The organism is Ochrobactrum quorumnocens (assembly GCF_002278035.1).
In the GTDB taxonomy this organism is placed as follows: domain Bacteria; phylum Pseudomonadota; class Alphaproteobacteria; order Rhizobiales; family Rhizobiaceae; genus Brucella; species Brucella quorumnocens.
The window spans coordinates 997,501-1,110,460 of the sequence record NZ_CP022603.1 but is presented as its reverse complement, the minus strand read 5'-3'; the positions used below and the strand labels follow the sequence as shown (position 1 = coordinate 1,110,460).

Sequence of the window (112,960 nt, the reverse complement as noted above, 5' to 3'; positions counted from 1 at the left end):
CGCATCACCAAATCAACTTCTTTCCCTGCACGCGGCATAACAGCAGGATAGAAATTGCTGCTGTTGATATAAGAGGCGACGTTATCAACCTTGCCCTGACCGATATGGCAGGAATTGCAGTTCAATCCATTGCCTACATTATTGGGAAGCAGGCGGGCTGTTTCATTAAGCAGGCGCTTTCCGTGCATGATTTCAGAAGCATTGGGTTCTTTCAGGATGTCACGATCCGGTGGAATGACATAGTTGTTAATCTGCGTCTTATCCTTGTCCAGCACTGCATAAGTCACGGGTGCTGGGGCGTCCAAGACTGGTCGAAGATGGTTGAAGAGGAAAGCACCGCCTGTTACCGCCACTGCGAAACCTACCCCGAGAACGACAAGAGCGGTGGTTTTCATTGCTTGTTCTCCGGAACATAGTGAACAGGTTTATGGGCAATTTCACGTCGCATTCGCGCGATATCCTGCTCTGTTATGACGCTTCCATGATTGCCCCAGCTATTGCGGACGAAATTGAGGATTTCAGCCACCTGCCAGTTAGGCAGGTTGGCGAAACCTGGCATGGTGAAAGTCATTTTATCCGCTGGGGTTTCAGGCGTTCTGCCACCAGTCAGTGTAACCTGAATGAGCGAACTTGGATCATCGGCGAAGACGATGGAGTTGCCTGCAAGTGCGGGATAAATGCGTGGGGCGCCTTTTCCGTCCATGCGGTGGCAGACAGAACACTGCTCGACATAAGACAAAGCACCGGGTGCAATGAAATCACCGGCTTTGAGCGCAGCAGTTGTGACATCTTCGCTTGGCTTCCATTGTTGCTCGCGTCCCTCACTTGGAGGGAGTGATTTCAGATAGCGAGCAATCGAACGTAAATCTTCTTCCTCAATATACTGGGTTGAGTGTTGAACAACATCAGCCATAGAGCCAAATGCAGCCGTCTGGTCTGTGCGTCCTGTTTTGAGGAAGGTGACAATCTCATCTTCTGCCCAGGTCGAAAGCCCCGTGTCCTGATCGCGTAAATTTTTTGCGTACCAGCCTTCAAGCACTGATCCGGAAAGGAAGTTTCCTTTTTGGTCGTTCTTTACGGCCTTTTCTTCGTAAGCCAATCCCCGTGGCGTATGACATGCGCCGCAGTGACCAAGTCCCTCTACAAGATAGGCACCACGCGCGATGGCTGGGTCTGTCTCTGCTGCGATTTCGAATGAGCGGGAATTTCCGAAAAATAGCTGCCAATAAGCCAGCGGCCAGCGCATACTCGTCGGCCAGGGCAATGTGCTAGGCTGGTTTTCCTGCTTTACGGCATCAACCTTCGACATGAAGAACGCGTAAAGAGCTTTGATATCGTCATCATTGACAACCGTGTAAGAGACGAACGGCATAGCCGGGTAAAGATGAACGTTATCCTTGCGCACACCCTGTCGTACGGCGCGTTCAAAGTCGCTATAACTATAATTACCAATTCCCGTTTGCGCGTCGGGCGTAATGTTGGTGGAGTAGATCGTGCCAAGCGGCGTTTGCATCCCCAAGCCGCCCGCAAAGCTTTTGCCGCCGGGTGCTGTGTGACAGGCCGCGCAATCACCTGCGTGTGCCACATATTCACCTTTGGCGATTAGATTTCTGTCGCTGACATCAACGGTGTTTTCCTGCCTTGGTATTAGCCAATAAGGCGTCGAAAGCGCAAAGAGCCATGCCGCCGCCAGCGCTCCCGCGCCCGCAACGCCCGCTTTCCAGATCAGTTTCATGTGCCTTAGCCCCCAAAGATATAGGAATAGCCAAGGGTATGCTGAAATCCGATCTAAACGGCATTGATTGGAATCAAATACTCAAAATTATGATGTGAGTAGATGTTAATTTCTACGAATGCCGAAAGTTGCAGAAGTTGTTCCAATGCACGCATTTCGACGTTTCCCATGGCCGTTCCATGAGCGTGTATGTTTCACAAGGCGAGAGATATTTTTACTCAGTAAGCCAGTTTGCTATTTGTTGCAAGAATGTATGCGTGAAGCCATGCCGGGCAAATAATTCCGCAGCTCGGTCTACGATCTCGGATTTTGTCGGCCTGAGCATCGACTTCCGCGACTTGAGCTAAATATCAGAGGCGGTCACTTCGCGTTCCCACATCACATTTAGACTGTAAGAAATCCGGAAGCCTTGCCCGCTATGTTTGAGTCAAATCAGCGAATTAGTTCGTTTTCCACAAACTAACACCTTCACTCAATGGTCCAGAAACAAGTGTTGCGCTTGATTTTTAACTTAGGTGAAGGGTTTCACGTTGGCTAATATGCCAAAAGGTGAAATAAATTCAGATGAATGGTTCCTGACAACACCAAAGTGAAAGACGAAGAAGAGGATCCTACGGTTCAATGCCCTTTTAACGTGGTTTAAATGCATAATGGGGAAGAGAGCATGCAAGCCAATTTTGTGCATCTATTAGAACGCGCCAAACAAGCTGTCTTTACAAAATACGTTTCTTTAACTGGCGCTTTTCCTTCCCACACACTGTTCCTCTCTATGACCGATGGAAAGCATCGCGCAATAACCGTGAACGCTTCTGCTGCAAGCTTAGAGGATTGCTGGAAAGCTCTCATAGAAAAAGCTAAACAAGAGCTGTTATCCAATACGCTTAAAGTTGAATGGCTTCGTATCGAGTGGCCAAACAATGTTGAAGTTCTGACGTGGCAAAAGCTCAAGTCACAGATTGAAGCCACAAAACGCAACTACTTCAGATATGGTATTGCGTTCGATCAGCAGTTTGACATCGCCTTTCTTGAGGCGGAACTTAATGCAAATGCAATTCTTTATGGCGGGGGCAACGCCGCAAACGGTGTCTTTAACACCGGAAACTTTGGTCGTTATCTAAAGCTGCGCCATGGCAAAGATAAACTTGCACTCTCAGATGAAGACGCGGTCTTTCGCTTTTCCACGGCAGGTGTTTTTCTCACATCTAATGATTCCACAATCTACAGGATTACAGGGCATGGATCGAATTGCGGGCGCCGGAATATAGAAGCACTTCAGTTAAACGATATCGATCAGTTGATCGCGGGAGGAAGCCGTTATCTCGCTTCCCAGACTTTGGAGAGTGGCCGCTTCATCTATGGCTGGCACCCTTGTTTTGATCATGAGATCAAGACTTACAATGCGTTGCGCCACGCAAGCTCGCTTTATGCGATGATCGAGGCTTATGAGGTTACGCGTGATAGTGAGCTTGGAGAAGCCATTGAACGCGGTCTTTCTTATCTGACTGATAAGCTGATTAAGACTCTGGATCATCAGGGCGAGAAAATGGCCGTTCTTGTCGACGCACAGAATGAGGTGAAGCTAGGCGGAAATGCGGTCTGCTTGCTGGCTCTCGTTAAATATAGCGAGTTGCATCAAACGTCGCGTTATAATGTTCTTCTTGAACAATTGGCCCTCGCGATCTGCGCTATGCAGGATTCTCAAACAGGGCAGTTCGCCCATGTTCTGCAGTATCCCAAATTAGACGTGAAGGCCGGTTTCAGAACTATTTACTATGATGGTGAAGCCGCCTTTGGATTACTGCGGCTTTATGCGCAAACCAAAGACCCGAGATGGCTTCGTTGTGTTGAACGAGCCTTCGACTATTTTATCGCTGCCGATCACTGGAAAGCGCATGATCATTGGCTTGCATATGCGGTCAACGAACTCACGCGCTACCGGCCCGAACGTCGCTATTACGAGTTTGGACTGAAGAATTTTGCCGACTATCTGGATTTCGTGACTGAGCGGATTACCACGTTTCCGACTTTGCTTGAGCTCATGATGGCGGCACAACAAATGATTGCGCGGCTCGAAGCGGACAGTTCACTGAGCAGCCTCCTAACGATCATTGATAAGAAAAAATTCTACAATGCGCTCGAAACTCGAGCGCATTACCTCACGAACGGGCACTTCTGGCCTGAAATCGCTATGTTCTTTGCCAATCCGGCCCGAATGGTAGGAAGTTTTTTCATACGACATCACGCATTTCGCGTGCGTATTGACGATGTTGAACACTATCTTTCAGGTTTGATAGCGTATCGAGAATATCGGTTGAAGCGGCCCGATTGGAAGGCTCCATGGGAGCTGGATGGCGCAATTGTGGATGATCATCACCCGAAAGGCCCGGTCATTGCCTGGGGCGGGGACGTTAATCTTGGTCGTCGACAACATTATCGTCTTAGTGAATTGGGTCTCGAAAATGTATTGAATATCCCGGAGCTCAGAAAAGCAAATCTTCGAATTATTAATTTGGAGTGTGTTGTCTCAACCCTGGGCGAGCAAGGTGTCAATAAAGGCGAGGGCGGTCCATATTATTATCGAGCACGGCCACAGATGCTCGAACTCCTGACCCATGTGGGGATCGATGTGGTTGCCACTGCGAATAATCACAGTGGAGATTATGGGTCGCAAGCATTGCTACAGCAGGCCGAGTTTCTAAGAGACGCGGGGATTTCATCAGTAGGCACGGGTGAAAACTTAAATGCTGCCTTTAGCCCCGTCATTAAACCAGTTGGAGATCTGAAGGTCGCGATATTCTCTGTTGATGCGACCCAACATCGCTTTGCCGCAACAAAAAGTACAGCAGGCTCTGCACACTTGCCGTTGAATGATCCTCAAGCATGGATCGATACGCTGGCTCCAAGGATCGCTGATGCCAGAAAGCGAGCACAAGTAGTCCTTGTTGCGGTCCATTGGGGCGAAAATCTGAGACCAGAGCCGTCATCTGATGAAATAGCGGTAGGCCACGCGATCATAGAGGCGGGTGCTGATGCCGTATTGGGTGCATCGGCTCATCTGCTTCAAGAAATTGAAATCTATAAAGGTCGCCCGATTATCCATGATGCGGGCGACTTTTTGTTTGATGCCATTCAGGGCAAAATTACGAAAACCGGGTTGTTCTCGCTAGAGGTGAGTTCCAACGGCGTAGAGACCATTATCTTTACACCGCTTATTGGAGGTTTTGGTACAACGCACCAGTTGGAGGGGCCCCGGGCACGCGAAGCCGCACAAGAGTTTGCAAAACAATGTCTCACTGCTGGCACCCAAATGCAGGTAAGCGCATCAGGGCGAGGAATAGTGTCTCTTTCACCAGAGGCGCATTCTACTCCGAGTATTGCCACTGATCGGGGTACCCCAAACAGTGAAAATTCTGGTCTGCCAAATGCACTGACTTATCAACTCGATAAACGCTGGACCCCGGACGTGGTGCCAGGTGATGCGCGCATTACGCCGGTCCACATTGGTCCACTCACCTTACTGGGTTTTCGCGTTTCACCGCAAAAATTTACCGATCGACGCATGCTTTGGGTTGAAACATTCTGGAGGGCTGATTGCCAAATCGATGAAGATATTCGGCTCGACATTCAAGCTGTCCCTGTAAAGCCGACACGAATGCGCGCCTGGGGTCGTTCCATGGATCATGATCCATGCGACTGGCTTGTGCCAACCAGCGTATGGAAGTCGGGACAGATTTATCGTGATTTCTACGGATTACGTCCTCCATATTTGAAGGACTGGGAAAATGTTGATCTGCAAGTATCCATTGGCATCGTGTCGAAAAGCTATGAGGCTGCTCCACTCGTGCTGCCCTTTAATATTGAGCTGGCTGTTCCCAACCTTCCAACACCGGTCCTGAAGGAGCCTGTGGCGGCATCGCCAAAGTCAAGGGCCTACCGCCAGCAGTTTAACGATAGCATCAATGATTGCATATCCGGTCAAACTTGGACCGCCGATCAGCTGGCTGCAGTCACAGGTGGCAAATGGCTCGTCACACCTCCGCCAGGCTGGTTTGTTCGTTCCGTTATCCGTGGAATGATCCATAAAAAATTTGTCGACCAACCAACCCTGTATGTTGCATCGGAATTTGAACATCTTGCATTCCATGAACAATATTCATCCACGAAGCGATCCGGCATGGACACACATAGCTTGCTCGTTAAGAAAGCGTCGGCATTCGCGGGGGCAATCGTCTCCAAGCCAGTTGCAGGCGTGTCGAGTGATTTTCCACTTTTGCAAGTCCAAGATCCCATCAAAGCATTGATCGAGTTGGGCATTGCTGCGCGTCAGCGATACAAGAATGATGTCATCGCAGTAACCGGAACTGTTGGTAAATCAACGACCGTGAGTATGATCCGCGAGATGCTCGGAAGGGATCTGCAGGTTCTCTCTAGTTACGATAATTATAATTCACGTGTCGGTGCACCGGCACTGCTTGCAAATCTTTCACTCGATCACAAAGCAGCGATTGTGGAAATTGCCCAAAGTGCCCTTTGGATGGAGAGAGGTCCGGTTACGCGGCTCATTGAGCCGACAATTGCTTTGGTGACAGAAATAGGTCTGTCTCAGTCTGATCGCCGGGTGAAATCTCTTAGCGATGTTGCAAAATGGAAATCGAGAATTTTCGACGGGCTAACTGGAAAGGCGGTCGCGATTATTGGCGATCATCTTGCCTGTTTTGACGACATCTTGGCCAAAGCCAATGCTCATGCGAAGAAAGTTATTATCTTCGGCGAGAGTGAGCGCGCCACAATGCGTATCGTCGACCGGCAACTGAATGATGAGACAAGTACGATTTGGTTTCGCACACCGGAGGGATTAGAGGGAATTCTAGAAGTCCCGTTGCCAGGCAATGGCATGATAACGAATGCGATGACCGCACTTTGCGTCCTATATGCAATGGGTCATGACGTCACGAAGATGACACATAGTCTGTCAGATATGGCCGTTCAGACAGGCCGCCTGCAACGGTTTTCAGTACAGGTTCTTTCCACTGGCGTTGCAACGGTTATCGATGATAGCTGGAATGCGGAAGTCAGTTCGATGCTCAATGCGATATCGGTTCTCGAGAAAATCACGCCAGTGAACAGAGGCCGTAAAATCGCCGTGCTGGGGCGCATTGTGCATTTAGGAGAGATGGGCAAGCCACTTCATGAAAGCCTTGCAGAACCACTGCTTACGGCACATCCCCAGATTGTGCTCACACACGGCGATGAAATGCGCTTTTTACGTGAGAAACTGCCTTCCAAACTTCTTGGACCACATTTTTCAACGGCCAAAGAACTGGCTCTGTTTCTCTATCCTATATTGGAACCAGATGATGTTGTGCTCGTAAAAGGTTCTCGACGTGATTCCGATTTTGGAAGCGTATGCGAACTTTTGAGAGATGCGTCTAAACGGGTACAGAATAGCAATCCTGCCCCTTCAACGTTGGGAGAAATTAGGCGCCTATTAGGCCCGGATAGTGGACTGTCTCAAAACAGTGATGCGGTCGAATTTAATGCAGTGTCATTTTCGGTTGAAACGTTAAACGATCAATCGGTTGCAATTGTGCAAACAGAAGACGGTCCTATGGGACTGACACAAGCACAGCTACGAAAACACAAAGCATCTATCGTGGCAACCATAGGGGTTTCACCAGAACAGCCGCTTTCAGATGTACCGCATATCCATGATAAAAAATGGTCGAGTACCACAAAGGCGCTCGCGATTATGCGTCGTGACGCATTTAAAGGAACTTGTTTCGCCGTTACAGGAAGTGCAGGCAAATCAAGCGTCAACAGCATGCTGTTGTCGACTCTTAGAGGACTACACACAGATAAAGAAATATTGGGTACCACGGGTAATCAGAACATGTTTATGGGGGTTATGCGCACACTGACTGCGCTCAAGCCTCAGCATAGCCACCTCGTTCAGGAAGTTGCTGTCGGGCACGCAACCCGATCAGCTTCTGTGCTCAGGCCTAATATAGCGATCGTCACCAACATTTCAGAAGCGCATCTGGAAGCGTTTAATGGGGTCGAGGGGATTGCAGATGCGAAATCTGCAGTTCTCCGGGCACTCGAGCCTGATGGTACTGCCGTGATCTGTCGTGACACAACGCTTTACGAACGTGTAAGGGGCCATGCCGAGCGCAAAGGCGTGAACATTGTCACCTACGGAACGCACGAAGCTTCCGATTGGAGGCTGACGGATTTTAATTCTTCGTCTGGTGAAGCCCATTATAAAATAGGAAATGAACAATTTAAGCTGATGCTCATTCCGGGGGCACGCCATCAGGCGGTCAATGTTGCGGGGACATTGACCTGTCTGGCTGCGGCGCATGAGGATTGGCGTGCCGCGGCGAAGATACTGGAACAATGGTCTCCCCCCGCAGGTCGCGGCTTACCGTTCTATGTTTCTGCATCATTGGGTGGCAAGGCAATGATCGTCGACGATGCCTTTAACGCCGCTCCGATCGCAATGTTGGCGGCGGCCGAGGCGCTTGCTGCAGAAATGAAAGCGTCGCGGCGCGTTCTGGTTCTTGGCGAAATGCTTGAACTTGGACAAAACTCAAAAGCCATTCATACACGTCTTGCCCATGTGATTGCTCACCTTCCCATAGAGCAGGTCTATGCCGTGGGAGAAGCATATGGCGAATTCTGGCAAAAGCTGCCCGAGGCAAAGCGAGGACGCTATCTTGAAACACTTGAGGAGCTACATAAAACCTTAAAGGTCGACATTCGCGATGGGGATGTTTGGTGGTTCAAAGGTGCCCACGGCAGTGGTTTGCATCGCACGGTCCAGGCTCTTAGATCAGCGCAAGTGGTGAGTGGCTCTGGTTAGCCAGTTGTATCTTCATTCAAAGACCATGATTTGGGAGTGAGACAGAGGACAGCCCCAACAATCAGAGCGGCAGCCGCGACCATAAGTGAGCCGTCGAAGGATGAAGTCCGCACGTATAGTGCATTAGCCATAAGAGGGCCGATAATTTGTCCCGCGCCATAGGAAGCGGTCATAATTGCAAGCATGTTGACGCGGGTTTTCGCGCTCAGATGACGAGCCGCAGGCATAGCGATTGTTACCGTTCCCATGAAAGTGCCACCAACCAGCAATGCACTGACAATATAGGCGACAGGTACATGCAGCAACGGCAGGGCTACCCCGATTGCCTGTACGGCGAGATTGACCATAAGGCTCCCGCGACTGCCCCATCGTGTGCGAAAAAAATGCCATAAAAAGCACGACGGCACTGCTCCGAGGCCGAAAATCGCCCAGATATGCACCGGATCAATCGCGTCAAACGTACTCCGAACGAGTAGCGGTAGGTAGGTGGCTGTGATGATGTAACCAAAGCCCGCTAAACCATAAACAGCAACAAGCAGTGTCGGGCCAAAAGAATCAGACTGCTTCTGGGCGGCGGCGGATGCTGCTGCGTTCTGATGGGCGGATGGTTGCTCCAAAATCCACTGCATTGCGATAGCAGTCACTGTTAGTATGAGCGCTGCGACCGCGAGTATAAACCAGATTGCATGGCTTGGTAGCGTCGCCAGATGGCTAAGCGCAATTATCTCCGCTGAAACAACAATGCCGATGCCCACGCCTGAATAAAGTACTGGAGCACTGTCATGCAGCCTTTGATCATGGATCAGCCAATGCGAAGCAGCAATCATCGAAATGGCGCTAAAAAGGCCGGCAAAGCCGCGGATGATGATTATGAGCCATTCCGGGATAGGAAGAGCCAGCAAAGCGGTAGCAATAACCGTGGTCACGGTTGCGATGGTGCATAACTTGCGGCTTGAAACACCTGAGAGTAGCACTGCTAACAACGCCCCAATCAGATATCCGGCATAGTTGGTCGACGCCGCATAAGAACCGCCTTCAATAGAAATCTGCCCATCAGCAACCATAAGCGGATAGAGACCAGTAAAAGCAAAGCGGCCAAATCCCATGCCGATGATTAGCACCAATGCAGCAGCAATTGCAGCGCCGCTCTCAGGCCTGTTGCGCATTGTTCTATTCCTCGATATTTGAAACGGCTTGAAGCGTTTTGCGGAATTCGGCGAAAGCCGGGGTGGAAAAGCCGGGACGGCAGGCCAAATGCGTATCCACCATCATGAGAGGATGTTCTTTGACCGCTCCAAGATGCTGTACAAGGTTCGCAACGCTACGCGGCATTATGCTGATGCAGGAGCCAGCAGCGGTGCAAGCAAACATTGCATGATAGGATTTTACTTCCTGAACTGCAAAACGTTCTCTTGATGAACCAAAACCGCTCAACCATTCCTCGGCCAGCATGCGATAAGTGCAGCCGGGTGCAAAGGCCGCCAGTACTCTGGGTCGAATGTTGTCTGTGCAACTCACGTCAGGGTGTTCTGCCGGTAGAAGAAGAATCAATTCTTCCCGAAAGATCGGCATCATATCCAGTTCTCTGGGGTCAAGCGACCGGTCCCCGGACGGTATCGCTATCAGTGCGCCGTCGATGTGGTGGGCAAGCAACGCGTCAATGAGCTGACGCGTTGGCGCAGTTGACAGATCAAGTGTCACCTGTGGCCACTGTTGGTTGTAACTGGTGAGCGGTAACGGAAGCCTGCTTGCGACTGTGCTTTCCATCGAACCGATACGCAGTCTGCCTGCAGGCTCTGCAGGATTGACCACCTGCTGCGCTTCTTCCGCGAGATTGAGGATCCGATTCGTATAGCCAAGATAGAGCTCGCCTTCCCTGGTCAGTGACATCCGTTTTGTATCGCGCTGAAACAGCGGTACGCCGATCTCGGCCTCCAGCTGTTGAATGCGGGTCGTTACGTTTGAAGGCACGCGACCAAGCAAATCCGCGGCTCGGGTAACACTCCGCTCCTGAGCCACCGTGCGAAACACCGAAAGTGTTGCAAGATCCATTTTAAAATTCCCCATTGCAGAATGTATGAGACTATATATTCTCTTATTAAGAATAAAAATCAATGCTAGTTCTCTAACAATGAATAATGATCGGCTGCGGGTGCATTTAGTTGGGGACCATCCTGCTCGTCGTGAAACCGCTTTGCTTATCTAAAAGCGTAAAAACACAGAGGTAGCCCGGTAGCGGTGGTTCAATCTCAATGGCCACCAGAGGAGCAGAAATGGACGTGCTCAAGAAGCTTGGAATTACACTTACCATCATTCAGGCGCTGATGGCTGGCGTATCAACCCCAGCACTGGCAGCAGAAGTGTGCATCGCAGGTGGTCTGGGTTCTATAGGAGTGGGCGCAACGGATGCCGCTGGTGCAAAAGCGATGATTGCGATAACTGTCGCCTTTACGCCACGCCAGGCAAGGAACGCAGCCGCGGAGAGACCGACGAGACTGCCGCCGATGATTAGCACTTGTATATTGTAGATAGGGATTGTCCTTTTCGGAATGACTGCGCCATGATGCAAAGGACCAATGCGGTGCTTCGAAAGTGGCGTATTCAAACAGCACGGATGGAGCAGACGCATGGCGTCCGGTTTCCGTCGCGGTCCGTCGCCCGAGGGCTGGATTGTGGTCAATGGGGTGCGCCATCGACTGACCGGGGCTCACCAAAAGACTGGTCCACCATTTTCGACAAGATTGCAGCGTTCACTTTAATCGGCGCAAGAGGCCTCCCATCACATCTGTGCTACATGCTATGTCTTGAGTTTGCATCTGGTGGCGCGTTCAGCGTCTTGGTAGCACTAAGCCGCTTCCTTCAAGATAGCGCGGATGGGCAGCGGTGCAGTACCCAAATACCCCGCGATCATCCGTGTGATATGTTCGACGATATCGGCTTCATCGGAAAGGGAGTGGCCGCAGTCATTGAGAACGATCGCATGAGTCAGCGTCTCTACAGTTGTGACGCAAATAAATGCAGCGGTGTCGAGGTCTTTGAGCTGAATGTCGTCTTTACATTTTCCCAGATAATGCCGAACCAGATGCAGCGTATCCTTGCGGATGGCTTCCACCTCGGCGAGTTTTCCAATTCGGGGTACTTCTTCCTTAAGTATGCGATGGAGCTCAGGATCGACCCGATGTGCTGCGATCATTGCGCGAATAAGCTCCCGCATCGCGCCATTTAGATCGTCCGACGCGCATTCCTGCATTGCGTTTTCCAGCAGAGCCAGAATTTCACGATTGTGCCTTGCGACGAGCGCAGCCACCAGCGATTCCTTGTTGGGGAAGTATTGATAGAGCGAGCCGATGCTCACACCCGCTACTACGGCGATGCGATTTGTGCTGGTCCGGGCATATCCTTCACGTACCAAAACGCGAGCAGTGGCATCCAGTATCGCTTCGACGGTCATTTTTGACCTCTCTTGCGAAGCCGATTTTCTGGGATTTGTAGTACTCAGCTTGGCCATAATGCAGATTTCCTAATGCGAGTAGACAATGTGAGTTAACGCTCACATATTCGGTATAAATCGTCAATAGCCATGAATGTGAGGCGTAATATCGTGATTAAATTTGGATAATAGTAAGTCGTAAAACAAAATCGAACATAGAAAATAAGAGTTATATAATACCATGAAGTTGATCAATGGTGCGATGCTTGTTGCTGTGATGGTAATAGGCGCTGGTTGTGTTGGTTCCGTGCAGAAAAACGCGAGTGTTTCCGTTGCGGAATGTGCAGATGTAAAACAGAATGTAGCAAATAGCGAAAAATGCAAAGCGCCTAGACTAGGCTGGGAGGGTGCTAACGGTAGCGATTTCAACATTAGCCACTGATTGATCGCATCACCGGAAACTTGCCGGTACCCGCTGATTAGTCTCTTGGTAGCTGTCTCGAATTCCACTGCACTTCGGGGATAGCCTTGCCAATTAAATAGCTGAAATCGGTTATCTTCATCGCTTTGGTATCGACCTGACATTGGAAGTCGATCGAATACCACTTCGCCCGACTACGAAAAGCTCCGTCGCGGATCGTAAAGCTGGTTTCTGAAACAACGCCAGCGCTGGGGGCTAGCATATCAGGAAAAGTGCCAGGTCTGTGGTGCCGAACCTGTTCCAGCGCCTCGATGCCGCAAATCTGTACGATCCGATCTCGTTGAGGGAGCTTGCCGATCGCTTGCTTCACGCGCGGATCAGCGAGGGTATCCTTTGAATAGATCTGCTGCGCGGAAGTGAGCTTGGAGTTCACTTCCGCGTGCTTGTCAGGCGTTGCGATTGAATTTTGCGCTGCTGGAGCAGCGGTTTTCGTTTCAACGGGCAGGCCTTCGGCCTTAGTGCGCAATTCAGGGACAGATTTGGCGTTACTATCGGATTTCTGGAGAGCTTCGTTCTTTTCTTTCAATACCGGATTATGATTGTCGGCTGCTGTTTGCTGTGGCTCGGGCTTGTCCATTACTGGCTGGGAGCTGTCCGCAGGGGATGGGGACTCTTTTTGCGCTGATGCAGACTCGAAAGCTTGAGGCGATCGCCGGGCAGCCGCATTCGACTTGCTATTTGGTGAGGGGGCGCCTGGCTTCGGAGGAACAAGTTCCACGTTAACGCTTTGATCTTGAGCAGGAGGAGACAATTCAGGCGCACGATAAAGCAGCAATGATGCCAAAGTCAGATGAAGAACGACGGATGCTGGGATTCCCCAGCCGGTTTCTTCCAGTGTTCTTTTGGTTAAGTGCTGCATCTTTTAAAACGTTAATCTCCACGCGCCGACACTAGGTGCTTGTGCCAAAGGCAACAAGAGGGGAGGGGTAGCAACTCGCCAGAAGCCATCATGTTTGACGAACTTTTGATGCCCCCAACGGTTTTCGAACTTTCTGGAACGTACACGCGAAGGTTGACCATTTGCGGGTATCCTTGGATAACGCTTGCCGTGATATATCACACTCGAGTATAAATATGGGGCAATACACGCGTTAACCTGCAACACTTGCAACACAATATTTTTGGTTAAGAGAATGTCACTTTCTTATTTTGATTATTTTGCGTAGTTGCCTACGTCAGATGAGCTACTGTGCACAGTCCGACGATAGACGACCTGATCACATGCAGGTGTCTCGCCTAACGCGTACAAATGCCCGGCGATGCGCGACCTTTGATCAGTGAGTATTTAAAAAAATGAGCCGCGGTACTAATGGTGCTGGCTTGAATGAAATTGCAGCGACAAATGATGAAATTGACGTAAGCGCAAGTGAACTGAATGTGGGCATGCCGCTTCATGCTTCAAGCGCTTCTGCGCTGCATCAGCAGGTTTTGCTCGGTGCGGATTTTGCTCTGGCCGGTGAACTGGGCGAGCGGCTTGAAATCTTTTTGAGAGGCTTGCAGAGAAGTTTGCAGGCTCTGTCGCGGTCATTTCTGACGGACGGTCGTGGCCATACAAGGAGCTTGATGAGCGCGCCAATCAGTTCGCGCGACTGTTGATTGAGCATGGCGTGAAGCCTGGCGATCGCATTGGTTTGCTGTTTGATCGCTCTGCCGAGACTTACATCACCCTTCTGGCTGTGATGAAGGTGGGTGCTGCCTATGTGCCACTCGCCACAGCCTTTCCAGAAGATCGCACGGCACTCATCATTGATGATGCCGCCGTCAAGCTTGTGATTTCGCTTCGTGCTTATTTGGCACGGGTGGAACAAATGCTTGTTCCACATATATTGATCGACGCTTGCGCTACGGAAATTTCTCAGCATTCCAATGCTCGATCGGATGTTGCCACGGGAGCAGCTAATCTGGACGAGATTTGCTACCTTCTTTATACGTCGGGTACGACTGGACGGCCTAAAGGTGTTCTTATTCGTCATCAAAGCTTTTGCAACTGCCTGCGTGTCGCAGCAGTTTCATATGGATACAAGCCTAGCGACCGTGTTTGCCACGGCATGACGATAGCCTTCGATTTCTCGGCTGAAGAATACTGGGTCCTTTGTGGCAGCCACCACTGTAATCCCCGCACCACGTCCGTTGACTCTGGTGGGCGAAGAACGGGCAGATTTTCTACGTAAGAACGACATTAACTGCATGGCTTGCAGCCCGACATTGCTGTCTTCCATTGAAAGTGACATCCCCAAGCTGCGTCTCCTTATGGTCGGCGGTGAAGCATGTCCCTCAATCTGGTAACCGTTGGACAAAGCCCGGACGCTTACTTCTAAATGCCTACGGCCCGACTGAAGCAACTGTTACCGCCACCATGGGTGACATCTGATAAACCCGTAACAATCGGCGCTCGACCGGAAACCGTGCTGCAAGCAAAACTTCAATAACACGCCGTTCATACCCACCGGTTGGCTCCAGAATGAGGCGTTCGATGCCGACAAAACGCGTAGTATAAGTTATGAGGCTGGTCTCCCTTATACACGAGCGCGAAGCTCTCTCAACGGTGCGACGATGCCTCTAAGGTGCAAAGGGTTATGCTTTTCTACGAACGAAAGTTCTGGCCCCGATGGGCTCAACCAATTTGCACCCGTCATTGCTGTGTATGGTGGCAACAATGACAAAGAGGCCGGAGCATCATAACAGATGCTCCGGCCTCACAATGTATAAGCCCCGGATGCTGGCGGGCGATCCGGGGTATGTGCACCGGATTAGGAGCGGGCGAGCTTGGGTTCGGTGGGCGATAACAGTCCGCTTGGTTCGTTATTTCTGCTTCTTCGCTTGATCATGATGCCACTTGATGGCGAAGAACATGCCCGTGCCTAACACGACAACCTTAAACGTAACGAAGACTACAATGAACCAATCCATCTGAACATTTCCAAGCTGCTATCTATCGTGAGGGGGTATTACCCCAAAACCGCTGAATTAACAGCCTCAAATTTTGTTGAACGTGCCACTTAACCGCCCTAGATGCGGTGTTTTCATGCCGAAATAGAAGTCATAGGCTATGATTGGAACTATTTCCAATGAAGATGACCCCGACTGACCTCTCAGAAAGCCGGGGCCGCACAAACCTCCAGTCGCGTTATATTGATGGATTGTGCCTTAGAGGCTTACACCGGGCTCAGAACAAACAAAAGCCCGGCAGCGGAACGACTGAACCAGGGCTACGCTTTCTCGTGTTTAGGAACCGATCAGCGCTGAAGGATGCTAGCGCCAAATAATTAATTAAAAACCCCGGCAGCGTGGGCTAACCGAGGTTCTGCACTAAGACTGATTCGCATTTATCTTAACGCCGTTCGACGTTAGTCGAGCTCTTGATAAATAAAAACCCCGGCAACCGCAAAGTCCGCCGGGGCTGCGCACCGGCTTCAAGCTGGGGGCTCGGGATGATGCGCAAGTAAATCTTCTCACAGTCTCAAGAAATCACACTGTCACGGCCCATCACATGCTGGCGCTCTGTCGTATCTAATTTCGGGACAATCTAATGAACAAAACAATGTTCTTCGCATATGCGAGGCTCGCGCCTTTTGGCGGCCGTCTTCCACGAGACAGACGGCAAGATGCAGCTGGTTGTCGAGAACCTGAATTACACCAGTGCGGCGCAAATACGAAAGACATGGACGAAACGCTTCTCGTTGATCGCTGCGGCTCAGTCTTATGTGAACAATCCGCAAGCCCTTGAAACAAGGTCTACGGCGGCCGCATGGGCAGCAACGGCGCTAATGACGGTTGGCTTTATCGAGGCAGGCGCCTGCGTCAGATCACTGGCAAGGACAATTATAAGAAGTTCGGCATTGCTGATGTGCCTGAGAAAGCGCTCGAACTCGCAACAGCGATCCGCATCCTCTTTGAAGGTATGCTGCTGGGCAAGTTCACGGGTCGAAAGCTGAGTGACTTTTTCGGTAAGGGCAAGGCGACCCGGAAAGCGCGCGCGTCACCGTCAACGGCACCGATAAGGCCACACTGATCTCGGGCTATTACCGCAACTTCCTCGACAGCCTCACTGCAGCGCGCGAAATGAAGGCGGCATCTGTCGAAGATGCCAAGCCTGACGATGTGCCACTGCTGCAAGATAAGACCGTCCAGACCATCGTGGCAGCTGGCGGCGGTACGTTTGTTACCGGACTTATCGGTACAGTTTCCAATCCATGGACATTCCTGACCTTTGCCTTGATCGTGGTTGCTTTGGGTGGCGGCCTCTGGCTTTGGCATAGCGGCAGGCTGGAACTGAAGAGGGGGGCGGCATAACTTGGCTCTTGGCCCTACGCTCCAAGCTTACCGGCTACGCCGTGGCAATTGCTGCGGCGCTGACCGTCCTTGTCAATGCGTATCTCAAAGGCCGGTCTGACAGCAAAACAGCCCAGACCGCACGCGACGCAGGATCCGTAACCAAAGCACGGAAGATAGAAAATGAAGTTGGCCGTCTTGATGACAGTGCTGTTGACGCTCGGCTTGCTAAGTGGATGCGCGACAAGCGGTAGTTACTGTGACGTGGCGAGGGCAATCTATGCAAGTCATGACGACACGTCAGAAACCAAGCGTCAGATTCTGGCTGAGAATGAGAAAATAGAAAAGCTATGCGGGGTACGGCCGTGACGGATACTGAGAAATGATCGGCACTGAAATCAGGGGCGCAGTCGGCTTCCTGTTTGTCTTTTGGAAGTACGTCGACAGCAAGATTAATGCGGCTAGAAACGAAACCGCCGCCAAAGCCGATGCAACAACCGCACTCGCCGCGCTGACGAGGCAGGAGCTATCAGACTACAACCTGCGGGCTGCCGAAACATTCGCCACAAAGGCTGGGATGCAGGAGCAGACCTCGCAAATCGTGTGCCATCGAAAGCGTTGCAAACCGCATTGATGGGCTTACCGAGCGTATGGATCGCGTATTTGAACAGAAGACGACGCGGGCGAGGGGGTAGAACAGTAACGCGACAGGGAGGAAACAAAACGGCGCGAACGTGAAGCAGATCTACTCAACTCAAAATTTAAAGGTTACTTGAAGTAGATTTATTCTTGGGTTGTAAAACCCGGCTACGGTCGGGTTTTAAATGCGCTTATCAGTTTGCGTGGTGGATGGTTAGCGTTTCATTGTGGGAGTATGTTTCCGACTTTTCTGATCTCTAATGTGACTTCTTTGTTCTCTTCTTTTTCGCAACTGGCAGAACAATAGTCTGTTCATATTCCATTCGAGCATTTCTCAGGCGGAGAGTCTTTGCAATCCGTGCATCCGTCTCGACTTGTTGTATGGAGCGAGCAGTGCGATCTACTCTATCAGCAATCGACTCTTTAACAGACGATGTTGGCTTAAAGAGCGTCTCTTTTGTGAAGAATGTTTGCGTTTCAATCGACATAAATGAATTCCTTTTGAAATAAAAAAAGGTCAGGCAACGCCTGACCTCAAAAGTAAACTTCTTTCAACAGTGCCAGTACATCCGTGGTCAAAGGAAAGAAGAAAACCTATTTATGCAGCCTGCAGGTTGCAGGCAGACATTTTGCCCGACTTCATGTCGCGCTCCAAATCGTAGCCAATCTTCTGGCCTTCGACGATTTCGCGCATTCCGGCGCGCTCGACGGCAGAGATATGAACGAATGCATCAGCGCCGCCGTTGTCGGGCTGAATGAAGCCGAAGCCTTTTGTGGAATTAAACCATTTAACTGTGCCAGTGGTCATAATGAACCCTTTCATAGCAGTATAGATAGCAGCACGCAGTTGCGTGACACAAAGTGAAAACGATTTTTAAAGGGGGTTCGTTCAGGGCGCGGTGCTAAATGCGCAATAAAGCAAAACTCAACAAGAAAATATCGATGAACAACATCTAATACATTTAATGGTATTTGTCAAGTTATATTTATGAAAAATCATACTATTAAATTAGAAATCTGACATGATGGCACTAATATTTGTAACAAACTTATATCGGGCGGCCCCCTATGAAAGGTAGATTCCCGCCCCATAAAGCTTAGCTAATTAGGCTGTTCCATATGCTGACGTAGCTTCAGGCAATGGAGCAATATCAACGCGATGATCGCGCATGACACCCGCCATAAAATTCTCCAGGATTAATTTTGACTGGTGAAAGAGCGGCCCCGATAACGGTTTCATTCTTAGTGTCACATAGCCAGCCTTAGCCATCATCTGGTTAAGGATGCGGTTGCTGATATGAAAATCGACAAGATGGATATTGGAAGACATGAAGCCCTCCTTTCAGATTGCGGGTACGGACTATTTAGCCGCGCCAGCAGTTCCAAGTGAAAAAATAGTGCTGGCAATCAGGGATCGGCTTTAACGGTTTCGATAGCAAGAAAACAATTGAGGTCATTTAAAGGCAGACTCCACCGCTATATCTGATGAGCCTACCAGCAGAGGTCTTGAATAGTCGGTGGGCACGCCAATACTTTCCCTTTATACAGGATAATCCATGATCGATCTTCCTTCACGTATCTGCTTCCAGCCGTCGTATCCCCAGCTTACGATTCCAACCAGTCAGACGAAGTATGGCGGCAGGACAATATCAACCGTCGAGTATGCAGATAGCTATCGCATTGTTGATATGGAAACCGTGCCATTGCCGCCCGGACAAGCAGTTCAGCTTCAATCCTTCATTGCGGCAGCCAAGGCCGGCGCTGAAACGATTATTTATCGGCCAATTCTTATCTGCATTCCGCAAGCCTATTGGGGAGATGTTGACAATCCTCACATAAGTGGCTGTGCGACACGCGGGACCGTGACAGGCGGATACACGGTTCAACTGATGAGCGTTGTCCCGGCCTGACATTGAGGCCCGGAGAACTATTCTCATTCCAGAGCGGTGACTATAACTTTAATTGTAATCCAATCCCGTATCAGTTTCCTCACTAGAGGAGTTCGCAATTATGACAAATAAAGAACACACTCAAACTCTGCGCTCTCTCAGAGATACCCGTAAAAATAGGGTGCGGCTTCAAAAGCAGCTGCAATTTGCAACGGCATGGCATTTCTCGTTTGCCGAAAGCCGCTCAGCCAAGCCTCATCATGATCATCTGAACCTACGATTCGGTATTATTTCAAGCTAAACCATGTTGCGCGCGGTGATTTTATAAGATGTCTGTCGCGACTGGGCGTATATTTCGAACGCAACGCGATAGATTAACTTTCTTGATCTATCGAAAGCAGACAAAAATGACGCTTCCGTATTTGCTATTGGCCCAGCAGTTTCGAGCGCGCTCTTGTCTATCAAGAAGGGCACAGAGATCATCCCATCATAGCCAATAAAGCGTACGCCGTTTTGGCTATCGATGAAACTTCTGCTGGCGTTTGGAAATGAAAGACTCATGTTTGCTCTCTCTTTGCTGCGCCGCCCTCGTTGTCCCATCGTTGGACCGCAACATTTAATGCGATTTTGCGAGAATGGAATCGTTTCAATGCAACCCGCAAACGGCCCTCATCACATACTCCATCATTAAATTTTTGGACCAGAAACCGCGCTGCGTTATTATTAAGCTCTGAGGGATCATCTGGACGACGTGCTTCTCTAAGCAGCCGTGTTATCATATTGATGTTGCTGGCATCTAAATAGTTGGAAGACATCGCGTCCTCCTTTGTTGCGAGCTAGGGGGCTTACCCTTCAACGACAGCGCCCGTTTCCCATGCTGCCGAGATAATCAGCATGCGCCCTATGTTGCTTAATAGCAAATAAGGCCGCAACGCTATTTGGCGAGCTTCTCAGCCAGGCGTTCCTACGCGGCGCTGAGCGAGTGTTTGGCAAAATTTCTAACCGGATTTAATCTTACGACTCCAAAATCAACGCATTGTTGTCAATATAAAAGCTGCTCATGCTAAACCCAGACAAAGCCGCTCATCTCTTTCAGCCGCACAATGGACAATCTTAAAGGTGGAACTGGATTTCATGGCGAACGCGTCGTCTATATGAATCCTGCATCCAAGGGCACAACGGGCCGGTTGCTAGATGGCATTGAACATAATTCAGTGCCGGGAGCGATGGGCGATGTCTGATCGAATCCGAAAGGCAAGGCCGGGCAGTCGGCTGATGGAACGCGAAACAAATCGTCCGGCACGCGTCATGACGATAGCTGAGGGATGGGCAATGATCCGCCCTGTGAGCGCTCAGCCTGTTTTGGTCAGCATGCGCGAACTTCATCTAAAATATGAGGTGACAAAATGGTAACGCTCTGTGAGCGTGTTCGTATTACATAGCCTTCGCGATGTGCGCTCAATCCTGGATGCACACTACCTCAACCGTGATCCGAATCTGGCAGAATCAGCAATAAGAAAGCTCGAAAGCAGAACAAAGTTTGCAAAAAGATCTGCAAAACGCTCTAACTTGTTCTAGGCCGTGTGGACGGATTTGATTAAGATGAAAGCAGAAGCGATTGCGACGATGGATCGGAAGTTTCTTGCTGTTTTCTCGCAGCGTAATGCGACACGTTTGAACCGTTTGAGCTTCCCCATCATTTGTTCGATACGTGCGCGACCTCGATAAAGCGCCGTGGCAAAATGCTTCGGAATATTACGCCTGTTTGATCTGTAAGGGATCACAGGGATAGCGCCAGCCTTTCGCGCAATCTCTCGATTAACGTCGCTATCATAGCCTTTGTCAGCAATGATAGCGCGGTGCCTGACTTGAGGGCCCGTGTCCATGAGGCTTTCAAACTGTTTGCTATCGGAGGCTTCGCCTCCGGTCAGTTCAAAGCCAAGGGGCTGACCATTTCGGTCGGTTTTCAGATGGATTTTGGTTCCGAACCCTCCACGAGACCGGCCGAGCGCTTGACCTTCCTGCCCCCTTTAGCGCCTGCTGCAGATACATGGGCGCGAATGACGGTGCTGTCGAACATAGCGATAAGATGAGCGCTTTCATCAAGCCCAGCCAAAATGGAAAAATAGTCCTCGAAAACACCTGCTTTACCTAAACGGTCAAAACGCTTCCATACGCTGTTCCAGTTACCAAACCGCTCAGGCAAAGCCCGCCATGAGATGTTGTGAAGGGTGAAATAATGCAACGCCTCAAGGAATAGGCGGTCATTTTTAGCTTTCGCGCCAACGGCTGGCAGACAAGTCCGAAAAACCTCAAGTGCCAGTTCATAGTCATTTTCTGTCATCTTGGTGCACATTACTGACCTCCAAATCACGTCAGCAATATGTGAATCACGTCGAGTGAAAGTCTGGAACCGGAAAACTTATACCTGAGTCAATTCGTCCACACGGCGTAGTCTGTTTCGGAGAGTATCTAATGAAAACAATTGGCTGGGGTGCCTGGATTCGAACCAAGACTAGCGGAGTTAGAGTCCCAGCCAATATATTGATATATAATGGCTATTCTGCAAAATAATGCATTTCACGTCCTTTGTGATTCAATGGTTTAGCTGCGAAATGCAATCCAATTTACAGCAATTTGGCACGATTGGTTAACGTCTAAATGCTAGCTTAACTCGGGTCGACTGAACGTCAGCTTTTGACCCCATTTTGGCCATTGCCGATAACAACCACGCCGCCTGAAAACTGACACTCGAAGCGAGCGTCCAACGCACCAACTCGCCTCGCTCGTCGGGTCAGTCAGCAATGAAGCGCCTTGCCAATTTGTAAACCTCTTGAACGCCACGTGCAGCCAAATCCCAGTTTGCCGTTTCCTGACGTACTAGTTCTGGGTGCTTCTTGCTGATGTCCCGCAACGCGTTACCGACGGATTTTCGCAAGTATTCACTTTCTTCCCGTCTTTGTGCCGAGAGTAGCCCAACAGCAACGGCAGGCCTGTCTCGAAAATAGGGGCGGGCCGTCCATATCCTCAGCCCCTCTGTCACAGCACGGCGTGTATTGGGAATCGCGGCAGACAACCAGTCGCGGATAATTGGAAGCGCCGCCTCATAGCCAGTATCTCGGCAGAACTGATCAAACGCCTTGGCAAGTATCTCCTGTACCCGCCAGTCATCGTCGTTGCTAACCCGATCTTTTAAAATGTGCAGGGCGTCTAGATCTAATGCTGCCAGATGTCCAAGTAAGAAAGTGCCCACGCATCTCGCCTGATGGAACTCGGAGCAAAGAAGCTCAAGCGAAATTTGCTTGGATCGAGCCGCATCACCAGACAAGATGATTTCATTCGCGGCGAGTTGCAAATCATTGAAGCCGTGTTCTGTTTTCCTTGATCTTTTAACAATCTCTTCGATGATTTCCATTTAGCCCTCAGGTTCTGGAAAGGAAGCTATCAGATGGCTACTCCGACCGAATTGCTACCATAATGCCAAAAATCAGTGATGGCTTCTCCGATGACGTTTCCATGCTGGAAGCTGCCAGTTCGCCTTCGACCCCTTGTATAAGGATTGTTGGGCAAACGTCGCGTCCCAAGCGGTCGGACGGCTATGCGCCAATGCGGTCGCGCATAGACTTGAGTGCTATCATCGCGATCAGTCCCTGCCAAAAGTAACTGGCGCGTTTTGGCATAAGCGGCCAAGCGTGCAATACGGTTCAGTCCGCACAGATAACCTTGCTCATATTGATGCCTGTCACTTGGAAACCTGTGGCTTCATAAACGTGGCGCGCCCGATCATTGCTGGCGGCAACACGTAGTTTAAGCTGCTCAAATCCCAGACTTCGCATCCCATCCTCAAAAGCTGACAGGACTTGTCGGGCAAGTCCTTGTCCACGATATCTCTCAAGGACGCAGAAATCGTAGATGAACGCTGACCGCGTGGACAAATCAGGTTTATACCAGAGATATCCGATAAGCTGCTCTGCGGTGCTGTCTTGCTGCATAATGCTCTGCAAAACATGTCCCTCCGTTTGAGCACCATCTGGAAGGTTAGAGTTAATTTCTGAACGAGCCTGAACGAGTGCGGCTTCCTCAGAAAGCCTGTAGTTTTCCGATATCTCGGCAGCGTAATCGGCGACAAAATAGTCGAGGTAGGCCTGATAGCTCTCGGCGTCCATAGGTTTGAATATGATCATCGCGCTATTCCTTTGCCGCAAACGCTCGCTTGAGCAAACGTCTCCAAAGGCCTCCCTTACGGCTTCAGCACAGCGTTGTCACACCATTATCTTCGGACGGGCAGTTTGTTACTACAATGATACGCTTATGGCGGCTTCCACCTATATATGGACGAAACCTGACTGTCAGCAACCCCACCCCGTTGCGGTCATCGGCGCGGTGGTTACGCGTACCCCGAAGCGGTCATTCCGCCGGTGGTTGTGACCCGCCGATTATCCACCCTAAGCGATTCAGCAGCCGCTTAAGGTGGATTGTCCTTTCAAAGCTTCCTGTACTCCTCGCCGGTCTAAGCCGTGGGAACGGTTCCGCCGTCGATGACATACTCGGTGCCGGTAATTGACGCTGCGCGATCCGAGGCGAGGAATGCAATCAGGTTGGCCACTTCCTCTGGGTCGGCTGGCCGCCCCAGTGGAATGCCGCCGAGCGAGTCCATGATGATCTTGATGCCGCCCGCAAAGTCGGTCCCGGCCTCACGGGCGAGACGTTCAGCAAGCCCCTTGGAGGCTTCACCGGCGATCCAGCCGGGGGATACGCGCACCACGCGCACACCCTTCGGCGATACCTCCTTGGAAAGGCTCTTGCTGTAGGTCGATAGGGCCGCCTTAGCCGCAGCATAAGCGGTAGTCGCCTCGGGCAGCGGCAGCTGGTTCTGGATGGAGGTCACGTGAATGACGACACCGCTGCCTTGGGCCAGCATAACGGGCAATAGTGCACGGTCCAATCTGACGGCAGGATAGAGGTTGAGGTCAAACGCCTTGTGCCACTCATCCTCGTTAAGCGCGGCAAATCCTCCGCCGGGTGCCGACGAACCGCCGAGCATATTGACCAAAACATCGATCCCGCCGAGGTGTTCGTGCACGGCTTCGGCCACCAATGCACAGCCGGCTTCAGTCGTCAGGTCGGCTGCGACAAAACTCTCAGTTGGTAGTGACTGGGGCTTGGCTCGTGCTGTGGTTAAAACCCTGGCGCCCAGCTTACGAAATAACGCCACGGATGCAGCCCCCGCACCGCGCGTGCCGGAGGTAATGAGAACACGCTTGCCGCTCAGATCAAGAAAGTTGCCCATCAGTGGATCTCCAACAGGTTGATCTTTTGGTCAGCGAGGGTGAAAGCGAAGTCCAGCACGACTGGGCTGCTAGGAAAATCGCCGCTGACCTTGCAGCGGACGATGACGCGGTCGCCATCCAAAATCTGCTCGATCGGTTCGGTGACGAGATCGGCGTATTTTTCGGTGGAGCTGAGACGCCAGGCGAGAATCTCCTCGTGTCCGGTGTGCACAGCACCCTCGTCCTTGACGACCGCGTCCGCCGCGAAGCTCGATGTGAGGGCAACGCGATCCGTGCCGCGGTCTGCAGCAAAATAGGCTTCTATGGGGCTGGTAAGTTGCATCAGGGCATTCCTTGTTGTGATGCCACTGATATACGTCTGGATCGCAACTGAGATAAGTGGGATAAAACGCCATGCTTAGATGAAAGGAACGGGACAATGTATAGAGCAGCACTGATTGATCTGCAGGCCGTCATCGCTGTGGTGCGCCGAGGCTCTTTCCGAGCGGCCGCGATCGATCTGGGTCTGTCCAGCACGGCGTTTAGTCACACGATTGCCAAGCTAGAGGCTGGCTTGGGCGTGCGCCTCTTTAACCGTACCACGCGTAGCGTATCCCTGACTGACGCGGGTCGCACTTTTGTCCGGCAGATTGCCCCTGCGCTGCAGGACATCGGCGACGCGATGGAGGCGGTGCGGGCTCAACGGCAGACACCATCGGGCCTGTTGCGCATCAATGCAGCGATCACGGCTGCCCGGGAAATCCTCTCACCATTGCTGTTGGAGTTTCTTGCCCGCTATCCGGACATGGAAATCGACTTGGTGACCGAAGGACGATTGGTCGACATTGTGGCAGATGGGTTCGATCTAGGTGTCCGGACCGCCAACTTAGTACCCAGCGATATGATCGCTGTTTCGTTGGGATGGCCGCAGCGCTATGCGGTGGTGGGGTCGCCCGCCTATTTTGCAACGCGTCCAATTCCTCAGACTCCAGCAGATCTTTATGCCCATCGTTGCGCGCGGGTGCGCCTACCCAACGGCGCGCTATTTCGCTGGCAGTTTGAAAAGCAGGGCGAAAGCCTGCAGGTCGATGTGCGCGGGCCGATCACGCTGGATGAAGGCACACTGTCTCGTCAGGTCGCGCTGAGCGGATTGGGGCTAATCTATATCCATGAATATTCTGTCTTGCCCGACATTGATGCGGGGCGATTGATCCGCGTGCTGGAGGACTGGACGCTGCCCCTTCCGGGACTGTGCATCTACTACCCCGGGCGCCGCAATCTCTCCGCTGGTATGCGTGCTTTCATTGCTTTGGTGCGAGAGCTGGCAGCGATGCCATCACTCCATGAAGACAATAAAAGGGCCGGATCGGCCTAAACCATGCCGGATTGCATCAAATGGTAGATCCCAGCCGCGAAATCGCGAGTTGATGATGTTACCCAAGCAGTCAGGGAATGTCCGCTGACTGCAATCTTTCATCTAAAGCCGCCAGTCCGCTTTCCACCCCGTTCCGGCCGGTCAGCCTTCGACTCCAACTCAGACTTAGTGGCCTATTGGTCTGAGCACTCCAAAGCCGACGTTCAATGGTCGTTCGTACTTTTGCGTCCAGCCGAGCCTCGGCCATCCTCACTCGTCGAAAGATGATCGAGAAGAAGTTGCGCCAGAGGTTCAAGTTTCTCCCCACCTCTGAAACAAAGCCGCAGCCGGCGGGTCGCCCAGGGATCGGTCAACTGAGCCGTATTCAGCACCATCGTACGTCGAGCGCGCTGGGCGGCAGTCTCAGGAACGATGCCAACCCCGGCCCCATCGGCGGCCATCCGGCAGATGCCTTCGAAAGTCCGCAGTATGATGCGGGGACGTGCCCGGTAGCCAAGGCGTTCGGCCTGCTCTTCGATATGCTTCTGAAGCGCACCGTCAAAACCGATCAATGGTTCGCCGATAATCTGCGAGAACGCGGCTCGGCGCGCTTGCGCGAGGGGGTGATGGCGAGCCATGACTAGGACGAGGCGGTCGACCGCGAACGGCGCGGTCGAAAGCGATCCGCAGTCGATTGCGTCGGAGATGATACCGAGTTCGGCAAGCCCGCTTGCAACAGCCTTGACGATATCCTGACTTGGCCGCTCCACCAGATCGATGTCGGCCTGTGGGTGCTCGGCGAGAAAGGGACCAAGTCGCTCAGGCAGAAACTGCGTCATCGCTGCCGAGTTTGCCAAGAGCTGCACGGAGCCGCGGAAGCCTCTGGCGTATTCCGACAGTTCTGCCTGCATCGCTCCGATCTGGCGCAGAACGAGGCGGGCATGATGGGCCAAGGCGTCTCCCGCTCGGGTCGGCACGACGCCGCGTCGATTTCGGTTGAGCAACGGAACACCGCCGACAGCCTCCATCTCACGAAGACGCTCGCTTGCTGCAGCAAGCGACAGGTTCGCGGCCAAAGCACCATGCGTGATACTACCGGCGTCCACCACCGCAAGAAACAGCCGCAGGTCCACAATGTCGAAGCGCATGGTGTGATTATAGCACGATATCAGCCTTTGGCTAGGCCGAAGGCTGGTTGCGGAACTTCCGCATTGCGAGACGGCCGCAGACAGTTAATTCTCGCGGCATGGAACAGAATGCTGCCACTATCGTCATCATCGTATTGACCTTTCTTGCCGCTGGCGCGGTAAAGGGCGTTGCCGGAATGGGCTTGCCCACTGTTGCCATGGGCGTGCTTGGTGCGCTCGTCTCGCCGTTGACCGCAGCCGCACTTCTGCTGGTGCCCTCTTTTGTGACCAATGTCTGGCAACTCCTGACCGGGCCGAGCTTCGGCGCACTCGTCGTTCGACTCTGGCCCATGATGGCGGCGATCGTCGTCGGAACGCTTGCCGGGGCCGCCTTTCTTACCAGCGGCAATACGGACCGAGGCACGACTGCGCTCGGCCTCGCGCTCATTGTGTATGCGGCCTACACCCTGTTTGCGCGCCCCTTCCGGATTTCCCCGCGATGGGAACGATGGTCCTCCCCCATCGTCGGGCTGACCACTGGATTCGTTACGGGCGGCACTGGCGTCTTTGTCATTCCCGCGGTGCCATACATCCAGTCGCTGGGTCTTGAACGGGACGATCTTGTCCAAGCGCTCGGTCTGTCCTTCACGGTCTCGACCCTGGCACTGGCGGCCGGACTTCTCTGGCATGGAGCGGTGCCGGCCGGAGAGTTGCTGGCATCCACGCTGTTAATTATTCCGGCGTTGACCGGCATGGCTGCGGGACAAGCTCTCCGCAGCTGGATCAGTCCTGCCGCGTTCCGATGTGTCTTTCTGATCTGCCTCTTCCTACTGGGTGCCGAAATGGCATCGCGGTCCCTCTGGTAGCCGGGCCACCGCCCGCTTCTTCGCGGCTCGGCCTCATAAGCAGACCGTCGCTTAACCACCCTGTTCCGGCCGGTCAGCATTCGACTCCATTGCGGTCGTTCGATGATAGGAGACGAAGACGACTACAGCGGACCATGTAGATCCCTGTCATCTTGTATCATGTCTGTCGCAAGTTTGGGGATTTTTGCGACGAATTGCGGACAGCCTTACAGCTTGGCTGGCTGAAAGGCGAAACCACCAATCTCAGCCCTAACGTTTTGTTAAGTACGAATCCATTCGATAAAATTTTAGTCTTAATGCCGCGCGTGTACGCCATTAATGGTTGACACCATAGAAATCCCTACGCGCGGAGACTTCACATGCGACGATGTTTTCTGAATGCCCTGCTAATAGCTGTCATCGTCGGCTTCAGCGTCCCTAGTGGTCTGACGCTCACGTACGCTCAGTCGGCTCCAAAAGCTCAGTTGGGAGAGGGGGGCGCATACGAGATCATCGATAGCGAAGTCTGGGATGTGCCCGACCCGGTTTCGGGTCGCGGTTACCAAGTCTTCGTCGCCTTACCACCATCCTATGCGAAGGATACACAACGGCGCTACCCCGTGCTTTACGTCACTGATGCTGACTACGCTTTCCCGATCATCCGGCAGATCGGCCGTCGTCTGAACGTCGAAGGGCCCCGGATCGAGGAATTCATTCTTGTCGGTTTGTCTTATAGAAAAGGTGAGGATGGCAAGGTCAGTCGTCAGCGCGACTACACCCCTACATCGAACGGTCCAAGGAGCGCACCTGCTAGTGCGATCCATGGGTTGGGGCGGGCCTATCAGCGATATTTGGGTGATCAGGTGAAACCATTTATCGCTGCCCGCTATCGGACCGATCCCGCCAGATCGCTCTTCCTTGGCCACTCCTACGGCGCTCTGCTTGGCGCACAGATACTGTTCACCGAACCTGGCTTGTTTAGCGGCTATATCCTCGGTAGCCCCTCTCTATGGTACGACAAGCGCCACACCTTGAAGCTCGAAACGGCTTACGCCACGCAGAACAAGGACCTGCCGGCGAAGGTCTATCTTTATGTTGGTGCCTATGAGGCGCAGCGCAAAGGTGACCGGCGCTATAACCAGACGGTAGATATGGTCGCCGACAACCGGGCTTTAGAAATAGCGTTGCAGAGTCGAAAGTATCCGAACCTGCAATTGAAGTCGGCGGTCTTGGACGACGAAGATCACCTGACCGTCGCCCCGCGTGGCTTCACGCAGGGCTTAGAGTACCTTCTGAGAGTGCGCTGACAAATCGCATCGAAAACTGGAACGAAGCCGTCGCACAATTCCTACAGACCGTGTCAAAACCCGTTGATAGACACTGATTTATGGAGCATAAAAACAGAACACGATTTCAGGGTCATTTTCATCCAGATTGTCGATGAAGCCGCTGGTGCGAAATCCGGCGGAGTTCAAAAGTTTTTGCATTTGCTGATTGGATAGGTTCGTTGATGCGAAAAGCTTTGGCGTTTCACATATCTCCTTGAAATGTCGGACGAGGCCAATTCCGAGTCCTTGCCGCCGGAAGTCCTCTCCTACCATGACCATCTCAATGAATCCGTTTCCGAAAAAATGGTAGTTAAGGACGCCATAGGCGCCGACTAACTCCCCGATCTCAGCCACGTAGCAACATTCGGTTCCTATCCAAGTCCTTATGTAATCACGTCGCTCAGGTGCGCTCGACGCAAGCGTATCAAAGGCGACCAGCCTGTCGTAGTCAGCAACTGTGGCTCTTCTTATTTCCATAGCGAATCCATATGCAATCGCGTTGAGGCATTTTCAAAAATACGCACCTAGGAAAGCTCTCCCGAGGATTCCCAACTTTAAGCACCCATGCTATTTTTTACCATGGCACATTTATCAGGAACAGACCGCTCGCAAATGCTGCTTCTGCCTGAATTGGCGCGAATGGTGCAGGTCTTACAGTTCTGTCGGCATTCGCCCGCACGATTTTGGATGACACGAGCGGCGCAGCAATGTGGGCAACTATGGGTGGTATTGATAATGCCGCGTATAAGAAGCTACCGGGTGGGCTGATCTTCCAGATTGGGTCTGTCACACAGACAGGTTCGGATTACCGTTTCAATTTCCCGGCTGCATTTCCGACTGCCTGTATGTGGGTAAAGGCGAGAATCACTTATCCGATTGAAGGTATTCAGTATCTAGGCATCGCTACAACTGGCAAAACTGCCAGCGGCGTGGATATCCGAATAAGAAACATGGTCAATGGCGGGACAGTTCAGCCGCAAGGCTCAGTTCCTGTCGAATGATTTGCTGTGGGATACTAACAATGAAGATATTTGCAACGCTCGATAATGACGGCTTTCCGACTGCATTTTATCCTGAAGATATTCATGGTGAGAACACTCCGGCTGACACCGTGGAAATCACTGAAGCTCAGTGGCACGAGTTCCTCGACAATCAAGCGGCAAGGCGGTGGCACAACGGCAAAGTGGTGGAATTCATCCAACAAATTCCTGAGCCCGAACCTACCGTGATAATTCTCCCTGCAGTCACGCTGTGGGAACGAATGACAGAAGAAGAAGCCGATCTAGTCAATGAGGCTGTGGCAACGCAGCCGGTACGCACACAGCGAATTTTCACCACGGCCAATACCTTTAGGTCAGATCACGAGCTTTGGTCGCTGCTGGAAAGTATGGCAACACAGCTATTCGGTGAGCAACGAGCCGCTGAGTTGCTGGCAATCTAACTCGCTTGAGCAATGATTGACTGAAGCTTTGTCGTGCGGCATCAATAATCCCAGGTTAGCTTAGCTTTTCTTCTTTTTTTCGTTCCTTTGGATCCATCATGAACGTTTGAATTCGACCGTCTTCAAAACACTCGACCACTCGGTACCCTTTATCCAGAGTTCCCCAAGTGCCACCGAAATGTCCATCAAAGACAAAAGGTATGTTTTGATGGAAGATGACATTCTCGTGGTCGTGATCATGTCCATTAAAGACCGCTCTTACGTTTCGATGAGCCTTAATCAAAGTGAGAAGACGGTCACATTCGACGGCGAAGCGTGTTTGAGCTGCTGGGTTTATGTGCATGAACAAGAAGATATTTCTCTTGTCTTGTTCTTGATCCAGCATCTTCTCTAATATCGAGTAGTCTGGGCAGAGATAAGTTCCGGCTAGATCGGACGTATTTAACGCGATGAATGCATCGGTATGCATGCTGAAACTGTAATCGAATGGAACACCCCATAGTTCGTTCCATAATATCTCATCCATTCGATCGTGATTTCCCTTGCCAACCTTGTAAGGCATTTTCAACGAGTCGAGATGTGTTTTAGCTTCATGTAAATGATCCGGCGCGTCATGAGAAATATCACCGTTGACCATCAAGAAGTCTATCGGGTTGATGTTGTGATAGTCATTAATTGACGAGACTATTGATTGATAATCTTTCACAAAATCAGCACCTGGCTCTCCGTAATGACCATCGGATGCCACGGCAAATCTCAAGTAAGGCGTTTCTGACCTGCTGAAAAGATCAAAACCCGTTAAGGCAGCGCCCGAAGCAAGCAACAGAAAAGCACGACGGTTCAATTAACATGCACCTCAAGTCACGTGACACGTGGATATGCGCAAATTTTGCCAACTAGACCGGTCACCGAAACTATCGGTCTGTTATCAGGGCGCCAAATTGGCTGCATAAATGATGCGTAACTACTCCAACGGGCGGCGGTTCTCTATCACGCGTTTCGGGAAAAATATTAGCCAATTTAGGTTGCACTTTTGTGAAGCTCACTCTTTTTGAGAGCAAAACCCCGGCGACCGCAAAGTTCACCGGGGAATACGCAACGTGAGTCTTGTGGTGGGCCCGGGATGGTGCGCGGCTAAATCATCTCACACTCTCGGGAAATTACACTGTCACTTCCTATCAGCGCTAGGCAGCTAAACGAAGCTATTGATCCCGTTCTACAGCGAAACTCGGAGCGTCATCGCCTTTCCCATGTTGAAGAAATTCGATTAGTTCGCCCATCAAAGCTTCAGCCACGGGTTTGATCATTGCGAGCTCGATCATTCCTGTATCTGTCTTAAGGGTCAGAATGCCGAGTAGCGGATCCTCATTGAGGACTGTAGTTCCAGCGCCCAGAATTCATTGAACCCGGGACGAGTTGGTTTAGCCATTGTGTGAGGCTGAAATGCGAAGGTTTCGTAGCCAGAGTAATCGTTCATTACCAAGCTGGAACAATTTTAAACATAAGTGAATTGTCGATTATACCGGTTGCGGCAATCTCATTCGCAGTTTGACAATAAAAAACCCCGGCGACAGCAAAACTATTGACGCGGTTTCATGGTGAAAAGATGCCCTGACACACTCCCCAGTATGTCAGGGCGATGATCCGACAAGAAGCTCAATAATTGTCGTCCACCATTCAGTTATATTAGTTCGAATACTAGAGAAAACCCCGGGCTGGAGGTCCATACCGGGGTTCTGCGCCTTGGCATGGTTGCGGGTCCGTAGCGCAAGTAAATCATCTCGCAATCCAATGAAAACACAATGTCACTTACTATCAGATGGTGGCACTTTGGCGTTTCTAATCTCAGGAAAACACAATGAATATGCACCTTGGCGATACCCGCCTCTTGATTGGGCCGCCTCTTGATTGGGGCAGGTCGGGAGCGTGGACTATTGCGCAATCAGATGGCTTACTGTCGCACTGATTGCAACTTTTCGCTCCTTGTCAGCATCTATAAAGGCCGGTGACGATCAGCTGCATGAGCGCGTGAACCGTGTGCGAGATGAATATGTGCGCCGCGTCGATCTTGATGACCACATTAAGCAACTGCGCGTCGGCATGAAAGAGATGCGCGATGAAACCCGCGAGGGTTTGAAGGAGACGAACAAGCGATTAGATCAGGTGCTTGCAGTGCTGGCGCAGGACAAAAAGTGATAAATATTAAGACCGTTGCGTAGTCTTCCATGTTGCGTTTCATGTTGCATGGATTTGCCAGCCATTTTTGTAACTGCTTGAAATCGTTGGGAATCTATTTGTAACAAGATGTGACATGAAGCCGGCTCTTTAAAGAGCGATTCATTCTTCTAAACAATTGATTTTCTTGAAGAAATTTTGGCTGGGGAACCTGGATTCGAACCAAGACTAACGGAGTCAGAGTCCCAGCCAAGCTATTGAAAAATTTGTTCTTTTTTACAAAATGGGCAATTAATGCTGCCAATTGAATCAATGAGTTAAGTGAAATTTGCAAACCATATAGTAGCCATTTTGGACTGGCATTTCGCATACAATTGCCAGTCTTATTGGAGGCATTGTAAGCGTCTCGCTTCAGACCGTTAACTGTGTTTTCGCGCCAATGAAAGGCGCTGGGCGAGAGCCTCAAATGCTATCTCCAGTCCGTTGGCAAACGGCATTTATCCCATCGAGCGAAACCAATCACGTATCGAGAGATGTAAACGGAGGACCTCGTCTTCCGCGAGTGGTTTGCAATGTGCAATCGGACCGCGTAGTACGTTTAACGTTGCGGTCACTCTTTCAAGTGCCTTAACATCCTGAAAAATGTCGCTGAAGTCACTCCAGTTTGATTTTATTATCTCCGACAGTTCGCCAAAGGTGGTGTAGTCAATTGCCTCTTGGGATCGGACAGAAACGCCGAATTCTTTCTCCTTTTTCCGCGTTGAAGAGACGTGGTTTTTCACATTTTCAGGGACTTTCAAACTCCACCATTGTTCACCGTGTTTTTCGAACAGAACATCGATAACCAGTGAGCGAATCGAGTTTTCCAAGCAGTAGAACACTCGATAGTGCGCACTCATGTCAGCTGCTTCTCGACGAATCTTTTCTTCAAATTGCGGATAGTATGTTTCGTCGATCTTTTCTTCTAAAGGCGGCACATGCCCCAAATCCAACTCGAAGTCACGCTCAACGCGTTGAATCGCAGCCTCAATTGCTAAGTTATTCAGGGTGAAGAGTCGGATTCGGTCAGATTGATTACTCATTGGTAAGAAGGTTCGCTCTGATAGCTGAAAAGATGGCATTATAGACGTTTACATCGGTGGTCTCGGGCAAATTGACGTTAATAGTATATGCAAGACGTAGATCCGTAGTAGCAGTTGATTGCGCTTTATGCCTTACTAATGATCGGGACACATCAATGGGCGCAATCTCTTCTTTTGTGTGATCGTCTATAGCTTCAAAATCAGCAAGCTGTTTACATGCTTTGAAGCTTCCTACAATTGCGCCGACTGTTCCATCGCTAGGTTCTTTCCCAGTAACTTCAACGACGAGGTTTTTTAATTTGTCGTCCGTTAGTGCATGTGCGAACTCGTTTTTCTGAAATATATCTGAAAAACCATGTCGCATAGCTTCGGCCATTGCAGATCCACTGCTATCGGCGTTACGAAAACGCGTGTAGATTTCTGTTGGAGTTCCATCGCTATTTATGAAGCCAAGGCGCTTCAAGAATGGAATGAAGGGCTTAGCGCTGCCAGAGCCGTAACCTAGGATCGTTGCCTGGAAGTCTTGTGTGTAACGTGGCGGAACTTTTGCCTGCTGTATCTTTTCAAAAATCTTCCCTATCAAACCGGTCGAATTTATGAATGGTGGTGCCATGCTTAGTCCCCATATCGGTCATCGCTGGGACAGGTTAGCATCAAGCAAATAGAGTATTCCAGTGAAAACTGAATAATTTCATTAATATTCTAGTTAGTCGATCTTTGGTTATTACATTGCGCATAGCTTTAGCAAAGCTGCAGTGAAAGGCGATCATTAACCGGTCGAGCTTTGTTTATGTACATGGATAAAGTTCGCCCATGTCACCTTTCAGTTGTCGAGCTGCTTTCGAAGATTCCTCTTGGAATGCGGCCTTTTTTCCTTCGCCCTGTCACAGGAAGGTCGATCAAATAATAATGCAACAAAAAAAACGTTTTGGCAGGCTGCGGATGCAGAGAAGTTTGGGAAGTGTACCGTTGTTCTGAAATTAAATGGTAGTAAAAACAGTACCTTATACTTCTCAAAAAATTGTAGTTTGCATAGTTTACAAACCAAAATAGTCGAAAAATAGGACCAAAAATCGCAAATTATCTAATGAAATCAATTGGCTGGGGAACCTGGATTCGAACCAAGACTAACGGAGTCAGAGTCCGTCGTTCTACCATTAAACTATTCCCCAGCAGGGTTCGCGGATCAGTTATATCTGCCTGAAGCGCGATTGTGACAGAAGCATGGAGCTTCGTTTGTCGACGGCCTCCATCTAGCGAACTCAAACGACGAGTGCAAGCCCTTCTTTTAAAAAAATCGTGGCAAATTCAGTTATTTCTCATCTGCACACGGAAAGGCTGGCTTTGTGCCGAGGTCGCGCTGGGTTTATGCATAAAAAAAGCCCGGCAGCAGAGGTGCGGCCGGGCTAAGAGACAGGCTGGCCGAGAGGGGACCCGGCCTGTGAAGGTGGCGCCTGCCAGATGTTCGATCAGCAGATGTGGCGTGTGGCCTCAACGCGCGAGCGGGCATCTGCTAAGGCCGCCAGAACGCGGGTCGGATCGTCCACACTGCGCTGGTGAACCGCTGTATAAATATCTCCGCTCTGCAGCCCGATATCTTTTAGAAGATAATTGTCGAGCTCGTTGAGGTGCATCACATGGCGCCGATTTCGGAAAAGCGTCCAGCGACGCAGAACCGACGTAAACACGGCTTGTACCATTTGCTTGAGCACGGAGGTCGTTGCACTCGTTGCTGGTAAGGGTGTTATGGTGGTCTTGCTTATCGCTGTCATTGCCGCTCTCCTTCAAGCGCGCTTGGTCAAAATGTTTCTATCGTCAGGTCATTCGCTTTCGCGTCTCTATTCTCTGCGATGTCGCCTTTATCCAATAATTGAATTGATTGTTCTAACGAATGTTTTTAATGTGATAGTTCAATAATTATGATGGATGGTTCTGATGAGCGCGCCCTTGGATCTTGACCAGTTGCAGACTTTCATCGCCATTGCGGATACGGGCAGTTTTACCAAGGCGGCAGACGCTGTTTTCAAGACCCAGTCGGCAGTTTCCATGCAGATGCGTCGCCTTGAAGAGCGGATCGGCAAAGCGTTGTTTGAACGTGATGGTCGCGTGAACCGCCTGACTGAAGATGGCGAAAGATTGCTTCTTTATGCACGTCGCATGCTTCTGTTGAACGGCGAAACCGTCGCGGCTTTTGATGACACGCAACTCGAAGGCCATGTTCGTATCGGTACACCAGATGATTATGCTGATCGGTTTTTGCCGGAAATCATGGCGCGGTTTGCGCGCTCCAATCCACGCGTTGAGCTGTCGGTGGTTTGCGAACCGACAGTCAATCTGGATGAAATGATCCGTCGCGGAACGCTCGATATTGCCCTCGTGACGCAGTGTGATGACAAGCGGCGCTCCGAAGTGGTGCGTACTGAGCCGCTGTTATGGGTGACGTCGGCCAATCATACGGTGCATGAGGAAGCAATGCTTCCGCTTGCAGTAGGGCGCCCGACCTGTATCTGGCGTCATGCGGCCATTGATGTTCTGGAACAGGTCGAGCGGGATTATCGCATTATCATCACCAGCTGGTCAGCGACGGTCCTTGCTGCGGCTGTGCTTTCAGGGCTTGCCGTATCGGTGCTGCCGGAATGTGCGCTGCGGCCTGGAATGCGTGTTTTGGGCGAGGCGGATGGATTTGGTGCTTTGCCAGAATTTGGCATCGGCATCATGCGTGGGCACACCAAGCAGAATGCCATCGTTGACGCTCTGGCACAGCATATCATTGAAAGTCTTGATAATATTTCCTCGCCTGCACCCGCATCTATGGTATCCGCTGAAATTGCATCGTTTCCATCCGTCCGCACACGTCGCGTGCGTAGCAACGAGTTGCTGCCAGGCTGGTGACCGTGCATAATCACAGAAGACGGCGTCTTGACCAGTTGACCGGAGGGGGTGGCTGGTTGCCTATGATGGGATGAGCATGGGTTCCGATTCTATACCAACCGGCACCGCTTCGAATGTAGCGGAGTATAGTGTTTCCGAGATTTCCGGCGCTTTGAAGCGGACGGTCGAGGATACGTTTTCACATGTGCGCGTGCGCGGCGAGATTTCTGGCTATCGTGGTCCACATTCGTCGGGGCATGCCTATTTTGCATTGAAGGACGACCGCGCCCGTCTAGAAGCGGTGATCTGGCGCGGGTCCATGGGGCGTTTGCGCTTCCGCCCCGAAGAGGGGATGGAAGTCATTGCCACTGGCAAACTGACGACCTATCCGGGCTCTTCCAAATATCAGATCGTCATTGAGCAGATGGAGCCCGCAGGCGCAGGCGCTTTGATGGCGCTTCTCGAAGAGCGTAAGCGACGGCTTGCTGCGGAAGGTCTTTTCGATCCTGCAGCAAAGCAGCTCCTTCCTTTCATGCCGCGCGTGATTGGCGTTGTGACATCGCCCACTGGCGCGGTCATTCGCGATATTATTCACCGCATTTCGGATCGTTACCCGCTGCATGTGGTCGTTTGGCCAGTGCGCGTGCAGGGGGAAACCAGCGGCACCGAAGTGGCAGCAGCAGTTGAAGGTTTCAATGCATTGGCCGAAGACGGCGCTATAGCGCGTCCTGATGTGCTGATCGTGGCGCGTGGTGGCGGCAGCCTTGAAGACCTCTGGGGCTTTAACGATGAAATCGTCGTGCGGGCAGTAGCGGCATCGCATATTCCGGTGATTTCGGCTGTTGGCCACGAGACGGACTGGACGCTCATTGATCTTGCTGCCGATGTGCGCGCACCGACGCCGACAGGTGCTGCCGAAATGGCGGTTCCTGTTAAAGCCGATCTGGTCGCAACGGTTGCAACTCAATCCGCGCGACTGGCTTCGGCCATGTCACGGTTTATCGACTTGAAACGTCAGGCGCATCGCGCGGCAAGCCGGGCATTGCCTTCGGCTGATCAGTTGCTGGCTCTGCCGCGTCGTCGTTTCGATGAAGCCGCTTCGCGGTTAACGCGTGCGCTTTTTGTGAACACGCAAAAGAAGCGCGTTCATTTTGAGGGCCGTGCGCGTCAATTGTCACCACGGCTACTGCAACGCGGTTTTGATGAGCAGAAAAGAAACATGAAGCTGCTCGGTCAGCGGCTGCCACGCGTGCTTGAGGCTTTCTTGCGTGAGCGCCGAACCGCGTTTGCAAGACGTGCCGACCGGTTGACGCCGGAGCCTTTGTTGCGGCGCACCACACTTGCCAAGAATGCAATTGAGCAGCTTGATCGCCGCCGTGATCAGGCGATCGACTTACTGCTCGAACGCACCCGACGTCGCGGGCAGGAGCTGGAACGTCTCATGCGCACGCTGTCTTATGAAAGCGTGTTAGAGCGTGGCTTTGTGATTGTTTTCGATGCGGAAGGCAATCCGATCAAACAGGCGGCGAACGTTTGCCAAGGCGACAGCCTGTCGATCCGCTTCCGTGATGGCGATGTTGCGGCGATCGCGGGCGAAACTCTTGGAGCACCTTCGTCCAAAGGTACAACACGCAAACCATCCTCTTCGCGTCCCGGCGGGCAAGGATCGCTATTTTAGCAACAGTCATCAGTTGATTGCCTCGTGATTGCTCGCAGATTGCACGTAAGTTGCAGATTATGTTGTTTTCTTAAGGCTGACTTAAGTTTGGCCTCTTCTTTCTCGGCACACATTCGCCGGCGTGTATTCCAGTTTGGAAGGCACGTGGTTTCAAGTCGTGCAGATGAAAGAGTTTTTGAATGTCGCGTAAATTTTCTGAAAGCGGTGGCGGGCCACTCTTGCCAAACGGCCTGACAAGCCGCCGGGCGTTCCTGATTGGTGCCAGTGCGATTGCACTTTCGGGCTGCGTTTCGACCGCCCAACAGGCGAGCCCTGTAAAAGTGGCTGCTGAACCGGCCCCGGTGCGCGCCGTTCCACCAATGTATGAGGCGATGCCCTATGAGCAGTTTCCTCTGCCGGCAGTAAATGTTGCCAAGGTTGATCCGAAATTCTGGCGGCAGGAAGTTGACTATCCGACCGACGAGAAGGTCGGTACCGTTATTGTCGATACGCCGAACAAATATCTTTATCATGTTCGCAGCAATGGTCGCGCCATGCGCTATGGTATTGGCGTCGGGCGTGATGGCTTTTCGTGGGCGGGCCGTGCGATTATCGCGTATAAACGCCAATGGCCGCGCTGGACCCCGCCAGATGAAATGGTGGCACGTCAACCGGCGCTTCAACCCTACAGCATCGCCAATGGCGGTATGCCTCCCGGCTTGAAAAATCCGCTAGGCGCGCGAGCGCTTTACATTCACAAGGACGGACGTGACACGATTTATCGTATTCATGGTTCAACTGAGGAATGGAGCATCGGCAAGGCAGTGTCATCTGGCTGTATCCGCTTGCTCAACCAGGATGTGATCGACCTTTATAACAATGTGCGTGATGGCAGCACCATTGTCGTTATCCCTGATCCGACAAAAGGTACGCAAGTGACGAGCTGAATGTAAACAAGGGCGCGATGATCGCGCCCTTTTTGATTTGCGGTGGATAATGCGTAAAAACAAATAGTTACAGCGTTCCCAGTAATTTCAGCTCAGCTGGAGCCGCTGTACCGCTTCGATCAGACACCTGTTTGCTTACAGATCACAACGCGCCAGCCGTCAGGGTCTTCATAGGTAAAACTGCGGCCAATCCAGTATGGATTCTCAGGTTCAACCGGCGCATAACCCTTGTCCTGCATACGGCGGTTCAGCGGTTCATAGGCGTTTTCGTCGGTGATATAAATCACAAGCAGATTGTCTTGTGACGGAGCGCGGCAAGGACTGCCCGCCTGATGCTCGGTGAATTCCAGATGTGCACCTTTTCCCGGAAGGCCGAGCATGATGCCATTGTATCCGGCATGATCTGCAAAAGCTCCCAGCTCAGGAAGACCAAGGCCGTCTCGGTAGAAGGTGACGACTTCGCTAAACTTGTCGGTTGGCCGGGCAACGCGGATCTGTACCGGGATTGCGCCTTCGCCCAGCGTGAGAGAGGTCGATTGGGTATTCATAGTCATCTCCTTCAGTTCTGTCCGGAAGCGGCTGTAATGGTTTGCGCAGTCCGCCAGAGCGATGGGCCTTGCATGACGATGACGCCGATGACGACAAGTGCAACGCCAACAAGGCGGGAGGGGGTGATTGCCTTGCTCGCAAAGCCCACGATGCCGAAATGGTCGATAAGCACGGAAGCGATGAGCTGACCGGCAATGACTGCTGTCATGAAACTCGCTGCACCGAGCTTTGGCGCGAATAGTATTGCAGCGGTTATGTAAACCACACCGGCCACACCGCCGATCCATATCCATTTCGGCTGTCCGGCAAGTCCGGCGAATGTGGGCAGTGAAACCTTCATTGCTAGTAAGACCGGAAGCACACAGATGATGCTGACGATCAACGACACGACTGTTGCCCACAGTGGGTGGCCGAGAGTGCGCCCCAATGCGGCATTCGCGCCAGCCTGAAACGGCACCACCGCACCTGCAATAAGGGCGGCGAAGAGAAATGTAAGTGATCCTTGAGCCTGCATTGAAAACCTTTCCTGTGTTCCTTTGGCTCTGATTTAGTTATAGATAATGAGAATTATAAATTCAAATTTCCGAGGTAATCATGCACCAGAGGAATAATCTGCGGAATGTTGATCTCAACCTGTTGGTGATTCTGGACGTGCTTCTGACAGAACGCCATGTGTCGCGTGCAGCCTTGCGGCTCAATATGAGCCAGCCAGCAGTCAGTCACGCGCTGGCGCGTCTCCGTGAGTTGCTGGATGACCAACTTCTCATTCGGCAAGGAGCAGGGCTATCTCTCACAATAAAAGCAATGGAAATTACAAAACCGCTCACAGAAGTGCTCTCGGGCGTTCGAAGCGTGCTTGGCCCGCTGGGTTTCGAACCTGCAACCACGCAGCACCGCTTTCATCTTTCCATGTCCGACTATGGTGGTGGTATCGTCTTACCGGGATTGGTCAGAGAATTAAGAAAGGATGCGCCGGGCATTGATCTGGCTATCAGCCAGTTCAGTCGCGAAGGCATGATCGCGCGCGTTCTGGATGGCGAGATTGATATGGGCTTTGGGGTGTTCCCGCACTTGCCTGCTCAAATTGCGGCTGATGTGCTGATGAGAGACGAATATGTGTGCTTATTGGACCGCCGCAGCCTTGAAGGACGACCATTCGATGCTGTGACATACTTTGCACGACCACACGCACTTGTTGCAGTGCGTGGCGATGCGACGACCGAGATTGAAGAGAGCTTGAAACTTACGGGACAAACGCGCCATATCGCCGTGGTTGTTCCGCATTGGGGCGTCGCACCACAGCTAATCGCAGGCACAGACCTGATTTTGACCATCGCGCGTGGCGGGCTCAAAAATCTGCCGCCGGATGATAATTTGATCGTGCTGCCTGTACCTGTTGCATTGCCGCCTATACCCTTTGTGCAGATATGGCATAAGCGCCGGGAAAGTGACCCGGCGCATCGCTGGTTACGGACAAAGATAACTTCCGTTTTATACGAAGATTAATATGCATACTCCAGGAAGATTGGTTCGACTGAACCAGCCCACACGCTGTTATAAGCCTTGAGCATGCGCTCGGCGTCAGTGATGCCTGCAGCGACGATTTCTTCCAGCGGTGCCAGGAAATGCGTTTCGTCAAATCCGTCGGCATTCAGCTTGTTGCGGTTGAGAAGGCCAAGTCGCGAGATTTCGAGCGTCTTGCGGGCGATCTGCGCAACAGGCTTGCCACGGAATAAAGCATTGAGTGCCTTTGCTGGCACGTCATTGCGCAACGCCAGCACCTCTTCATAGGTCCAGTCTTTTGTCAGATCTTCTGCGGCATCGAGCGCTTCATCATCATAGAGCAGGCCTACCCAATAGGCGGGCAGGGCGCAGATACGGCGCCAAGGGCCACCATCAGCGCCGCGCATTTCGAGGAAGCGCTTGAGGCGTACTTCCGGGAACAGCGTCGACAAATGGTTGGTCCAGTCGCCCATGTTCGGCACAGGATCGCTGACTTTGCCCTTCAAAGCGCCCTTCATAAACTGGCGGAAGGTTACATGCGTGCAGTCATGATAACGACCGTCGCGCAGGATAAAATACATCGGTACATCGAGCGCCCATTCGACATAGTCGATGAAGCCAAAGTTTTCCGAGAAGACAAATGGCAATACGCCCGAGCGCTGGTTGTCGGTGTCGCGCCAGATATTGGAGCGCCACGACAGAAGATTGTTCGGCTTGCCTTCGGTGAAAGGTGAACTTGCGAAGAGCGCTGTCGCAATCGACTGCAGCTTCATCGAAACCTGCATCTTGCGGCGCATGTCGGTTTCGGAACCAAAATCGAGATTAACCTGAACGGTCGACGTGCGATACATCATGTCGAGACCTTCATGCCCGACTTTCGGCATATAGTTACTCATGATTTTATAGCGCGACTTCGGCATGACCGGCGTTTCAGCCAACGTCCATTTTGGACTGCCACCAAGTCCCAGGAAGCGAATACCGAGTGGCTCGGCAATCTCGCGTACTTGCGAAAGATGGGCGTTCACTTCACGACAGGTCTGATGAATGGTCGAAAGGGGCGCGCCGGAAAGTTCAAACTGGCCACCAGGTTCGAGCGAAATCGCGCCCTGTCCAGTCGGCTCTACCAATCCGATGATATTGCCATCATCCATGATTGGTTCCCAGCCCAGCTTGGCCTTCATACCTTCCAGAATGGCCTTGATGCCGCGCGGGCCGTCGTAAGGAACGGGGCTGTTATCAGCGACGTAGAAAGGAAATTTCTCGTGTTCTGTGCCGATGCGCCACGCATCTTTCGGCTTGCTGCCTTCGGCAAGATAGGCTGCGAGTTCTTCAACACCGGTCAGTGCTGTTTCATCGGTCGTGTCGCGCGCCATGCGTATTGTCCCTAGTCGGATTTATATTTGTCAGCGTGATTGGACAAATTTGTCAAATCGCGCAAGTCAATTTCATTGATGATTGGATTTTCTCATATTCATGTGTTCGCTTTCCAGTCGCCTAACACCGCTTGGACAAGCGTAAGTGCTGCAACAGCTGCCGTATCTGCACGCAAAATGCGAGGCCCCAGTGGAATGGCAGTCACAAACGGGAGGCTGTGCAATTGCTGTCGCTCAGCCTCTGAAAACCCGCCTTCCGGGCCGATAAGAACCGCATAGGGGCCGGGCTCTAAACTGCTCAGAATAGTTAGCGGGTCATTTGCTTCATGGCCCTCATCGCAGAAGATGAGGCGGCGCGACTGGTCCCACTGCTCCAGAAAATGATCAAAGCGGATTGCATCGCGGCATTCGGGGATAGCAAGCACACCGCATTGCTCGGCAGCCTCGATGGCATTGGCCTTGATGCGGTCTATTCCAAGCTTTGGCACCTGTGTATGCTGCGTGACAACCGGCTGCAAAACGCCTGCGCCCATTTCAACGGCCTTCTGCACCAAATAATCAAGCCGCCCCTGTTTCAGCGGGGCAAAGCAATAGATCAAATCACAAGCATCTGGCTGCGGGCGTGTTTGCTCAATTGCTTCAAGAAACAGACGTTTCTTGCCTTCAGGCCGCAAACGCATTTTCCATTCGCCATCCTGCCCGTTGAAAGCAAGGATTTGGTCGCCGTCCTTCAACCGCAGAACGTGCGTCAGATAATGAGCGGCCTGCGTCGGCGCTTCCACGCTTATGCCATCGCCTAGTGTTCCATGGCTAAGGCTGGCTTCGATATAAAGTCTCTGCATTTTATAATTCGCGCGCATGATCGCATCGATGACAGAGGGCCGACCCAATGGTCAAGCTTTTTGGTCATTTGGGGTAAATTGAATGGTTGGCTACACAAATATTTGATGGGACTAATAAAGCAGTTGATTTGAACTAGATTGTATCCATATAGATATGAAGCTATCTATTTGAATGGAATTTAAGTGATGAACCAAGCTTGGGTCGAATTTGCACCGCTGCTGTCTGCCAATGCCCGTGGATGGCGCAAAGCCTTCGACGCAGCAATGGCCGACCACAGTCTATCGGATGCAAAAGCTATACCGCTCATGACACTTTTACGGCATGGCGATTGTATTCCTCAGGGCGTACTTGCCGAAAGGGTAGGCATTGAAGGAGCAACGATTGTCCGCGTTGTGGATGAGTTGGAAAAGGAAGACCTGATCCGACGCATCCCGGACGACACGGATCGCCGGGTTAAACTCATTCAGCTGACGGATGAGGGTCGAGCCCTTGCGGCAAAAGTGGAAAAGACTGCGGCGCGCCTGCGCATGGCTTTTCTGGGCGACCTTGATCCCGATGCGGTTGATGTCGCGATGGATGTCTTGCGAAAGCTTCACGAGAAATTCCAAAACCAGCCCTCCTGACGGGAAGGCAAGCAACATCCGGCCTTCCCTTGAAGGCAGGCAACTTAATGTAATGAACATTCTTAAAACCGATGATTAAGCCCGCTGAAACAATGCCACGATTTTGGGACGTGGTCTTCTCGCTGAAGACCTTCGCCGCTGCCATGCTTGCGCTGTGGATTGCCCTGATGGCTGATCTGCCCAATCCTTATTGGTCGGTGGCAGCGGTTTACATCGTTGCGCATCCGCTTTCAGGCGCTACGACCTCCAAGGGCTTTTATCGTCTGATCGGTACAATTATCGGCGGTGCCGTCACGATTCTTTTCGTGCCGCATCTGGTCAACTCGCCTGAAATTCTAACGCTGGCAATCGGCCTGTGGATGGGGCTTTGTCTCGCGATTAGCCTGCTTGATGGCACGCCACGCAGCTACCTTTTCATGCTTGCCGGCTATACCGTAGCGATCGCAAGTTTCGCGGTTGTCTCCGCTCCCGCCACGACTTTCCAATATGCCGTGGGCCGTGTTGAAGAAATTGCCATCGGCATTATTTGTGCGGCTGTGGTCAATCGTCTGGTATTTCCGCGCCATAGCGGCCCCGTTCTGGTTGCGCGTATCGATAACTGGCTGCGTGACGGCTCCAAACTTGCTGTTGCAACGCTGCGCGGCGACGGTGACAGCCCTGAATTCAGACGCGACCGCCAGCGGCTTGCTGCCGATGCTCTGGAACTGCGCAATCTGACGACGCATGTGGCCTATGATACGTCCTCTATCCGCAATGTCGGGGCACTTTTGCACGTACTGCAACAGCGCATGGTTGCCGTTCTGCCAATCGTTTCCAGCCTGCATGATGTGTTGGTACTGAAGCCCGGTGAGGGTGAAAAGCCCTGGCATCCAGGGGTGAAGAAACTTCTGGATGCAGCCTGCGCCTGGCTTGAAAGTGGTGAAGCCCTGACAGAACACCGCCGCGCAATACTTCTTGGTTATCTCGACGAAATCGAAAAGCATGGCAAGGATGCCGATAGCTGGGCTGAGTTGCTGCCGTTCAATCTGGCAGCGCGTGTGCGTGATCTTGTTCAGATTTGGAGCGACTGTATCACGCTGCGTCAGGACATCATTTCTGGTTCTCGTCATTCGCTGCGCTGGCGCCGCTACGACGCGCATCTGAAGGCGCGCCCGCAGCACAGAGATTATGGCATGGCCTTCCTCTCAGGTTTTTCGGCTTTTCTGGCAACATGTATCGCCACTGCCCTCTGGATTGCGACCGGCTGGTCGCAGGGCAGTGCCGCCGCCATGATGGCTGGGATTTTTTGCTGTATTTTTGCAGGCATGGACGATCCTGTGCCGGTGATGCGCAAGTTCAACTGGCTGCTATTGATCGTTATTGCCGCCGCCTTCGTGTTTGAATTTGCATTGTTACCGCTGGTGGACGGGTTCTTCCCGTTGGTACTTGTACTTGGCCTGTTCCTGGTCCCTGCCGGACTGCTTCTTGCAATTCCATCACAGTTTCTGCTCGGTATGGTACTTTGTGTGAACCTACCAAACATGCTGATGTTACAGGGACATCTGACGCATGACTTTGTGAGCTTTGCCAATGCCAACCTCGCCACCGTTCTTGGTATAGTCATTGCTGCTGGAGTGACATCCATTGTGCGATCGGTCGGTGCCGAATGGAGCGTGCGGCGTCTCGTCAGAGCGGGCTGGAACGACATTGTGCTTACAACCGAACGTCAGTCGGGTCGCCATCGTCGTCAGCGTATGAACCGTTTGCTGCTCAAGATGATTGATCGCATCGGCATGATGACGCCGCGCCTTGCTTTGATACCAGCTGCCGATATTGCCAAGGTCGATCTGTTGCGTGATTTGCGCAATGGCATGAACACGATTGATTTGCAGCAATATCGGTCGAAATTGCCTGTATCCTGTGGCGAGGCGGTGGACGTGGTGCTTGATGGCGTTGGTGCGCATTATCGGGCGCTGTCACGTGACACCAGGTCGGACGTGCGTGAAGACATTGATGCCCGACTATTGGCCGCTATAGATCAGGCGATCACTGTCATCATCGAAAATGGTTCACCGGCTATCGCCAAGAGGCCTCGTATCGCCCTGATTGGCTTGCGCTTCAATCTGTTTCCGAAAGCGCCGCCCTTTGCGCTTCCACCGCAGCCGCAACTCGTGCTGCCGCAGGCTGCATAAGGCAGGTAATTCGCACGAATGGAACTTGAATAATCATGAGACCCGAACTCGACATCTATGGGATTTATCTTCCGACTTTGGCGGTTTTGGCGCTCGGCGCTTATTTCGCCAATTCTGTGCTGCAACGCCTGCTGGCGCGCGTCCGTTTCTACCGTTTTGTCTGGCATCGACCTTTGTTTGATGCCGCGATGTACTTCTGCATACTCGGCGTAAGCGCCGTACTCTTGAATGGAATACCGCTATGAAAAAGCTCTTTGCACATTCCGGCCGGGTTTTCCTCACCCTCGTCATGGTCACAATGGCAGGGCTGCTTGGCTGGCATCTATGGGACTATTACATGAACGCGCCATGGACACGTGACGGCAAGATACGTGCAGATGTCGTGCGCATCGCTCCGGACGTTTCCGGTCTGGTGAGCGAAGTTCTGGTTCATGACAATCAGACGGTCCAGCAAGGTGAGGTGATTTTCCGCATTGATCAGGCCCGCTACAAGCTTGCGCTCCAGTTGGCCGATGCGAAGCTTGCCAGCAGCAAGGCTGCACTGGATATGGCCAATCGCGATCAGATACGCTACCGCAAGCTCAACGATACGACTGTGACCCAACAGAAAATGGAACAGATCGAAACGACAACCCAGCAAGCTGAAGCCACCTATCGTCAGGCAGAGCTCGACCGCGATCTGGCATCGCTTAATCTGGATCGGTCTTCGGTCAAGGCTCCCGTGAATGGTGTAATCACCAATTTTTCGCTTCAACCAGGTGATTATGTGACGACGGGTTCCGCGGTCACAGCGCTGGTCGATACAGATTCATTTTATGTTTCCGGCTATTTCGAAGAAAACAAACTCGAACGCATCCAGATCGGCGATGCGGTTCTGGTTGATGTGATGGGCAGTCAGGTGCAGCTGAAAGGCAAGGTCGAAGGCATTGCTGGCGGCATTGAAGACCGCGAGCGCACGGATTCAACCAGCCTGCTTGCCAATGTTTCTCCGACGTTCAACTGGGTTCGCCTCGCACAGCGCGTGCCTGTTAGAGTGAAACTGGAGGAAGTGCCGCAGGGTGTTCATCTGGTGGCTGGTCGCACAGTCAGCGTTTCGGTCGTGAACTGAAATTGCCCGTGATGAGAAGCAAAGCCGGGCTATTGTCCGGGCTTTTTTCATGTTAGAGCATTTCCAGCAAAAGTGCGAAGTGGTTTTGCGTAACATAATGCGTGAGAACAAATAGTTAGAGCGGTTCCAGCGCTTCAGCTTAACCGAAACCACTCTAGCAATTTGCGTGAAGAAGTCGCTGTGGGGCTTGGGCTATGAGCGTATTGGTCATCCAGAATTATCCAGATTCGGGCCTCGGACAAATTGAGCCTATATTGCTTGATGCGGGCCATTCGATTGATCTGCGCCATGCCTATCAGGGCGACGCTCTACCAAAAGATGACAGTGATCATCAGGCGCTTATTCTGCTTGGCGGCGAACAGAATGCGCTTGCGGATGCCGAGTTCCCATATTTCCCAGATCTCCTCAATCTCATTCGCGCTTTCGGCAATAAGGACAAGGCGGTGCTTGGCATTTGCCTCGGTAGCCAGCTTATTGCGCGCGCATATGGAGCCGAGAATATTCTGGATCGGCCTATGGAGTTTGGCTGGCACGAAGTGCGGCTGACCGAGAAAGGGAAATGCGATCCGATGCTTGGCGCCGCAGGTTCTGCGTTTCCGATTTTCCATTGGCACCGCGATACGTTTTCATTGCCAGAAGGGGCCATTCACATGGCAGTCAGCGATATGACTGCCCATCAGGCCTACCGGATTGGCCGGGCGATCTATGGTACCCAGTTTCATTTTGAAGCGGACACAAAACTTGTTGTCGACTGGAATGAAACACTCAGCGACATGATCGCTGAGTTTGACCCTGAATGGCCCACTGAATTTCCCGCACATTTGCAACGTTCGGGGGCTGCTGCAGATAAGGCTGGCGCTGCCCTCGCACGTGCATGGATCAATCTGATCTAGCGCGGATGCCCAAAAAAGTTGCCTGTAAACAACACCACTAGCCGATAAGGCGTTGCGACTTTGCCACAGGGGGAAACCATTTGGGTTTTTCCCTTGGAAAGCGACAATTGTAGTCCCCGTGTTCAGTTGCAGGTAACTTTTTTCAGGTGTAACTGAGGCCAACTTCCGGGTGGCAATTGATCGGACAGGGCGCAAGCCTTGCTCATTATGAAAGCTCGGTTTCCCGATCCTCCCGGTAACCCTCTAAAGAGTTTTCGATCATGACCGCTAAGCATGCCGCGCTCCTCACCGTCCTGATGATTTCTGCGATCATGTTTATGGCAGTTGGTATTTTTACAGTCGATGCAGGTAACAGCATGACATCGACTGACGGTTACGGCATTTCCAGCGCGCGTTAATTTTTTGGACTGTCGGCTGGACCAGTCGCTTCGAGAAAGCGTTTTTCAGAACCGTCGATCACGATGGCTGACAACTTTCCACTCTTCCAGGCATAAGTATCGAGATTAACCCGATTGGGTTGAACGTCGATTGAATTCTGCGGCGTATGGCCGTGGATAATGACCTTTTCCAAGGGGTCGGTCCATTTCAGAAACAGCGACCTGATCCACATCAGTTCGTCGGGGTCCTGAGCGTCGAGCGGCACTGCCGGATTAACGCCCGCATGACAGAAAAAGAAATCGCCGAAACTCACTGAATGCGGCATGGAGCGGATGTAATCGATATGCGCTGGCGGTATTGCGTTTACGAGTTGCTTGTATCCCAACACTGCCGAAACCGGATCGTTGAAATCCACCTCAACCCCATAAGAGCGTGCGGTATCACTGCCGCCATGATTGGCAAAAATCCCGTTCGTATCTCCAGTAGCAAGATAGCGCAAAAAACCATCGTCATGGTTTCCGACTAAAGAAACAATGCGCGGATCGTGTGCTGATGCATTCATCAGAAAATCAAGAACACCTTTAGAATCCGGTCCGCGGTCGATGTAATCGCCAAGATGAATAATCCGCCAATCATGTACGGGATTGTGGTCGAGATCGGCGCGGATAAGGCCATGCATATCCAGCACAAGATCAAGGCGTCCGTGAACGTCGCCGATAGCATAAAGCCGGACGCCTTCAGGTCCTTTAGCGTCCTTCAACGTCACGCCAGTCATAAGTCGTCGCTTTCTTTTGCGTCTTTTCCAGCACGCTGACGATAGCGCAAGCGGGATACGCGCTCACGTTCATCGTTCAGTTCTCTGTCATTCGTCGCCTGTTCGACGAACCGGATGTGCTTTTGAACCGCCTCGCGGGCGACTTGCGGGTTGCCTGCAATGACAGCATCGTAAATGGCGCGGTGCTGTGACAGGAACATGTCAGCGACGCCGGGGTAATTGTAAATCAGACTGCGGTTGTAAAAAACCCCGTCTTTGAGCAGTTGATAGCAAGAGCGCAATGTATGCAGCAGCACTATATTATGTGCGGCTTCACCGATAGCATTGTGAAAATCGACATCAAGCCGCGCTTCCGTATCGAAATCACCGGCACCGTGCGCCGTTTCCATTGCGACGATGATTTCCTTCAAGAGTGCCTTGTCGGCAGGCGTCGCGCGCAATGCTGCAAATTCAGCGGCAATGCCCTCTATCTCGCGGCGGTACTCCAGATAATCAGCCTTGGCTTTGCGATGATCGGCAAAAAGCTTCACCACCGGTGCACTGAAAACCTGTCCGATGACATCAGCAACGAATGTACCACCACCGTGACGCGATGTGAGAAGACCGGCATTTTCAAGCCTCTTCAGGGCATCACGCAGAATAGGACGGGAAATATCGAACTGGCGTGCAAGTTCGCGTTCACCCGGAAGCCGGTCGCCACCACGCAAGACGCCTTCGAGAATCAGGCTCTCGATCTGGTGGACGACATCATCCGCTGTACGGCTCGCTTGAATACGTGAAAAAATTGTCTCGGCCATGCCGTTCGAAGCCCTCTCCATATCGGCGGCAAGTTAGCCTTAAGGCCTCAGCCGAGCAACGGGGAGTTTACAGGTTAAACAAAAACCCCGGAAGGTATGCATCCGGGGTTTGAGAAGATTACAGCTCTGCTTCAGGTCTTCTTACGCTTGCGGCCTGAAAAGAAAGCAACGATGCCTGCAACAAGACCATACATTGCCCATTTGATGGGAAGGGCATCGGCGGTTTCACTACGAATAGGAAGCACGGTAACTGTGCCCGGGCGGCTTTCGAAGCCAGCCTTTCCTTCGGCTTTCGCCTGTTCGATCTGCTGCGGGGAAACGACCCATTCTGCGCCGCGCGATTTGTCATAGAACATGAACCCGAAACCGACGATAACGGCAACGACGATTGCGAGAATAAGGCGGGTAGGTGTGTTCATCTTCATTCCTCAAAAATCGGACTGATGTGGGAGGAGCTCCATCCGATTCGTTGAATTATGGGGGCTATAAGGCTATTGCTAATCAACTGCTTAGCCGGCTGCATTGCGCGCTTTTAACAAAAGCGACGCGCTTTCATACGCAATCACATTGGCTTCGTCTATTTTGTAGGCATGTCTTGTGGACAACTACCGCTCTCCCAATAAGGAACCGGCCCGTAAAGATCAGCCAAATAATCTATGAACAATCGTACTTTTGCTGGCAGGAATTGTTTTGAGGGATAGACGGCGTGAATCGCGACATTGCGCGAAGCTGAATAATCAGGGAGCACTTGTACGAGCTTTCCTGCCGCCAATTCTGGCCCGATATCCCAGGTCGAACGTTGCGCAATGCCAAGCCCCGCCAGCACTGCTTCGCGTACCATCTCGCTCGAATTGGTCTGCAATGGTCCTTGCGGGCGAATGGAGATCGGCCCTTTTGGTCCCTCCAGCCGCCACGGGTCATTATTGTGCGGAGCAAGACAAATATGCGCCTGCAGATCCTCGATGGTTTCCGGCGTGCCCCGCTCAGCGATATAATGCGGCGAGGCAACCAGAACACGACGCACTGGCGCCAGACGTCGCGCGACAAGCGTCGAATCCGACAATTCACCAATACGGATGGCCAGATCATAGCCATCGCCGACAATATCCACCATTTCGTCTGATAGCTGCATGTTGACGGTGAGGTCTGAATTGGTCCGCATGAAAGGGACGAGATAAGGCGCGATGTGCATCCGTCCGAAGGTTGTAGGAGCCGATATTTTCAGTGTGCCGCGTGCATTTGCCGATCTGCGGGCAACAAAGGCTTCGGCTTCTTCAATATTGCTCAGAATTGCCAATACGCGCTCGTGATAGCCTTGGCCAGCTTCTGTCAGTGCAATCTGACGCGTGGTGCGTTGCAACAGACGCGTGCCGAGACGTTCTTCAAGTCTTCCCAGTCTTTTGGAAACGACTGCCGGGGACAATCCGAGATCACGTGCCGCTGCTGACATGCTGCCAGTTGTGACAACACGTGCGAAAATCTCCATATCGGCCAGACTGCTCATCATGATAGTTTTAAATCCTCCCCGGCAGATATATGCACTGGTTCATCTAGAGCATTTTCAGCAAAAGTGTGAAGCGGTTTTGCGTTTGAAGATGCGTGAGGAAAAAAGCAGAGCTGTTCGATTGATTCATTTTTAACTAAAGCCGCTTCAGTCGGGGCAGGCAAAGGATCGCAAGGCGATTATGCCGCAGCGTCATAACTGTTTCGCTATATGCCAATTGGTAAAATAATATTACCACTTGACCCAAGCGAGGCCGAATGCACTCTAGTGGATTGAAGTTGACGTTTGAATCCTGACTGACACAAATGCTGTTTCAAACGCCAAATTCGAAAAATCCACTAGATTCAAATGCTTGCTAGTGGTCTTTTTGGTCCGGCATTTGTTCAACATCTTTATCGAAGGATGCAGATGTCGGAATCAGTCCACTGGGGAGGCGGAGGATCATATGAGCGGACTGATTATGCCGGAGCCAAATGCTTTGGTTCTTGAACGGCGCGAGACGATCGTTGCTGATCTTAAGACAATTGTACCCGGTGAGGGAGTTGTCGATACGACCAATGCCATGCGGGTGTTTGAAACCGACGGACTGACCGCGCATCGTGCGCTGCCGCTTGTTGTAGTGTTGCCTGAAACTGTTGAGCAAGTTTCGCAGATATTGCGCTATTGCCATGACAATGAAATTCGCGTCGTGCCGCGTGGTGCAGGCACGTCGCTTTCCGGCGGCTCTATGCCTTTGGTCGATGCTGTGTTGCTGGGCATGTCGCGCTTTAATCGTATCCTGGAAATCGATTACCCAAACCGCGTCGCAGTCGTGCAGCCGGGCGTGACCAATCTCGGCATCACAAAGGCCGTCGAACACGAGGGTTTCTATTACGCACCCGATCCGTCTTCGCAGATTGCATGCTCCATTGGCGGCAATGTCGCAGAAAATGCGGGCGGCGTACATTGCCTCAAATATGGCCTCACGGCCAACAACGTGCTTGGCATCGAAATGGTGCTGATTACGGGCGAAGTGCTGCGACTGGGCGGCAAGCATCTTGATAGTGAAGGCTATGACCTATTGGGCCTCATGACAGGCTCTGAAGGCCTTTTGGGGGTGGTTACGGAAATCACCGTGCGTATTTTGCAGAAGCCGGAAACAGCGCGCGCGGTGATGATCGGGTTCCCATCAAGCGAGCAGGCAGGCCAGTGTGTGGCTGATATTATCGGTTGCGGGATCATTCCCGGCGGTATGGAAATGATGGATCGTCCGGCCATTCAGGCAGCGGAAGATTTTGTCCGTGTGGGTTATCCGCTGGATGTTGAAGCACTGCTGATTGTCGAGCTTGATGGTCCGCCGGTAGAAGTCGATCATCTGATTGGTCAGGTGGAAGCAATTGCGCTTAAAAATGGGTCGACCACCTGCACACTTTCGCAATCGGAAGAGCAGCGACTGGCTTTCTGGGCAGGGAGAAAAGCGGCCTTCCCGGCAGTAGGCCGCATCTCGCCGGATTATCTCTGCATGGATGGCACCATACCGCGCAAGGAATTGCCGCGTGTGCTTTCAGGCATGCGCGATCTTTCCGAAAAATACGGGCTACGTGTCGCCAATGTCTTTCACGCAGGCGATGGCAATCTCCATCCTCTCATCCTTTACGATGCGAATATTCCGGGTGAGCTGGAGGCGGCCGAAGACTTTGGTGCCGACATTTTGCGGCTTTGCGTCAAAGTTGGCGGTGTGTTGACCGGCGAGCACGGCGTTGGCATCGAGAAGCGTGATCTGATGCCAGTCATGTTCAACGAGATCGATCTTGACCAGCAGATGCGCGTCAAATGTGCGTTTGATGCCAAGCATCTGCTCAATCCCGGCAAGGTCTTCCCACAATTGCGTCGCTGCGCCGAGCTTGGCCGCATGCATGTGCATCGTGGCGAATTGGCTTTTCCGGACATTCCCCGATTTTAGGGCGCGTTTTGATGATGACTGACACAAACATAATAAAGCCGCAGGATGAGGCGGGTGTTCTGGAGGCGGTGCAATGGGCCTTGGCCAATTCAACGCCGCTGGAAATCATCGGTCGGGGCAGCAAACGCGGAATTGGCCGACCTATGGCAACAGGTGGTGTGCTTGATGTGTCGAACCTGTCAGGCGTGACACTTTACGAGCCTGATGAACTGGTGCTTTCTGCAAAGGCCGGAACGCCGCTTGCCGAAATCGAAAAACTGTTAGCCGATAACAAGCAGTGCTTTCATTTTGAGCCGATGGATTACGGCCCACTTCTTTCTGGCGAGCCAGGAAGCGGCACGATTGCGGGTGCGCTTGCGGCCAATCTGTCAGGTCCGCGCCGCCTCAAAGCCGGTGCCGCACGCGACCATATATTGGGCGTGCGTGTGGTTTCGGGGCGCGGAGAGTTGTTCAAGTCCGGCGGACGCGTGGTCAAAAACGTGACCGGCTACGATCTTTCAAAAGGCATGGCCAATTCTTGGGGGACGTTGGGCGTCGCCACTGAAGTGACCTTCAAGGTTTTGCCTGCACCTGAAACAGTTGCAACGCTTGCCGTGCGCGGGCTTGATGATGAGGCCGCAAGCCGCATCATGGCCATGGCTATGGGGTCGCGTGAGGAAGTGGCTTCGAGCGCCCATCTGCCGCCAAGTGTGGCTTGGCGCTTTCTGGACGGTAATCTCGGTGGTGAGGCCGCGACCATTCTGCGGATAGAGGGTTTTGCGCCTTCGGTGCGCCATCGTAGCGCTCAATTGCAGGCGTTACTGGGTACTGTTGGGGTGATTGATCTTCTTGATGAGAGACAGTCGCGTCAGCTTTGGCGTGAGGTGCGCGATGTGCTGCCGTTTGTGAAAAAGGGCGATCAGCGCGCAGTTTGGCGCGTGTCCATGGCGCCTATGCAAGGCTGGAAGATGGTGGACGAACTCCGACGCCACGCCGGTGCAGACGCTTATTATGACTGGCAGGGCGGTTTGATCTGGCTGCGCATGGAAGCCGACCCAGAAGCTCATGTGCTGCGTGCTCTTATCGCCAAATATGGCGGTGGACATGCCACGTTGGTGCGGGCACCGGAGCAGGTGCGTGCAAACACGGATGTGTTTGAGCCACAATCGGCAGCACTTGCCGCTTTGTCGCGCCGCCTGAAGTTGCAATTTGATCCGGAGAATATTCTCAATCCGGGCCGTATCTATCCTGAGCAAGCAGGAGTTTGACCCCCATGCAGACCCAATTCAGTCCTGAACAACTGCTTGATCCCGGCGTCAATGAGGCCGAAAAAATCCTCCGCAAATGTGTGCATTGCGGCTTCTGCACAGCGACGTGTCCGACTTACGTGTCACTTGGCAATGAGCTGGATAGCCCGCGCGGGCGCATCTATCTTATCAAGGATATGCTGGAGAACAATCGTCCGGCTGACGAAGAGGTTGTGCGGCATGTTGATCGCTGTCTCTCGTGCCTGTCATGCATGACGACCTGTCCGTCTGGTGTCAATTATATGCACCTGATCGATCATGCGCGGTCGCATATTGAGAAGACCTATAAACGCCCATTTATGAACCGCTTTCTGCGCGATATTCTGGCGCAGGTTCTGCCATACCCAGGTCGGTTCCGGCTGGCGCTGCAATTGGCAAAACTCGGACGCCCGTTCGCTTCTCTGTTTCGTAAGAGCGACACCTTAAGGCCCGTGGCTGCCATGCTCGATCTTGCACCGCAACATTTACCCGCTCATCAACCGGTCGATACTATCAGCCCGGCCAAGGGCCAAAAGCGCGGACGGGTTGCAATTCTCAATGGCTGTGCGCAACCGGTACTCAATCCCGGCATCAACGCTGCCACGCTGCGCTTGCTTAACCGGGTCGGTATCGAGGTGATAACCCCAAAGGGCGAAGGGTGCTGTGGGTCGTTGGTGCACCATATGGGTCGTGAGGAACAGGCGCTTGAGCAAGCGCGGCACAATGTTGATGTGTGGACCCGAGAAATCGACGCCGGGGGCCTGGACGCCATTATCGTGACGACGTCTGGCTGCGGTACGACGATCAAGGATTACGGCTATATGCTGCGATTGGACCCGGCATATAAGGACAAGGCAGCAAAGGTCTCCGCGCTGGCTAAGGACGTGACCGAATATCTGACCTCAATCGAGCTGCCTGAGCCACCACATCCTTCACGTCTGACTGTTGCTTATCACTCGGCTTGCTCCATGCAGCATGGTCAGAAGGTGGTGCGTCAGCCGAAGGATTTGCTCGCTAAGGCAGGCTTTGCCGTGCGGGAGCCTCTGGAGGGGCATCTTTGCTGTGGGTCGGCTGGCACCTACAATATTATGCAGCCTGAAATCGCCACCACGCTTCGTGACCGTAAGGTCAAGAACATTGAGGCCACAGGGGCAGATTTGATCGCAACCGGCAATATTGGCTGTATGACGCAAATCGCAACCGGGAGCCAGTTGCCGATCGTACATACAATCGAATTGCTCGATTGGGCATATGGCGGACCAAAACCAGCTGTCCTTTCAAGCGTCAGTCTTTACTGACTGGGCGTAATGCAAAGGGAAACCTTTGAACCCTTTCGTTTCTTTCAGAACGAAGGTGGTTTGCATCTCTTTGATGCGGGGAAGGCGACGTAAGGTCGACATGGCGAAATCCGCATAGGTATCGAGGTCATGCGATACGACTTGCAGCAGAAAATCTGCGTCGCCCGCAATGCTGTAACAGGTGATGACTTCATCAAGGCCCATCAGTTCGGCAGCAAATTGCTCAGCTTCGGCTTCACTGTGGCTGTCGATCTTGATCCGCACAAAAGCCATGACGCCGAGGCCGATGGCTTTCCGGTCCAGTGTGGCGCGATAACCTTGTATGACGCCATCTTCTTCCAGCTTGCGCATTTTACGCCAGCTTGGTGATGTGGACATGTTGACCTTTTCAGCGAGCGCCTGATTGGTCAGGCGTCCGTCTTCCTGTAAAGCGTCAAGAATCTTGATGTCGGATGGTTCGAGCGAGTTCATTGGAATATACCTGAAATGCGTTTAAATAGGTAGATACTACCAAATTGTAAATAAAAACAGGACATAAAGATAAGAACTACCTTCTTGCTCGGTGTAATTCTGGTTGAAATATCAGTTCCGTCGGAGCCATCATGCAAGAAGATTTACGCCTCGCTATCATCGTTAATCCAGAGCTGTCCTTGGGATTGCTTGCCAATACGGTTGGGGCCATTTCCATCGGTCTGGGTGCAAAGCTGCCATTCATCGCAGCACGACAACTGACCGATAAATCAGGCACTGCGATCGATATCAGTTCTGATCGTCCGGTGCCGGTTCTGCAGGCAGATGCGGAGACTATTCGGGCCATTGTTTTGAAGGCAGCAAGCTTTGAAGAACGACAGGCTGTGGTGGCATTCCCGGCCTTTGCCCGCGCACTGCATGTCTATGCAGAGTATGAAAAGACATTTCCCGATAGGGAGCTTTCGTCGGAAACAATCGATGGGGTAGGCATTGCTGGCCCGGCAAAGTGGGTACGCTCACTGACTGGGAGCCTAAAGCTTTTGCGATAAAACCTGGTAAGAGCGGCTCCGATTAAGACTTAATCGTTGGGGCCGCTCTAACTATTTATTCTTACAAATTATCCTGCCGAAAACGTGTTCGGATTTGGTCCGATACGGCCATCAGCCTTGTCGAGCTTGGTAATTGCATCGTGATCGGTGCCGTTGAGTCGGAAATCGAAAATATCGAAATTTTCCTTGATACGTGCAGGCGTAACCGACTTTGGAATAACAATATTGCCGGTCTCGATATGCCAGCGCAGGATTACCTGAGCGACAGATTTGCCGAGCTTGTCGGCGATTGATTTCAGCGTTGGATTCTCCAGAATGGTGCCCTGACCAAGTGGGCTCCAGGCTTCCGTCGCGATGTCGTGCTTGCTGTGGAACAGACGCAGCTCGTCCTGCTGGAACTGCGGATGCAACTCAATCTGGTTCAGAGCTGGCGTAACGTCGCTTTCCTTCAGGATGCGTTCAAGATCGGCAGTGCGGAAATTCGACACGCCAATGGATTTCGCGCGGCCTTCTTCTTTGAGCTTGATGAAAGCGCGCCATGTTTCCATGAACAGATCCTTGGAAGGAATAGGCCAATGGATCAAATAGAGATCCACATAGTCAGTTCCGAGCTTTTTCAGGCTGGTGTCGAACGCCTTGAGGGTCGATTCATAGCCTTGATCGCTGTTCCAGAGCTTTGTCGTCAGGTAAATATCGCTGCGGGCAATGCCTGAATCGTTGATCGCTTTACCGGTACCTTCTTCGTTGCCATAAATGGCTGCTGTGTCGATGTGGCGATAGCCGACTTTCAACGCTTCACTGACCGCCGCAACGGCTTCATCGTTGCCAACTTGCCAGACACCGTAACCGAGCTGTGGAATGTGGTTGCCGTCGTTCAGTTTTACCGCCGGTACGGTCATGATCTGTCCTTCCCTCTTACGTGCATACTGTTTGATGTATCTTCTCCAGCATATGGGTGTTCGCACAAAAAGTGAAAGGCATTTCCGACATGTTTGTCGGTGGCTAGTGCTCTGATTCCGACATTTGCATCCCTCGATACAGGCATTAAACAAATGTCGGAATCAAAAAGACCACTAGCAAGCATTTGAATCTAGTGGATTTTACGAATTTGACGTTTGAAACAGCATTTGTGTCAGTCGGGGTTCAAACGTCAAATTCAATCAGTAGCGCTCTTTCTTCAAGAAAAAGCCAAAGGTTTCAATTTGATGACAAAAGAGCCGCTGTTACGGCGATAACAGCGGCTTGATAGCTTTGTTTGAAAAGAAAGGGTCAGCGTACCACCACGGGAGTGCCCACGGGAACGCGACCATAGAGATCGGTCACATCTTCGTTACGCATGCGGAAGCAGCCGGAAGACATGGCTTTGCCAATTGTCCATGGCTGATTTGTACCGTGGATACGATAAAGGGTGGAGCCGAGATAAAGAGCGCGTGCACCAAGAGGATTGTTGATGCCGCCCTTCATCTGAGCAGGCAGAATACGTCCCTTCTTGCGCTCACGGGCGATCATTTCCTTTGGTGGTGTCCAGGTCGGCCATTCGGCTTTGCGGCTCACGCGCTGCGTGCCTTTCCAGCCAAAGCCCTGCTTGCCAACGCCAATACCGTAGCGGCGTGCCTGTCCATTGCCTTCAACGAGATAGAGAAAGCGCTTGCTGGTGTCGATCACGAGGGTGCCGGGCTTTTCGCCACCCGAATAGGAAACCGTCTGTGGCAGGAATGCGGGATCAAGTTGTTGCTTCTTGCGCACAACCTTTGCCGGGTTGGCGACAGGGCGCTGCTGGCTCACATTCTGATAGCGCGGCTTTTGCGGCTGCTTCTGGCGAACAATCGTGCGCTTCTGCGGCTCTGCGGCATCGAGTTGCGGCAGGACACGAACCGCCGGTCCATTGAGCTGCGCGATCCAGCGCTGTGATGTTTCATTGTCAACCCGAACCGGTGGTTGGGTTGCGTAACGATCATTGGCAAAAGCCATGCTGGTGGTCACAATGGAGACAGCGATTGCCGCGAGTGATCCGATCAAAAGCAGATGACGTGGTTTCATAAGCCAAATCCGACTGTTTTGCGTTCTGCATCTGCCCGGCATCTGCAATAACGCGGTTGCCCGTCGCACTCCTGACATCTCCTGTCAGGAGAACGGCCCCGAAATTCATGGGCCCATTGTGCGGGACAATGGAATCATAAAGGTAAATTTTGCCGCGTGTCGGGCTTTGACTTGCTTCAAATTAAAGTTGTGGTTAGCGGCAAGTTGCTTGATATGATTAAAAATGAATGAAACTTCGGAGGACAGAAATGAGCGACACGGTGCAGGAAAAGACCGGCTTGATCATCAGTGCTGATGGCAAGATGCGCTGTTTCTGGCCCGGTGAGCTGCCTGATTACATCGCCTATCACGATAATGAGTGGGGCGTTCCTGTAACGAGTGATCAGCGTCTGTTTGAGAAAATCTGCCTTGAAGGTTTCCAGTCTGGCTTGTCGTGGCTGACAATCCTGCGCAAGCGTGAGAATTTTCGTGCAGCCTTTGACGGGTTCGATTTCCACCGCGTGGCTCTTTATGACGATGCAGATATCGAGCGGCTGCTGGCTGACAAGGGGATCGTGCGTCATCGCGGAAAGATCGTGTCCACAATCAACAATGCCAAACGCGCTATAGAGCTGGTCAAAGAAAAAGGGTCGCTCGCTGCCTATTTCTGGCCGTTTGAGCCGGGTGCGGAAGATCGCCCGCAAGTGGTGGATTATCCAACTTTATCGGCCAATCCGACGACTGCCACATCAACCCGAATTTCAAAAGATCTCAAAAAGCGCGGCTGGTCTTTCGTGGGGCCAACCACCGTTTACGCATTTATGCAGGCCATGGGGCTGGTCAATGACCACATCGAGGGCTGCCATTGCCGCCCGAACATCGAAAAGCTGCGGCGAGCGCTGACCCGACCCAAGTAACGCCAATATACGATGCGCCAGCCTCTTAGCGCCATGGTTTAAGAGCGATTGCAGCGGATTCCGTTTTCTGGCACAACCTCGAAGCCTCATTTCAGGAGTGGATCATGGATCTGACATCGCTCGTAGCCTTTGCCGGCATTCTGGTTGTGGCAGCTGGCACGCCGGGGCCGAACATTGGTGCGCTGGTCGCCCGTGTTCTTAGCCGTGGCCATAAGGGCGTGTTTCCATTCATGTTTGGGCTTTGGTTGGGTGACGCGATCTGGCTTTCCCTTGCTGTTTGGGGTCTGTCTGCTCTCGCCCACAGCTTCCATACTGTTTTCCTTGTGCTGAAATATCTTGGCGTCGCTTATCTGATCTATCTTTCGTGGAAAATGTGGTTTGCTCCTGTTGCGGAGAGCGTGGACGAGGATGTGGTCCCCCGCCATGGAGAGGCAAAGAAGCTCTTCTTCAGCGCGTTGGCGGTTACGCTTGGCAATCCAAAGATCATGGTCTTCTACGTTGCGATCCTGCCAACCATCATCGATATTACCAATGTTTCAATCGTTGGCTGGATGGAATTGCTGCTTGTCATGTTCGTGGTACTGGCGCTGGTCGACAGCGCCTGGGTGCTACTCGCAACGCAGGCGCGGCGATTGCTTCGCAGCCCACGGGCAATGCGGATCGCCAACCGCACCAGTGCGGGAATGATGGCTGGTGCCGCCGTCGCCATCGCTACACGCTGATTGTGTAGACTACCCTTGCCGCACCCGTCTTGATGCGTTAGGAAACCGGCAACAGATTTGCCGGTTCTTACTGGCGTAACATGAACAAAATCAGCGATCAGGCAGGAAAAATGGCCGATAAAGCGGACAAGATGAAGGCGCGGTTGCCGCGCGGGTTTGTCGATCGGGTGCCAGATGATCTGCGCGCCACCGAAAAGATGACGGCAACCATCCGTGAGGTCTATGACCTTTATGGGTTTGAGCCGGTCGAAACGCCGCTCATTGAATATACCGACGCGCTTGGAAAGTTCCTGCCGGATCAGGATCGTCCGAATGAAGGCGTGTTCTCGTTTCAGGATGATGATGAGCAGTGGTTGTCGCTGCGCTATGATCTGACTGCACCGCTTGCGCGTTTTGTGGCTGAGAACTATGAAAGCCTGCCCAAGCCTTATCGCAGCTATCGCAATGGCTGGGTTTTCCGCAATGAAAAACCGGGTCCGGGTCGTTTCCGCCAGTTCATGCAGTTCGATGCCGATACCGTTGGCGCGCCAAATGTCTCGGCTGATGCCGAAATGTGCATGATGATGGCTGATACGGTTGAACGCCTTGGCATTCAACGCGGCGATTACGTGATCCGCGTCAACAACCGCAAGGTTCTCGATGGCGTTCTTGAAGCGATTGGCCTCGCAGGCGATGAGAATGCAGGCAAACGCCTCAATGTTCTTCGTGCCATCGATAAGCTCGACAAGTTTGGTGCGGAAGGCGTTCGCCTTTTGCTCGGCAAGGGCCGTCTCGATGAGAGCGGCGATTTCACCAAGGGCGCGTTGCTCGACGATGCAGCCGTGGAAAAGGTTCTGGCCTTCACCGCTGCGGGTGGCGCCAGTGGTGCTGAAACCATTGCCAATCTGAAGGCGGTTGTTGCTGGTAACGCCAAGGGCGAAGAAGGTGTTCAAGAGCTTGCCGATATGGAAGCACTGTTCGACGCTGGTGGTTATGAGGGGCGCGTGAAGATCGATCCATCCGTGGTTCGCGGTCTTGAATATTACACGGGTCCGGTCTTTGAAGCGGAGCTTCTGTTCGATGTGACCAACGAAGACGGCCAGAAGGTTGTGTTCGGTTCAGTCGGCGGTGGTGGTCGTTATGATGGTCTGGTGTCGCGTTTCCGTGGCGAACCTGTTCCGGCAACCGGTTTCTCGATCGGCGTTTCGCGCCTGATGACTGCGTTGAAGAACCTCGGCAAACTTGATGTTTCTGATGTGGTTGGCCCGGTTGTCGTTCTGGTCATGGACAAGGACGCTGCAAGCCTCGGCCGCTATCAGAAGATGGTTTCCGATCTGCGTCAGTCTGGCATTCGCGCTGAAATGTATGTCGGTGGTTCCGGTATGAAAGCGCAGATGAAATATGCGGATCGTCGTGATGCGCCATGCGTGATCATTCAGGGCTCGCAGGAGCGTGAAGCAGGCGAAGTTCAGATCAAGGATCTGATTGAAGGCAAGCGTATCTCTGCTGAAATTGTGGACAACGCGACTTGGCGCGAGAGCCGCCCGGCGCAAGTCACGGTCAAGGAAGAGGGTATCGTTGAAGCAGTTCGCGAAATCCTCGACGCTCAGGCTCGCGATCGCGCACAGCAGATAAAGTGACGGGACGATGACTGGATCACGCACATCACCGATCTTCGCCACGCTTCGTGGTCAACTTGATGCCAGCGAAGCGGAACTTGTTGATATTCCGGTGATCCAGCCTGCTGATCCGTTTTTGGATATGGCGGGCGAGGATTTGCGCCGCCGTATCTTCCTGACCGAAAGCGAGAATGGCGATAGCCTTTGCCTGCGTCCGGAATTCACCATTCCGGTCTGCCGCAATCACATCGCGCTCAATGCCGCAACGCCTAAGCGTTATGCCTATCTCGGCGAGGTTTTTCGTCAGCGCCGCGACGGCGCCGCGGAATTTCTACAGGCAGGCATTGAAGATCTTGGTGCTACAGATGAAGCCGCATCAGATGCGCGGTCGATTGGCGATGCACTCGCATGTGTGCAGTCTGCGGCTGTGGACGTGAAGCTTGAAATCGTTCTGGGTGATCAGGCCGTTTTTGCAGGCATGCTCAAAGCGCTTGGTTTGCCCCAGGGATGGCGCAAGAAACTGCTGCGTGCTTTTGGCGATGAACATACCATGGAATCAGCTTTTGCGGAGCTGACGGGTGAACAGCGCAATGATCCCTTGCCTGAACAGCTCGCGGGCCTTGTCGCCGAAGGTGATGAGGCAGAGCTTGCGCGCATGCTGGAAGCCGAAATGCTGGAAGCCGGTATTTCACCGGGAGCAGGCCGCACGCCTGCCGAGATCGCGCGCCGCCTGATCGAGAAAGAAGATCTGGCTGCAACGCGGTTTCCATCCTCGGCCCTTGAAGTGTTGAAGCGGTTCCTCGCAACGCGTGTTTCGCTGGAAGCTGCTAGCATCACGTTGCGGGCTTTCGCTGCCGATAATGCGCTTGATTTGAATGCCGTTCTGCAAAAATTTGAAGCCCGTACCGACGCAATTATTGCAGCCGGTATTTCGGCGGAAGACATCGTTTATGACGCGTCTTTTGGTCGTCCGCTCGATTATTACACCGGCCTTGTCTACGAAATCCGTCAGGCGGGCAGCGACAAGGATATGGTTTTGGCGGGTGGCGGTCGTTACGACCGTCTGCTGACGATGCTTGGCGCATCCGAAAATATCCCCGGGGTTGGCTTTTCCATCTGGCTCGACCGGCTTCAGGCGCTGAGTGGAGAACAATAATGACTGTGACATTGGCACTTCCTTCCAAGGGACGGTTGAAGGAGCAGACGCTCGCAGTTCTGGAAAAGGCGGGATACAAGGTCGTTCTGCCAGACGATTCACGCAATTATCGCGCGCGCGTCGAAGGTGAGAATGACATCGACATTCTGTTCCTGTCGGCATCCGAAATTGCGCGTGAGCTGGGTTATGGCAGCGTCGATCTTGGCGTAACGGGTGAAGACCTTGTTCGCGAGACGCTGGCTCATGCTGATGAGCGGGTCGCGATTGAAGCGGAGCTTGGCTTCGGTCATGCAGATGTTGTGGTTGCGGTGCCGACAGTCTGGCGCGATGTGACGACTATGGCAGATCTTGATGACGTGGCTGCCGATTTCCGTCAGCGTCATGGACGCCGTTTGCGCATTGCAACCAAATACTGGCGCTTGACGCAGCAGTTCTTTTCGCAAAAGCACGGCATTCAAGTTTATCGTATTGTCGAAAGCCTTGGAGCAACTGAAGGTGCGCCAGCAGCAGGTTCTGCTGATATGATCGTCGACATCACTTCAACCGGTTCGACGTTGACGGCTAATCATTTGAAGGTTCTCGAGGACGGTATCATCCTGCGCTCGCAGGCCTGTCTTGTATCTGCCCGTGGCAGTGAGACAAATACACGGGCTGCAGAAGTCGTTGCGCGTATACGCGAGGGCCTCGCCGGCTGATAAATGCCGAATTGAATTAAAAAAGCCGGTCTGAATTTCAGACCGGCTTTCTTTGTTTAGATTTTTGGCTTGCTGCCAATCAGACCGTAATAGGCGATATAAATGTAGCAGACGATTGGCATCAGGAATGCCAGATGAATGCCAACAGTATCGGCCAAGGCGCCCTGAATGAGCGGGACAATCGCGCCGCCAACAATGGCCAGACACAGAATGCCGGAACCCTGACTGGTGTGCTTGCCAAGACCATGCAGCGCGAGGCTGAAGATCGTCGGGAACATGATCGAGTTGAACAGGCCGATAGCAAGTACCGACCACATGGCAACATGGCCTGTGGTAGCGACTGTGATGAGCAAGAGAACAATTGCGATGGCTGCATTAAAGGCAAGCGCCTTGCCGTCATCAATATAGCGCATTGCAACGGAGCCGATGAAACGTCCGACCATTGCACCGCCCCAGAAATAGGTAACGTGATGTGCGGCATCGGCTTCAGTCAGTCCTGCGATTGAAGGATCACTCAGGAAGTTGACAAGGAAGCTGCCGATGCTGACTTCCGCGCCCACATAGACGAACAGGCCGACTGCGCCGAGCACCAGATGGCGATATTGCCAGGCGGAGCCTTCTTCTTTGCTCGATAAGGCAGCTTCTTCTTCCTGAACATCTGGCAATTTCAGGATCGCGAACACCACTGCGAGAACGGCGAAAGCCAGTGCCAGCAGTAGGTAAGGGAACTGAACCGCATCTGCTTCAGCGGAATTTGCAGCGTCGGTTGTCGCGGCTGAAAGGATCAGGAATGCGCCAAAGAGTGGAGCAACTGTCGTTCCAAGCGAGTTGAAAGCCTGAGTAAGTGTCAAACGGCTCGCTGCGGTTTCCGGAGTGCCCAAAACCGTCACGTATGGATTTGCTGCGACCTGAAGGATTGTGACGCCCGAAGCCAGAACGAAAAGTGCTCCGAGAAACAGCGCGTAGACACGATAAGATGCGGCCGGAATGAACAATGCGCAGCCGATAGCAGCTACGACCAGACCGGTCACAATGCCCCACTTATAGGAGATTCGCTTCACGAGTGCACCGGCTGGCAGCGAGACGATGAAGTAAGCGCCGAAGAAGCAGAACTGGATCAGCATCGACTGGAAGTAGTTGAGCTGAAACACGCCCTTGAGATGCGGGATCAGAATGTCGTTGAGACAGGTGATAAAGCCCCACATGAAGAAAAGCATGGTAAGGCTGGCGAGCGCAAAATTGTAATTTTTGCCCGAATGGGCGTCAGCACGAAGCTGACTATTCGTTGCGGGTGAAACGGCCATTTTTTCTCTACAAGCTAATTTATGAGACACGTCTGGGAGGACGATATGTCTTTCCAAAATGAAAATAGGCGGCTGCATTATCTTACAAGATCGAAGGATGCAATCATTGCGCGTTCAAAGTAACAGTTCTGTGTATTAATAAAGCGAATACTAAAAAGCCGCGCTGTTGAGGCGCGGCTTTTTCAAAATATATATCGAAGCTCGATTAGCCGCGCTTTGCATCGATCGAAATCGAACCCGCACCCTGCAGCGCCAGAAGAATCAGACCGCCGGCAATAGCAAGGTTTTTCTGTGCCATCATCGCGTTCATGCCTTCAGCGAAGTTCATGTGGGCAACAAGGGTTGCACCGATGGTGAAGAGAGCCACGATTGCGGCAGTAATACGGGTCTGGAAACCAACCAGAATGGCGAGGCCACCAACAAACTCAACCAGACCAACCAGAACGGCAGTCACAGTTGGAACCGGCAGGCCGAGACCGGCGAAGTAGCCAGCAGTACCGGAAATTGCAGTCAGCTTGCTGAAGCCAGCGAGAATGAACAGGATCGAAAGAAAGACGCGTGCGACGAGCGTGGCCAAGCCGTTGCTCTGCGGAGTGATAGAGGACATCAGGGGTATCTCCAATTAAACTGAGCAACCAAATACCTACTCCACACTGTCAAGGAAAGATAGATATTCCTCGACAGTTTGTTCACCTCATGTGCACAATCACTCCGGTGCGATCATTTTTTCCGCGCGTACCAAGCGGTCGTAGTCTTCTTCCGAGACGTGACCGCTCTTCAGCGCTTCTTCCCGCAAGGTTGTCCCGTTCTTGTGTGCGGTCTTGGCGATTTTCGCCGCATTGTCATAGCCGATAGCTGGAGCCAGCGCTGTTACGAGCATCAGCGAGCGTTCGAGAAGATCCTTGATACGATCTTCATTCGCTTCAATGCCTTCAACGCAATGGTCGGCAAATGAAACCATGGCATCGCTCAGGATACGGATCGACTGCAGCACATTATAAGCGATGACCGGCTTGAAAACATTGAGCTCGAAGTGGCCCTGACTTGCCGCAACTGTAACTGCCGTCTGATTGCCAAAAACTTGCGTTGCGACCATCGTCAAAGCTTCGGCCTGTGTCGGGTTGACCTTGCCGGGCATGATTGATGAGCCGGGCTCATTTTCCGGCAACGATAGTTCACCAAGACCGGAGCGAGGCCCCGAACCCAGGAAGCGGATATCGTTGGCAGTCTTGAACAGATCAGCAGCGAGCGCATTGAGGCTGCCGTGGAAGTTTGTAAGGGCGCCGTGGCTGGCAAGCGCTTCAAACTTGTTTGGTGCTGTCTTGAAACTAAGTCCTGTGATTTCGCTCACAGCATCGGCAAAGCCCGTGTCAAAGCCCTTTGGTGCATTAAGCCCGGTGCCGACAGCCGTACCACCCTGCGCAAGCAGGAACACGTCAGCGAGTGACTGCTCGATGCGCTGGCGGGCATATTCGAGTGCTGCGCGATAGCCGGAAAACTCCTGACCAAGCGTAACCGGTGTCGCATCCTGCGTATGCGTGCGGCCGATCTTGATGATGTCCTTGAACGCTTCTTCCTTGGCCTTGAGCGCCTTGGTGAGATGTGTCAGTGCCGGATAAAGACGATTTACCGCTTCAACAGCGGTCGCAATGTGAATCGCGGTTGGGAAGCTGTCGTTTGACGACTGGCTCATATTGACGTGATCGTTCGGATGGACCGGCTTTTTGGAGCCGAGTTCACCGCCAAGAAGCTCGATAGCGCGGTTCGAAATGACCTCATTGGCATTCATGTTTGATTGCGTGCCGGAACCTGTCTGCCAGACGACGAGCGGAAAATGATCGTCCAGTTTGCCTTCGATAACTTCGGATGCCGCAACCGCAATCACCTGACCGAGAACGGGGTCCAGCTTGCCCAACGCGATATTGGTTTCAGCTGCTGCACGCTTGACTACGCCCAACGCGTGTACGAGCGGCAGAGGCATGCGCTCGCCCCCGATCTTGAAATTATGCAGCGAGCGCTGCGTCTGCGCACCCCAATAACGGTCGGCGGCTACATCAATCGGTCCGAAAGTATCTGTTTCGGTACGCGTGGCGGTCATTTTCAGTCTCCGGCTTGTTTCAGGCGGGTGAAATGCCCGCCTGTAGAATCGAGAATAACAGCATTGGTGGATTATTGGCTATGCATGCTTGTAAGGCAAAGCCTTAGCGCTCAATCATTTGATAAAATATGATTATAAAAGTCAAATTTTATTGACCGTCTTGAAGCGCTGATGCTCAGTTATCCTCGTTGTCATCATCGCCGTCATCGGTTTCGGAAATCCATGCGGTCGGTTCAACCTTTTGCTGGGTTTTGCTGTCGGTGAAAATCCACCAGCCAGTGTCTGTTTCATCCCAGTCGCCGCCGCCAGCCTTGAGCTTATCGAGCGAACGATACTGGCCAACCGATTCATTGCGTTGATCGTCATCATCGATCCAGACCACAGTGACTTTCCGTCCGTCTTTTGGAGCGGTCGCTATCGGTAGTTCCTTACGCATATGATTATCCATCCCAATTGTCGTTCTGATAATCATAGGGCGAAAAAGCTTTGCGGCAAGCCGGGTTTTGGCCGAGTTATGCAACACGTAGAGCCATTACCCGGCAAGTCATGAGGTTAATCAGCCTGCGCGGGCAGCCTTTAGGGCATGGCCCCACCATGCAAGTTGGTCGAGCATGTTCTTTGCAGCTTCTGCGAGGTGTGGGAAATCATCCAGCGCGTTTTCTTTTTTGACGACTGCCAGATAATCCGGGAACAGGATATGCACGCCGGTTTTAACCGACATGGACGACATTTCTACGGCGATCATACGCAACTGTTCGACAGCACGCGCACCACCAACGCCGCCGTGACCTACAAAACCCATTGGCTTCTGGATCCAGTCACCGTAGTCGATCGCGTTCTTTAAAACGGCCGTGGGTGCATGATTGTATTCAGCGGCGGTGAGGATGTAAGCGTCAAATTCGCGAAGCTTGGTTTTCCACTTGTCGGCGGTCTCAGCTTGTGCGGTTGTGGTGGTCGTGTCCCCATAAAAACCCATCGGGTAATCAGCTAGGTCCAGTATTTCGACATCAAATTCCGGGCGTTCTGCTGCAACCTTTGCGATCCATTCCGCCGAGACTGGCGAGAAACGCTGTTCGCGGGTACTGCCGACGATCACGGCCACTTTAAGCTTGCTCATCAATATGTCCTTTTTGAGTGGTAACCAATAGAGACTAACGCTATACAAGTGACTGATCAAATCGCGCAAGGAGGCACTTTTATGAAACCTGGTGACTTCAAAGAGACTAGCGCTTGCAAGGCGGTGACGGATATTCTGTCCCGCGTCGGTGATAAATGGTCAGTTCTGATCGTCAGCTATCTTGGCAATCGTCCGATGCGGTTTAATGAAATTCGCCGCACGGTTGATGGTATTTCACAGAAAATGCTGACAACCACGTTGCGTAATCTTGAGCGCGATGGATTTGTATCACGGACCATGTTTCCCACGATCCCTCCGAAGGTCGAATACGAACTGACGGAATTAGGTCAGGATCTTCTCAAACCTGTGCGTGCCTTGGGGGAGTGGGCGATTGCTAACGAGGTACAGGTCATGATGGCACGTGCTCGCTATGATGCGCGCCTATCTGGCGACGACGTTGCGCACGCGGATGCAGCGGAATAAATGAGTTAAATGATTGATCGCTGAAAAGTGGAAAGGCAGGCTTGCGCCTGCCCTTCCTGTTGCCTGAGACAGGACTTCCAAAGTGCGGGGGCAAACAGGAAGTCCATCTCGTATCGCTAGCGATTGACCATGAAAGTCGCCGAAAGTAAATCAGAAAATGCTAAAATACATGCGGGCAACGTAATAAAGCTTGCGATAGGTAAATTTTCTATAAATCACAAAGAGTTACATGACGTAAAAAAGGCGGCCAGAGGCCGCCTTTTCTAAATAGTTTTGGCTTTTAGACTTCTTAGAAATCCATGCCGCGACCCGCGCCGCTTTGCGGAGCAAGCTTTAAACCATGGGCGTGCTTTATGGATTTCTTAGAAATCCATGCCGCCCATGCCGCCCATGCCGCCAGGCATGCCAGCTGGAGCCGAATCCTTCTTAGGAAGTTCAGCAATCATGGCTTCCGTGGTGATCAGCAGGCCAGCAATTGAAGCTGCATTCTGCAGAGCGGTACGGACAACCTTAACTGGGTCAACGATGCCGAGTGCGATCAGATCGCCATATTCACCGTTTGCAGTGTTGTAGCCGAAGGTTTCCGAAGAGTTTTCGAGGATCTTGCCAACGATAACCGAAGCTTCTTCACCAGCATTGGTCGTGATCTGACGAGCAGGAGCCTGCAGAGCGCGACGAACGATGTTGATGCCAGCTTCCTGGTCGGAATTGATGCCCTTAACGGTGATTTTGACCGAAGCGCGGAGCAAAGCGGTACCGCCGCCTGCAACAATGCCTTCTTCAACCGCAGCGCGGGTTGCGTTCAGAGCATCGTCAACGCGATCCTTCTTTTCCTTAACTTCGATTTCTGTTGCACCGCCAACGCGGATAACTGCAACGCCGCCAGCAAGCTTAGCAAGACGTTCCTGCAGCTTTTCGCGGTCGTAGTCGGAAGAGGTTTCTTCGATCTGCTGCTTGATCTGGCCAACGCGTGCGTCGATTTCAGCCTTCTTGCCAGCGCCATCAACGATGGTGGTGGTTTCCTTGTTGATCGAAACCTTCTTGGCGCGGCCGAGCATGTCGAGCGTAACGCTTTCAAGCTTGATGCCGAGGTCTTCGGAGATGACCTGACCGCCGGTGAGGATCGCGATGTCTTCGAGCATTGCCTTGCGGCGATCGCCGAAGCCAGGAGCCTTAACAGCAGCAATCTTCAGGCCGCCACGCAGCTTGTTGACAACGAGGGTAGCAAGAGCTTCGCCTTCGACGTCTTCAGCAACGATGATGAGTGGCTTAGAAGTCTGAACAACAGCTTCGAGAACTGGCAGAAGAGCCTGCAGGTTCGAGAGCTTCTTTTCGTGCAGAAGGATGTATGCGTCTTCGAGATCAGCAACCATCTTGTCAGGGTTGGTGACGAAGTATGGCGAGAGGTAGCCGCGGTCGAACTGCATGCCTTCAACGACTTCGAGTTCGGTTTCCGCGGTCTTGGCTTCTTCAACCGTGATGACGCCTTCGTTGCCGACTTTCTGCATCGCTTCAGCAATCATCTTGCCGATTTCGGCTTCGCCGTTAGCGGAGATCGTGCCAACCTGAGCAACTTCTTCCGAAGTGTTGATTTTCTTTGCTTTCTTGAGCAATTCGCCAACAACTTCAGTAACTGCGAGGTCGATACCGCGCTTAAGGTCCATCGGGTTCATGCCAGCAGCAACAGCCTTGGCACCTTCCTGGACGATGGCCTGACCGAGAACGGTCGCGGTTGTCGTACCGTCGCCGGCAGTGTCGTTGGTCTTCGAAGCCACTTCGCGCAGCATCTGTGCGCCCATGTTTTCGAACTTGTCTTCCAGTTCGATTTCCTTGGCAACCGATACACCGTCTTTGGTGATGCGTGGAGCGCCGAACGACTTGTCGATAACAACGTTACGACCCTTAGGGCCGAGCGTTACCTTTACAGCGTCAGCGAGGATATCGACGCCGCGCAGCATCTTTTCGCGCGCATTGCGACCGAATTTTACTTCTTTAGCAGCCATTTTACTCTCCTGGGAATATCCCGGTCAGATTATGGTGATGAATGAATTATTTACCGGCTAGTTCGCCGGTTAAGCGAAGGTATTAGCCGACGATACCCAAAATGTCGGATTCCTTCATGATCAGCAGGTCTTCGCCGCCGATCTTGACTTCGGTGCCCGACCACTTGCCGAACAGAACCTTGTCGCCAGCCTTAACGTCCAGAGCGATCAGCTTACCAGCTTCGTCGCGGGCGCCTGTGCCAACAGCAACGATTTCGCCTTCCTGAGGCTTTTCTTTGGCGGTTTCAGGGATGATGATGCCGCCAGCAGTCTTTGCTTCCGATTCTACGCGACGCACGACAACGCGGTCGTGAAGCGGACGGAACTTAATATCAGCCATGGTATAACCCTTGGTGTTATAGACGTTGAACCCTGATGAAGCGAACCGACCGGTTCGCGCTGTTAGCACTCTAGGTGTCCGAGTGCTAACATGCCTCTGAGATAGAAGCGGGGCCATTCTTTGTCAAGGATCGTTGCCGTTTTTTGACAATTCGGAAGATAAATTTCGCTTATGGGCACGTGCACGGCGGAGCGCGCCTGTTCCTGAGATGTGGGGACTATACAGCTGAGCCACAAGGCGAACAGGAAAATAACTACCCTTGATGGGTTATGTTCAGGAAATGGCTTGGTTGGTTAACGGTGCCTGACTGAAAGACCCATCGATTTCTGATGGACACAATGCGTTCATTTGGACGCACACGATCTCAAGCCGGGTGACAGATCGGGCTGCTTCTTGTAGAGGAAACCGCAGGGCGTGTCCGACGCGCGCTCGTTAAAGCCAGTCATTTGCACAGATGTTGTACGATACGGGCTCCAGATTTCTCCGGTCATGGACCGGACAAGCATACTGAGGAAAACCATGAAGCTGCCTGAACGCCTGCCTGAACGCCTGGATGATCTGACGGATCGATATGATGCGATCTTCTGTGATGTCTGGGGTGTTCTGCACAATGGTGAGGTTGCGTTCGCTCCAGCCGTTGCCGCTTTGAAGCGAGCACGTGCCAAGGGATTGACGGTTGTTCTCGTGACCAACGCGCCGCGCCCATATCCGAGTGTGATCGCGCAAATGACACTGCTTGGTGTACCTGAAGATGCTTATGATCGTGTCGTGACATCGGGTGATGTAACGCGTGACCTCATCATCGAAGGGCCGCGGAAGGTTTTCCATATCGGCAGTGAACGTGAGACCGTCATTTATGACGGGCTTGATGTGGAACTGGTCGAGGAGTTTGAGGCCTCCGGCGTTGTGTGCACAGGTCTTTATGACGATGAAACGGAAACACCGGAAAATTACACTGAGCTGTTGCAGCGCCTGCGGTCGCGCAATCTGCCATTCATCTGTGCCAACCCGGATATCATGGTCGAACGTGGCCCGCGCCTGATCTGGTGTGCAGGCGCACTTGCGCGTGATTTTGGCCAGCTTGGCGGCCGCACACTGATCGCAGGCAAGCCGCATCGCCCGATCTATGAAGCCGCATCAAAAGCAGTCGAGGAAGTCCGTGGACATGCCGTCGACAGAAAACGCATTCTCGGCATCGGTGACGGTGTATTGACCGATGTGAAGGGCGCGGCGGACTATGGTCTGGATGTGCTCTATATTTCGGGCGGAGTCCATGCTGCTGATTATGCCGCTGACGGGAATGTTGATTTTGATAAAATGAATGCTTTTCTGCAAAAGCACGGCCATTCTCCAATCGCTTCGCTTTACGCGCTCGTCTGATATTTTCGAGAAACTGCTCCGACCATGACAAAACCTGTTTTCCAGCGTCTTTCAGGAACCGATGCATTGCCGCTTACGCTGCGTGACTGCGTGGTGGCGATCGGCAATTTTGACGGTGTCCATCGCGGCCATCAGGCCGTACTAGAGCGTGCGCTGGAACTCGCACACAGGGACGGTTTGCCTGCAGTCGTGCTGACTTTCGAACCGCATCCGCGCAGTTTCTTTAAGCCGAATGAGCCCATTGAACGCCTTACTGATGCGGTTGAGAAAGCCGAGATTCTGCGACTCATGGGATTTGATGCAGTTGTTGAACAGCCGTTTACTGCGGATTTCTCAGCGCAGTCGGCAGAAGATTTCGTACGCAATATCCTTGTCGAGCGGTTGCATGCCAATCGTGTCGTCACGGGCTATGATTTCCATTTCGGAAAGGGACGTCGGGGTACGCCTCAGTTTCTTGAGGAAGCCGGTCAATCGTCAGGGTTCAGTGTATCTCTGGTGGATGCCTTCGGTGATGAAGGTGGAAATCTCGTTTCCTCGACGCGTGTCCGTGCGCTCTTGTGCGAAGGCGAAGTCGCGGAGGCGGCGGGGCTGCTCGGCTACCGCTACCGGGTCAGCGGTGAAGTCATCCATGGCAAGAAGCTCGGGCGCACGCTGGGTTTTCCAACCGCAAACATGACCATCGACGATCATGTCAGTTTGAAGCACGGAATTTATGCCGTCCGCTTCCGCAGGGCCGACGGCATCTTGCATGATGGTGTGGCGAGCTTCGGTCGCCGCCCGACTGTCGCGAGCGATGGAAAACCACTGCTTGAAACATTTGTTTTTGATTTTTCGGGCGATCTTTATGGCGAAGTTGCCGAAGTATCTTTCTTTGGCTACTTGCGCGGCGAAGTGAAATTCGACGGACTCGACCCACTCATCGAACAGATGAAGCGCGATGAAGAAGAAGCGCGCGCTCTGCTGGCGGGCGCAAAGCCGCTTTCCGAACTTGATCGCCTCTTATCGTTTGCTGCTTGAGCCTTAGGTCGTGGTGTTGATTTAACTTACGGAGCGGTATGCGGGAAAATCGTTCAGCTTAGGAGCGAAAACGAAGGTGGAGTGCACGCAACTGAGGTATAGCGACGACAATATGGACGATTTTCACCATATCCTTTCAAGACGCGGCGGATTGTTGCCACCGAATTTGTCGAAGTTCCCTCGTGGAGGAATACTCCGCTTCGGTCACTTCTCCTCGTCAGAGGCAAAATCCGATATGCGCCGCTCAAAAGCTAAATCATCACCATGACCTAAAAGACGCCAGAAAAAGTTGTAGTAATTTCTACCTTAGATTTAAGTTTAATTTTACATATTCCGTTCAAACAGTGTTAAATGCCCGCAAAGTTTACGGGCCACTGTTTATCGGAGTTTCATGTGACGCGTATTGTCCCCCTTGCCTTTGTTACAGGCGCTGCATTGTTCGTTGGTCCTTTGTCGGTCGTTGCTGCGGATATGCAGCAAACGGACATCTATGCGGCTGAGGAAGTGAAACCCGCCCGCAAATACTTCTGGTCGGGCGACTGGTACCTCAAGGTTGGCGCTGCTGGCCTTGTTGCTCCGAAGTTCGAAGGTTCCAACAAGTATAAGTTTTCAGCGCAGCCTTTGGTTTCGCTTGGCCGTCAGGGTGAAGCAGAGCGCTTTTCTTCGCGTAACGACAACGTATCCTTTGCGGTAATCGACACGGATCGCTTCCGTGTGGGTGCAACAGGCAAGCTTTTGTTCAAACGCGATACCGATATTGATGGTATTCACGAAACCAAGTTCGGCGGTGAAGCCGGTGGCTTCGTCGATGTCTATCCGACCGACTGGCTGCGTTTCCGTGGTGAAGTGCGTCAGGGTATTCGCGCCCACAAGGGCGTTGTTGCCGACGTTGCAGCAGATGCGTTCTATGATGTGACGCCGGTGATCCGTGTTTCGGCTGGCCCACGCGCAACCTTCGCATCCAAAGACTATTTCAAAACTTATTATGGTGTAACGGCTGAGGAAGCGGTGGCATCTGGCGTCAAGGAATATCGTCCCGGCGGTGGTTGGGAATCGGTTGGTGTGGGTGGCGCCATTACCTGGAAGGCAACCGACAAAATCGATACCAGCCTGTTTGGTGAATATAGCCGTCTTCAGGGCCCGGCAAAGGACTCGAGCATTGTGAAACAGCACGGCTCGCGTGATCAGTTCATGGTTGGTATCGCTGCAACTTACCGCTTCGATTTCTCGCTCGACTGATCGAAACAAACCCAGAGTATTTCCAGTTTAAGATAAATCGTTGGAAATGCTCTATCTATTTGTTTTTCCGCATGTCTTTGTCCCAAAACCGGTTCCCACTTTTGGGAGACATGCTCTATCTGTAAGCTTTTAGAGGGCAGGGCTGCAAGTTTATTGCGCCCTGCCTCTTTATTCCTGCGAAGGTCATTGCTAAAAGCGTGACCATGATGACGGATTTTCGGCATATCATCGCGGCCATACGAATTATTGGCCCGGCCTTCCTCTAAGCCTTGATGGCATTGCGCAAAGTGCAATGCGTGGCAGGAAGGTCCGGGAACGACCGGCTGTGCCTCGCAGCCTTTTGAGTTTTCCGGCTGTATGTTGCAGCCTCCTGAACTTTCAGCATCTTCGCCCGCCATATTGCTGCGCGGGATTGACAGGCAAGTAATAAAATGACTGAGACGACTGCCAAGATCGACTATTCCAAAACTCTTAATCTGCCACAGACCGAGTTTCCAATGCGCGCGGGACTGCCTGCGCGCGAGCCTGTGTTTGTGCAGCGCTGGGAGGAAATGAACCTCTATAAAAAGCTGCGTGAAGACGCGAAGGATCGCCCGCTTTATGTGCTGCATGACGGCCCTCCTTATGCAAATGGCAACATCCATATCGGCCATGCGCTGAACAAGATCCTCAAGGATGTAATCACGCGCTCATTCCAGATGCGCGGCTTCAACTCGAATTATGTGCCGGGCTGGGATTGCCACGGCCTGCCGATCGAGTGGAAGATCGAGGAGAAATACCGCGCACAGGGCAAGAACAAGGACGAAGTTGCCATCAACGAGTTCCGCAAGGAATGCCGTGAATTTGCTGCGGGTTGGATCAAGGTCCAGTCGGAAGAGTTCAAGCGCCTCGCAATCTGCGGCGATTTTGAAAACCCATACACGACAATGAACTTCCATGCGGAAGCGCGGATCGCTGGCGAACTGTTGAAGTTTGCTGCAACTGGCCAGCTTTATCGTGGTTCAAAACCTGTCATGTGGTCGGTGGTTGAACGCACAGCCCTTGCAGAAGCCGAAGTCGAATATCACGACATCGAGTCGGATATGATCTGGGTGAAGTTCCCGGTCGCAGATGCTGGCGATCTGGTCGGCAGCTCTGTCGTTATCTGGACGACAACTCCATGGACCATTCCCGGAAACCGTGCTGTGGCCTATTCGACGCGTGTTGCATACGGTCTTTATGAAGTCACTGCCGCTGAGAATGATTTTGGCCCACGTCCCGGCGAAAAGCTTATCTTCGCTGATAAACTGGCTGACGAATGCGCCAAGAAGGCAAAGCTTGAGTTTAAGCGCCTGCGCGATGTGACGGGCGAAGAGCTTTCCAAGAATGTACTCGATCATCCGCTCAAGGGTTTCGGCGGCGGATACGAATTCGTCGTGCCATTGGTTTCTGGTGACCACGTCACCGACGATGCTGGTACCGGTTTCGTGCACACCGCCCCAAGCCACGGACGAGAAGACTTTGAAGCATGGATGGACAGCGCGCGTGAGTTGGAAGCGCGTGGCATTGATCCGAGCATTCCGTTCCCGGTTGGCGATGATGGCTATTACACCAAGGATGCGCCGGGCTTTGGTCCGGATCGCGAAGGTGGGCCTGCGCGTGTTATCGATGATAACGGCAAGAAGGGCGATGCGAATGACTCTGTCATCAAGCAGCTCATTGCAACTGACAAGCTGTTCGCACGTGGCCGTCTGAAGCATTCTTATCCGCATTCATGGCGCTCGAAGAAGCCGGTTATCTTCCGCAACACGCCGCAGTGGTTTGTCTATATGGACAAGAATCTCGGCGATGGCACCACGCTGCGTTCGCGCTCGCTGAAAGCGATTGAAGATACGCGTTTCGTGCCTGCTGCCGGTCAGAATCGTCTTCGTGCCATGATCGAAGGTCGCCCGGATTGGGTTCTTTCGCGTCAGCGCGCATGGGGTGTGCCAATCTGCGTCTTCGCTGATGAGGAAGGCAATATCCTTCAAGACGATGCCGTGAACAAGCGCATCCTTGAAGCTTTCGAGGCAGAAGGTGCCGATGCATGGTTTGCGGAAGGTGCGCGTGAGCGTTTCCTCGGCAGCCGTGCCAATGAAAACTGGACACAGGTTCGCGACATTCTCGACGTCTGGTTCGATTCTGGCTCGACACATACCTTCACGCTTGAAGACCGCCCGGACATGAAGTGGCCGGCGGATGTTTATCTCGAAGGCTCAGATCAGCATCGCGGCTGGTTCCATTCATCACTGCTTGAAAGCTGTGGAACGCGTGGTCGCGCGCCTTACAATGCCGTCGTCACCCATGGTTTCACCATGGATGAGAACGGCAAAAAGATGTCGAAGTCGTTGGGCAATACGGTCACGCCACAGGACGTCATTAAGGATTCGGGTGCGGATATTCTTCGCCTCTGGGTGATGACGACCGATTACTGGGAAGATCAGCGCCTCGGCAAGAGCATCATCCAGACCAATATCGATGCGTATCGCAAGCTACGTAACACCATTCGCTGGATGCTGGGCACGCTCGCCCATGATGAAGGCGAGAATGTTCCGCACGCAGAGCTGCCGGAACTCGAACGTCTGATGCTGCATCGTCTGGCGGAGCTCGATGAAGTCGTGCGTTCAGGTTATGACGCGTTTGATTTCAAGCGTATTGCACGTGCGCTGATCGATTTCATGAATGTCGAACTTTCGGCCTTCTATTTCGATATCCGCAAGGATGCGCTTTATTGCGATGCACCATCCAGCGTTCGCCGCAAGGCTGCTCTTCAGACCGTTCGCGAGATTTTTGACCGCGTAACCACCTGGCTCGCTCCGATGCTGCCTTTTACCATGGAAGAAGCCTGGTTGGATCGCTATCCGCAATCTGTTTCGGTGCATCTGGAACAGTTTCGCAAGACGCCCGCCGAATGGCGCGATGATGTGCTGGCCGAAAAGTGGCGCAAGGTTCGCAATGTTCGTCGTGTTGTTACGGGGGCTTTGGAACTGGAACGCGCGGATAAGCGCATCGGTTCTTCTCTGGAGGCGGCTCCAGTTGTCTATATCGCTGACAAGAGCCTGGTCGATTCGCTTGAAGGATTGGATTTCGCTGAAATCTGCATCACCAGTGGTATTGGTGTGACTGATGCCGAAGCACCTGCTGATGCCTTCACGCTGGATGACGTGAAGGGTGTTGCAGTTGTTCCTGTTCGTGCGGAAGGCGGCAAGTGCGCGCGTTCGTGGCGGTATACCACGGATGTCGGTTCTGACCCGGAATTCCCGGAGGTCTCGGCCCGCGATGCGGCAGCCCTTCACGAATTGAAGGCTCTCGGCAGACTTTCGGCATAAAATCAGAGGCCCGGTTGTGGCATGCATCCGGGCTTTTCGCTTCAGGGCTTGCCTTGTAAAGTGAGGACATGGTGAAATAGCGGTTAATATCGCGATTGCCCGTAGAGATGCTCTCATGTACAAGGCTCTCCTTGAGATAAACTTGCAATCTGCCTTGGAGTTGCCGGTTTCTTGCGGCAAGGGTTTAAAAGAAGCCTTTGACGAAGAGAAAATCGACAGGCGTAAAAGAAGTGGCGCTAATGAAGATTGAAGGACGAGTTCTGGTATTGATGACGGCAGTCGCGGGCCTCGCGCTGTCCGGTTGTGTGTCGTCGCCGACCTACGGAACCGACAAAACTGCGAGTGCGCAGCTTCTCGACGACGTGTCGAACATGGCAAGCTTTGGTCAAGGCAAGAAAAAAGACCGTATTGATTACAAGCCGCGTCCTGATCTTGTGCGTCCTGGACAGGGCGACAAGGGCGCGTTGCCTGCTCCACAGGAAAGCCTTGCAAGTGCTGGCGATCCATCATGGCCAGAATCACCCGAACAGCGCCGCAAGCGTTTGCGCGATGAAATTACTGCAAACCGCGACAATCCAAACTTCGTTTCGCCTGTTGAGCAGGACGTGCCTGTTGCAAGCAACGTTCGGGCTTCATTGCCAAGCGGTGCCAGCCGTCGCGAAGATTATGAATCGCGCACGCCAACCTTTGATCCAGCCAAGGTTGCTGAGTTGAAAAAGCAGCGTGCAGAGCAGACACAAGGCACATCGACCAATCGCCGCTATCTGAGCGAACCGCCACTTGGTTATCGTCAGCCAGCATCAACAGCAGCTGTTGGTGATATGGGTCAGGATGAGGCGCAGAAAGAACGCGAGCGCAAGAAAGCAGCTGGCGGCGGCGGCAAAAGCTGGCGCGATCTGCTGCCTTGGAACTAGCCTTTATAGTATAGATTTTCAGAATTATGGAAGCCGGAAGAAAAAATCTTCCGGCTTTTTCTTTATATCAGTATGATTTCTTCATCATAAAAAAGATGCCATTTTGCGTGAATCAATCTCTAATATTAAATATTTTTAATGTTGGTTATTCTGAACAATATTTGATTTCAATCAACGAAAACATTCTGGCAGAGCGTATCCTGCAGCTTTTCGGGATGTAAGGTATAGTAATGCACAAAACAAACTCATTTTGGGATGGCCCCGATGGCTACGGCGTCATCAGTCGTATGCTCCATTGGTTGATGGCCGCGCTTTTTCTGTGGCAGTTCATCTCTGCTATCCTGCGCATTTTCATCAAAGAGACGCCGCTTTATAATTTCTTTTGGTCAGCGCACTTCACAATTGGCTTCTCTTTGTTGGTACTCGTTCTGCTGCGCGGCATTTGGGGACTGCTAAACCTTTTCAGCCGACCGCATAAGCCCGGTGTGATGGGGAAGCTCGCAGGCTTCGGTCACTTGGTAATCTATGCGCTTATGTTTGCAGTGCCTGCGCTTGCGTTGCTTCGGAGCTATGGCAACGGCCGTGGCTTTTCCGTCTTCGGTATCCAACTATTCGAACAGACAGGCGTGCAGAATGCGGCGCTAACAGCGCCCGGCAACGCGCTTCACGGCCTTCTTGGCTGGGTGTTGCTGGCCGCTATCGTCGGACATGTGCTGATGGCGCTGATCCATCATTTTGCACTGCGTGATAACACTTTGCGCCACATGACGAGGCATAGGGTAATTCATTAAGCCATGATCTATCGCTTATCGCGAAAAAAATCCCGGAGGATTTTCTGGGATTTTTCTTCGGAGAAACCCGCATAAATTTCTGGAACGTGATGGCATGTGGGTTGTGTGTAGAAGCGTGGCCCATATTCCACAGCCCCTCCCTTGGGATCAGCAGCGCCATAATAAAGACGCCGGATGCGAGCAAAAGAGATAGCGGCTGCACACATTGCACAGGGTTCAAGCGTCACATAGAGATCGCAGTCGAGCAAGCGTTCGGACTTAAGTGCTTCTCCTGCCTGACGAATTACAAGTACTTCCGCATGCGCCGTGACGTCGTTCAATTCGCGCGTACGGTTGCCTGCCCGGGCAATAATCTTGCCTTCATGCACGATGACCGCACCAATGGGCACCTCGCCGCGGAGGGCTGCAGATTTCGCCTCTTCAAGCGCAATCTCCATCGGTGTTGCCACTTTTGGTGCCGAAATGTCTGCAACCTTTTTCAATCCAACCTCATTTCGTGCGCTGGACAGGGAAATTTCGCTCGCAAGCCATTGAGCGATTTGTTACTGCATAAGTCACGAAATCAAAACCGATTTGTAAACGGATTTATACAGCGTTCTTGACCGGACGGTTCTTCGCCAACCCCGAAGGTGCGAAAGACGACACGGCGGCGCTGCTGAAAGGCCAACACCAGATGAGCACTGAAGACGATAACAAGGGCGGTCGACGCCCCCCGCATGGACGTGGTGAAGGTCGGGGCGATCGCCCCGACAGCACTCGCGGTGAACGCGGCGAGCGAGGTTCAGGACCACGTGAGGCTGGCTCACGTATTGACCGTCCACGCGACGACAGACCTCGCCGTGACGATGATCGCGGTGGTCCGCGCAAGTTTGGATCGCGCGAAACCCAAGAAGGTGAAGATACCAGCGAGCGCATTGCCAAGCGTCTCGCACGCGCAGGCATTGCGTCGCGTCGCGAAGCCGAGACCATGATTGCGGCTGGCCGGATCTCGGTTAACGGCAAGGTGCTTGAAAGCCCCGCGGTGAACGTGAAGCGCACCGACGTTATCACGGTTGATGGCAAGCAGTTGAAGCAGGCAGAACGCACACGTCTTTGGCTCTATAACAAGCCTGCAGGTCTTGTGACGACCAATCGTGATCCGGAAGGGCGTCCGACTGTTTTTGAAGCGTTGCCTGCGGAAATGCCGCGCGTACTTTCGGTTGGTCGTCTCGACATCAATACCGAAGGTCTGCTTCTGCTCACAAATGATGGTGGTCTGTCGCGCGTTCTGGAATTGCCTTCCACCGGCTGGCTGCGACGCTATCGCGTTCGGGCCCACGGCAAGGTCACACAGGCACAGCTTGATGAGTTGAAGAACGGCATTGCCGTCGAAGGCATTTTCTACGGCAGCATCGAAGCAACGCTTGAGCGTGAACAGGGTGCCAATGTCTGGATTTCAATCGGTCTGCGCGAAGGCAAGAACCGCGAAGTCAAGAACATCCTTGGCGCGCTTGGTCTGACGGTTGGTCGTCTGATCCGCGTGTCGTTTGGACCTTTCCAGCTCGGCGATCTTGAAGAAGGTGCGGTTCGTGAAATTCGTGGACGTATTCTGCGCGATCAGCTTGGTGAAAAACTCGTTGAGGAATCAGGTGCGGATTTCGACGCGCCAGTTCTGAACGAATTCTCTAATACCGTCGTGCAAGGTCGCACGCGTCGCGAAATGGAACAGAAGGAGCCAGAAGGCGAATATCGTCGCCAGCCGCGCGAGCGCGAATGGATTTCCAGCCAGCCAGAGCGTCGCAAGCGCGAAGAAAAGAAAGAAGACAAGGTAGAGCCGCGTCGCCGTGGCAATAGCAATGTCTGGATGGCACCGGGCGCACGCCCGCAGGGTGAAAAAGCTGCAGCCCAAAAAGCTGCCCGCGCTGAGAGCCGTGGCGCACGTGCAAGCCGCTCCGATGGTGATTTGCAGTCGCGTCCGCGTCGTTCTGCTGATGGCGATCAGCGTCGTGAAGCCGGCCGTGATGACCGTCCCCGCCGTTCAGAAGGGCGTTTTGATAAACAGGGTTCCCATTCTGGAAATCGTCCTGAGGGACGCTCAGATAACCGTTCAGGACCTCGCGCTCCTCGTGCGGAAGGAGACTTTCAGTCTCGCCCACGTCGTTTCGGAGATGGCGATCAGCGTCGCGAAGAAGGTCGTGATGATCGTCCGCGCCGTTTTGAAGGCCGTTCGGAAGGCAGACCAGAAGCCCGTGCTCCACGTCCTGAAGGTCGCGATGATCGTAAACAAGAGCGTCGTCCGGGCAAGCGCGAACGCGCCGAACTGAAGAACGAAGGCGGCGAAAGATCATCGGGCGGTTATGAAGGCCGTAGCTTCGGCAAGCCTTCGGGTCCGCGCAGCGAAGGTCGTTTCGGTGGTGGTAATGCCGATCGTGGTCCACGCAGCAGCGGTCCACGTTCCGGTGGTGGTGAAGGTCGCGGCCCGTCGAAGGGTCCAGGCGGCTTTGGCAAGGGTTCGGATCGTGGCGGTTCGGGCGGCAAGCCAGGCAATGGTAGATCTGGTGATGGAAAGCCACGCGGCGGCAAGCCAGGGGGCGGCGGTGCGGATCGTCGGCGGTAAATTCCGCGGGCGCGCGCTCGTCACACCGACCACAAATTCCATTCGTCCGACCACAGATCGGACGCGGGAAAGCCTATTTAATATTCTCGCACACAGCTTCCCGGACAAGGTTGAAGGCGGGCGTGTTCTGGACCTCTTTGCAGGTACCGGCGCGCTCGGTCTTGAAGCACTTTCTCGCGGTGCTCGCTATGCTGTTTTTGTCGAAGAATCAGCGGAAGGGCGTGGCATCCTCCGCCAGAACATCGAGGCCTTTGGTCTGCAGGGACTGACCAAAGTTCTGCGCCGCGATGCTTGCAAGCTTGGCGAAGCAGGAACGATGGAACCGTTCGATCTGATTTTTGCTGATCCGCCCTACGGTCGTCGCATGGGCGAAAAGGCACTTTTATCAGCACTTGAAGGCAGTTGGCTTAATCCTGACGCACTTCTCGTGCTTGAAGAAGATGCGGAAGCATCGCTGGAACTGGATGAACGATTCGTCGTTCGTGAAGAGCGGAATTATGGTGGCACCATCATTCGGCTGATACAGTTGAAGCGGACTGAAGATTTATCCGAAACCGGATCTCCGGTTTCGGTAGCACAGTGAATTTTGAATATAGGTCTTGCCGCTCGCCAGACACTTCAAAGCTGTCAGGGCGGAATGAAACTGATTGGAGATGTCGTTTGGTGCATAACCCCTCACTCCGGCACTTTTTGTTGTCCACCGCCCTTGGTTTGGCGCTGGCTCTGCCTCTTGCAACAGGCTCGGTTCAGGCGCAGACGCCCGCACCAGCGGCTGCAACCGAAGCTGCGCAGCCTCCGGCCCAGTCTCAGGCACAAACAAATCTGCCAGAAATCACGAAATCCGAAGATATCAGCAGCTTTACCCTCGAAAACGGGTTGAAGGTCGTGGTTATTCCCGATCATCGCGCCCCGGTGGTCACGCAGATGATCTGGTATCATGTGGGGTCGGCTGATGAGGCACCGGGCAAATCCGGCATTGCGCATTTTCTTGAGCACCTGATGTTCAAGGGTACCAAGACCTATCCGGCTGGCGAGTTTTCAGCGAAAATCGCAGCCATCGGCGGGCAGGAAAATGCATTTACCTCTTATGATTACACGGCTTATTTTCAGCGTGTCGCTCCCGATGCGCTTGAAATGGTGATGGGTTATGAATCGGACCGCATGGCCAATCTAGTGCTCGACGAAGAGGCGGTTACGACTGAGCGCGAGGTTATCCTTGAAGAGCGTCGTATGCGTGTGGATTCAAATCCCGCAGCAATGCTGATGGAAAACACAGATGCTGTGCTTTTCTACAATCATCCTTATCGTGTGCCTGTGATTGGCTGGCGACAGGAAATGGAGAAACTCAGCCTCAAGGATGCGGTTGATTTCTACCAGCAATATTACACTCCGAATAATGCAACGCTGGTGATCGCCGGTGATGTGACACCTGAGCGCGTGCTCGATCTTGTCATGAAGACCTGGGCCACAATCCCCAAGCGTGCCGATGTTCTGCCGCGTGAGCGTCCGCAGGAGCCGGAAAAACACGCAGCCCGCGTTGTGACGCTGCATGACGATCGTGTGAGCACGCCGTCGTTCCGCATGTCGTGGCTGGTGCCGTCCTACTCCAATGAAAAGCGCTTCCCGAATGTGAAGGCAGGCGACGCGCCAGCACTTGATCTCCTGAGCGAGATTCTCGGTGGTTCACTACGCTCTCGTCTTTATCAGGAATTGATCGTCAAGCAGGGCATCGCATCCAACACTGGTGCGAGCTATGATGGCGACCCACTTGATGATGGAACATTCTCGGTTTACGGCTCGCCACAGAACGGTAAGACGTTGGCCGATGTGGAGAAGGCCGTTGATGCCGAAGTTGCACGTATCATCAAGGACGGCGTGACGCAGACCGAACTCGATCAGGCACGCAATCGCTTCCTCAAGGCAGTAACCTTCGCGCGCGACAGCCAGTCAGGTATGGCTCGGATTTATGGTTCCACGCTCTCTATCGGCATGAGTATCGAAGATATTCAGAAATGGCCAGATGTGATCAAGGGCGTTACCGTCGAGCAGATAAAAGATGCCGCGAACCGGTATCTGGTGAAAAATCAGTCGGTGACGAGTTACTTGCTGCCGCCGGATACTGAACCTGAAAATGCACGCGAGAATCCGAATGCTGCCGCTGGCAATGCAGGTGAGAATGGCGCGGGAGGAGCAATCCAGTGAGCAAAGCTATTGCGTTGAATGTTAATCGTGCAACGACCGCGATGATGGCGCTGGCAACATCCATGATGTTGCTGGTCATTCTGAACCTTCCGGCATACGCAATCGAGATTCAGGAGGTTGTTTCGCCAAAGGGCATCAAAGCCTGGCTGGTTGAAGATAGTTCGGTGCCGCTCATTTCTATGCGCTTCTCGTTCAAGGGGGGCACATCGCAGGACCCGGGTGGCAAGGAAGGTCTTGCCAATCTGATGACCGGGCTTTTCGATGAAGGCGCTGGCGACCTCGATTCCGACAGTTTTCAGGACCGCATCGATAACCTCGGTGCAGAGATGAGCTTCTCAGCTTCGCCTGATTCGGTATCTGGCAATATTCGTATGCTTGCCGAGAACCGTGATGCAGTGAATGGACTGCTGGCGCTTGCCGTTAACAAGCCGCGCTTTGATCAGGATGCGATTGACCGCATTCGTCAGCAGGTGGTTGCAAGCCTCGAAGCCTCGCAGCGCAATCCTTCAACCATTGCCTCGCGCAAGTTCTCCGAAGTTCTCTATGGCAACCATCCTTATGGTCGCCCGGACGAAGGCACAGTTAAATCGCTGCAATCAATCAGCCGCGAAGACCTTGTCAATTTCCACCGCAAGAACTTTGCTCGCGATCGCCTGACGATCGGCGTTGTTGGTTCGATTAACGCCAAGGATCTTGGCGAAATGCTCGACAAGGTATTCGGCGATCTGCCTGCAAATGCCGAACTTGTCCCAGTGCCTGATGCAAAACTCGCACTTGGCACGACGACAAGCCTCAGCTTTGACATGCCACAGACATCGATCAGCTTTGTCTATCCGGCAGTTCCACGTAAAGATCCGGAATTCTTCGCTTCTTACCTGATGAATCACATTCTGGGTGGCGGTTTCACCTCGCGTCTTTATGCGGAAGTGCGTGAAAAGCGCGGTCTCGCCTATTCGGTATCGTCATCGATGGCATTGCGTGATCATGTATCCGCATTGACAATTTCGACTGCGACACGGCCTGAAAAGGCGCAGGAATCGCTCAAGATCATTCGCGAGCAGGTCGCTGCAATGGCAAATGATGGTCCGACAGAAGCCGAGCTTGCTGCAGCCAAGAGCTATCTCAAGGGCTCTTATGCGGTGAACAATCTCGATTCATCGGTGTCGATTGCCGACACGCTCGTTGGCCTTCAGGAAGCAGGGCTTGATCGTGATTACATCGACAAGCGCGCCGAACTGATTGATGCGGTGACGCTCGATCAGGTGAAAGCTATTGCCAAAAAGCTTTTGGAAGCAGAACCTGCAATTCTGATTTTCGGTCCAGCTCAGTCTTAAGTTGGCCCAATCTTAGTTTGGCACAATCGTAAGCCGATATGCCGTGAGGAAAGCTTCATGGATGTAACCGTACCGACATCACCGCGTATCGCCGTCGCCTTTGGCGGCGGCGGTGCTCGCGGTATCGCACATATCCATATTATCGAAGTGTTGGACGAACTGGGCATAAAGCCGGTTGCGATTTCTGGTTCATCCATCGGTTCGATTGTCGGGGCCGGAATGGCGAACGGCATGAGCGGCAAGGAAATTCATGAATATATGGCGGCGATTTTCAATCGCCGTTCGGAAGTCGCCCGCCGCATGTGGCAGGCGCGCCCGGAACGCTGGGTCGAGCTGCTGAAAGGCGGTTTCCGCGTCAGCCAGTTCAATATCGAGAAGATATTAGAAGTCTTTCTACCCGCAGCCCTACCCGAAAATGTGGAAGAGCTGAAAATCCCGATGAGCATTACCGCTTCGGATTTTCATGCGGCCACGGAACTCAATATCGAACAGGGCGACCTGCGTTCTGCCATCGCCGCTTCTTGCGCTATTCCGCCGGTGTTTAGACCGGTCCGTCGCAATGGGCGAATTCTGGTGGATGGTGGACTGCTCAATCCGGTGCCATTCGATCTGCTGTTCGATAAGGCGGATATTGTGATTGGAATTGATGTTGTTGGTGCCCCTGTAGGGCCTGATGATTATATGCCGACCACAATCGAAGCTGTCATGGGTGCCAACCAGCTCACCATGTGCTCGATCATCGAGAACAAGTTCCGCAATCGCCCGCCACATATTTTTCTGCGTCCGAACGTCGAACGAATAGGCTTGCTCGATTTCCTGAAGTTCGAACAGATTCTATCGCAAAGTGCAGATATCCGCGAAGAGTTGAAACTCGCCCTCGACGCGGTTTTAAGCGGTAAGCCTGCCGCTGCGGCGTCCTGAGCATCCCCAGCGTTGATGCGTAGGATAGGGCGATAAAACTAACGAGTGGATTTTTCGAATTTGACCTTTGATACAGTATGGTTATCGGTCGGGGTTCAAACGTCAAATTCAATCCACTACAGCATAACTCCTTAAACTTGAATCAGTTTAAGGTAAAATTATGCTGTAAATATAAAGTGTTAGAGCGACCTTTGTGCGCCCAAGAGGGTGCGCGGCGCTCTAGCGATTATTCAGCTGCAACTGCGGCCGACGCCGTACCTTCGTCGATATTGGCAACTGCATCGATGCCGTCGCCCGCTTTATCGATCCGCTGGCCTTCGCGCTGTGGTTTAACCAGAGGCTCAGGCGTGACGGGCTTGTTGAAGAGCAGATGCCGTCCTGCCATGATTCCTTCCGATGCCTGGACGTGCAGGCGGTCTTCGTCGCGTTGCCGCACGTCCTCGCGGATTGCATAAGCGTTGGCTTCTGAAAGTCCTAAACCTTCAAGCGTACGCTGACCAAACAGAAGGCCGGATTCGAAAGTTTCGCGCAGCTCATATTCCACGCCTTGTGCGCGAAGTTGCAGCGTGTGTTCACGGTCATAGGAACGCACAAAAAGACGCACATCGGGATATTCCGACTGGATCAGATTAACGATCCGGTTGGTAATTTCCTTCTTGTGCGTACACACGGCGACAATTTTGGCTTTGCGGATGCCCGCTGCTTCGAGCACATCCTTGCGGGTGCCATCGCCGAAATAGATGCGGAAACCGAATTTTCCGGCGGCACGTACGCGGTTCGGTGAGTTGTCGATCACCGTCACATCGATGCCGCCAGCAAGCAGTATCTGGGCGGAAATCTGCCCGTAACGCGAAAAGCCGATCATCAGTACATCAGCGCCAGCGCCCTCGAAGTTTTCTTCGATGACGTCTTCGGTCTTGTCTTTGATCAGCAGTCTTGAGCCGATGGCCACAGAAAGCGGTGTAAGTGCCATTGAAACTGTGACGGCGGCGACAAGCTCCGAGCTTAGTGCATTCGAAATGACGGCTGCTGCTGCGGCAGCGGAAAATAGCACAAAGGCAAACTCGCCGCCCTGTGGCAGCAGAAATGCAACGCGGATTGCGTCATTATGGTTCGAGCGGAAGATGCGGCATAGAACATAGATGATGGCGGCCTTGACGATCATGAAGATTGGGACGGCCATCAGAATGGTCTTCCAATATTGCAGGATCACAGTCAGATTGAGCGAAAGACCAACAGCCACGAAAAACAGGCCGAGGAAAATTCCGCGAAAAGGTTCGATATCTGCTTCAAGCTCGTGTCTGTAAGACGATTCGGCCAGCAGCACGCCTGCAATGAATGCCCCCATTGCCATGGATAGTCCTGCCGCCTGCAAAAGACTGGCTGAACCCAGCACCACAAAAAGGGCAGCTGCGATCATCACTTCGCGTGCGCCGGTATTAGCAATGATACGGAACATCGGGTTGATGAGATAGCGTCCCGCAATCACCAGAGCGATAATCGCAGCAATGGCCGTTGCCAGATGAAAGCCAGCACTGGCCTGTGAAGGCTCATTGGGGGACAGTGCAGGAATGATCGCCAGAATAGGAACGATGGCGAGGTCCTGAAACAACAGGATGGCGAAGGCACGCTGTCCGTGTTTCTGGTTGGTCTCAGCGCGGTCTTCCAGCACCTGCATAGCAAATGCCGTTGAGGATAGCGCCAAGCCGAAACCGATGATAATTGCCGCATTGGTCTCCAGGCCAGCAAGATAGACACCCAAGGCTGCCAATGCCGAGCCGGTGAGCAGGACTTGGGCAGCACCCAGGCCGAAAATTGCATGACGCAACGACCAGAGCCGTGATGGCTTCAGCTCAAGTCCGATGATGAACAGCAAAAAGACGACGCCCAGCTCCGAAAAATGCAGCAGTTCCTCACCTTCCGAGATAAGGCGTGCAACTGGACCAATCGCAATTCCGGCGGCGAGATAGCCCAGAACGGTGCCAAGGCCAAGGCGTTTGAATAAGGGCCCAGCGATGATCGCACCACCCAGAATCATCAGCGCCTGTAAGTAAAGACTTCCGCCTGTTGCGACCATGTTTTGCTCTTGGAATATGAAGAATGTGGCAAGCTTGCCTTGAAGCCCCCCGATTTCAGCAATATAGACACATGATATGGCTCTAATCAGTCCGATGTCGAATAATTTGACGATATTTTTTCGCAAATTCCCATTACGGTTGGTTATATCTCGTGGTTACCAGTCTGGTGCCGTTTTGCCCCTGTAGTCTTGGATTATGTAATGATTTCAGATAATTCGTCGGATAAACTGGTCGACCGCGCAGCGCAGCTGGTGGCTGCTGCAAAGCGTGCGGGGGCTGACCATGCTGACGCGGTTGTGATCCGTGCGCGCTCTGTTAGCGTCTCTGTTCGGCTTGGTAAGGTCGAGGGAACCGAATCGTCGGAGAGTGATGATTTCTCTCTTCGAGTGTTCGTTGGGCGACGTATCGCCAGTGTTTCAGCCAATGCTGGCAGCGATCCTAACAAATTGGCGGAGCGTGCTGTTGCCATGGCGCGTGTTGCTCCGGAAGATCCGTATGAGCAACTGGCCGATCCGGCTTTGCTGGTAAAAGCTCCCCGTGATCTCGATCTTTTCGACGCGATCGAAATCGATACGGCGCGCCTTACCGAAGACGCACTGGCAACTGAAGCGGCAGCGCGTGCCGTGCAGGGCGTGAGCAATTCGGGTGGGGCTGGTGCATCGCGCAGCATGGGCGGGCTTGTGCTCGTTACATCTTCAGGCTTTTCAGGCGAATATGCTGCAACGCGTTTTGGTCGTTCGGTGTCTGCAATCGCAGGCGAAGGCACGAAGATGGAGCGCGACTATGATTTTAGTTCTCGCCTTCACTTTGCCGATCTCGACACACCCGAATATATCGGCAGACGCGCCGGTGAACGCGCCGTGCGTCGTCTGGGTGCACGCCAAGCCAAGACGGGTCCGGTTACGGCCGTTTTTGATCCACGGTTGGCGCGGGGTATTGCTGGCCATCTCGCGAGCGCAATCAACGGTGCTGCCGTTGCACGCAAGACCAGCTTTCTGCGCGACAGTCTGGGCAAGCAGATTTTGAAGGCGGGGATCAATGTTACCGATGATCCGCTGCGCATTCGTGGATCATCGTCGCGCCCGTTTGATGGCGAAGGCATCGAAGGTCAGCCCTTGATGATGGTTGAAGATGGCATGTTGCAGCAATGGCTTCTGTCAGGTTCGAGTGCACGTGAACTGGGATTGACCGGCAACGGACGCGGTGTGCGTTCGGGTTCAGGTGTCTCACCGGCTTCGACCAATTTTGCCATTGAACCAGGTGTGGAAACACCAGAATCGCTGATCCGGTCTGTAGGCACCGGCTTTTATGTAACGGAAGTGTTCGGGCAGGGCGTCGATATGATCACGGGCCAATATAGCCGTGGCGCTTCCGGGTTCTGGATTGAAAACGGGGAGCTTGCCTATCCTGTGAGTGAGGTGACGATTGCCTCTAATCTCAAGGATATGTTCCTCAATATGACGCCCGCTTCCGATATTGACCGGAATTTTGGCATGACGGCCCCAACCCTTGTGATTGAAGGCATGACCCTTGCCGGAAATTGAGAAACGCAAAGATATACAGAACGAACTAGAACTTCTGCGCAATGCAGCGCGCGAAGCTGGCCGTATTGCAATGCGTTATTTCGGCCAGTCGCCGGAAGTTTGGTTGAAAGATGGACAGTCCCCCGTCAGCGAAGCGGATTTCGCAGTCGATAACTATCTGAAGGAAGTGCTGCTTGAAGCACGGCCTGATTATGGCTGGATTTCAGAAGAAACTACGGATGAAAGAGTGGCCGCCGCGCGCCGCCGCGCATTTGTGGTCGATCCGATTGATGGCACACGCGGTTATATCAATGGGCAAACCCAGTGGTGTGTGAGCATTGCCATCGTGGAAGACGGCAAGCCAATTGCCGGTGTGCTGCAATGCCCTGCACGCAATGAAGTGATCGAAGCTGGCAAAGGCTTTGGTGCATCGCAAAACGGCCTGCCGATTAGTACCCGTCTGCCACCAAATGGCCATAAAATTGCCATGGCTTCGGCAAAAAGGATGGTCGAAACTTTGCCGGAAGGCTGGCGTGATCGCGTGATTTTGCGTCCTTATGTACCATCGCTCGCCTATCGGATTGCGATGGTTGCGCGTGGTGATATCGCCGGTACCTTCATTCGGCCAAATTCACATGATTGGGACTTGGCCGCAGCCGATCTCATCCTGAGTGAGTCGGGCGGAGCGCTCTTGACCCACGACGCTCAGCCTCTCATCTACGGTGGACCGACGCTACAACATGGTGCGCTGGTTGCGTCCAGCGGAAACCTTTTGCAGGAAATGTTGAGTGTTGTCGCGGACTGGCCATTGAGCTAATCATGCGGCGAATAAGTTTGTTTCAAGGGATATTGTCATGAGTGCCGAAGGCGACAAAAAGCAGCTTCTTCATCTGGTATTTGGCGGTGAGCTGAAAAAGCTAGGAACCGTTCAGTTCCGCGATCTCGATAATCTCGATGTCGTTGGCATCTATCCTGATTACGAGTCTGCCAAAACTGCCTGGAAGTCCAAGGCGCAGCAGACTGTCGATAATGCGCACATGCGTTATTTCATTGTTCACCTGCATCGCTTGCTTGATCCTGAAGGCGTTGACCTGAAAGCGGAATAAGCGCTTTTGTCTGCTCCGCACAAAGATCAGATGGCAAAGGAAAAAAGCGCACCGAAAGCCGGTGAACGCAGCCGCTCGGATGGATTTGCAAAGCGTATGTGGCGCCGCATTCGCGGGCCACTTGCGCGTTCGGCTTTCTTACAATCCGCGCTGGTGCAGCTCATTTCCAGCTATCTGAAATTTGTGCATCTGACCAATCCGCGTCTCAAGGGATCTGCTGATATCAAGACCCTTTTGCGCGAAAATAGCCCCTCAATCATAACGTTCTGGCACGGTCAGCACATTATGGCAGCGGCGGTGCGTCCCCATGATCTTGAAGTGGTGGCCATGTTTTCCCGCAGTGCCGATGCGGAACTCAATGCACGTATCGCTGAGAAGTTCGGCTTCATCACAGTGCGAGGCTCTGGTGGGCGCGGTGAAGGCAACTCCGCTAGAAAAGGTGGAGCGCGCGCGCTTTTAACGTTGAAAAATGCCCTGAAAAAGGGACAATCAGCGTCAATGATTGCTGATATCGCCCACGGCAAAGCGCGTGAAGCGGGCGAAGGAATTATTTTGCTGGCCAAATTATCAGGTCGACCAATAATGCCTTTTGCGTATGCTTTTTCGCGGAATCATGTTTTGCATAAGACATGGGATAAGACCACAATTCCGTTGCCATTCGGCCGCTCGATAATTGTCTGTGGAGAGCCGGTCTGGGTGGATGAAAATGCCGATGAGGCACAACTGGAAGAAAAGCGCATGGAATTGACGCGCCAACTCAATGACGCGACGACCAAGGCCTATGCCGCATTGGAGGCAGGTAAATGAGTGAACGTTGGGCACGAAACATGTTGTCGGCCTATCGTATGCTCGGCTCTGCGGTCTATCCTTTCATCGGCACTTATATTTCCTATCGTGCATCACGCGGCAAAGAAGAGCGTGCCAGGCGCGGTGAGCGTTACGGCAAAACGTCGATAGCTCGACCGCAAGGGCCTGTCATATGGGCTCATGCTGCAAGTGTTGGAGAATCGGTTGCTATGGCGCCGCTGATTGAAAGCATCGCAGCCACTGGTATCCACATCGTTATGACGACGGGAACGGTGACATCGGCGAAACTGGTTGCCGATCAGCTGGGCAATCAGGTTATCCATCAATATGCGCCGCTCGATCTGCAACCGGCGGTCAACAATTTCCTTGATCACTGGAAGCCGGATCTGGCGATAGGCTGTGAATCCGAGATTTGGCCAGCAACAGTGCTTTCGCTTGGCGCGCGGCATATTCCGCATGTGCTGGTCAACGGCCGTCTTTCGGACCGTTCTTTTGCGGCATGGCAGAAACGACCAGAATTGGCGGAAGCGCTATTTGAAAACTTCGCGCATGTGATTGCGCAGTCCGAGCTTGATGGCGATCGATTTCGGGCTCTTGGGGCAAGGCCGGTTAGCGTTTCGGGCAATCTCAAGGTCGATACGGCCCCGGCACCTGCCGATCCGCAGGCACTGGCAACCATGCAGCGCCAAATTGCCGGACGTCGTACATGGGCTGCAATCTCTACCCACGATGGTGAAGAAGAGATAGCGGCAGAAGTCCATCAGATGCTGAAGGTACGATATCCGCGTCTGGTCACGATCATCGTTCCGCGTCATCCCAACCGCGCTCCCGCCATTGAAGCTATGCTTGGCGAAAAGGGATTGAAAGTCGCAGCACGCAGCCGCGGAGACGTTATCGAAGCGGATACCGATATTCTGCTTGGTGATACGATTGGCGAGATGGGGCTTTATCTCCAACTCACCGAGATTGCCTTCATTGGTAATTCACTGACCAAAGAAGGTGGGCATAATCCGCTTGAACCCGCCATGATGGGCACAGCAGTGCTGACGGGCAAGAATGTTCAGAATTTCCGTGAATCCTTCCAGCGCCTTATCAAGAATGGTGGTGCGCGCGTGGTGAAGGATCGCAACATGCTCGCCGGTGCGATCAACTTTCTCTTCAATAATCCGCAGCACCTGCGCTCGATGATCGCTGCCGGTGCAAACACGGTAAAGGATATGCGCGGCGCGCTGGATCGCACATTGAATTCGCTCGAGCCATTCATTCAGCCGCTAGTTTTGCAGGCGCAGTTGCCGGGAAATCGTAGCGATTCGGCCTTTATCAACGGCGGCATCTAAGCATGGCGAGCGAGGCACCACCCTTCTGGTGGGAAAAGCCTGACTGGCGTGCCTGGGGGCTTGCGCCGCTGTCCTGGGTCTATGGCGCTATTGCTGGCCGACGGCTTCTTAAAGCGGAACCGCCAAAAATCGCGGCGCCCGTTCTCTGTATCGGTAATTTTACAGTGGGCGGCGCAGGCAAAACTCCGACTGCTATTGCCTTTTCAAAGGCCGCAAAAGCGCGCGGCTTACATCCCGGTATTGTTTCACGCGGTTATGGCGGCAATTACAAAGGGCTGCACATCGTTGACCCGTCCTCTGACAGCGCACGTCATGTCGGCGACGAACCGCTGCTGCTTGCGCGTCATGCGCCCGTAGCGCTTTGCCCGGATCGCTTGAAGTCGGCGCAGGAATTACATCGGCGCGGCTGCGACTTTATCATTATGGATGATGGTTTTCAGAGTGCACGACTGCATGCCGACTTTTCGCTGCTGGTGGTCGATTCGACACGCGGGATCGGCAACGGTCTAGTGATTCCTGCAGGTCCCTTGCGCGCGCCGTTGACTGACCAGATGCGCAAGACCGACGCTCTGCTGCGCATTGGCAAGGGTGGTGCGGCTGATTTTGTGGTGCGGCAGGCGTCACGTGCCGGGCGCGCCGTTTACGAGGCACGGTTGCTGCCTTCGTCGGCTTCAGCGGTTGCTGGCAATCGCTGGCTGGCTTTTGCGGGGATTGGCAACCCCGCCAAGTTCTTTGCCAGTGTGGAGGAGGCTGGCGGCGAGGTTGTGGAAAGTCAAACCTTCCCAGATCATTACAGCTATCAGCCGGATGATATTCGCAAACTCATTGAAACGGCGGACCGGCTTGGATTGGGCCTAATTACCACTGCCAAGGATCACGTTCGCCTGGTGACAATGAGTGACGTGCCTAATGAGTTTATGCGCGAATTAGCCGTACTCGATATAGATCTGCAATTTGAGCGTAAGGACGCGCTGGGCCATATTCTCGATATGGCAGTCGAGCGGTACAACGCCCGCTCCTTATCGGCTTCTAAACCAGTTTAAGCCTTCTTGCGGCTGCGCAATTCAGGATTAAGTGCAAGCTCACGCTCGTAGGAAATCAGCCCCGACGCATAAGCTTCCTGGCGCGCAACGCTCCAGTATTTCAGCTCGTCGAGCGGAACAGGTGCACCTGTGACCGCGCACAGGACGAAAGAGCCGTGCTTTACGATTTCAAAATCGCCGTCGAGATAACGCAGGACAGCTTCTGATGAGCGAGGTGATTCAAATTTGTTCATTGTGTAATTCCTTGATGCCAGAATCTATCAAGCAGCGAATGCTTCGTCCAGAGCGTGTCGCGTTTAATCGCACCCATGGTGCTCGCTCTAGATCCATTTAACTGCGACATGCTTTACCCTCTGCTTAGCGCCGGCCAAACAATCGCTCAATATCGGTAAGTTTCAGCTCAATATAGGTGGGGCGTCCGTGATTGCATGTACCGGAGCCGGGTGTTGCCTCCATATCACGCAAGAGCGCATTCATTTCTTCAGGTTTAAGTCGTCGACCCGAACGCACTGAACCGTGGCAGGCCATGGTGGCAGCGACATGATTGAGCATGGCTTTCAAACCATCGGACGTGTCGTGTTCCGCAACTTCATCAGCCAAATCGCGGATAAGCTGCTGCACGTTCATCTCGCCAAGCATGGCAGGTGTTTCGCGCACAGCGATTGCGCCGGGGCCAAACTGTTCAATACCGAGGCCGAATCGTGCCAGCGTCTCAGAATGGGCGGTGAGCCGCTCGGCATCTTCTTCCGGCAGGTCAACGATTTCGGGTATCAGCAGCATCTGCCCCGGTATCGGGCGAGAATGCAGCGCATTCTTCAACGCTTCATAGACGAGGCGCTCATGTGCTGCGTGCTGGTCTATGATGACCAGACTGTCTTCTGTCTGCGCGACGATATAATTTTCGTGAATCTGTGCACGTGCAGCGCCAAGTGGCTTCTGCATCGTTTCGACAGAGGCTTCCCCGATGGTGGCGCGTGCATCGGCTGCGGGTATTGTTGCAATCGTTGCCTGCTCGTCTTCATGAAAGGCAAGCGGGCTATCAAAACTCAGCGGCTTATGTGCCGGGTGTGCCGTTTGCGGCGACCATTCTGTACGTGGCGCGGATGGTGTCGCTGGTCGCCACGCAGGAGCCGCGTAATTGCCGGTAGAGGCGCGCGATTGAAATCCTTCAGCTCGGAACGCTTGCAGCATGGTTTCTGCGCCGCTTGTTGCCGGGCGTATGCCTGACTGTGCAAGCGCTTGCTTGATGGCACCCACAATAAGACCACGCACAAGGCCTGGATCACGGAAGCGAACATCTGCTTTGGCAGGATGCACGTTCACATCCACCAAAGATGGATCGAGTGTCAGAAACAGCACTGCCACTGGATGGCGGTCACGCGCAATGACATCGGAATATGCACCGCGCAGGGCGCCGAAAATCTGTTTATCGCGAACGGGGCGGCCATTCACATATGCAAATTGATGCAGTGCATTGCCCCGGTTAAATGATGGGATGCCGGCAAAACCCGCAAGTCTCACACCATCGCGCTCGGCATCAATATGCAGCGCATTGTCCGAAAATTCCTTGCCGAGTATCTGGCCTATACGCTCAAGCGTGGCATCGACACCGTTTCCTGTCGCGGGAAGTTCGAGCGGCGTTCGATCCGTGCCTGCCAGTGAAAACCGAACCTGCGGGAAGGCGATTGCAATCCGTTTGACGATATCGGTGATGGCAGTCGCTTCGGCGCGATCGGTTTTCATGAACTTTAGACGCGCAGGCGTCGCATAAAAGAGGTCGCGTACTTCGGCAATGGTACCGCGATTGAGTGCTGCCGGGCGTGGGCCTTCCAGACGCCCGCCATTGACCGCCACTTCAAAGCCGGACTCGGCATCCTGCGGACGTGATTTCAGCGTGAGTTTTGAAACGGAACCGATGGACGGCAACGCTTCGCCGCGAAACCCCAGCGCGCGAATATCATTCACATCGTCGGTGAGCTTGGACGTGCAATGGCGTGAAACGGCGAGTGACAGCTCATTGGAAGGAATGCCTGAACCATTATCGGTCACGCGTAGAAGTGTCTTGCCGCCGCCAGCGGTCACAACCTCGATACGGGTTGCGCCAGCATCGATTGCGTTTTCGACAAGTTCCTTGATCACGCTGGCTGGGCGTTCAATCACTTCGCCAGCGGCAATCTGGTTTATAATGGTTTCGCTTAAGTGCTGGATCGTCATGAAGCGACTATAGCGGATTCGCGATTGCTAAAAACCGCCATTTGTCGATGATACAGATCACAATTCGCGTATTAGAGCGTCGTGCGCCCAACCGGGCGCACAAAGGTCGTTCTAACACCTAATATCAGAGCATAACTCTACCTTAAACTGATCCAAGTTTAAGGAATTATGCTCTGGGTGCCTATCAAGTGCGCCCATAAATATCATCGTAACGAACGATGTCGTCTTCACCGAGATATTCGCCGCTTTGCACTTCGATCAGGACGAGCGGAAGAATGCCAGGATTTTCTAGACGGTGCTTGAAGCCGCAAGGGATATAGGTCGATTGATTGTTGGTGAGCAGGATTTCCCGCTCGCCATTGACGACCTTTGCCGTGCCGGAAACCACGATCCAGTGTTCGGAACGGTGGTGGTGCGCCTGCAGACTCAGACGGCGACCGGGCTTGACCTCGATACGCTTGATCTTGAAGCCATCGCCTTCTTCAAGAACCGTATAAGTGCCCCATGGACGGTGAGCTGTGCGGTGCAGTTTGGCTGCTTCGTGGCCTTGAGCACGCAACTTGTTGAAGACCTTGCGCACATCCTGCGCCTTATCACGATGGGCGACAAGCAGGGCATCCGGTGTATCGACAACCAGAAGATCGCGAACGCCGACGAGGCTGACGAGACGCGTTTCCGAAAGAACAAAGCTGTCGGTCGTTTCTTCAAGGACCGTTTCTCCACGCAGACGATTGCCGTCAGCATCTGGCTCGATCAGATCGGCCATTGCTGCCCACGAGCCAATATCGGACCAGCCACAGGAAACGGGGATGCAGGCGATGTTGTCGGCCTTTTCCATGACAGCATAGTCGATGGAAATGGCAGGCGTTGCCGCAAACTGATCCTTGGCGATCTCCAGCGTTCTGGTTTCGCCATTCACACCCCGGCGTGAGTGCTCAAGCGCTGTTCTGGCACCTTCCAGCACTTCCGGTGCATGGCGCTGCATGGCGTCGATCATAGTGAGAGCCTTAAAGCAGAACATGCCGGAATTCCAATAATAGCGGCCGCTCTCAACATAGGTCTGTGCAGTCTCTGCATCCGGCTTTTCAACGAAGCGCCGAACGTCAGTGCCATCGACTTCGATGTAGCCAAACCCTGTCTCAGGATGATCCGGAACAATGCCGAAAGTGACAATGCGGCCGGCTTCGGCAAGTTTGCGTGCTTCGACTACCGCAGCTGCGAAAGCCGCTTCATCTTCGATCAGATGGTCGGCTGGCATGATCAGCAAAGTTGCATCGGCACCATAGGTTGATGCGGCCTGAAGCGCTGCCAATGCTACAGCGGGCGCTGTATCGCGGCCGAGCGGTTCAAGAAGAAATGTATTGTCGATCTTGCGCGCGTCAGCATCAGCATAGGCATCGAGCGTCAGAAACAGGAAATCGCGGTTTGTGACCGTGAGAATTTGATCCGCATCCTGAAGGCGCGAAGCGCGCGCATAGGTCTTTCCGATCAACGTGCCGCCATCTGGCAGTTCGATGAAGGGTTTTGGGTGGGCGTCGCGTGAAAGCGGCCAGAGTCTGGAACCAGAACCGCCGCTGATGATAACCGGGATAAAGCTCATTTGCTGGTGGCATCCTTCGTTGCGTTACGGGCGATTTCTATTCCCATTGTCAATAATTCACTGGCCTGAGCTTCGCTGGCAGCTTCGACATAGCAGCGCAGTTCCGGTGCATTTCCTGACGCACGATAATGCACCGCATTACCTGATTTGAAGAACAGCTTTACGCCATCGATTGCTTCAAACCGTATAACAGGGTCAGTAGCCGGGAAAAGCTGAATACGTGCGTCTTCCTGCGTGATGACGGACAGAAACGCGGCACTTTTTTCTTGCGGCACATTCTGCAAGCGATCGCTCAATGCAATTCGAAAGCCATAGCTGTGCGCGATTTCGGAAAGAGGCGTTTGCGTTTGTTTGATCGTGCTCAGACAAGCAAGGATTGGCAGAAGCGCGTCGCGCGTTGGGAGCGCAGATAGTTGCCGACCATCCTTGTCGATGGTGCTGCCGAGAAGCACCCCGCCATTGGCTTCAAATCCAACCACGCTCTTTGCGTTTTCGTTCAGAGCCTGCTGCATACCGGCGATTACATATGGCGAGCCGACGCGCGTGCGCAGAACACGGTTAAACTTTCCGCACTCTTCCAGCGCTGCATTGGAAGTGACTGGCGTGACGATGACATCGGCACCGACCCAGGCAGATGTGATGGCGCCCACAAGGTCGCCACGCACAAAATTTCCATGCTCGTCTGCAATGAGCGGGCGGTCTGCGTCGCCATCAGTTGAGACGATCGCATCAAATTGGTCCTGCTTTGCCCATTCGGACAGAAGCCGAATATCGTCCGGGCGTAGCGCTTCGGTATCGACCGGCACAAAAACATCGGAACGGCCAAGTGCGACTGTTTCTGCACCAAGCGCACCAAGGACCTTGGTGAGAAGATCACGTGCTACCGACGAATGCTGATACACACCGACTTTCAGTCCTGTGAGACTGTCGGTGTCGAAAAGCTGGATGTAGCGCTCGGCATAGGCGTTGATTGCGCTATCACTTACGGACAAGCCAACAGCTTTCCGTGATGCAATGTCAGCCGGGAGAGCAACATAAGCCGCACTTATCGCGGCTTCGTCATCCTTATCGATTTCACCATCGGCGCGATAAAATTTCAGTCCATTGCGGTCATCTGGAATATGACTGCCGGTAATCATGATACAGGGCGCATTTTGCGCCATCGCATAATAGCTCAGAGCAGGTGTGGGCAAGACGCTGCAATCAACAGGTGTGAAGCCTGCATCTTCAATCGCGCCCATGGCAAGTGCTGCGATATCTGGGCTTGATGGGCGCAAATCCTGACCGACAAACACTTTGTCGCCGGTATTCAGGTTGCCTGTTGATTTCAGCATATGCACAAATGCCAGCGAATAGGCATAAGCAGGCAATCCGTTAAGCTCGGTCGCCAGTCCTCTGAGACCGCTTGTGCCGAATTTGAGGGAATTGCCTGTCATGCCGTGTCCGAACCTGTCTTCAGATGAAAATCGATCTGTTGCATATACACTGTTAGAATAGCCTTTTATGCGCCCGACAGGGCACTCAGCGCTCTCATTCCAATATTAGGCTTTCTAAAAGCCGTTTCTCATATCGCGTATATTATGGATCGTTTCAATCGCTGCGTGTTTATGTGGTTATCGAGAACTTTCTGCATGAGCGGTTCCAGTTGATATTGAACCGTTGGAACCGCTCGATCTATTTGGGTTGGCGCGTTCTTTGAACGCAAAATCCGCTTCCGCTTTTGGCTAAGATGCTCAAACATAGTCCCGATGAGCGGGCAAGTTGAGGTCTGACAGACTTTCGGCCTGCATCACCGCACGGGCAACGGCATGAGCCATCACAGTTGCGGCGATAGCACCGATGGCCGTCACATCAGCTTCAACACCTTCTGTCTTTCCTGTCGAGAGCGCAAAGATCGTATCGCCATCCCACATTGTGTGGGTGGGGTTGATCGAACGGGCAAAGCCATCATGCGCCATGCCAGCGATCTTTTTCAGTTCAGCCTTGTTGAACGGAACATTGGTTGCAATCGCGCCGATGGTCGTGTTGGCACCGCCGGATTTGACCACATTACGACCCTGCATGATCGAGTCCATGATGTTGCGGAAGCCTTTGCCGTCTTCGTTACGCGCACCCGCCAGAATCTGCTGCGAATTGGGGGCGTAAACATCACCTACGGCGTTAACTGCGACAATGGCACCAACCACGACTTCGGTTCCAGGAACCTTGTAGCTCGCGGTGCCAAGACCACCCTTCATCGCATATTCCATACCAAACATCTTGCCGACAGTTGCACCGGCACCTGCGCCAATATTACCTTCGCCGGACGCTTCGGGTTTTGCTGCCTTACACGCCAGATAGCCGGCTTCTTCATCAGGACGAACGGAAAAATCTCCCACGCCAAGATCCATCAGGATCGCGGCAGGCACAATCGGAACGACACCCTTGCCGATCTTGAAACCCAGATTGTTCTCTTCGAGATAGCGCATCACGCCAGTCGCGGCACTGAGGCCATAAGCGCTGCCACCGGATAGCAGAATAGCTTGTACTTGTTGAACATAGTTCATTGGATCGAGAAGATCGGTTTCGCGTGTGCCGGGTGCGGAGCCACGCACATCGACGCCTGCTGTTGCTCCTTCTTCGCAGAGCAGAACGGTGCAGCCGGTTGGGCGCTTGGTCAGCGTATGATGCCCGAGTTTCATTCCCGGGACATCGGTAATGCTTCCGCCCATCAATTCCAGCATGCTTGTTTCTCCCCTTTGTGCTGCTGCTGCCGAACCGACTATGAAGGGTATTGTCCCCAACCCTGCAAGCGATTTTGCGAATGTTCTTCGATCCATAGGTATGTCCTCCCCAAAATTGTTATTCAGCGCATTTCCAGCAAAAGTACGAAGCGGTTTTGCGTGAGGCAAATGCGCAAGAAAGAATGACCAGAGCGGTTCCAACGATTTAGTTTCAACTGGAGATGCTCTGATCAGATGATATATTCTTTTCCCTTGCACGACGCTGGCGCAAGACATCCGCCACGAATGTTCGTGACAAGGCGTGATAGAGCGGCTCATGTGAAATAAGCCGGGCGGTGCCATATCCCAGCATCGATGCACACATCAGCGGAATGACGTTGTTGTGGTTGCCGGTCATTTCCAGGATGATGACAAAGGCAGTCATGGGGGCTTGCACTACGCCGGCAAAGTAGCCCGCCATACCCAGAACGGCTGCGAGACTGATGCTGGTCCCCAGAAGCAACCCTATGGTGCTGCCGAGTCCCGCACCAACGGACAAGGATGGTGCGAATATGCCACCGGGGATACCGGACACCATAGAGAGAAGCCCAGCAATAAATTTCTCTACGAAGTAGAATGGAGAAAGCGGCAGACCTTCCACCGCGCTACGCGCTTGATCATATCCGGTGCCAAAAGTCGCGCCACCCGATGCAACGCCGATGATGGCGATCACCAGACCACAGGCACCTGCTATAAGTACGGTATCCCTAAGCGGTGCCTTCTGTACGCGGCGTCGTACACGATTTGTCAGATTAAGTGCGAGCGCACTGAATGCAGCGCCGAATGCACCACCAATCACGCCGCAGCCAATCACCAGAACCCAATCCGTATGGGTTGTAACGGTTACAGTCGTCAGGCCGAAATAGTTATAGTTGCCGACAAGGCCGAGCGAGGCGAGACCTGCAAGGATGACTGCGGAGAGGACCAGCCCGTTGGTTCTGGCTGCATAGGCGCGCCCCATTTCTTCGATGGCGAAGACAATGCCAGCGAGCGGCGTATTGAAGGCTGCCGCGATGCCAGCTGCGGAGCCCGCCAGAATGAGTCCGCGCGCTTGTTCCATGCTGCCGATGCGTGCCGATAACAGCATGATCGATGCGCCGATCTGCACGGTGGGACCTTCACGGCCGATGGACGCGCCAGAAAAAAGACCAACGATGGTCAGGACGATCTTACCAAAAGCAATCTTCAGCGAGAGGAGTAACGTCCTGTCTTCATGATTGTTCAGGTGACGGGCAGCAATTGCCTGCGGGATGCCGCTGCCGCCAGAGCCGGGGAAACAGGTAATTGCGATCCAGGAGCACAGCATGAAGCCAAGCGGTGTGATGATGAGCGGCAACCAGGCCCGCCATGGGCTGGCAGAGCCATCGGTCAATCTCTTGAACCAGTCCTGTGCAATATCTGCAGCTTCTGCAAAGGCGACGCTGATAAGGCCTATTGCAATTGCGCCGCACCAGAAAACGAGCCGAGGCTTCCACAAACGTGGAGACATCCACATAGCCCGTGAACGGCGAATGAGTGGAACGCGTTGATATGATTTACGCATTGTGCCCCCTTTGGGCCAATTACACAAAGTATGCGGGCGATTTATCACGAAAATCGTTATCAGTAACTGAAACTTGTCCGTAAAAGACTTTCCAAGTAGTCATAACCATGTTACCAGCCGGTGCCAATTCAACACGAAACCCAGTCTAGTCGCAGCTCCCGGATGCTTACCGGAGAGGCGGCTTTTCTCATTCGGTAAAACCGGTAAAGGAATTGGCAATGGCAAAAATCGTGGAATCTTCCACTGGCGCGCTCGCTCTCACTTTTGATGATGTGCTTTTGCAGCCGGGCCATTCCGAAGTGATGCCCGGACAGGTCGATCTGCACACACGTATTGCCAAAGATATCGAGCTTAATCTGCCGCTGCTCTCCGCAGCAATGGACACCGTGACGGAATCGCGTTTGGCCATCGCTATGGCGCAGTCGGGTGGCATTGGTGTTATTCATCGCAATCTGACACCTGAGCGTCAGGCCGAGGAAGTCCGCCAGGTCAAGAAGTTTGAATCCGGCATGGTGGTAAACCCTGTCACGATCGGACCAGATGCGACGCTTGCCGACGCACAGGCAATCATGAAGGCACACCGCATTTCCGGTATCCCGGTTGTCGAAAATGCTGGCAAAGGTCCGGGCCGTCTCGTCGGCATTTTGACCAATCGTGATGTGCGGTTTGCTTCCGATCCGGCGCAGAAAATCTATGAACTGATGACGCGCGAAAACCTCATCACTGTACGTGAAAACGTGCAGCAGGATGAAGCCAAGCGCTTGCTGCATGCTCACCGCATCGAAAAGCTGCTGGTTGTCGACGATCAGGGGCGTTGCGTAGGCCTCATTACGGTCAAGGACATTGAAAAGTCGCAGCTCAATCCAAATGCTGCCAAGGATGCACAGGGTCGTCTGCGTGCTGCTGCTGCCACGAGCGTTGGTGAAGACGGCTATGAGCGTGCCGAACGTTTGATTGATGCAGGTGTCGACCTTTTGGTTGTCGATACAGCACATGGTCATTCGCAGCGTGTTCTCGATGCCGTTGCACGCATCAAGAAGGCTTATCCGAATGTAGCTATTCTCGCAGGCAATGTTGCTACGGCTTCAGGAACACAGGCGCTCATTGATGCGGGTGCGGATGCCGTCAAGGTCGGTATCGGGCCGGGTTCGATCTGCACCACGCGTATTGTTGCAGGCGTTGGCGTTCCGCAGTTATCAGCCATTATGTCGGCGGTTGAAGCAGCTCACAAGCACAACATTCCGGTAATCGCCGATGGTGGTATCAAGTTCTCCGGCGATTTTGCCAAGGCGCTTGCTGCCGGTGCGGTTGCGGCTATGGCAGGCTCGCTTCTGGCCGGTACGGAAGAAAGTCCGGGTGAAGTCTATCTGCATCAGGGCCGTTCGTTCAAATCCTATCGCGGCATGGGCTCGGTCGGTGCGATGGCACGTGGTTCGGCAGATCGTTACTTTCAGGCAGAAGTGCGCGACGAGCTGAAGCTCGTGCCGGAAGGCATCGAAGGTCAGGTTGCTTACAAGGGTCCGATCTCGGCAGTTCTGCACCAGCTTGCGGGTGGCCTGCGTGCTTCAATGGGTTATGTTGGTGCAAAGACGCTGGAGGAATTCCGCGACAGGGCAACCTTCGTTCGCATTTCCAATGCGGGCCTGCGTGAAAGTCATTCACACGGTGTATCGATCACCCGTGAAAGCCCGAATTATCCGGGCGGCATGTGAGTGTTGCTTTTATAGTTTTGAGAAGGCGGCTTTCGGGCCGTCTTTTTATTTTCCAAGTGAGGGCAATTCATCATCGGTGATGAGGAGATTGTTCGCGCTTTCGACGATGCACGCTGCAAGAGCCTGAAAATCTTTGCGACGCTTGCTTTGTCTTCGCCAGAAGAGCGCAATTTCCCGTTTTGGCTGCTCGCCTTCAAACGGGACGATGCGCATGTGATTGCTGCGCGCTTCGGCGCGAACGGCAATTTCAGGGATCAGTGTTAGGCCCATGCCATGGCTCACCATTTGCAGCAGTGTCGTCATGCTGGTCGCGCCATATTTCACAAGTTGCCGCTTCGACGGCAAAGAGCAGACCGCCAGCGCCTGATCGCGCATACAATGGCCTTCTTCAAGTAACAGCAAGCGATCAAGCGCCACGCTATCCTGGGTCATGGGTGACGAGAGGATCGTCTGGTCATTGCTGGACGTCGCGATCAGAAAGCGGTCGTCGAAGAGTTTTTCATGCGCAAGTCGATCATCCGTGATTGGAAGCGCCGCAACAATAGCGTCGATTTCGCCTGCATGGAGTTCATCGAGCAGCTTGGCTGTCACGCTTTCACGCAGTTGCAGACGGAAAGACGGATGCCGATCTCTAAGCAGTGGAATGAGATGCGGCACGACATAGGGCGCGACTGTCGGAATAATCCCAAGGCGCAACTGGGTTTGCAGCAAGCCTTTGCTTTGGGCCGATATTTCCTCCAGCGCGTGCAGCTCTTTGAGAATCGTTCTGATGCCAGGAAGAAGTTCACGGCCGAGCTCTGTCATGATGACTTTACGTTGCGAGCGCTCAAATAACGGCGCGCCAGCGGCGGCTTCCATTTCAGCAATCTGCGCCGAAAGAGCCGGCTGTGAAATATGTGCAAGCTCAGCGGCTTTCCGAAAATGAAGTGTGCTGGCAAGCGCATCGAAATAGCGCATTTGTCTGATCGTAAACATGATAGGAAAATCCTATCAATAATAACACAAAAAGCAATTGGAGATTATTATTGGAACAAGTCTAAACTGCTTTCGTTACCCAGCCAAGGCATGCCGCAGTGGGACTGTGTTGTGCGAAAAGCCAAGCTGATTGCTGGATAGACCAAATTATTTAAGGAGGGAAATTCCCATGGCAGACCGTCCGATTATGACCACAAGCGCTGGTGCGCCAATCCCGGATAACCAGAATTCCCTTACCGCTGGTGAGCACGGTCCCGTTTTGTTGCAGGACTATCAGCTGATTGAAAAGCTGTCGCACCAGAACCGTGAGCGTATTCCTGAGCGCGTTGTTCACGCCAAAGGTTGGGGTGCATTTGGCACGCTGACGATCACTGGCGATATTTCCAGATATACCAAGGCCAAAGCTTTGCAGCCGGGTGCGCAGACCCCGATGCTGGCTCGCTTCTCAACCGTTGCCGGTGAGCAGGGTGCAGCCGATGCCGAGCGCGATGTGCGCGGCTTTGCATTGAAGTTCTACACCGAAGAAGGCAACTGGGATCTGGTTGGTAACAACACGCCGGTTTTCTTTGTGCGTGATCCGCTGAAGTTCCCCGATTTCATCCACACCCAGAAGCGTCATCCAAAGTCCAATCTGCGTTCGGCAACCGCCATGTGGGATTTCTGGTCGCTTTCGCCGGAAAGCCTGCATCAGGTAACGATTCTGATGTCGGATCGCGGATTGCCGACTGATGTGCGTCACATCAATGGTTATGGCTCGCATACCTACTCGTTCTGGAACGATGCTGGTGAGCGTTATTGGGTCAAATTCCACTTCAAGACCTTGCAAGGTCACAAGCACTGGACCAATGACGAAGCTGAGCGCGTGATCGGCCGTACACGTGAATCCACGCAGGAAGATCTGTTCACATCCATTGATAAGGGTGAGTTCCCGCAGTGGAAGGTTCAGGTACAGATCATGCCGGAACTGGATGCCGACAAGACTCCTTATAACCCGTTCGATCTTACCAAGGTGTGGCCACATGCTGACTATCCGCCAATCGATATTGGCGTGATGGAACTTAACCGCAATGCGGAAAACTACTTCACCGAGATCGAAAATGCGGCGTTTTCCCCATCAAACATCGTGCCGGGCATCAGCTATTCGCCTGACAAGATGCTGCAGGCACGCCTGTTCTCTTATGCTGATGCCCATCGCCATCGCCTTGGCACGCATTATGAGAATCTTCCGGTCAACCAGCCGAAGTGCCCTGTGCATCACTACCATCGCGATGGTCAGATGAACACTTTTGGCGGCATCGCAACGGGCAACCCCGATGCCTATTACGAGCCAAACTCGTTCAATGGCCCTGTCGAACAGTCAACGGCCAAGGAACCGCCACTGCGTATTACAGGTAATGCTGATCGCTATAATCACCGTGTCGGCAATGATGATTATTCGCAGCCGCGTGCCTTGTTTAATCTGTTTGATGATGGTGAGAAAGCCCGCCTGTTCTCGAACATTGCGGCAGCAATGGGTGGAGTGCCGGGCTTTATCGTGGAGCGCCAGTTGGGCCATTTCAAACTGATACATCCTGATTATGAAGCAGGCGTGCGTGCGGCTTTGAAGAACGCGCATGGATATGAAGCCAATACGATTGCTACGAAAGAAGAAGCAACCGCTGCGGCTGAGTAATCCTGCAGTTTTGTATTCAATCGAAAAGCCGGAGGGGAACCTTCGGCTTTTTGTTTTGAATTGCCGATTGCCTTTTCCCACCAAGGAAGGCTATGCCCGACGTTTAGAGCGCGAGCGCCCTCTTGGGCACTACACAAGGTCGGTCTAACTTATTTAATCTGCGCATCGTGCTTCCGATAATCGATTCCGATTTTTGGGCCGATGCTGCAAGATGCAAAGGAGTGGTAATGCGGCTTGGCGGACGCCTTCAGGCGGCGATTGAGGTTCTGAACGATATTGAAGCTGGCAAGCGCCCGGCTTCCGACGCGCTCAAGGATTGGGGTGCCTCGCATCGCTTTGCAGGCGCTGGTGATCGTGCAGTTATCGGCAATATTGTTTATGATGCGCTTCGCCGTAAACTATCTATCGCCTGGCGCATGGATGCAGATGACGCACGTGCATTGGCCCATGGTGCGCTGGTCTCCGAAGGCGGCATGGACTTCGCTGCTATTGATGCCGCGCTTGAAGGCGATAAATTCGCCCCGGAACCTCTGGATGCCGCACGTCGCGATGCGTGGACCAGCCGCGATCTTTCTGCGGCACCAGCATTTGTAAAAGCCGATGTTCCCGAATGGTGCATTCCTTCGCTGGAAGCATTGTTTGGGGAGCGCTGGGTGGAAGAGGCTGCGGCCCTTGCGACACGCCCGCCAGTCGATCTCAGAGTTAATCTGCTGAAAGCCGCACCGCAGGCAACTTTGGCCGCTCTCGAAAAGGCAGGTGTTGCAAAGGCACCGCTCCTTGATCAGGCTCTACGCATTCCTCCGATAGAAGCACTTGGACGTCATCCGAATGTGCAGACTGATCAGGCGTTTCTCGACGGCTGGTTTGAGGTGCAGGATCTGGGTTCGCAGCTGGCTGCCTTGTTTGCAGGTGCTAAACCCGGTGAGCAGGTGCTGGATTATTGTGCGGGCGCCGGTGGCAAGACGCTGGCGTTGGCTGCCGCTATGCAAAATAGCGGACAGGTTCACGCTTATGATGCCGAACGCGCGCGTCTCTCGCCGATGCATGACAGATTGCAAAGAGCAGGTGTTCGAAACACGCAGATTCATGGAAATCTAGATGCGCTTGCGCCTCTTATTGAACGCATGGACCTCGTGCTGACCGATGCGCCATGCACGGGCTCGGGCACGTGGCGACGCAGACCGGACGCAAAATGGCGTCTGAATGATCAGCAGCTCGAACGTCGTGTGCAGGACCAGCAGGAAGTGTTGGAAGCGGCCAAGCATTATGTGAAACCGGGTGGACGACTGGTTTATGTGACCTGTTCGCTTTTTGACGAAGAAAATACACGGCAGGTTGAGCGCTTCCTCGCTGAGAACAGCAATTATTCGGAAGTGGCTCCGGCGGAACTTTGGAACAAGGTGGTTCCGGAAGCTGATACGGTTGCGCCGGTGTATCCGGCGCGCGGCAGCGTATTTTCCCCATTGTCAACGGACACAGATGGGTTTTATGTGAGTGTCTTACAAAAACACAGCTGAGCTCGGGGACCATTATGCCAGCGCATAGAATAGCCGAGCCCGATTTTAAGGAGCGCGTTGAGGAGAGTTTTGGCCGTCAGGCTGCCATGAAGTTGATCGGAGCCGAACTCACGCGCTGTGAGCCAGGCATCGTCGAAGTCGAAATGCCGTTTCGCGAAGAGCTGACACAACAGCACGGTATTCTTCACGCAGGCATAATTTCCGCGGCATTGGACTCTGCCTGCGGTTATGCAGCCCTCAGTCTTATGCCGACTGACGCTGCAGTGCTTACAATAGAGTTCAAGGTCAATCTGCTAGCCCCCGGTAGAGGTGACCGTTTTCTGTTCCGTGGTGAGGTTACCAAGCCCGGACGGACGATTATGGTCAGTGATGGACAGGCTTTCGCTGTTACGGACACAGAAGTGCGTCTTATTGCGACCATGACAGGAACAATGATGGTTGTTCAGGATCGTAAGGGGCTACAGGGATGATCAAAACCATTGCAGGAAAACGCCTGCTTTATGTCATGGCGACAGAAGCGGAATATGGTCCTTATCTGAGTTCGCTCTTCTTGCCACTGATGATCGGCGTCGGCCCGGTTGAAGCGGCAATCAATCTGACACGTGTTCTCACAGTATTGGAACTGCGAGGCGAATTGCCTGATCTGATCGTCTCGCTCGGTTCCGCTGGATCGGCGACGCTTCCGCAGGCCGACGTCTATCAGATCTCATCAGTCGCTTATCGCGATATGGATGCTTCCCCATTAGGCTTTGAAAAAGGCTGCACACCATTCCTAGATTTGCCGAAGACCTTTGAATTGCCATGTCTTGTGCCGGGTCTTCCGAGCGCGACCCTTTCAACGGGCGCAAATATCGTCTCCGGAAAAGCCTATGAGACAATTGAAACCGATATGGTGGATATGGAGACGTATGCCTGCCTGCGCGCATGTCAGGCACATGGCATCACGCTGATTGGTCTGCGTGGAATTTCCGACGGCGTAAGAGAATTGCAGCATGTTGGCGACTGGACGGAATTCCTGCACATCATCGACGAGAAACTCGCAAGTGCGGTCGAAGAGCTGGAAGCAACTATTTTTGACGGCGCCCTGATACTTCAAGGCACTTCCTGACAATGATATGTCAGTATAGGCCAAGTTTCTCTGTTTGATTGTTGAAACGTGGCACTTCGTCCATTGCATTTTGGCTGCTTTTTATCTAGATGCTCCGCATGAGCACCACGGCACATCCTGACACTATCCTTATCATCGACTTTGGCAGCCAAGTCACGCAGCTGATTGCACGCCGCGTACGCGAAGCTGGAGTCTATTCCGAAATCGTTCCGTTCCAGTTGGCGGAAGATGCCTATAAGCGCATCAATCCGAGGGCTGTGATCCTGTCGGGTAGTCCACACTCGACAACGGACATCGGCAGCCCGCGCGCCCCGCAGGCAATTTTCGAGGCGGGCATCCCTGTTCTCGGCATTTGCTATGGCGAGCAGACCATGTGCGCCCAGCTGGGTGGCAAGGTTGAAAGCGGCCATGACCGCGAGTTCGGTCGCGCCTTCCTCGAAGTTCAGGAAGACAGCGCGCTGTTTGCTGGCATATGGGCCAAGGGCACACGTCATCAGGTCTGGATGAGCCATGGCGACCGCGTCACAGCGCTCCCTGAAGGCTTCAAGGTCATCGGCACATCGCCAAATGCACCTTTTGCAGCTATTTCGGATGAGAAACGCAAGTATTTCGCGGTTCAATTCCACCCGGAAGTGGTGCATACGCCAGATGGCGCAAAGCTCATTCAGAATTTCGTTCACAACATCGTCGGTATAAAGCCTGACTGGACCATGTCTGCCTATCGCGAACAGGCTGTTGACGCCATCCGCAAACAGGTCGGCAAGGGCAAGGTCATCTGCGCGCTCTCCGGTGGCGTTGACTCGTCAGTTGCCGCTCTCCTGATTCATGAAGCAGTTGGCGATCAGCTGACTTGTATTCTTGTTGACCACGGATTGATGCGCAAGAACGAGGCTGCCGATGTGGTGGCCATGTTCAAGGAGCATTATAATCTGCCGCTGATCCTCGTGAACGCGCAGGATCGTTTCATTGGCGCTCTCGAAGGCGAAAGCGATCCGGAAAAGAAGCGCAAGACCATTGGTCGTCTGTTCATCGAAGTTTTCGAAGAAGAAGCGAACAAGCTCGGCGGCGCGGACTTCCTTGCACAGGGTACGTTGTATCCAGACGTTATCGAAAGCGTCTCGTTTACCGGCGGTCCCTCGGTCACGATCAAATCGCACCACAATGTTGGTGGTTTGCCAGAGCGCATGAACATGCAGCTGGTCGAGCCTTTGCGCGAACTCTTCAAGGATGAAGTGCGCGTACTCGGTAAGGAACTTGGTCTTCCTGACAGCTTCATCGGACGTCATCCATTCCCCGGCCCGGGTCTTGCGATCCGTTGCCCGGGCGGCATTACGCGCGAAAAGCTTGAAATTCTGCGTGAAGCTGACGCGATTTATCTTGATGAAATCCGCAAGGCTGGTCTTTACGATGCCATCTGGCAGGCATTCGCAGTTCTGCTTCCGGTTCAGACCGTTGGCGTTATGGGCGATGGCCGTACCTACGAATTCGTCTGCGCACTGCGTGCAGTGACTTCAGTTGATGGCATGACTGCTGACTTCTATCACTATGACATGAACTTCCTTGGCAATGCGGCCACTCGCATTATCAATGAAGTGCGCGGTATCAACCGCGTCGTCTATGATGTCACGTCGAAGCCTCCGGGCACGATTGAGTGGGAATAAATAGAGCTGAGCTCATGTATCTGTGCCGCCGCATCTCAATATCGATGTGGCGGCACAGTGCTATTCAGCACATGATTAATACGAGCTATTGGTTGATTTCCGGCTCAACAAGCCTTCTCAGCTTGTCCAGTGAATCTTGCCAGCCAAGATAGCATGCTTCAGCGGGTATGATGTCAGGGACACCTTCCTGTGCGATGGTGATCTCGGTGCCGACTGATACGGCTTTCAAGTCAATCGTTACTTTCATTTCGCCAGGTAGATTGGGATCATCAAACTTATCGGTATAAACGAGGCGTTCTCCGGAGACGAGTTCGACATAGGTGCCACCGAAGGAATGCGATTCGCCGGTCGTGAAATTCCGAAACGACATTCTATGTCCACCGCCGACCTTGGCGGTCATTTCGTGTACCGTGCACAAGAACCCGTAAGGGGGAATCCAGCTTGCAATCGCATCCGGTTCCACGAATGCGCGATAGACCTTCTCGGGTTTGGCGGCAATGACACGGTGTAAGCGAATGGTGCTAGGCATGGTTTCCTCCCTATAGCCTTGCTTGGTTGGTCTGGATGACCGTCTTTCGGTTGAAAAGTAATTCCACATATCGATAGAGATGGTCGATGCTTTCG

Annotated in this window: 115 protein-coding genes, 1 tRNA gene and 1 pseudogene (2 of these 117 running past the window's edge); 61 read left to right on the top strand and 56 right to left on the bottom strand. The window is 53.0% G+C overall.

Annotation, left to right across the window (positions count from 1 at the left end; translation table 11 throughout):
* Both CES85_RS05280 and CES85_RS05275 read right to left on the bottom strand, forming a co-directional pair.
* Positions 1-395 carry the 5' portion of a c-type cytochrome gene (locus tag CES85_RS05280; RefSeq protein ID WP_095444947.1) on the bottom strand. It extends 517 nt beyond the left edge of the window, so only the first 395 of its 912 coding nucleotides appear in the window; the start codon lies at positions 393-395; the stop codon falls past the left edge of the window.
* A complete protein-coding gene (locus CES85_RS05275; protein ID WP_095444946.1) occupies positions 392-1,735 on the bottom strand; it encodes a c-type cytochrome in 1,344 nt (447 codons plus the stop codon). The genes CES85_RS05280 and CES85_RS05275 overlap by 4 nt, the downstream gene beginning before the upstream one ends.
* Before the next feature lie 664 nt (positions 1,736-2,399).
* Here CES85_RS05275 and CES85_RS05270 point away from each other — a divergent pair.
* Positions 2,400-8,597, top strand: coding sequence for a CapA family protein (locus CES85_RS05270; RefSeq protein ID WP_167388248.1), 6,198 nt, complete (start codon positions 2,400-2,402; stop codon positions 8,595-8,597).
* Here the strand turns inward: CES85_RS05270 and CES85_RS05265 are convergent.
* The 5 genes from CES85_RS05265 to CES85_RS05245 all read right to left on the bottom strand — a co-directional run bounded on the left by CES85_RS05265 (position 8,594) and on the right by CES85_RS05245 (position 13,367).
* The gene (locus CES85_RS05265) at positions 8,594-9,763 is read right to left on the bottom strand and encodes a YbfB/YjiJ family MFS transporter (RefSeq protein WP_095444944.1); all 1,170 of its coding nucleotides are present in this window, start codon (positions 9,761-9,763) and stop codon (positions 8,594-8,596) included. The two genes, CES85_RS05270 and CES85_RS05265, sit on opposite strands and share 4 nt — an antisense overlap.
* A 4-nt stretch (positions 9,764-9,767) precedes the next feature.
* Entirely contained in the window at positions 9,768-10,649 is an 882-nt protein-coding gene (locus CES85_RS05260) for a LysR substrate-binding domain-containing protein (RefSeq protein ID WP_095444943.1), read from the bottom strand.
* A 262-nt stretch (positions 10,650-10,911) separates the two neighbouring features.
* Positions 10,912-11,226 carry an FAD-dependent monooxygenase gene (locus CES85_RS28225; RefSeq protein WP_208636258.1) on the bottom strand — a complete coding sequence of 105 codons (315 nt, stop codon included), beginning with the start codon at positions 11,224-11,226 and terminating at the stop codon, positions 10,912-10,914.
* Between the two features lie 216 nt (positions 11,227-11,442).
* Positions 11,443-12,048, bottom strand: coding sequence for a TetR/AcrR family transcriptional regulator (locus CES85_RS05250; protein WP_095444942.1), 606 nt, complete (start codon positions 12,046-12,048; stop codon positions 11,443-11,445).
* Positions 12,049-12,506: 458 nt separating this feature from the next.
* Positions 12,507-13,367, bottom strand: coding sequence for a DUF930 domain-containing protein (locus tag CES85_RS05245; protein WP_095444941.1), 861 nt, complete (start codon positions 13,365-13,367; stop codon positions 12,507-12,509).
* A 434-nt stretch (positions 13,368-13,801) separates the two neighbouring features.
* Between CES85_RS05245 and CES85_RS28150 the strand changes: the two genes are divergently transcribed.
* Together CES85_RS28150 and CES85_RS28145 are read left to right on the top strand one after the other, a co-directional pair.
* Positions 13,802-14,104 (top strand): hypothetical protein, encoded by a 303-nt coding sequence (locus CES85_RS28150; RefSeq protein WP_342352135.1) that lies wholly within the window; start codon positions 13,802-13,804, stop codon positions 14,102-14,104.
* Complete coding sequence (locus CES85_RS28145; protein ID WP_342352141.1) at positions 14,035-14,679, top strand: AMP-binding protein; 645 nt, start codon at positions 14,035-14,037, stop codon at positions 14,677-14,679. Before CES85_RS28150 ends, CES85_RS28145 begins: the two co-directional genes overlap by 70 nt.
* 217 nt (positions 14,680-14,896) lie before the next feature.
* Here the strand turns inward: CES85_RS28145 and CES85_RS28285 are convergent.
* Positions 14,897-15,010 (bottom strand): annotated as a pseudogene (locus CES85_RS28285) (IS110 family transposase); the annotation flags it as partial.
* A gap of 1,246 nt (positions 15,011-16,256) precedes the next feature.
* Between CES85_RS28285 and CES85_RS27675 the strand changes: the two are divergent.
* The 4 genes from CES85_RS27675 (at position 16,257) to CES85_RS05220 (ending at position 17,414) form a co-directional block, all read left to right on the top strand.
* Entirely contained in the window at positions 16,257-16,520 is a 264-nt protein-coding gene (locus tag CES85_RS27675) for a hypothetical protein (protein ID WP_244923153.1), read from the top strand.
* A 50-nt stretch (positions 16,521-16,570) separates the two neighbouring features.
* Positions 16,571-16,801 carry a hypothetical protein gene (locus CES85_RS27670; protein WP_244923152.1) on the top strand — a complete coding sequence of 77 codons (231 nt, stop codon included), beginning with the start codon at positions 16,571-16,573 and terminating at the stop codon, positions 16,799-16,801.
* A gap of 8 nt (positions 16,802-16,809) precedes the next feature.
* A complete protein-coding gene (locus CES85_RS05225) occupies positions 16,810-17,034 on the top strand; it encodes a hypothetical protein (RefSeq protein WP_095444939.1) in 225 nt (74 codons plus the stop codon).
* Positions 17,035-17,162: 128 nt separating this feature from the next.
* Positions 17,163-17,414 carry a hypothetical protein gene (locus tag CES85_RS05220; RefSeq protein ID WP_244923151.1) on the top strand — a complete coding sequence of 84 codons (252 nt, stop codon included), beginning with the start codon at positions 17,163-17,165 and terminating at the stop codon, positions 17,412-17,414.
* 262 nt (positions 17,415-17,676) lie between these two features.
* On the opposite strand, the gene CES85_RS05215 is transcribed toward CES85_RS05220, so the two are convergent.
* The 3 genes from CES85_RS05215 to CES85_RS05205 all read right to left on the bottom strand — a co-directional run bounded on the left by CES85_RS05215 (position 17,677) and on the right by CES85_RS05205 (position 18,749).
* Complete coding sequence (locus CES85_RS05215; protein ID WP_095444938.1) at positions 17,677-17,907, bottom strand: hypothetical protein; 231 nt, start codon at positions 17,905-17,907, stop codon at positions 17,677-17,679.
* Between the two features lie 110 nt (positions 17,908-18,017).
* Positions 18,018-18,227 carry a cold-shock protein gene (locus CES85_RS05210; RefSeq protein ID WP_095444059.1) on the bottom strand — a complete coding sequence of 70 codons (210 nt, stop codon included), beginning with the start codon at positions 18,225-18,227 and terminating at the stop codon, positions 18,018-18,020.
* A 297-nt stretch (positions 18,228-18,524) separates the two neighbouring features.
* Positions 18,525-18,749, bottom strand: a complete 225-nt coding sequence (locus CES85_RS05205) for a hypothetical protein (protein WP_095444937.1) — start codon at positions 18,747-18,749, stop codon at positions 18,525-18,527.
* A 226-nt stretch (positions 18,750-18,975) separates the two neighbouring features.
* Between CES85_RS05205 and CES85_RS05200 the strand changes: the two genes are divergently transcribed.
* Both CES85_RS05200 and CES85_RS27055 read left to right on the top strand, forming a co-directional pair.
* A complete protein-coding gene (locus CES85_RS05200; RefSeq protein WP_095444936.1) occupies positions 18,976-19,329 on the top strand; it encodes a hypothetical protein in 354 nt (117 codons plus the stop codon).
* A 100-nt stretch (positions 19,330-19,429) separates the two neighbouring features.
* Positions 19,430-19,609, top strand: a complete 180-nt coding sequence (locus CES85_RS27055) for a hypothetical protein (protein WP_157743404.1) — start codon at positions 19,430-19,432, stop codon at positions 19,607-19,609.
* Here the strand turns inward: CES85_RS27055 and CES85_RS05195 are convergent.
* Positions 19,606-19,869 (bottom strand): DUF1488 family protein, encoded by a 264-nt coding sequence (locus CES85_RS05195; RefSeq protein ID WP_095444935.1) that lies wholly within the window; start codon positions 19,867-19,869, stop codon positions 19,606-19,608. The two genes, CES85_RS27055 and CES85_RS05195, sit on opposite strands and share 4 nt — an antisense overlap.
* Positions 19,866-20,123, bottom strand: a complete 258-nt coding sequence (locus CES85_RS05190) for a hypothetical protein (RefSeq protein ID WP_095444934.1) — start codon at positions 20,121-20,123, stop codon at positions 19,866-19,868. Before CES85_RS05190 ends, CES85_RS05195 begins: the two co-directional genes overlap by 4 nt.
* A gap of 288 nt (positions 20,124-20,411) precedes the next feature.
* On the opposite strand from CES85_RS05190, the gene CES85_RS27050 reads away from it, so the two are divergent.
* Complete coding sequence (locus tag CES85_RS27050; protein WP_208636257.1) at positions 20,412-20,549, top strand: hypothetical protein; 138 nt, start codon at positions 20,412-20,414, stop codon at positions 20,547-20,549.
* Entirely contained in the window at positions 20,542-20,721 is a 180-nt protein-coding gene (locus CES85_RS05185; protein WP_095444933.1) for a hypothetical protein, read from the top strand. The genes CES85_RS27050 and CES85_RS05185 overlap by 8 nt, the downstream gene beginning before the upstream one ends.
* Before the next feature lie 161 nt (positions 20,722-20,882).
* On the opposite strand, the gene CES85_RS05175 is transcribed toward CES85_RS05185, so the two are convergent.
* The 6 genes from CES85_RS05175 to CES85_RS05150 form a co-directional block, all read right to left on the bottom strand.
* Positions 20,883-21,278 carry an IS5 family transposase gene (locus CES85_RS05175; protein ID WP_235889509.1) on the bottom strand — a complete coding sequence of 132 codons (396 nt, stop codon included), beginning with the start codon at positions 21,276-21,278 and terminating at the stop codon, positions 20,883-20,885.
* Positions 21,275-21,664, bottom strand: a complete 390-nt coding sequence (locus CES85_RS05170; RefSeq protein WP_095444932.1) for a transposase — start codon at positions 21,662-21,664, stop codon at positions 21,275-21,277. Before CES85_RS05170 ends, CES85_RS05175 begins: the two co-directional genes overlap by 4 nt.
* A 438-nt stretch (positions 21,665-22,102) precedes the next feature.
* Positions 22,103-22,723 carry a DNA alkylation repair protein gene (locus CES85_RS05165; RefSeq protein WP_095444931.1) on the bottom strand — a complete coding sequence of 207 codons (621 nt, stop codon included), beginning with the start codon at positions 22,721-22,723 and terminating at the stop codon, positions 22,103-22,105.
* 289 nt (positions 22,724-23,012) lie between these two features.
* Positions 23,013-23,492 (bottom strand): GNAT family N-acetyltransferase, encoded by a 480-nt coding sequence (locus CES85_RS05160; protein WP_095444930.1) that lies wholly within the window; start codon positions 23,490-23,492, stop codon positions 23,013-23,015.
* Positions 23,493-23,818: 326 nt separating this feature from the next.
* Complete coding sequence (locus CES85_RS05155) at positions 23,819-24,598, bottom strand: SDR family oxidoreductase (protein WP_095444929.1); 780 nt, start codon at positions 24,596-24,598, stop codon at positions 23,819-23,821.
* Positions 24,598-24,921 carry a nuclear transport factor 2 family protein gene (locus CES85_RS05150; RefSeq protein WP_095444928.1) on the bottom strand — a complete coding sequence of 108 codons (324 nt, stop codon included), beginning with the start codon at positions 24,919-24,921 and terminating at the stop codon, positions 24,598-24,600. The genes CES85_RS05155 and CES85_RS05150 overlap by 1 nt, the downstream gene beginning before the upstream one ends.
* Positions 24,922-25,017: 96 nt before the next feature.
* Here CES85_RS05150 and CES85_RS05145 point away from each other — a divergent pair, with 96 nt between their 5' ends.
* The gene (locus tag CES85_RS05145; protein ID WP_095444927.1) at positions 25,018-25,953 is read left to right on the top strand and encodes a LysR family transcriptional regulator; all 936 of its coding nucleotides are present in this window, start codon (positions 25,018-25,020) and stop codon (positions 25,951-25,953) included.
* 203 nt (positions 25,954-26,156) lie between these two features.
* Here the strand turns inward: CES85_RS05145 and CES85_RS05140 are convergent, their stop codons facing one another.
* On the bottom strand, positions 26,157-27,080 hold the full coding sequence (locus CES85_RS05140; protein ID WP_095444926.1) for a LysR family transcriptional regulator: 924 nt from the start codon (positions 27,078-27,080) through the stop codon (positions 26,157-26,159).
* A gap of 98 nt (positions 27,081-27,178) precedes the next feature.
* Between CES85_RS05140 and CES85_RS05135 the strand changes: the two genes are divergently transcribed.
* Together CES85_RS05135 and CES85_RS05130 are read left to right on the top strand one after the other, a co-directional pair.
* A complete protein-coding gene (locus CES85_RS05135) occupies positions 27,179-27,925 on the top strand; it encodes a sulfite exporter TauE/SafE family protein (RefSeq protein WP_095444925.1) in 747 nt (248 codons plus the stop codon).
* A 359-nt stretch (positions 27,926-28,284) separates the two neighbouring features.
* Complete coding sequence (locus CES85_RS05130) at positions 28,285-29,211, top strand: alpha/beta hydrolase (protein WP_095444924.1); 927 nt, start codon at positions 28,285-28,287, stop codon at positions 29,209-29,211.
* A gap of 78 nt (positions 29,212-29,289) precedes the next feature.
* Here the strand turns inward: CES85_RS05130 and CES85_RS05125 are convergent, their stop codons facing one another.
* Positions 29,290-29,709, bottom strand: a complete 420-nt coding sequence (locus tag CES85_RS05125; protein WP_095444923.1) for a GNAT family N-acetyltransferase — start codon at positions 29,707-29,709, stop codon at positions 29,290-29,292.
* 242 nt (positions 29,710-29,951) lie between these two features.
* Here CES85_RS05125 and CES85_RS05120 point away from each other — a divergent pair, with 242 nt between their 5' ends.
* Complete coding sequence (locus CES85_RS05120; RefSeq protein ID WP_095444922.1) at positions 29,952-30,233, top strand: gp53-like domain-containing protein; 282 nt, start codon at positions 29,952-29,954, stop codon at positions 30,231-30,233.
* 20 nt (positions 30,234-30,253) lie between these two features.
* Positions 30,254-30,673 carry a hypothetical protein gene (locus CES85_RS27660; protein WP_244923150.1) on the top strand — a complete coding sequence of 140 codons (420 nt, stop codon included), beginning with the start codon at positions 30,254-30,256 and terminating at the stop codon, positions 30,671-30,673.
* Between the two features lie 55 nt (positions 30,674-30,728).
* On the opposite strand, the gene CES85_RS05110 is transcribed toward CES85_RS27660, so the two are convergent.
* The gene (locus CES85_RS05110; protein ID WP_095444921.1) at positions 30,729-31,517 is read right to left on the bottom strand and encodes a metallophosphoesterase family protein; all 789 of its coding nucleotides are present in this window, start codon (positions 31,515-31,517) and stop codon (positions 30,729-30,731) included.
* 1,139 nt (positions 31,518-32,656) lie between these two features.
* Here CES85_RS05110 and CES85_RS05100 point away from each other — a divergent pair.
* Positions 32,657-32,869, top strand: a complete 213-nt coding sequence (locus CES85_RS05100; RefSeq protein ID WP_157743403.1) for a hypothetical protein — start codon at positions 32,657-32,659, stop codon at positions 32,867-32,869.
* 476 nt (positions 32,870-33,345) lie between these two features.
* Here the strand turns inward: CES85_RS05100 and CES85_RS05095 are convergent, their stop codons facing one another.
* The 4 genes from CES85_RS05095 to CES85_RS05080 form a co-directional block, all read right to left on the bottom strand.
* Positions 33,346-33,930 (bottom strand): Swt1 family HEPN domain-containing protein, encoded by a 585-nt coding sequence (locus tag CES85_RS05095; protein ID WP_095444919.1) that lies wholly within the window; start codon positions 33,928-33,930, stop codon positions 33,346-33,348.
* On the bottom strand, positions 33,923-34,543 hold the full coding sequence (locus tag CES85_RS05090; RefSeq protein WP_095444918.1) for a DUF5343 domain-containing protein: 621 nt from the start codon (positions 34,541-34,543) through the stop codon (positions 33,923-33,925). The genes CES85_RS05095 and CES85_RS05090 overlap by 8 nt, the downstream gene beginning before the upstream one ends.
* Before the next feature lie 485 nt (positions 34,544-35,028).
* Positions 35,029-35,102 (bottom strand) — tRNA-Gln (locus CES85_RS05085).
* A 297-nt stretch (positions 35,103-35,399) separates the two neighbouring features.
* Entirely contained in the window at positions 35,400-35,702 is a 303-nt protein-coding gene (locus CES85_RS05080; protein ID WP_095444917.1) for a DUF1127 domain-containing protein, read from the bottom strand.
* 163 nt (positions 35,703-35,865) lie between these two features.
* Between CES85_RS05080 and CES85_RS05075 the strand changes: the two genes are divergently transcribed.
* From CES85_RS05075 to CES85_RS05065, 3 genes are all read left to right on the top strand, one after another.
* Positions 35,866-36,822 (top strand): LysR substrate-binding domain-containing protein, encoded by a 957-nt coding sequence (locus tag CES85_RS05075; RefSeq protein ID WP_095444916.1) that lies wholly within the window; start codon positions 35,866-35,868, stop codon positions 36,820-36,822.
* A 76-nt stretch (positions 36,823-36,898) separates the two neighbouring features.
* Positions 36,899-38,479: an exodeoxyribonuclease VII large subunit gene (gene xseA / locus CES85_RS05070; RefSeq protein WP_095444915.1), complete on the top strand. Its 1,581-nt coding sequence runs from the start codon at positions 36,899-36,901 to the stop codon at positions 38,477-38,479.
* Between the two features lie 179 nt (positions 38,480-38,658).
* A complete protein-coding gene (locus CES85_RS05065; RefSeq protein ID WP_095444914.1) occupies positions 38,659-39,405 on the top strand; it encodes a L,D-transpeptidase in 747 nt (248 codons plus the stop codon).
* 119 nt (positions 39,406-39,524) lie between these two features.
* Here CES85_RS05065 and CES85_RS05060 read toward each other — a convergent pair whose 3' ends face one another.
* Both CES85_RS05060 and CES85_RS05055 read right to left on the bottom strand, forming a co-directional pair.
* Positions 39,525-39,953: a VOC family protein gene (locus CES85_RS05060; protein WP_095444913.1), complete on the bottom strand. Its 429-nt coding sequence runs from the start codon at positions 39,951-39,953 to the stop codon at positions 39,525-39,527.
* 11 nt (positions 39,954-39,964) lie between these two features.
* Entirely contained in the window at positions 39,965-40,468 is a 504-nt protein-coding gene (locus CES85_RS05055) for a DMT family transporter (RefSeq protein ID WP_095444912.1), read from the bottom strand.
* Positions 40,469-40,548: 80 nt separating this feature from the next.
* Here CES85_RS05055 and CES85_RS05050 point away from each other — a divergent pair, with 80 nt between their 5' ends.
* Positions 40,549-41,460 (top strand): LysR family transcriptional regulator, encoded by a 912-nt coding sequence (locus CES85_RS05050; protein WP_095444911.1) that lies wholly within the window; start codon positions 40,549-40,551, stop codon positions 41,458-41,460.
* Here CES85_RS05050 and CES85_RS05045 read toward each other — a convergent pair.
* Positions 41,457-42,830 (bottom strand): glutamate--cysteine ligase, encoded by a 1,374-nt coding sequence (locus CES85_RS05045; protein ID WP_095444910.1) that lies wholly within the window; start codon positions 42,828-42,830, stop codon positions 41,457-41,459. The two genes, CES85_RS05050 and CES85_RS05045, sit on opposite strands and share 4 nt — an antisense overlap.
* A 98-nt stretch (positions 42,831-42,928) precedes the next feature.
* Entirely contained in the window at positions 42,929-43,690 is a 762-nt protein-coding gene (locus CES85_RS05040; RefSeq protein ID WP_095444909.1) for a 16S rRNA (uracil(1498)-N(3))-methyltransferase, read from the bottom strand.
* 168 nt (positions 43,691-43,858) lie between these two features.
* Here CES85_RS05040 and CES85_RS05035 point away from each other — a divergent pair, with 168 nt between their 5' ends.
* From CES85_RS05035 to CES85_RS27385, 6 genes are all read left to right on the top strand, one after another.
* Entirely contained in the window at positions 43,859-44,296 is a 438-nt protein-coding gene (locus tag CES85_RS05035; protein ID WP_095444908.1) for a MarR family winged helix-turn-helix transcriptional regulator, read from the top strand.
* A gap of 71 nt (positions 44,297-44,367) precedes the next feature.
* Positions 44,368-46,467, top strand: a complete 2,100-nt coding sequence (locus tag CES85_RS05030) for an FUSC family protein (protein WP_095444907.1) — start codon at positions 44,368-44,370, stop codon at positions 46,465-46,467.
* Positions 46,468-46,502: 35 nt separating this feature from the next.
* A complete protein-coding gene (locus tag CES85_RS05025) occupies positions 46,503-46,712 on the top strand; it encodes a DUF1656 domain-containing protein (protein WP_095444906.1) in 210 nt (69 codons plus the stop codon).
* The gene (locus CES85_RS05020) at positions 46,709-47,575 is read left to right on the top strand and encodes an efflux RND transporter periplasmic adaptor subunit (RefSeq protein ID WP_095444905.1); all 867 of its coding nucleotides are present in this window, start codon (positions 46,709-46,711) and stop codon (positions 47,573-47,575) included. Before CES85_RS05025 ends, CES85_RS05020 begins: the two co-directional genes overlap by 4 nt.
* A gap of 194 nt (positions 47,576-47,769) precedes the next feature.
* Positions 47,770-48,468, top strand: coding sequence for a type 1 glutamine amidotransferase (locus CES85_RS05015; RefSeq protein WP_095444904.1), 699 nt, complete (start codon positions 47,770-47,772; stop codon positions 48,466-48,468).
* 260 nt (positions 48,469-48,728) lie between these two features.
* The gene (locus tag CES85_RS27385) at positions 48,729-48,866 is read left to right on the top strand and encodes a hypothetical protein (RefSeq protein ID WP_167388247.1); all 138 of its coding nucleotides are present in this window, start codon (positions 48,729-48,731) and stop codon (positions 48,864-48,866) included.
* Here the strand turns inward: CES85_RS27385 and CES85_RS05010 are convergent.
* The 4 genes from CES85_RS05010 to CES85_RS04995 form a co-directional block, all read right to left on the bottom strand.
* Positions 48,863-49,621, bottom strand: a complete 759-nt coding sequence (locus CES85_RS05010; RefSeq protein WP_095444903.1) for a metallophosphoesterase — start codon at positions 49,619-49,621, stop codon at positions 48,863-48,865. The genes CES85_RS27385 and CES85_RS05010 overlap by 4 nt on opposite strands.
* Positions 49,618-50,418 carry an FCD domain-containing protein gene (locus CES85_RS05005; protein WP_095444902.1) on the bottom strand — a complete coding sequence of 267 codons (801 nt, stop codon included), beginning with the start codon at positions 50,416-50,418 and terminating at the stop codon, positions 49,618-49,620. The genes CES85_RS05010 and CES85_RS05005 overlap by 4 nt, the downstream gene beginning before the upstream one ends.
* A 131-nt stretch (positions 50,419-50,549) precedes the next feature.
* Positions 50,550-50,837: a hypothetical protein gene (locus tag CES85_RS05000; protein ID WP_095444901.1), complete on the bottom strand. Its 288-nt coding sequence runs from the start codon at positions 50,835-50,837 to the stop codon at positions 50,550-50,552.
* A gap of 158 nt (positions 50,838-50,995) precedes the next feature.
* Positions 50,996-51,925: a LysR family transcriptional regulator gene (locus tag CES85_RS04995; RefSeq protein ID WP_095444900.1), complete on the bottom strand. Its 930-nt coding sequence runs from the start codon at positions 51,923-51,925 to the stop codon at positions 50,996-50,998.
* 442 nt (positions 51,926-52,367) lie between these two features.
* On the opposite strand from CES85_RS04995, the gene CES85_RS04990 reads away from it, so the two are divergent.
* Genes CES85_RS04990 through glcF form a run of 3 tightly spaced genes read left to right on the top strand, consistent with a single transcriptional unit; the run spans position 52,368 to position 56,427 of the window.
* Positions 52,368-53,864 carry an FAD-linked oxidase C-terminal domain-containing protein gene (locus CES85_RS04990; protein WP_095444899.1) on the top strand — a complete coding sequence of 499 codons (1,497 nt, stop codon included), beginning with the start codon at positions 52,368-52,370 and terminating at the stop codon, positions 53,862-53,864.
* Positions 53,865-53,878: 14 nt separating this feature from the next.
* A complete protein-coding gene (glcE, locus tag CES85_RS04985) occupies positions 53,879-55,111 on the top strand; it encodes a glycolate oxidase subunit GlcE (RefSeq protein ID WP_095445711.1) in 1,233 nt (410 codons plus the stop codon).
* Between the two features lie 5 nt (positions 55,112-55,116).
* Positions 55,117-56,427, top strand: coding sequence for a glycolate oxidase subunit GlcF (glcF, locus tag CES85_RS04980; RefSeq protein ID WP_095444898.1), 1,311 nt, complete (start codon positions 55,117-55,119; stop codon positions 56,425-56,427).
* Here glcF and CES85_RS04975 read toward each other — a convergent pair.
* On the bottom strand, positions 56,407-56,898 hold the full coding sequence (locus CES85_RS04975; protein ID WP_095444897.1) for an Lrp/AsnC family transcriptional regulator: 492 nt from the start codon (positions 56,896-56,898) through the stop codon (positions 56,407-56,409). The genes glcF and CES85_RS04975 overlap by 21 nt on opposite strands.
* 131 nt (positions 56,899-57,029) lie before the next feature.
* On the opposite strand from CES85_RS04975, the gene CES85_RS04970 reads away from it, so the two are divergent.
* A complete protein-coding gene (locus CES85_RS04970; RefSeq protein WP_095444896.1) occupies positions 57,030-57,446 on the top strand; it encodes a DUF2000 domain-containing protein in 417 nt (138 codons plus the stop codon).
* Between the two features lie 68 nt (positions 57,447-57,514).
* Here CES85_RS04970 and CES85_RS04965 read toward each other — a convergent pair whose 3' ends face one another.
* Together CES85_RS04965 and CES85_RS04960 are read right to left on the bottom strand one after the other, a co-directional pair.
* The gene (locus CES85_RS04965; protein ID WP_095444895.1) at positions 57,515-58,345 is read right to left on the bottom strand and encodes an aldo/keto reductase; all 831 of its coding nucleotides are present in this window, start codon (positions 58,343-58,345) and stop codon (positions 57,515-57,517) included.
* Between the two features lie 370 nt (positions 58,346-58,715).
* Entirely contained in the window at positions 58,716-59,486 is a 771-nt protein-coding gene (locus CES85_RS04960) for a L,D-transpeptidase (RefSeq protein WP_095444894.1), read from the bottom strand.
* 248 nt (positions 59,487-59,734) lie between these two features.
* Here CES85_RS04960 and CES85_RS04955 point away from each other — a divergent pair, with 248 nt between their 5' ends.
* The 5 genes from CES85_RS04955 (at position 59,735) to hisG (ending at position 64,553) form a co-directional block, all read left to right on the top strand.
* A complete protein-coding gene (locus tag CES85_RS04955) occupies positions 59,735-60,382 on the top strand; it encodes a DNA-3-methyladenine glycosylase I (protein WP_095444893.1) in 648 nt (215 codons plus the stop codon).
* Between the two features lie 104 nt (positions 60,383-60,486).
* Complete coding sequence (locus tag CES85_RS04950) at positions 60,487-61,104, top strand: LysE family translocator (RefSeq protein WP_095444892.1); 618 nt, start codon at positions 60,487-60,489, stop codon at positions 61,102-61,104.
* A gap of 110 nt (positions 61,105-61,214) precedes the next feature.
* On the top strand, positions 61,215-62,723 hold the full coding sequence (gene hisS / locus CES85_RS04945) for a histidine--tRNA ligase (RefSeq protein ID WP_095445710.1): 1,509 nt from the start codon (positions 61,215-61,217) through the stop codon (positions 62,721-62,723).
* Positions 62,724-62,730: 7 nt separating this feature from the next.
* Entirely contained in the window at positions 62,731-63,858 is a 1,128-nt protein-coding gene (locus tag CES85_RS04940) for an ATP phosphoribosyltransferase regulatory subunit (protein ID WP_095444891.1), read from the top strand.
* Positions 63,858-64,553 carry an ATP phosphoribosyltransferase gene (gene hisG / locus CES85_RS04935; RefSeq protein ID WP_095444890.1) on the top strand — a complete coding sequence of 232 codons (696 nt, stop codon included), beginning with the start codon at positions 63,858-63,860 and terminating at the stop codon, positions 64,551-64,553. Before CES85_RS04940 ends, hisG begins: the two co-directional genes overlap by 1 nt.
* A gap of 56 nt (positions 64,554-64,609) precedes the next feature.
* Here the strand turns inward: hisG and CES85_RS04930 are convergent, their stop codons facing one another.
* The 5 genes from CES85_RS04930 to CES85_RS04910 all read right to left on the bottom strand — a co-directional run bounded on the left by CES85_RS04930 (position 64,610) and on the right by CES85_RS04910 (position 69,072).
* A complete protein-coding gene (locus CES85_RS04930) occupies positions 64,610-65,857 on the bottom strand; it encodes a sugar MFS transporter (RefSeq protein ID WP_095444889.1) in 1,248 nt (415 codons plus the stop codon).
* A 205-nt stretch (positions 65,858-66,062) separates the two neighbouring features.
* Complete coding sequence (locus CES85_RS04925; protein WP_095444888.1) at positions 66,063-66,464, bottom strand: DoxX family protein; 402 nt, start codon at positions 66,462-66,464, stop codon at positions 66,063-66,065.
* A 99-nt stretch (positions 66,465-66,563) separates the two neighbouring features.
* On the bottom strand, positions 66,564-67,955 hold the full coding sequence (gene fumC / locus CES85_RS04920) for a class II fumarate hydratase (protein WP_095444887.1): 1,392 nt from the start codon (positions 67,953-67,955) through the stop codon (positions 66,564-66,566).
* 175 nt (positions 67,956-68,130) lie between these two features.
* Positions 68,131-68,391 carry a hypothetical protein gene (locus tag CES85_RS04915; RefSeq protein WP_024897733.1) on the bottom strand — a complete coding sequence of 87 codons (261 nt, stop codon included), beginning with the start codon at positions 68,389-68,391 and terminating at the stop codon, positions 68,131-68,133.
* Between the two features lie 120 nt (positions 68,392-68,511).
* Positions 68,512-69,072 carry an NADPH-dependent FMN reductase gene (locus CES85_RS04910; RefSeq protein WP_095444886.1) on the bottom strand — a complete coding sequence of 187 codons (561 nt, stop codon included), beginning with the start codon at positions 69,070-69,072 and terminating at the stop codon, positions 68,512-68,514.
* An 81-nt stretch (positions 69,073-69,153) separates the two neighbouring features.
* Between CES85_RS04910 and CES85_RS04905 the strand changes: the two genes are divergently transcribed.
* Entirely contained in the window at positions 69,154-69,555 is a 402-nt protein-coding gene (locus tag CES85_RS04905) for a winged helix-turn-helix transcriptional regulator (RefSeq protein ID WP_095444885.1), read from the top strand.
* 362 nt (positions 69,556-69,917) lie between these two features.
* On the opposite strand, the gene groL is transcribed toward CES85_RS04905, so the two are convergent.
* Positions 69,918-71,558, bottom strand: coding sequence for a chaperonin GroEL (gene groL / locus CES85_RS04900; RefSeq protein ID WP_095444884.1), 1,641 nt, complete (start codon positions 71,556-71,558; stop codon positions 69,918-69,920).
* A gap of 82 nt (positions 71,559-71,640) precedes the next feature.
* Entirely contained in the window at positions 71,641-71,937 is a 297-nt protein-coding gene (groES, locus tag CES85_RS04895; protein WP_095444883.1) for a co-chaperone GroES, read from the bottom strand.
* A gap of 519 nt (positions 71,938-72,456) precedes the next feature.
* Between groES and CES85_RS04890 the strand changes: the two genes are divergently transcribed.
* From CES85_RS04890 to CES85_RS04880, 3 genes are all read left to right on the top strand, one after another.
* Positions 72,457-73,317 carry a TIGR01459 family HAD-type hydrolase gene (locus tag CES85_RS04890; RefSeq protein ID WP_095444882.1) on the top strand — a complete coding sequence of 287 codons (861 nt, stop codon included), beginning with the start codon at positions 72,457-72,459 and terminating at the stop codon, positions 73,315-73,317.
* A gap of 24 nt (positions 73,318-73,341) precedes the next feature.
* Positions 73,342-74,334 carry a bifunctional riboflavin kinase/FAD synthetase gene (locus tag CES85_RS04885; RefSeq protein ID WP_095444881.1) on the top strand — a complete coding sequence of 331 codons (993 nt, stop codon included), beginning with the start codon at positions 73,342-73,344 and terminating at the stop codon, positions 74,332-74,334.
* 393 nt (positions 74,335-74,727) lie between these two features.
* Positions 74,728-75,573 carry a MipA/OmpV family protein gene (locus CES85_RS04880; protein WP_244923149.1) on the top strand — a complete coding sequence of 282 codons (846 nt, stop codon included), beginning with the start codon at positions 74,728-74,730 and terminating at the stop codon, positions 75,571-75,573.
* On the opposite strand, the gene CES85_RS04875 is transcribed toward CES85_RS04880, so the two are convergent.
* Positions 75,546-75,971, bottom strand: a complete 426-nt coding sequence (locus tag CES85_RS04875) for a hypothetical protein (RefSeq protein WP_095444879.1) — start codon at positions 75,969-75,971, stop codon at positions 75,546-75,548. The two genes, CES85_RS04880 and CES85_RS04875, sit on opposite strands and share 28 nt — an antisense overlap.
* Positions 75,972-76,004: 33 nt before the next feature.
* Between CES85_RS04875 and ileS the strand changes: the two genes are divergently transcribed.
* From ileS to CES85_RS04855, 4 genes are all read left to right on the top strand, one after another.
* Positions 76,005-78,920: an isoleucine--tRNA ligase gene (ileS, locus tag CES85_RS04870; RefSeq protein ID WP_095444878.1), complete on the top strand. Its 2,916-nt coding sequence runs from the start codon at positions 76,005-76,007 to the stop codon at positions 78,918-78,920.
* A gap of 115 nt (positions 78,921-79,035) precedes the next feature.
* A complete protein-coding gene (locus tag CES85_RS28075; RefSeq protein WP_264232183.1) occupies positions 79,036-79,170 on the top strand; it encodes a hypothetical protein in 135 nt (44 codons plus the stop codon).
* Positions 79,160-79,834, top strand: a complete 675-nt coding sequence (locus tag CES85_RS04865) for a hypothetical protein (protein WP_095444877.1) — start codon at positions 79,160-79,162, stop codon at positions 79,832-79,834. Before CES85_RS28075 ends, CES85_RS04865 begins: the two co-directional genes overlap by 11 nt.
* 230 nt (positions 79,835-80,064) lie before the next feature.
* Entirely contained in the window at positions 80,065-80,625 is a 561-nt protein-coding gene (locus tag CES85_RS04855) for a cytochrome b (protein ID WP_095444875.1), read from the top strand.
* An 8-nt stretch (positions 80,626-80,633) separates the two neighbouring features.
* On the opposite strand, the gene CES85_RS04850 is transcribed toward CES85_RS04855, so the two are convergent.
* Positions 80,634-81,062: a nucleoside deaminase gene (locus tag CES85_RS04850; RefSeq protein ID WP_404903508.1), complete on the bottom strand. Its 429-nt coding sequence runs from the start codon at positions 81,060-81,062 to the stop codon at positions 80,634-80,636.
* Positions 81,063-81,298: 236 nt separating this feature from the next.
* On the opposite strand from CES85_RS04850, the gene CES85_RS04845 reads away from it, so the two are divergent.
* The 5 genes from CES85_RS04845 (at position 81,299) to CES85_RS04820 (ending at position 87,678) form a co-directional block, all read left to right on the top strand.
* Positions 81,299-83,221, top strand: coding sequence for a pseudouridine synthase (locus CES85_RS04845; protein WP_095445709.1), 1,923 nt, complete (start codon positions 81,299-81,301; stop codon positions 83,219-83,221).
* A complete protein-coding gene (gene rsmD, locus CES85_RS04840) occupies positions 83,202-83,804 on the top strand; it encodes a 16S rRNA (guanine(966)-N(2))-methyltransferase RsmD (protein ID WP_244923148.1) in 603 nt (200 codons plus the stop codon). The genes CES85_RS04845 and rsmD overlap by 20 nt, the downstream gene beginning before the upstream one ends.
* A gap of 80 nt (positions 83,805-83,884) precedes the next feature.
* Positions 83,885-85,423 carry a M16 family metallopeptidase gene (locus tag CES85_RS04835; RefSeq protein ID WP_095445707.1) on the top strand — a complete coding sequence of 513 codons (1,539 nt, stop codon included), beginning with the start codon at positions 83,885-83,887 and terminating at the stop codon, positions 85,421-85,423.
* Between the two features lie 41 nt (positions 85,424-85,464).
* Complete coding sequence (locus CES85_RS04825) at positions 85,465-86,757, top strand: M16 family metallopeptidase (protein WP_244923238.1); 1,293 nt, start codon at positions 85,465-85,467, stop codon at positions 86,755-86,757.
* Positions 86,758-86,814: 57 nt separating this feature from the next.
* On the top strand, positions 86,815-87,678 hold the full coding sequence (locus tag CES85_RS04820; protein ID WP_095444872.1) for a patatin-like phospholipase family protein: 864 nt from the start codon (positions 86,815-86,817) through the stop codon (positions 87,676-87,678).
* 226 nt (positions 87,679-87,904) lie between these two features.
* Here CES85_RS04820 and CES85_RS04815 read toward each other — a convergent pair whose 3' ends face one another.
* Positions 87,905-89,755, bottom strand: coding sequence for a monovalent cation:proton antiporter-2 (CPA2) family protein (locus CES85_RS04815; protein WP_095444871.1), 1,851 nt, complete (start codon positions 89,753-89,755; stop codon positions 87,905-87,907).
* 201 nt (positions 89,756-89,956) lie between these two features.
* Here CES85_RS04815 and CES85_RS04810 point away from each other — a divergent pair, with 201 nt between their 5' ends.
* Genes CES85_RS04810 through lpxK form a run of 6 tightly spaced genes read left to right on the top strand, consistent with a single transcriptional unit; the run spans position 89,957 to position 95,572 of the window.
* Complete coding sequence (locus tag CES85_RS04810; protein WP_095444870.1) at positions 89,957-91,300, top strand: TldD/PmbA family protein; 1,344 nt, start codon at positions 89,957-89,959, stop codon at positions 91,298-91,300.
* Positions 91,287-92,096: a 3'(2'),5'-bisphosphate nucleotidase CysQ gene (locus tag CES85_RS04805; protein WP_095444869.1), complete on the top strand. Its 810-nt coding sequence runs from the start codon at positions 91,287-91,289 to the stop codon at positions 92,094-92,096. Before CES85_RS04810 ends, CES85_RS04805 begins: the two co-directional genes overlap by 14 nt.
* A gap of 37 nt (positions 92,097-92,133) precedes the next feature.
* Entirely contained in the window at positions 92,134-92,385 is a 252-nt protein-coding gene (locus tag CES85_RS04800; protein WP_095444868.1) for a DUF4170 domain-containing protein, read from the top strand.
* A 30-nt stretch (positions 92,386-92,415) separates the two neighbouring features.
* Entirely contained in the window at positions 92,416-93,192 is a 777-nt protein-coding gene (locus CES85_RS04795; RefSeq protein ID WP_095444867.1) for a lysophospholipid acyltransferase family protein, read from the top strand.
* The gene (gene waaA / locus CES85_RS04790; protein WP_095444866.1) at positions 93,189-94,529 is read left to right on the top strand and encodes a lipid IV(A) 3-deoxy-D-manno-octulosonic acid transferase; all 1,341 of its coding nucleotides are present in this window, start codon (positions 93,189-93,191) and stop codon (positions 94,527-94,529) included. Before CES85_RS04795 ends, waaA begins: the two co-directional genes overlap by 4 nt.
* Positions 94,530-94,531: 2 nt before the next feature.
* Positions 94,532-95,572: a tetraacyldisaccharide 4'-kinase gene (gene lpxK / locus CES85_RS04785; RefSeq protein ID WP_095444865.1), complete on the top strand. Its 1,041-nt coding sequence runs from the start codon at positions 94,532-94,534 to the stop codon at positions 95,570-95,572.
* On the opposite strand, the gene CES85_RS04780 is transcribed toward lpxK, so the two are convergent.
* The 6 genes from CES85_RS04780 to CES85_RS04755 form a co-directional block, all read right to left on the bottom strand.
* Positions 95,569-95,805, bottom strand: coding sequence for a DUF2093 domain-containing protein (locus CES85_RS04780; protein WP_095444864.1), 237 nt, complete (start codon positions 95,803-95,805; stop codon positions 95,569-95,571). The genes lpxK and CES85_RS04780 overlap by 4 nt on opposite strands.
* A 124-nt stretch (positions 95,806-95,929) precedes the next feature.
* Positions 95,930-97,786 (bottom strand): DNA mismatch repair endonuclease MutL, encoded by a 1,857-nt coding sequence (mutL, locus tag CES85_RS04775; protein ID WP_095444863.1) that lies wholly within the window; start codon positions 97,784-97,786, stop codon positions 95,930-95,932.
* A 184-nt stretch (positions 97,787-97,970) separates the two neighbouring features.
* Entirely contained in the window at positions 97,971-99,386 is a 1,416-nt protein-coding gene (locus CES85_RS04770; protein ID WP_095444862.1) for a mannose-1-phosphate guanylyltransferase/mannose-6-phosphate isomerase, read from the bottom strand.
* Positions 99,383-100,822: a phosphomannomutase gene (locus CES85_RS04765; protein ID WP_095444861.1), complete on the bottom strand. Its 1,440-nt coding sequence runs from the start codon at positions 100,820-100,822 to the stop codon at positions 99,383-99,385. Before CES85_RS04765 ends, CES85_RS04770 begins: the two co-directional genes overlap by 4 nt.
* A 297-nt stretch (positions 100,823-101,119) precedes the next feature.
* Entirely contained in the window at positions 101,120-102,205 is a 1,086-nt protein-coding gene (locus CES85_RS04760) for a P1 family peptidase (protein ID WP_095444860.1), read from the bottom strand.
* Positions 102,206-102,320: 115 nt separating this feature from the next.
* Entirely contained in the window at positions 102,321-103,691 is a 1,371-nt protein-coding gene (locus CES85_RS04755) for a chloride channel protein (protein ID WP_095444859.1), read from the bottom strand.
* Between the two features lie 218 nt (positions 103,692-103,909).
* Here CES85_RS04755 and guaB point away from each other — a divergent pair, with 218 nt between their 5' ends.
* Complete coding sequence (guaB, locus tag CES85_RS04750; protein ID WP_095444858.1) at positions 103,910-105,403, top strand: IMP dehydrogenase; 1,494 nt, start codon at positions 103,910-103,912, stop codon at positions 105,401-105,403.
* 45 nt (positions 105,404-105,448) lie between these two features.
* Here guaB and CES85_RS04745 read toward each other — a convergent pair whose 3' ends face one another.
* Entirely contained in the window at positions 105,449-106,378 is a 930-nt protein-coding gene (locus CES85_RS04745) for a hydrogen peroxide-inducible genes activator (RefSeq protein ID WP_095444857.1), read from the bottom strand.
* A gap of 169 nt (positions 106,379-106,547) precedes the next feature.
* Between CES85_RS04745 and katA the strand changes: the two genes are divergently transcribed.
* The 5 genes from katA to guaA all read left to right on the top strand — a co-directional run bounded on the left by katA (position 106,548) and on the right by guaA (position 112,336).
* Complete coding sequence (katA, locus tag CES85_RS04740; RefSeq protein WP_095444856.1) at positions 106,548-108,050, top strand: catalase KatA; 1,503 nt, start codon at positions 106,548-106,550, stop codon at positions 108,048-108,050.
* A gap of 227 nt (positions 108,051-108,277) precedes the next feature.
* Positions 108,278-109,567 carry an RsmB/NOP family class I SAM-dependent RNA methyltransferase gene (locus CES85_RS04735; RefSeq protein WP_095444855.1) on the top strand — a complete coding sequence of 430 codons (1,290 nt, stop codon included), beginning with the start codon at positions 108,278-108,280 and terminating at the stop codon, positions 109,565-109,567.
* Positions 109,568-109,581: 14 nt separating this feature from the next.
* Entirely contained in the window at positions 109,582-110,037 is a 456-nt protein-coding gene (locus tag CES85_RS04730) for a PaaI family thioesterase (protein ID WP_095444854.1), read from the top strand.
* Positions 110,034-110,675 (top strand): 5'-methylthioadenosine/S-adenosylhomocysteine nucleosidase, encoded by a 642-nt coding sequence (locus CES85_RS04725; protein ID WP_095444853.1) that lies wholly within the window; start codon positions 110,034-110,036, stop codon positions 110,673-110,675. The genes CES85_RS04730 and CES85_RS04725 overlap by 4 nt, the downstream gene beginning before the upstream one ends.
* A 98-nt stretch (positions 110,676-110,773) precedes the next feature.
* Positions 110,774-112,336, top strand: coding sequence for a glutamine-hydrolyzing GMP synthase (guaA, locus tag CES85_RS04720; RefSeq protein ID WP_095445705.1), 1,563 nt, complete (start codon positions 110,774-110,776; stop codon positions 112,334-112,336).
* 85 nt (positions 112,337-112,421) lie between these two features.
* Here guaA and CES85_RS04715 read toward each other — a convergent pair whose 3' ends face one another.
* Both CES85_RS04715 and CES85_RS04710 read right to left on the bottom strand, forming a co-directional pair.
* Positions 112,422-112,865 (bottom strand): SRPBCC family protein, encoded by a 444-nt coding sequence (locus CES85_RS04715; RefSeq protein WP_095444852.1) that lies wholly within the window; start codon positions 112,863-112,865, stop codon positions 112,422-112,424.
* 10 nt (positions 112,866-112,875) lie between these two features.
* A protein-coding gene (locus CES85_RS04710; protein ID WP_095444851.1) for a TetR/AcrR family transcriptional regulator crosses the window boundary here: on the bottom strand, positions 112,876-112,960 show its 3' end. It continues 551 nt past the right edge of the window; the window shows 85 of its 636 coding nt (coding positions 552-636); its start codon lies off the right edge, out of view; the stop codon is at positions 112,876-112,878.

Coding starts and splice junctions, on each gene's coding strand:
- CES85_RS27385 (WP_167388247.1), top strand. CDS start 48,729: ATGACCGCTAAGCATGCCGCGCTCCTCACCGTCCTGATGATTTCTGCG.
- CES85_RS04845 (WP_095445709.1), top strand. CDS start 81,299: ATGAGCACTGAAGACGATAACAAGGGCGGTCGACGCCCCCCGCATGGA.
- CES85_RS05250 (WP_095444942.1), bottom strand. CDS start 12,048: ATGACCGTCGAAGCGATACTGGATGCCACTGCTCGCGTTTTGGTACGT.
- CES85_RS04960 (WP_095444894.1), bottom strand. CDS start 59,486: ATGAAACCACGTCATCTGCTTTTGATCGGATCACTCGCGGCAATCGCT.
- CES85_RS05215 (WP_095444938.1), bottom strand. CDS start 17,907: ATGTCGATTGAAACGCAAACATTCTTCACAAAAGAGACGCTCTTTAAG.
- CES85_RS27660 (WP_244923150.1), top strand. CDS start 30,254: ATGAAGATATTTGCAACGCTCGATAATGACGGCTTTCCGACTGCATTT.
- CES85_RS05030 (WP_095444907.1), top strand. CDS start 44,368: ATGATTAAGCCCGCTGAAACAATGCCACGATTTTGGGACGTGGTCTTC.
- CES85_RS05200 (WP_095444936.1), top strand. CDS start 18,976: ATGATCGATCTTCCTTCACGTATCTGCTTCCAGCCGTCGTATCCCCAG.
- CES85_RS05245 (WP_095444941.1), bottom strand. CDS start 13,367: ATGCAGCACTTAACCAAAAGAACACTGGAAGAAACCGGCTGGGGAATC.
- CES85_RS04885 (WP_095444881.1), top strand. CDS start 73,342: ATGACAAAACCTGTTTTCCAGCGTCTTTCAGGAACCGATGCATTGCCG.
- CES85_RS04875 (WP_095444879.1), bottom strand. CDS start 75,971: ATGGCGGGCGAAGATGCTGAAAGTTCAGGAGGCTGCAACATACAGCCG.
- CES85_RS05260 (WP_095444943.1), bottom strand. CDS start 10,649: ATGGATCTTGCAACACTTTCGGTGTTTCGCACGGTGGCTCAGGAGCGG.
- CES85_RS05270 (WP_167388248.1), top strand. CDS start 2,400: ATGCAAGCCAATTTTGTGCATCTATTAGAACGCGCCAAACAAGCTGTC.
- CES85_RS27050 (WP_208636257.1), top strand. CDS start 20,412: ATGGACAATCTTAAAGGTGGAACTGGATTTCATGGCGAACGCGTCGTC.
- guaB (WP_095444858.1), top strand. CDS start 103,910: ATGGCAAAAATCGTGGAATCTTCCACTGGCGCGCTCGCTCTCACTTTT.
- CES85_RS04745 (WP_095444857.1), bottom strand. CDS start 106,378: ATGTTTACGATCAGACAAATGCGCTATTTCGATGCGCTTGCCAGCACA.
- CES85_RS05135 (WP_095444925.1), top strand. CDS start 27,179: ATGGAACAGAATGCTGCCACTATCGTCATCATCGTATTGACCTTTCTT.
- CES85_RS04850 (WP_404903508.1), bottom strand. CDS start 81,062: ATGGAGATTGCGCTTGAAGAGGCGAAATCTGCAGCCCTCCGCGGCGAG.
- CES85_RS05040 (WP_095444909.1), bottom strand. CDS start 43,690: ATGCGCGCGAATTATAAAATGCAGAGACTTTATATCGAAGCCAGCCTT.
- CES85_RS05120 (WP_095444922.1), top strand. CDS start 29,952: ATGGGTGGTATTGATAATGCCGCGTATAAGAAGCTACCGGGTGGGCTG.
- CES85_RS04800 (WP_095444868.1), top strand. CDS start 92,134: ATGAGTGCCGAAGGCGACAAAAAGCAGCTTCTTCATCTGGTATTTGGC.
- CES85_RS05130 (WP_095444924.1), top strand. CDS start 28,285: ATGCGACGATGTTTTCTGAATGCCCTGCTAATAGCTGTCATCGTCGGC.
- CES85_RS04975 (WP_095444897.1), bottom strand. CDS start 56,898: ATGAACTCGCTCGAACCATCCGACATCAAGATTCTTGACGCTTTACAG.
- CES85_RS04930 (WP_095444889.1), bottom strand. CDS start 65,857: ATGGCCGTTTCACCCGCAACGAATAGTCAGCTTCGTGCTGACGCCCAT.
- CES85_RS04950 (WP_095444892.1), top strand. CDS start 60,487: ATGGATCTGACATCGCTCGTAGCCTTTGCCGGCATTCTGGTTGTGGCA.
- CES85_RS04890 (WP_095444882.1), top strand. CDS start 72,457: ATGAAGCTGCCTGAACGCCTGCCTGAACGCCTGGATGATCTGACGGAT.
- CES85_RS04725 (WP_095444853.1), top strand. CDS start 110,034: ATGATCAAAACCATTGCAGGAAAACGCCTGCTTTATGTCATGGCGACA.
- glcE (WP_095445711.1), top strand. CDS start 53,879: ATGACTGACACAAACATAATAAAGCCGCAGGATGAGGCGGGTGTTCTG.
- CES85_RS05095 (WP_095444919.1), bottom strand. CDS start 33,930: ATGAGTAATCAATCTGACCGAATCCGACTCTTCACCCTGAATAACTTA.
- CES85_RS05020 (WP_095444905.1), top strand. CDS start 46,709: ATGAAAAAGCTCTTTGCACATTCCGGCCGGGTTTTCCTCACCCTCGTC.
- CES85_RS05220 (WP_244923151.1), top strand. CDS start 17,163: ATGATCGGCACTGAAATCAGGGGCGCAGTCGGCTTCCTGTTTGTCTTT.
- CES85_RS28150 (WP_342352135.1), top strand. CDS start 13,802: ATGAGCCGCGGTACTAATGGTGCTGGCTTGAATGAAATTGCAGCGACA.
- CES85_RS04735 (WP_095444855.1), top strand. CDS start 108,278: ATGCGGCTTGGCGGACGCCTTCAGGCGGCGATTGAGGTTCTGAACGAT.
- CES85_RS05165 (WP_095444931.1), bottom strand. CDS start 22,723: ATGGAAATCATCGAAGAGATTGTTAAAAGATCAAGGAAAACAGAACAC.
- CES85_RS05185 (WP_095444933.1), top strand. CDS start 20,542: ATGTCTGATCGAATCCGAAAGGCAAGGCCGGGCAGTCGGCTGATGGAA.
- CES85_RS05035 (WP_095444908.1), top strand. CDS start 43,859: ATGAACCAAGCTTGGGTCGAATTTGCACCGCTGCTGTCTGCCAATGCC.
- katA (WP_095444856.1), top strand. CDS start 106,548: ATGGCAGACCGTCCGATTATGACCACAAGCGCTGGTGCGCCAATCCCG.
- CES85_RS04990 (WP_095444899.1), top strand. CDS start 52,368: ATGAGCGGACTGATTATGCCGGAGCCAAATGCTTTGGTTCTTGAACGG.
- CES85_RS04780 (WP_095444864.1), bottom strand. CDS start 95,805: ATGAACAAATTTGAATCACCTCGCTCATCAGAAGCTGTCCTGCGTTAT.
- CES85_RS05010 (WP_095444903.1), bottom strand. CDS start 49,621: ATGACTGGCGTGACGTTGAAGGACGCTAAAGGACCTGAAGGCGTCCGG.
- CES85_RS04965 (WP_095444895.1), bottom strand. CDS start 58,345: ATGACCGTACCGGCGGTAAAACTGAACGACGGCAACCACATTCCACAG.
- CES85_RS04730 (WP_095444854.1), top strand. CDS start 109,582: ATGCCAGCGCATAGAATAGCCGAGCCCGATTTTAAGGAGCGCGTTGAG.
- CES85_RS28075 (WP_264232183.1), top strand. CDS start 79,036: ATGTACAAGGCTCTCCTTGAGATAAACTTGCAATCTGCCTTGGAGTTG.
- CES85_RS04925 (WP_095444888.1), bottom strand. CDS start 66,464: ATGTCCTCTATCACTCCGCAGAGCAACGGCTTGGCCACGCTCGTCGCA.
- CES85_RS05190 (WP_095444934.1), bottom strand. CDS start 20,123: ATGTCTTCCAACTATTTAGATGCCAGCAACATCAATATGATAACACGG.
- CES85_RS05170 (WP_095444932.1), bottom strand. CDS start 21,664: ATGTGCACCAAGATGACAGAAAATGACTATGAACTGGCACTTGAGGTT.
- CES85_RS05000 (WP_095444901.1), bottom strand. CDS start 50,837: ATGAACACACCTACCCGCCTTATTCTCGCAATCGTCGTTGCCGTTATC.
- waaA (WP_095444866.1), top strand. CDS start 93,189: ATGAGTGAACGTTGGGCACGAAACATGTTGTCGGCCTATCGTATGCTC.
- CES85_RS05080 (WP_095444917.1), bottom strand. CDS start 35,702: ATGACAGCGATAAGCAAGACCACCATAACACCCTTACCAGCAACGAGT.
- CES85_RS05160 (WP_095444930.1), bottom strand. CDS start 23,492: ATGATCATATTCAAACCTATGGACGCCGAGAGCTATCAGGCCTACCTC.
- mutL (WP_095444863.1), bottom strand. CDS start 97,786: ATGACGATCCAGCACTTAAGCGAAACCATTATAAACCAGATTGCCGCT.
- CES85_RS04825 (WP_244923238.1), top strand. CDS start 85,465: ATGATGGCGCTGGCAACATCCATGATGTTGCTGGTCATTCTGAACCTT.
- CES85_RS27055 (WP_157743404.1), top strand. CDS start 19,430: ATGACAAATAAAGAACACACTCAAACTCTGCGCTCTCTCAGAGATACC.
- CES85_RS04970 (WP_095444896.1), top strand. CDS start 57,030: ATGCAAGAAGATTTACGCCTCGCTATCATCGTTAATCCAGAGCTGTCC.
- CES85_RS27670 (WP_244923152.1), top strand. CDS start 16,571: ATGAAGGCGGCATCTGTCGAAGATGCCAAGCCTGACGATGTGCCACTG.
- guaA (WP_095445705.1), top strand. CDS start 110,774: ATGAGCACCACGGCACATCCTGACACTATCCTTATCATCGACTTTGGC.
- CES85_RS05060 (WP_095444913.1), bottom strand. CDS start 39,953: ATGAATACCCAATCGACCTCTCTCACGCTGGGCGAAGGCGCAATCCCG.
- CES85_RS05210 (WP_095444059.1), bottom strand. CDS start 18,227: ATGACCACTGGCACAGTTAAATGGTTTAATTCCACAAAAGGCTTCGGC.
- CES85_RS05265 (WP_095444944.1), bottom strand. CDS start 9,763: ATGCGCAACAGGCCTGAGAGCGGCGCTGCAATTGCTGCTGCATTGGTG.
- xseA (WP_095444915.1), top strand. CDS start 36,899: ATGGGTTCCGATTCTATACCAACCGGCACCGCTTCGAATGTAGCGGAG.
- groES (WP_095444883.1), bottom strand. CDS start 71,937: ATGGCTGATATTAAGTTCCGTCCGCTTCACGACCGCGTTGTCGTGCGT.
- CES85_RS05015 (WP_095444904.1), top strand. CDS start 47,770: ATGAGCGTATTGGTCATCCAGAATTATCCAGATTCGGGCCTCGGACAA.
- CES85_RS04855 (WP_095444875.1), top strand. CDS start 80,065: ATGCACAAAACAAACTCATTTTGGGATGGCCCCGATGGCTACGGCGTC.
- CES85_RS04755 (WP_095444859.1), bottom strand. CDS start 103,691: ATGCGTAAATCATATCAACGCGTTCCACTCATTCGCCGTTCACGGGCT.
- CES85_RS05050 (WP_095444911.1), top strand. CDS start 40,549: ATGCACCAGAGGAATAATCTGCGGAATGTTGATCTCAACCTGTTGGTG.
- CES85_RS04760 (WP_095444860.1), bottom strand. CDS start 102,205: ATGGATCGAAGAACATTCGCAAAATCGCTTGCAGGGTTGGGGACAATA.
- CES85_RS04940 (WP_095444891.1), top strand. CDS start 62,731: ATGACTGGATCACGCACATCACCGATCTTCGCCACGCTTCGTGGTCAA.
- groL (WP_095444884.1), bottom strand. CDS start 71,558: ATGGCTGCTAAAGAAGTAAAATTCGGTCGCAATGCGCGCGAAAAGATG.
- CES85_RS04815 (WP_095444871.1), bottom strand. CDS start 89,755: ATGGTCGCAACAGGCGGAAGTCTTTACTTACAGGCGCTGATGATTCTG.
- CES85_RS05275 (WP_095444946.1), bottom strand. CDS start 1,735: ATGAAACTGATCTGGAAAGCGGGCGTTGCGGGCGCGGGAGCGCTGGCG.
- CES85_RS05140 (WP_095444926.1), bottom strand. CDS start 27,080: ATGCGCTTCGACATTGTGGACCTGCGGCTGTTTCTTGCGGTGGTGGAC.
- ileS (WP_095444878.1), top strand. CDS start 76,005: ATGACTGAGACGACTGCCAAGATCGACTATTCCAAAACTCTTAATCTG.
- CES85_RS27675 (WP_244923153.1), top strand. CDS start 16,257: ATGGGCAGCAACGGCGCTAATGACGGTTGGCTTTATCGAGGCAGGCGC.
- CES85_RS04795 (WP_095444867.1), top strand. CDS start 92,416: ATGGCAAAGGAAAAAAGCGCACCGAAAGCCGGTGAACGCAGCCGCTCG.
- glcF (WP_095444898.1), top strand. CDS start 55,117: ATGCAGACCCAATTCAGTCCTGAACAACTGCTTGATCCCGGCGTCAAT.
- CES85_RS04765 (WP_095444861.1), bottom strand. CDS start 100,822: ATGACAGGCAATTCCCTCAAATTCGGCACAAGCGGTCTCAGAGGACTG.
- CES85_RS05055 (WP_095444912.1), bottom strand. CDS start 40,468: ATGCAGGCTCAAGGATCACTTACATTTCTCTTCGCCGCCCTTATTGCA.
- CES85_RS05145 (WP_095444927.1), top strand. CDS start 25,018: ATGTATAGAGCAGCACTGATTGATCTGCAGGCCGTCATCGCTGTGGTG.
- hisS (WP_095445710.1), top strand. CDS start 61,215: ATGGCCGATAAAGCGGACAAGATGAAGGCGCGGTTGCCGCGCGGGTTT.
- CES85_RS04770 (WP_095444862.1), bottom strand. CDS start 99,386: ATGAGCTTTATCCCGGTTATCATCAGCGGCGGTTCTGGTTCCAGACTC.
- CES85_RS28225 (WP_208636258.1), bottom strand. CDS start 11,226: ATGCGTCTGCTCCATCCGTGCTGTTTGAATACGCCACTTTCGAAGCAC.
- CES85_RS05065 (WP_095444914.1), top strand. CDS start 38,659: ATGTCGCGTAAATTTTCTGAAAGCGGTGGCGGGCCACTCTTGCCAAAC.
- CES85_RS05090 (WP_095444918.1), bottom strand. CDS start 34,543: ATGGCACCACCATTCATAAATTCGACCGGTTTGATAGGGAAGATTTTT.
- CES85_RS05075 (WP_095444916.1), top strand. CDS start 35,866: ATGAGCGCGCCCTTGGATCTTGACCAGTTGCAGACTTTCATCGCCATT.
- lpxK (WP_095444865.1), top strand. CDS start 94,532: ATGGCGAGCGAGGCACCACCCTTCTGGTGGGAAAAGCCTGACTGGCGT.
- CES85_RS04955 (WP_095444893.1), top strand. CDS start 59,735: ATGAGCGACACGGTGCAGGAAAAGACCGGCTTGATCATCAGTGCTGAT.
- CES85_RS04910 (WP_095444886.1), bottom strand. CDS start 69,072: ATGAGCAAGCTTAAAGTGGCCGTGATCGTCGGCAGTACCCGCGAACAG.
- CES85_RS05150 (WP_095444928.1), bottom strand. CDS start 24,921: ATGCAACTTACCAGCCCCATAGAAGCCTATTTTGCTGCAGACCGCGGC.
- CES85_RS05205 (WP_095444937.1), bottom strand. CDS start 18,749: ATGTCTTCCAATATCCATCTTGTCGATTTTCATATCAGCAACCGCATC.
- CES85_RS05155 (WP_095444929.1), bottom strand. CDS start 24,598: ATGGGCAACTTTCTTGATCTGAGCGGCAAGCGTGTTCTCATTACCTCC.
- CES85_RS05195 (WP_095444935.1), bottom strand. CDS start 19,869: ATGAGTCTTTCATTTCCAAACGCCAGCAGAAGTTTCATCGATAGCCAA.
- CES85_RS04865 (WP_095444877.1), top strand. CDS start 79,160: ATGAAGATTGAAGGACGAGTTCTGGTATTGATGACGGCAGTCGCGGGC.
- fumC (WP_095444887.1), bottom strand. CDS start 67,955: ATGACCGCCACGCGTACCGAAACAGATACTTTCGGACCGATTGATGTA.
- CES85_RS05045 (WP_095444910.1), bottom strand. CDS start 42,830: ATGGCGCGCGACACGACCGATGAAACAGCACTGACCGGTGTTGAAGAA.
- CES85_RS04905 (WP_095444885.1), top strand. CDS start 69,154: ATGAAACCTGGTGACTTCAAAGAGACTAGCGCTTGCAAGGCGGTGACG.
- CES85_RS04810 (WP_095444870.1), top strand. CDS start 89,957: ATGATTTCAGATAATTCGTCGGATAAACTGGTCGACCGCGCAGCGCAG.
- CES85_RS05025 (WP_095444906.1), top strand. CDS start 46,503: ATGAGACCCGAACTCGACATCTATGGGATTTATCTTCCGACTTTGGCG.
- CES85_RS05125 (WP_095444923.1), bottom strand. CDS start 29,709: ATGGAAATAAGAAGAGCCACAGTTGCTGACTACGACAGGCTGGTCGCC.
- CES85_RS04915 (WP_024897733.1), bottom strand. CDS start 68,391: ATGCGTAAGGAACTACCGATAGCGACCGCTCCAAAAGACGGACGGAAA.
- CES85_RS04820 (WP_095444872.1), top strand. CDS start 86,815: ATGGATGTAACCGTACCGACATCACCGCGTATCGCCGTCGCCTTTGGC.
- hisG (WP_095444890.1), top strand. CDS start 63,858: ATGACTGTGACATTGGCACTTCCTTCCAAGGGACGGTTGAAGGAGCAG.
- CES85_RS04715 (WP_095444852.1), bottom strand. CDS start 112,865: ATGCCTAGCACCATTCGCTTACACCGTGTCATTGCCGCCAAACCCGAG.
- CES85_RS05005 (WP_095444902.1), bottom strand. CDS start 50,418: ATGGCCGAGACAATTTTTTCACGTATTCAAGCGAGCCGTACAGCGGAT.
- CES85_RS04995 (WP_095444900.1), bottom strand. CDS start 51,925: ATGATGAGCAGTCTGGCCGATATGGAGATTTTCGCACGTGTTGTCACA.